The organism is Rhizobium sp. BK312, from assembly GCF_014193605.1.
Classification (GTDB): Bacteria; Pseudomonadota; Alphaproteobacteria; order Rhizobiales; family Rhizobiaceae; genus Rhizobium.
Genome location: NZ_JACHZP010000001.1, coordinates 168,102 through 283,444, shown reverse-complemented (window position 1 = coordinate 283,444; position 115,343 = coordinate 168,102). Strand labels below are relative to the sequence as shown.

Annotated in this window: 104 protein-coding genes and 1 pseudogene (2 of these 105 cut by a window edge); 57 read left to right on the top strand and 48 right to left on the bottom strand. The window is 59.6% G+C overall.

Features of this window, described 5'->3' with window-relative positions:
* Together FHT85_RS01375 and znuA are read right to left on the bottom strand one after the other, a co-directional pair.
* Positions 1–804: pseudogene (locus tag FHT85_RS01375) on the bottom strand (GTP-binding protein) (it extends 403 nt beyond the left edge of the window).
* Positions 805–886: 82 nt separating this feature from the next.
* Positions 887–1,861: a zinc ABC transporter substrate-binding protein ZnuA gene (znuA, locus tag FHT85_RS01370; RefSeq protein ID WP_112411848.1), complete on the bottom strand. Its 975-nt coding sequence runs from the start codon at positions 1,859–1,861 to the stop codon at positions 887–889.
* Positions 1,862–1,961: 100 nt separating this feature from the next.
* On the opposite strand from znuA, the gene FHT85_RS01365 reads away from it, so the two are divergent.
* The 3 genes from FHT85_RS01365 to FHT85_RS01355 are packed head-to-tail and all read left to right on the top strand — an operon-like array spanning position 1,962 to position 4,049.
* Complete coding sequence (locus FHT85_RS01365) at positions 1,962–2,834, top strand: metal ABC transporter ATP-binding protein (RefSeq protein ID WP_162709712.1); 873 nt, start codon at positions 1,962–1,964, stop codon at positions 2,832–2,834.
* Positions 2,827–3,654, top strand: a complete 828-nt coding sequence (znuB, locus tag FHT85_RS01360; protein WP_112411849.1) for a zinc ABC transporter permease subunit ZnuB — start codon at positions 2,827–2,829, stop codon at positions 3,652–3,654. The genes FHT85_RS01365 and znuB overlap by 8 nt, the downstream gene beginning before the upstream one ends.
* A complete protein-coding gene (locus FHT85_RS01355) occupies positions 3,651–4,049 on the top strand; it encodes a Fur family transcriptional regulator (RefSeq protein WP_041677490.1) in 399 nt (132 codons plus the stop codon). The genes znuB and FHT85_RS01355 overlap by 4 nt, the downstream gene beginning before the upstream one ends.
* Positions 4,050–4,099: 50 nt before the next feature.
* On the opposite strand, the gene FHT85_RS01350 is transcribed toward FHT85_RS01355, so the two are convergent.
* Both FHT85_RS01350 and FHT85_RS01345 read right to left on the bottom strand, forming a co-directional pair.
* Positions 4,100–4,630 (bottom strand): gamma carbonic anhydrase family protein, encoded by a 531-nt coding sequence (locus FHT85_RS01350; protein ID WP_112411850.1) that lies wholly within the window; start codon positions 4,628–4,630, stop codon positions 4,100–4,102.
* Between the two features lie 16 nt (positions 4,631–4,646).
* The gene (locus FHT85_RS01345) at positions 4,647–5,342 is read right to left on the bottom strand and encodes a fumarylacetoacetate hydrolase family protein (protein ID WP_112411851.1); all 696 of its coding nucleotides are present in this window, start codon (positions 5,340–5,342) and stop codon (positions 4,647–4,649) included.
* Between the two features lie 143 nt (positions 5,343–5,485).
* Here FHT85_RS01345 and dusA point away from each other — a divergent pair, with 143 nt between their 5' ends.
* Entirely contained in the window at positions 5,486–6,499 is a 1,014-nt protein-coding gene (dusA, locus tag FHT85_RS01340) for a tRNA dihydrouridine(20/20a) synthase DusA (protein WP_112411852.1), read from the top strand.
* Between the two features lie 143 nt (positions 6,500–6,642).
* On the opposite strand, the gene FHT85_RS01335 is transcribed toward dusA, so the two are convergent.
* The 4 genes from FHT85_RS01335 to uvrB form a co-directional block, all read right to left on the bottom strand.
* Positions 6,643–6,855, bottom strand: coding sequence for a cold-shock protein (locus tag FHT85_RS01335; RefSeq protein WP_004109325.1), 213 nt, complete (start codon positions 6,853–6,855; stop codon positions 6,643–6,645).
* 459 nt (positions 6,856–7,314) lie between these two features.
* Positions 7,315–8,367: an adenylate/guanylate cyclase domain-containing protein gene (locus tag FHT85_RS01330; protein ID WP_112411853.1), complete on the bottom strand. Its 1,053-nt coding sequence runs from the start codon at positions 8,365–8,367 to the stop codon at positions 7,315–7,317.
* A gap of 158 nt (positions 8,368–8,525) precedes the next feature.
* A complete protein-coding gene (locus tag FHT85_RS01325; RefSeq protein WP_112334642.1) occupies positions 8,526–8,981 on the bottom strand; it encodes an SRPBCC family protein in 456 nt (151 codons plus the stop codon).
* Between the two features lie 200 nt (positions 8,982–9,181).
* Entirely contained in the window at positions 9,182–11,971 is a 2,790-nt protein-coding gene (gene uvrB, locus FHT85_RS01320) for an excinuclease ABC subunit UvrB (protein ID WP_112411854.1), read from the bottom strand.
* Positions 11,972–12,254: 283 nt separating this feature from the next.
* Here uvrB and FHT85_RS01315 point away from each other — a divergent pair, with 283 nt between their 5' ends.
* Positions 12,255–13,505 carry an MFS transporter gene (locus FHT85_RS01315; RefSeq protein WP_112411855.1) on the top strand — a complete coding sequence of 417 codons (1,251 nt, stop codon included), beginning with the start codon at positions 12,255–12,257 and terminating at the stop codon, positions 13,503–13,505.
* 52 nt (positions 13,506–13,557) lie between these two features.
* Here FHT85_RS01315 and FHT85_RS01310 read toward each other — a convergent pair whose 3' ends face one another.
* The 5 genes from FHT85_RS01310 to FHT85_RS01290 all read right to left on the bottom strand — a co-directional run bounded on the left by FHT85_RS01310 (position 13,558) and on the right by FHT85_RS01290 (position 18,093).
* Complete coding sequence (locus tag FHT85_RS01310) at positions 13,558–14,073, bottom strand: hypothetical protein (protein ID WP_112334645.1); 516 nt, start codon at positions 14,071–14,073, stop codon at positions 13,558–13,560.
* Between the two features lie 197 nt (positions 14,074–14,270).
* Positions 14,271–15,338: a tetratricopeptide repeat protein gene (locus tag FHT85_RS01305; protein WP_112411856.1), complete on the bottom strand. Its 1,068-nt coding sequence runs from the start codon at positions 15,336–15,338 to the stop codon at positions 14,271–14,273.
* Positions 15,339–15,393: 55 nt separating this feature from the next.
* Positions 15,394–16,986 (bottom strand): SEL1-like repeat protein, encoded by a 1,593-nt coding sequence (locus FHT85_RS01300; protein WP_112411857.1) that lies wholly within the window; start codon positions 16,984–16,986, stop codon positions 15,394–15,396.
* Between the two features lie 122 nt (positions 16,987–17,108).
* A complete protein-coding gene (locus tag FHT85_RS01295; RefSeq protein WP_112334648.1) occupies positions 17,109–17,699 on the bottom strand; it encodes a hypothetical protein in 591 nt (196 codons plus the stop codon).
* A 4-nt stretch (positions 17,700–17,703) separates the two neighbouring features.
* On the bottom strand, positions 17,704–18,093 hold the full coding sequence (locus FHT85_RS01290; RefSeq protein WP_112334649.1) for an acyl-CoA thioesterase: 390 nt from the start codon (positions 18,091–18,093) through the stop codon (positions 17,704–17,706).
* 238 nt (positions 18,094–18,331) lie between these two features.
* On the opposite strand from FHT85_RS01290, the gene FHT85_RS01285 reads away from it, so the two are divergent.
* The 6 genes from FHT85_RS01285 to FHT85_RS01260 all read left to right on the top strand — a co-directional run bounded on the left by FHT85_RS01285 (position 18,332) and on the right by FHT85_RS01260 (position 23,889).
* Positions 18,332–19,525, top strand: a complete 1,194-nt coding sequence (locus FHT85_RS01285; protein ID WP_112411858.1) for an extensin family protein — start codon at positions 18,332–18,334, stop codon at positions 19,523–19,525.
* Between the two features lie 106 nt (positions 19,526–19,631).
* A complete protein-coding gene (locus tag FHT85_RS01280) occupies positions 19,632–19,886 on the top strand; it encodes a hypothetical protein (protein ID WP_112334651.1) in 255 nt (84 codons plus the stop codon).
* Between the two features lie 383 nt (positions 19,887–20,269).
* Positions 20,270–21,196, top strand: a complete 927-nt coding sequence (locus FHT85_RS01275) for an ABC transporter ATP-binding protein (RefSeq protein WP_112334652.1) — start codon at positions 20,270–20,272, stop codon at positions 21,194–21,196.
* Positions 21,193–21,954, top strand: a complete 762-nt coding sequence (locus FHT85_RS01270; RefSeq protein ID WP_112334653.1) for an ABC transporter permease — start codon at positions 21,193–21,195, stop codon at positions 21,952–21,954. The genes FHT85_RS01275 and FHT85_RS01270 overlap by 4 nt, the downstream gene beginning before the upstream one ends.
* A 76-nt stretch (positions 21,955–22,030) precedes the next feature.
* Positions 22,031–23,362, top strand: coding sequence for a bifunctional folylpolyglutamate synthase/dihydrofolate synthase (locus FHT85_RS01265; protein ID WP_246779861.1), 1,332 nt, complete (start codon positions 22,031–22,033; stop codon positions 23,360–23,362).
* Positions 23,359–23,889 (top strand): GNAT family N-acetyltransferase, encoded by a 531-nt coding sequence (locus FHT85_RS01260; RefSeq protein ID WP_112411859.1) that lies wholly within the window; start codon positions 23,359–23,361, stop codon positions 23,887–23,889. The genes FHT85_RS01265 and FHT85_RS01260 overlap by 4 nt, the downstream gene beginning before the upstream one ends.
* A gap of 34 nt (positions 23,890–23,923) precedes the next feature.
* Here FHT85_RS01260 and FHT85_RS01255 read toward each other — a convergent pair whose 3' ends face one another.
* From FHT85_RS01255 to FHT85_RS01240, 4 genes are all read right to left on the bottom strand, one after another.
* Complete coding sequence (locus FHT85_RS01255) at positions 23,924–24,826, bottom strand: DMT family transporter (protein ID WP_112411860.1); 903 nt, start codon at positions 24,824–24,826, stop codon at positions 23,924–23,926.
* A gap of 98 nt (positions 24,827–24,924) precedes the next feature.
* Complete coding sequence (locus FHT85_RS01250) at positions 24,925–25,626, bottom strand: TIGR02281 family clan AA aspartic protease (protein WP_112411861.1); 702 nt, start codon at positions 25,624–25,626, stop codon at positions 24,925–24,927.
* Positions 25,623–25,844 carry a DUF1289 domain-containing protein gene (locus FHT85_RS01245; protein WP_112398367.1) on the bottom strand — a complete coding sequence of 74 codons (222 nt, stop codon included), beginning with the start codon at positions 25,842–25,844 and terminating at the stop codon, positions 25,623–25,625. The genes FHT85_RS01250 and FHT85_RS01245 overlap by 4 nt, the downstream gene beginning before the upstream one ends.
* A gap of 19 nt (positions 25,845–25,863) precedes the next feature.
* Positions 25,864–26,637, bottom strand: coding sequence for an adenosylcobinamide-GDP ribazoletransferase (locus FHT85_RS01240; protein ID WP_112411862.1), 774 nt, complete (start codon positions 26,635–26,637; stop codon positions 25,864–25,866).
* Between the two features lie 127 nt (positions 26,638–26,764).
* On the opposite strand from FHT85_RS01240, the gene cobT reads away from it, so the two are divergent.
* On the top strand, positions 26,765–27,781 hold the full coding sequence (gene cobT / locus FHT85_RS01235) for a nicotinate-nucleotide--dimethylbenzimidazole phosphoribosyltransferase (protein ID WP_112411863.1): 1,017 nt from the start codon (positions 26,765–26,767) through the stop codon (positions 27,779–27,781).
* A 185-nt stretch (positions 27,782–27,966) separates the two neighbouring features.
* Complete coding sequence (locus FHT85_RS01230; RefSeq protein WP_015340155.1) at positions 27,967–28,359, top strand: diacylglycerol kinase; 393 nt, start codon at positions 27,967–27,969, stop codon at positions 28,357–28,359.
* Between the two features lie 123 nt (positions 28,360–28,482).
* Here FHT85_RS01230 and FHT85_RS01225 read toward each other — a convergent pair whose 3' ends face one another.
* Positions 28,483–30,012: a sensor histidine kinase gene (locus FHT85_RS01225; RefSeq protein ID WP_112411864.1), complete on the bottom strand. Its 1,530-nt coding sequence runs from the start codon at positions 30,010–30,012 to the stop codon at positions 28,483–28,485.
* 123 nt (positions 30,013–30,135) lie between these two features.
* Between FHT85_RS01225 and FHT85_RS01220 the strand changes: the two genes are divergently transcribed.
* The 3 genes from FHT85_RS01220 (at position 30,136) to FHT85_RS01210 (ending at position 31,889) form a co-directional block, all read left to right on the top strand.
* The gene (locus FHT85_RS01220; RefSeq protein ID WP_112411865.1) at positions 30,136–30,705 is read left to right on the top strand and encodes a thermonuclease family protein; all 570 of its coding nucleotides are present in this window, start codon (positions 30,136–30,138) and stop codon (positions 30,703–30,705) included.
* Positions 30,702–31,334 carry a uracil-DNA glycosylase family protein gene (locus tag FHT85_RS01215; protein WP_112411866.1) on the top strand — a complete coding sequence of 211 codons (633 nt, stop codon included), beginning with the start codon at positions 30,702–30,704 and terminating at the stop codon, positions 31,332–31,334. Before FHT85_RS01220 ends, FHT85_RS01215 begins: the two co-directional genes overlap by 4 nt.
* 66 nt (positions 31,335–31,400) lie before the next feature.
* Positions 31,401–31,889 (top strand): Lrp/AsnC family transcriptional regulator, encoded by a 489-nt coding sequence (locus tag FHT85_RS01210; RefSeq protein ID WP_069613098.1) that lies wholly within the window; start codon positions 31,401–31,403, stop codon positions 31,887–31,889.
* Between the two features lie 62 nt (positions 31,890–31,951).
* Here FHT85_RS01210 and FHT85_RS01205 read toward each other — a convergent pair whose 3' ends face one another.
* Positions 31,952–32,950, bottom strand: coding sequence for an NAD(P)-dependent oxidoreductase (locus FHT85_RS01205; protein ID WP_281412903.1), 999 nt, complete (start codon positions 32,948–32,950; stop codon positions 31,952–31,954).
* A 141-nt stretch (positions 32,951–33,091) separates the two neighbouring features.
* Here FHT85_RS01205 and FHT85_RS01200 point away from each other — a divergent pair, with 141 nt between their 5' ends.
* The 4 genes from FHT85_RS01200 to FHT85_RS01185 all read left to right on the top strand — a co-directional run bounded on the left by FHT85_RS01200 (position 33,092) and on the right by FHT85_RS01185 (position 37,100).
* The gene (locus FHT85_RS01200; protein WP_112411868.1) at positions 33,092–34,060 is read left to right on the top strand and encodes an aliphatic sulfonate ABC transporter substrate-binding protein; all 969 of its coding nucleotides are present in this window, start codon (positions 33,092–33,094) and stop codon (positions 34,058–34,060) included.
* Positions 34,061–34,253: 193 nt separating this feature from the next.
* On the top strand, positions 34,254–35,429 hold the full coding sequence (ssuD, locus tag FHT85_RS01195) for an FMNH2-dependent alkanesulfonate monooxygenase (protein WP_112411869.1): 1,176 nt from the start codon (positions 34,254–34,256) through the stop codon (positions 35,427–35,429).
* A 23-nt stretch (positions 35,430–35,452) separates the two neighbouring features.
* Positions 35,453–36,289 carry an aliphatic sulfonate ABC transporter permease SsuC gene (gene ssuC / locus FHT85_RS01190; protein ID WP_112334667.1) on the top strand — a complete coding sequence of 279 codons (837 nt, stop codon included), beginning with the start codon at positions 35,453–35,455 and terminating at the stop codon, positions 36,287–36,289.
* A gap of 10 nt (positions 36,290–36,299) precedes the next feature.
* Entirely contained in the window at positions 36,300–37,100 is an 801-nt protein-coding gene (locus FHT85_RS01185; RefSeq protein ID WP_112334668.1) for an ABC transporter ATP-binding protein, read from the top strand.
* On the opposite strand, the gene FHT85_RS01180 is transcribed toward FHT85_RS01185, so the two are convergent.
* The 8 genes from FHT85_RS01180 to FHT85_RS01145 all read right to left on the bottom strand — a co-directional run bounded on the left by FHT85_RS01180 (position 37,097) and on the right by FHT85_RS01145 (position 42,647).
* Positions 37,097–37,573, bottom strand: coding sequence for an SRPBCC family protein (locus FHT85_RS01180; protein ID WP_112411870.1), 477 nt, complete (start codon positions 37,571–37,573; stop codon positions 37,097–37,099). The two genes, FHT85_RS01185 and FHT85_RS01180, sit on opposite strands and share 4 nt — an antisense overlap.
* Entirely contained in the window at positions 37,570–37,914 is a 345-nt protein-coding gene (locus FHT85_RS01175; protein WP_112334670.1) for an ArsR/SmtB family transcription factor, read from the bottom strand. The genes FHT85_RS01180 and FHT85_RS01175 overlap by 4 nt, the downstream gene beginning before the upstream one ends.
* Positions 37,907–38,599: a glutathione S-transferase family protein gene (locus tag FHT85_RS01170; RefSeq protein ID WP_112411871.1), complete on the bottom strand. Its 693-nt coding sequence runs from the start codon at positions 38,597–38,599 to the stop codon at positions 37,907–37,909. The genes FHT85_RS01175 and FHT85_RS01170 overlap by 8 nt, the downstream gene beginning before the upstream one ends.
* Positions 38,600–38,727: 128 nt before the next feature.
* Positions 38,728–39,552 carry a methyltransferase domain-containing protein gene (locus FHT85_RS01165; protein ID WP_112411872.1) on the bottom strand — a complete coding sequence of 275 codons (825 nt, stop codon included), beginning with the start codon at positions 39,550–39,552 and terminating at the stop codon, positions 38,728–38,730.
* Between the two features lie 111 nt (positions 39,553–39,663).
* Positions 39,664–39,930 carry an usg protein gene (locus FHT85_RS01160; RefSeq protein ID WP_112334673.1) on the bottom strand — a complete coding sequence of 89 codons (267 nt, stop codon included), beginning with the start codon at positions 39,928–39,930 and terminating at the stop codon, positions 39,664–39,666.
* Positions 39,931–40,115: 185 nt separating this feature from the next.
* On the bottom strand, positions 40,116–40,946 hold the full coding sequence (locus FHT85_RS01155) for an ABC transporter permease (protein ID WP_112334674.1): 831 nt from the start codon (positions 40,944–40,946) through the stop codon (positions 40,116–40,118).
* Positions 40,943–41,746, bottom strand: coding sequence for an ABC transporter permease (locus FHT85_RS01150; protein WP_015340139.1), 804 nt, complete (start codon positions 41,744–41,746; stop codon positions 40,943–40,945). Before FHT85_RS01150 ends, FHT85_RS01155 begins: the two co-directional genes overlap by 4 nt.
* A 118-nt stretch (positions 41,747–41,864) precedes the next feature.
* Positions 41,865–42,647, bottom strand: a complete 783-nt coding sequence (locus tag FHT85_RS01145) for a lysine/arginine/ornithine ABC transporter substrate-binding protein (RefSeq protein WP_015340138.1) — start codon at positions 42,645–42,647, stop codon at positions 41,865–41,867.
* Between the two features lie 368 nt (positions 42,648–43,015).
* On the opposite strand from FHT85_RS01145, the gene FHT85_RS01140 reads away from it, so the two are divergent.
* Positions 43,016–45,532, top strand: coding sequence for an OmpA family protein (locus FHT85_RS01140; protein ID WP_112411873.1), 2,517 nt, complete (start codon positions 43,016–43,018; stop codon positions 45,530–45,532).
* A gap of 53 nt (positions 45,533–45,585) precedes the next feature.
* Here FHT85_RS01140 and mobB read toward each other — a convergent pair whose 3' ends face one another.
* Genes mobB through FHT85_RS01125 form a run of 3 tightly spaced genes read right to left on the bottom strand, consistent with a single transcriptional unit; the run spans position 45,586 to position 47,682 of the window.
* On the bottom strand, positions 45,586–46,113 hold the full coding sequence (mobB, locus tag FHT85_RS01135) for a molybdopterin-guanine dinucleotide biosynthesis protein B (RefSeq protein WP_112411874.1): 528 nt from the start codon (positions 46,111–46,113) through the stop codon (positions 45,586–45,588).
* A complete protein-coding gene (gene mobA, locus FHT85_RS01130) occupies positions 46,110–46,760 on the bottom strand; it encodes a molybdenum cofactor guanylyltransferase MobA (protein WP_112411875.1) in 651 nt (216 codons plus the stop codon). Before mobA ends, mobB begins: the two co-directional genes overlap by 4 nt.
* 10 nt (positions 46,761–46,770) lie before the next feature.
* Complete coding sequence (locus tag FHT85_RS01125; protein ID WP_112411958.1) at positions 46,771–47,682, bottom strand: DMT family transporter; 912 nt, start codon at positions 47,680–47,682, stop codon at positions 46,771–46,773.
* A 354-nt stretch (positions 47,683–48,036) separates the two neighbouring features.
* Here FHT85_RS01125 and FHT85_RS01120 point away from each other — a divergent pair, with 354 nt between their 5' ends.
* A complete protein-coding gene (locus FHT85_RS01120; protein WP_112411876.1) occupies positions 48,037–50,586 on the top strand; it encodes a methyl-accepting chemotaxis protein in 2,550 nt (849 codons plus the stop codon).
* Positions 50,587–50,690: 104 nt separating this feature from the next.
* Here FHT85_RS01120 and FHT85_RS01115 read toward each other — a convergent pair whose 3' ends face one another.
* Together FHT85_RS01115 and moaA are read right to left on the bottom strand one after the other, a co-directional pair.
* Complete coding sequence (locus FHT85_RS01115) at positions 50,691–51,443, bottom strand: MBL fold metallo-hydrolase (protein ID WP_112411877.1); 753 nt, start codon at positions 51,441–51,443, stop codon at positions 50,691–50,693.
* Positions 51,444–51,464: 21 nt separating this feature from the next.
* Positions 51,465–52,514, bottom strand: a complete 1,050-nt coding sequence (moaA, locus tag FHT85_RS01110; protein WP_112411878.1) for a GTP 3',8-cyclase MoaA — start codon at positions 52,512–52,514, stop codon at positions 51,465–51,467.
* Between the two features lie 133 nt (positions 52,515–52,647).
* On the opposite strand from moaA, the gene FHT85_RS01105 reads away from it, so the two are divergent.
* Both FHT85_RS01105 and FHT85_RS01100 read left to right on the top strand, forming a co-directional pair.
* Positions 52,648–53,022, top strand: a complete 375-nt coding sequence (locus FHT85_RS01105) for a gamma-butyrobetaine hydroxylase-like domain-containing protein (RefSeq protein ID WP_112334830.1) — start codon at positions 52,648–52,650, stop codon at positions 53,020–53,022.
* A gap of 31 nt (positions 53,023–53,053) precedes the next feature.
* Positions 53,054–54,253, top strand: coding sequence for a low temperature requirement protein A (locus FHT85_RS01100; RefSeq protein ID WP_112334682.1), 1,200 nt, complete (start codon positions 53,054–53,056; stop codon positions 54,251–54,253).
* On the opposite strand, the gene FHT85_RS01095 is transcribed toward FHT85_RS01100, so the two are convergent.
* Positions 54,247–54,732, bottom strand: coding sequence for a MarR family winged helix-turn-helix transcriptional regulator (locus FHT85_RS01095; protein ID WP_112411879.1), 486 nt, complete (start codon positions 54,730–54,732; stop codon positions 54,247–54,249). The genes FHT85_RS01100 and FHT85_RS01095 overlap by 7 nt on opposite strands.
* Positions 54,733–54,777: 45 nt before the next feature.
* On the opposite strand from FHT85_RS01095, the gene FHT85_RS01090 reads away from it, so the two are divergent.
* A complete protein-coding gene (locus FHT85_RS01090) occupies positions 54,778–55,743 on the top strand; it encodes an alpha/beta hydrolase (RefSeq protein WP_112411880.1) in 966 nt (321 codons plus the stop codon).
* Positions 55,744–55,799: 56 nt separating this feature from the next.
* Positions 55,800–56,408, top strand: a complete 609-nt coding sequence (locus tag FHT85_RS01085) for a pyridoxamine 5'-phosphate oxidase family protein (RefSeq protein WP_112411881.1) — start codon at positions 55,800–55,802, stop codon at positions 56,406–56,408.
* 55 nt (positions 56,409–56,463) lie between these two features.
* Here FHT85_RS01085 and FHT85_RS01080 read toward each other — a convergent pair whose 3' ends face one another.
* The 3 genes from FHT85_RS01080 to fumC form a co-directional block, all read right to left on the bottom strand.
* Positions 56,464–57,531, bottom strand: coding sequence for a GGDEF domain-containing protein (locus FHT85_RS01080; protein ID WP_112411882.1), 1,068 nt, complete (start codon positions 57,529–57,531; stop codon positions 56,464–56,466).
* Between the two features lie 197 nt (positions 57,532–57,728).
* A complete protein-coding gene (locus FHT85_RS01075; RefSeq protein ID WP_112334687.1) occupies positions 57,729–59,336 on the bottom strand; it encodes a fumarate hydratase in 1,608 nt (535 codons plus the stop codon).
* A 361-nt stretch (positions 59,337–59,697) separates the two neighbouring features.
* Entirely contained in the window at positions 59,698–61,089 is a 1,392-nt protein-coding gene (gene fumC, locus FHT85_RS01070; RefSeq protein WP_112411883.1) for a class II fumarate hydratase, read from the bottom strand.
* Between the two features lie 402 nt (positions 61,090–61,491).
* Here fumC and FHT85_RS01065 point away from each other — a divergent pair, with 402 nt between their 5' ends.
* Positions 61,492–63,390, top strand: coding sequence for a murein L,D-transpeptidase (locus FHT85_RS01065; protein WP_112411884.1), 1,899 nt, complete (start codon positions 61,492–61,494; stop codon positions 63,388–63,390).
* A gap of 90 nt (positions 63,391–63,480) precedes the next feature.
* On the opposite strand, the gene FHT85_RS01060 is transcribed toward FHT85_RS01065, so the two are convergent.
* The gene (locus FHT85_RS01060) at positions 63,481–64,155 is read right to left on the bottom strand and encodes an HAD family hydrolase (protein WP_112334690.1); all 675 of its coding nucleotides are present in this window, start codon (positions 64,153–64,155) and stop codon (positions 63,481–63,483) included.
* Between the two features lie 195 nt (positions 64,156–64,350).
* Between FHT85_RS01060 and rpiA the strand changes: the two genes are divergently transcribed.
* From rpiA to FHT85_RS01035, 5 genes are all read left to right on the top strand, one after another.
* Positions 64,351–65,052: a ribose-5-phosphate isomerase RpiA gene (gene rpiA, locus FHT85_RS01055; RefSeq protein WP_112411885.1), complete on the top strand. Its 702-nt coding sequence runs from the start codon at positions 64,351–64,353 to the stop codon at positions 65,050–65,052.
* Between the two features lie 13 nt (positions 65,053–65,065).
* Entirely contained in the window at positions 65,066–65,620 is a 555-nt protein-coding gene (locus FHT85_RS01050; protein WP_112334692.1) for a DUF2059 domain-containing protein, read from the top strand.
* 181 nt (positions 65,621–65,801) lie between these two features.
* Positions 65,802–67,187: a glutathione-disulfide reductase gene (gene gor, locus FHT85_RS01045; protein ID WP_112411886.1), complete on the top strand. Its 1,386-nt coding sequence runs from the start codon at positions 65,802–65,804 to the stop codon at positions 67,185–67,187.
* A 153-nt stretch (positions 67,188–67,340) separates the two neighbouring features.
* The gene (locus FHT85_RS01040) at positions 67,341–68,714 is read left to right on the top strand and encodes a class II 3-deoxy-7-phosphoheptulonate synthase (RefSeq protein ID WP_112411887.1); all 1,374 of its coding nucleotides are present in this window, start codon (positions 67,341–67,343) and stop codon (positions 68,712–68,714) included.
* 157 nt (positions 68,715–68,871) lie between these two features.
* Positions 68,872–69,297, top strand: coding sequence for a GFA family protein (locus tag FHT85_RS01035; protein ID WP_112411959.1), 426 nt, complete (start codon positions 68,872–68,874; stop codon positions 69,295–69,297).
* Between the two features lie 3 nt (positions 69,298–69,300).
* Here FHT85_RS01035 and FHT85_RS01030 read toward each other — a convergent pair whose 3' ends face one another.
* The gene (locus tag FHT85_RS01030; RefSeq protein WP_112411888.1) at positions 69,301–69,837 is read right to left on the bottom strand and encodes a DUF1003 domain-containing protein; all 537 of its coding nucleotides are present in this window, start codon (positions 69,835–69,837) and stop codon (positions 69,301–69,303) included.
* A 418-nt stretch (positions 69,838–70,255) separates the two neighbouring features.
* Between FHT85_RS01030 and FHT85_RS01025 the strand changes: the two genes are divergently transcribed.
* The 3 genes from FHT85_RS01025 (at position 70,256) to FHT85_RS01015 (ending at position 74,701) form a co-directional block, all read left to right on the top strand.
* A complete protein-coding gene (locus tag FHT85_RS01025) occupies positions 70,256–71,935 on the top strand; it encodes an NAD+ synthase (RefSeq protein ID WP_112411960.1) in 1,680 nt (559 codons plus the stop codon).
* 31 nt (positions 71,936–71,966) lie between these two features.
* Entirely contained in the window at positions 71,967–72,791 is an 825-nt protein-coding gene (locus FHT85_RS01020; protein WP_112411889.1) for a TolB family protein, read from the top strand.
* Positions 72,792–72,955: 164 nt separating this feature from the next.
* Positions 72,956–74,701, top strand: a complete 1,746-nt coding sequence (locus FHT85_RS01015) for an ankyrin repeat domain-containing protein (protein ID WP_112411890.1) — start codon at positions 72,956–72,958, stop codon at positions 74,699–74,701.
* A gap of 52 nt (positions 74,702–74,753) precedes the next feature.
* Here FHT85_RS01015 and FHT85_RS01010 read toward each other — a convergent pair whose 3' ends face one another.
* Positions 74,754–75,503, bottom strand: a complete 750-nt coding sequence (locus FHT85_RS01010) for a hypothetical protein (RefSeq protein ID WP_112411891.1) — start codon at positions 75,501–75,503, stop codon at positions 74,754–74,756.
* A gap of 195 nt (positions 75,504–75,698) precedes the next feature.
* Positions 75,699–78,011: an NADP-dependent malic enzyme gene (locus FHT85_RS01005; protein ID WP_112334699.1), complete on the bottom strand. Its 2,313-nt coding sequence runs from the start codon at positions 78,009–78,011 to the stop codon at positions 75,699–75,701.
* A gap of 275 nt (positions 78,012–78,286) precedes the next feature.
* On the opposite strand from FHT85_RS01005, the gene FHT85_RS01000 reads away from it, so the two are divergent.
* The 6 genes from FHT85_RS01000 (at position 78,287) to FHT85_RS00975 (ending at position 84,685) form a co-directional block, all read left to right on the top strand.
* Positions 78,287–79,093 (top strand): UDP-2,3-diacylglucosamine diphosphatase, encoded by an 807-nt coding sequence (locus tag FHT85_RS01000; protein WP_112334700.1) that lies wholly within the window; start codon positions 78,287–78,289, stop codon positions 79,091–79,093.
* A gap of 154 nt (positions 79,094–79,247) precedes the next feature.
* A complete protein-coding gene (locus tag FHT85_RS00995) occupies positions 79,248–80,465 on the top strand; it encodes an MFS transporter (RefSeq protein WP_112411892.1) in 1,218 nt (405 codons plus the stop codon).
* A 150-nt stretch (positions 80,466–80,615) separates the two neighbouring features.
* Positions 80,616–81,776 carry an ABC transporter permease gene (locus tag FHT85_RS00990; RefSeq protein ID WP_112411893.1) on the top strand — a complete coding sequence of 387 codons (1,161 nt, stop codon included), beginning with the start codon at positions 80,616–80,618 and terminating at the stop codon, positions 81,774–81,776.
* A gap of 12 nt (positions 81,777–81,788) precedes the next feature.
* A complete protein-coding gene (locus FHT85_RS00985) occupies positions 81,789–82,652 on the top strand; it encodes an ABC transporter ATP-binding protein (protein ID WP_112411894.1) in 864 nt (287 codons plus the stop codon).
* 9 nt (positions 82,653–82,661) lie between these two features.
* The gene (locus tag FHT85_RS00980; RefSeq protein WP_015340103.1) at positions 82,662–84,032 is read left to right on the top strand and encodes an MlaD family protein; all 1,371 of its coding nucleotides are present in this window, start codon (positions 82,662–82,664) and stop codon (positions 84,030–84,032) included.
* Between the two features lie 38 nt (positions 84,033–84,070).
* The gene (locus FHT85_RS00975) at positions 84,071–84,685 is read left to right on the top strand and encodes an ABC-type transport auxiliary lipoprotein family protein (protein WP_112411895.1); all 615 of its coding nucleotides are present in this window, start codon (positions 84,071–84,073) and stop codon (positions 84,683–84,685) included.
* Positions 84,686–84,691: 6 nt separating this feature from the next.
* Here the strand turns inward: FHT85_RS00975 and FHT85_RS00970 are convergent, their stop codons facing one another.
* Positions 84,692–85,090: an SRPBCC family protein gene (locus FHT85_RS00970; protein WP_112411896.1), complete on the bottom strand. Its 399-nt coding sequence runs from the start codon at positions 85,088–85,090 to the stop codon at positions 84,692–84,694.
* 284 nt (positions 85,091–85,374) lie between these two features.
* On the opposite strand from FHT85_RS00970, the gene gndA reads away from it, so the two are divergent.
* The gene (gene gndA, locus FHT85_RS00965) at positions 85,375–86,802 is read left to right on the top strand and encodes an NADP-dependent phosphogluconate dehydrogenase (protein ID WP_112334705.1); all 1,428 of its coding nucleotides are present in this window, start codon (positions 85,375–85,377) and stop codon (positions 86,800–86,802) included.
* Positions 86,803–86,864: 62 nt separating this feature from the next.
* Here gndA and FHT85_RS00960 read toward each other — a convergent pair whose 3' ends face one another.
* Positions 86,865–87,899: a LacI family transcriptional regulator gene (locus tag FHT85_RS00960; protein WP_112411961.1), complete on the bottom strand. Its 1,035-nt coding sequence runs from the start codon at positions 87,897–87,899 to the stop codon at positions 86,865–86,867.
* 446 nt (positions 87,900–88,345) lie between these two features.
* Here FHT85_RS00960 and FHT85_RS00955 point away from each other — a divergent pair, with 446 nt between their 5' ends.
* The 10 genes from FHT85_RS00955 (at position 88,346) to FHT85_RS00910 (ending at position 100,529) form a co-directional block, all read left to right on the top strand.
* Positions 88,346–89,581: an ABC transporter substrate-binding protein gene (locus tag FHT85_RS00955; protein WP_015340098.1), complete on the top strand. Its 1,236-nt coding sequence runs from the start codon at positions 88,346–88,348 to the stop codon at positions 89,579–89,581.
* Between the two features lie 220 nt (positions 89,582–89,801).
* Complete coding sequence (locus FHT85_RS00950) at positions 89,802–90,707, top strand: carbohydrate ABC transporter permease (RefSeq protein ID WP_112411897.1); 906 nt, start codon at positions 89,802–89,804, stop codon at positions 90,705–90,707.
* A complete protein-coding gene (locus FHT85_RS00945; RefSeq protein ID WP_015340096.1) occupies positions 90,700–91,641 on the top strand; it encodes a carbohydrate ABC transporter permease in 942 nt (313 codons plus the stop codon). The genes FHT85_RS00950 and FHT85_RS00945 overlap by 8 nt, the downstream gene beginning before the upstream one ends.
* A gap of 3 nt (positions 91,642–91,644) precedes the next feature.
* Positions 91,645–92,736: an ABC transporter ATP-binding protein gene (locus FHT85_RS00940; protein WP_112411898.1), complete on the top strand. Its 1,092-nt coding sequence runs from the start codon at positions 91,645–91,647 to the stop codon at positions 92,734–92,736.
* Positions 92,737–92,794: 58 nt separating this feature from the next.
* Positions 92,795–95,260, top strand: a complete 2,466-nt coding sequence (locus FHT85_RS00935) for a beta-mannosidase (RefSeq protein WP_112411899.1) — start codon at positions 92,795–92,797, stop codon at positions 95,258–95,260.
* A 106-nt stretch (positions 95,261–95,366) separates the two neighbouring features.
* Positions 95,367–96,128 carry a sugar phosphate isomerase/epimerase family protein gene (locus FHT85_RS00930; RefSeq protein ID WP_112411900.1) on the top strand — a complete coding sequence of 254 codons (762 nt, stop codon included), beginning with the start codon at positions 95,367–95,369 and terminating at the stop codon, positions 96,126–96,128.
* 11 nt (positions 96,129–96,139) lie between these two features.
* Positions 96,140–97,273 carry a Gfo/Idh/MocA family protein gene (locus tag FHT85_RS00925; protein ID WP_112411901.1) on the top strand — a complete coding sequence of 378 codons (1,134 nt, stop codon included), beginning with the start codon at positions 96,140–96,142 and terminating at the stop codon, positions 97,271–97,273.
* A 69-nt stretch (positions 97,274–97,342) separates the two neighbouring features.
* Entirely contained in the window at positions 97,343–98,374 is a 1,032-nt protein-coding gene (mgrA, locus tag FHT85_RS00920; RefSeq protein WP_112411902.1) for an L-glyceraldehyde 3-phosphate reductase, read from the top strand.
* Positions 98,375–98,452: 78 nt separating this feature from the next.
* Positions 98,453–100,063 (top strand): glycoside hydrolase family 43 protein, encoded by a 1,611-nt coding sequence (locus tag FHT85_RS00915; RefSeq protein WP_112411903.1) that lies wholly within the window; start codon positions 98,453–98,455, stop codon positions 100,061–100,063.
* A 139-nt stretch (positions 100,064–100,202) separates the two neighbouring features.
* Positions 100,203–100,529 carry an RcnB family protein gene (locus FHT85_RS00910; RefSeq protein ID WP_112398361.1) on the top strand — a complete coding sequence of 109 codons (327 nt, stop codon included), beginning with the start codon at positions 100,203–100,205 and terminating at the stop codon, positions 100,527–100,529.
* Positions 100,530–100,668: 139 nt separating this feature from the next.
* Here FHT85_RS00910 and FHT85_RS00905 read toward each other — a convergent pair whose 3' ends face one another.
* Positions 100,669–107,364 (bottom strand): hypothetical protein, encoded by a 6,696-nt coding sequence (locus FHT85_RS00905; protein ID WP_112411904.1) that lies wholly within the window; start codon positions 107,362–107,364, stop codon positions 100,669–100,671.
* A gap of 492 nt (positions 107,365–107,856) precedes the next feature.
* Here FHT85_RS00905 and FHT85_RS00900 point away from each other — a divergent pair, with 492 nt between their 5' ends.
* The gene (locus FHT85_RS00900) at positions 107,857–108,225 is read left to right on the top strand and encodes an Hpt domain-containing protein (protein WP_112411905.1); all 369 of its coding nucleotides are present in this window, start codon (positions 107,857–107,859) and stop codon (positions 108,223–108,225) included.
* A gap of 148 nt (positions 108,226–108,373) precedes the next feature.
* Positions 108,374–108,694, top strand: a complete 321-nt coding sequence (locus FHT85_RS00895; RefSeq protein ID WP_015340086.1) for a 2Fe-2S iron-sulfur cluster-binding protein — start codon at positions 108,374–108,376, stop codon at positions 108,692–108,694.
* Between the two features lie 439 nt (positions 108,695–109,133).
* Here FHT85_RS00895 and FHT85_RS00890 read toward each other — a convergent pair whose 3' ends face one another.
* Positions 109,134–109,757: a DUF922 domain-containing Zn-dependent protease gene (locus FHT85_RS00890; protein WP_112411962.1), complete on the bottom strand. Its 624-nt coding sequence runs from the start codon at positions 109,755–109,757 to the stop codon at positions 109,134–109,136.
* Between the two features lie 178 nt (positions 109,758–109,935).
* Here FHT85_RS00890 and folP point away from each other — a divergent pair, with 178 nt between their 5' ends.
* The 3 genes from folP to folK all read left to right on the top strand — a co-directional run bounded on the left by folP (position 109,936) and on the right by folK (position 111,662).
* On the top strand, positions 109,936–110,718 hold the full coding sequence (gene folP / locus FHT85_RS00885) for a dihydropteroate synthase (RefSeq protein ID WP_210293568.1): 783 nt from the start codon (positions 109,936–109,938) through the stop codon (positions 110,716–110,718).
* A 61-nt stretch (positions 110,719–110,779) separates the two neighbouring features.
* Complete coding sequence (folB, locus tag FHT85_RS00880; protein WP_015340083.1) at positions 110,780–111,151, top strand: dihydroneopterin aldolase; 372 nt, start codon at positions 110,780–110,782, stop codon at positions 111,149–111,151.
* Positions 111,144–111,662, top strand: a complete 519-nt coding sequence (folK, locus tag FHT85_RS00875; RefSeq protein ID WP_112398355.1) for a 2-amino-4-hydroxy-6-hydroxymethyldihydropteridine diphosphokinase — start codon at positions 111,144–111,146, stop codon at positions 111,660–111,662. The genes folB and folK overlap by 8 nt, the downstream gene beginning before the upstream one ends.
* 75 nt (positions 111,663–111,737) lie before the next feature.
* Here the strand turns inward: folK and FHT85_RS00870 are convergent, their stop codons facing one another.
* The 4 genes from FHT85_RS00870 to FHT85_RS00855 form a co-directional block, all read right to left on the bottom strand.
* A complete protein-coding gene (locus FHT85_RS00870; RefSeq protein WP_112411907.1) occupies positions 111,738–112,289 on the bottom strand; it encodes a hypothetical protein in 552 nt (183 codons plus the stop codon).
* Positions 112,290–112,393: 104 nt separating this feature from the next.
* The gene (locus FHT85_RS00865; protein WP_112398354.1) at positions 112,394–113,473 is read right to left on the bottom strand and encodes a YcjF family protein; all 1,080 of its coding nucleotides are present in this window, start codon (positions 113,471–113,473) and stop codon (positions 112,394–112,396) included.
* Positions 113,470–114,945 (bottom strand): YcjX family protein, encoded by a 1,476-nt coding sequence (locus FHT85_RS00860; RefSeq protein WP_112411908.1) that lies wholly within the window; start codon positions 114,943–114,945, stop codon positions 113,470–113,472. Before FHT85_RS00860 ends, FHT85_RS00865 begins: the two co-directional genes overlap by 4 nt.
* Before the next feature lie 122 nt (positions 114,946–115,067).
* A protein-coding gene (locus FHT85_RS00855) for a SixA phosphatase family protein (protein WP_112398373.1) crosses the window boundary here: on the bottom strand, positions 115,068–115,343 show its 3' portion. Its footprint extends 216 nt past the window's final position; the window shows 276 of its 492 coding nt (coding positions 217–492); its start codon lies beyond the right edge, outside the window; its stop codon occupies positions 115,068–115,070.

Sequence of the window (115,343 nt, the reverse complement as noted above, 5' to 3'; positions counted from 1 at the left end):
TTTCTTTGCGCGATACACGAAGGAACGGATGCTATATTCCTCCGTTTCCGGAACGTGATCTTTGAAGCCGTGCAGCTCCTTGTACCACAGCGGATGGGTTTCGGCGCGATCGATGTCGAAGCGTCCGGTACCCAGAACCTCCGATGGTTCCACCACACCGAAATCGGCTTCGATCAGGCGTGCATCGGGATTGAGGCCGACAATGATCTTGCGGGCAGCGTCGCGTTGCTCTGCCGTTGCTGCTCCGACTTTGTTGAGAACGACAACATCGGCAAATTCGATCTGCTCGACCAGAAGGTCGACGATGGTCCGGTTGTCGCCGTCGCCGGCGGTCTCGCCACGATCGGCAAGAAAATCCGTCGATCCATAGTTGGCGAGAAGATTGGCAGTGTCGACGACGGTCACCATCGTATCGAGCCTGGCAACGTCGGAAAGACTGCGGCCGTCTTCGTCGCGGAACTCGAAGGTGGTGGCGATGGGCAGCGGTTCGGCAATGCCTGTGGATTCGATCAGCAGATAATCGAAGCGCCCCTGTTCGGCGAGCTGACGGACCTCCTTCAGAAGATCGTCGCGCAGCGTGCAACAGATGCAGCCATTGGTCATTTCGACGAGTTGCTCTTCCGTCCGGGAAAGATTTGCGCCGCCATCGCGCACCAGTGCCGCATCGATATTGACCTCGCTCATGTCGTTGACGATCACGGCGACGCGCAGGCCCTCGCGATTGTTGAGGATATGGTTGAGCAGCGTCGTCTTGCCGGCGCCGAGAAAACCGGAGAGTACGGTGACTGGGAGCTTCTTGTTCATGACAACTTCCTTTGTAATGTAATATCATTACATATGTTATGGTGAAAAAAGCGAGCAGCATGCCCGCTTCCTTCGGCGATGTTCAGCCTTGCGCTGAAAGACAGGCTTTGAGGGAGCTCGCGATGCCGCGCATCAGGTCGAAATAGAGATCCGGCCCCTGCGGCAGCGTCGCAGCTTCCGGATCGAGGGTTCCCGATTTTGCGGAGGTGCCTTCGAGCACCACGTTGACCAGCTTCGGTTCGAATTGCGGCTCGGCGAAGACGCAGGTCGCGCCGAGATCGGCTACCTTGCTGTGGATCTCGGCGACGCGCTGTGCCCCCGGAATGGTTTCCGGGCTGACCGTGATGGAGCCTGAGACGCGCACGCCATAACGGTGCTCGAAATACTGGTAGGCATCGTGAAAGACGATGAAGGGCTTGTCCTTCACGGGGGCGAGCGTCGAGGCGATCTCGGTATCGAGCGCGCCGAGCTTGTCGTTCAGAGCTTTCTGGTTCGCTTGATAGGTGAGGGCGTTGGCGGGGTCCGCCGCGACCAGGGAAGTGGTGATCTCGGAGACCATCGCCTTGGCATTATGCGGATCGAGCCAGAGGTGAGTATCGAACTCGCCATGATCATGGTTGTGTCCATGGGCGTGATCGTCGCTGGCCTCATGCTCGTCGCCATCGTCATGCGGTTCGAAGGCGCCGCCTTCGCGGAACTTGAGTTTGGTAATGCCGGGCGCATCGTCAAGCTCGACGATGGTGGCATTGGAACCGAGTGCGGCAAGCGGTTTCTGCAGGAAGGCTTCCATGCCAGGCCCAACCCAGAAGACCAATTTCGCCTCCTGAAGGCTGCGCGCATTCGAGGGCTTCAGCGCATAGGTATGCGGCGATGCAGCGCCATCGACGATCAGATCCGGCGTGCCGACGCCCTGCATAACGGCTGCGACCAGCGAGTGGATCGGCTTGATGGAAACGACGACTTTCGGCGCATCGGCTGCAGTTGCGGCCGTACCGACGAGCAGGGCGGAAAGGAGAAGGGAGGCGGCGATGGGAAGAAGAGTTTTTGCTGCGTTCATGCCAAAAATGCCCTTGAATGGGTCTGTTATATTATTACATCAATTGCGTTATGCTATAACGTGTGCGATAGCATGGCGCAATAGTGCAATTGGAAATTTCATGCTTTCCTCCATCGACAGCAAGAGCCGTCCGCTCGTGTCGCTCCACGATGTCGGCGTCCGACGCGGCGGCCGCTGGCTGGTGCGTGGGGTCGATTTCTCCGTGAGCCGGGGCGAGATCGTTACCCTGATCGGCCCTAACGGTTCCGGCAAGTCGACCAGCGCCAAGACGGCAATCGGCGTCTTGAAGCCGGACGAAGGGCGCGTGGAGCGCATTGCCAATCTGAAGGTCGGCTATGTCCCGCAGAAGCTTGCGATCGATTGGACCTTGCCGCTCAGCGTGCAGCGGTTGATGACACTGACGGGACCTTTGCCGGAGCGTGAGCTGATCGCGGCGCTGGAAGCCGTCGGCATCGCGCATCTTGCCAAGGCCGAGGTGCAGCATCTTTCCGGCGGCGAATTCCAGCGGGCGCTGTTGGCGCGCGCCATCGCCCGCAAGCCCGACCTGCTTGTGCTGGACGAGCCCGTGCAGGGCGTGGATTTCAACGGTGAGATCGCGCTTTACGATCTCATCAAGTCCATCCGCAATTCACAGGGCTGCGGTATCCTGCTGATTTCACACGATCTGCACGTCGTCATGGCGGCGACGGATACCGTGGTTTGCCTGAACGGCCATGTCTGCTGCCGCGGCACGCCGCAGACCGTCAGCCAGAGCCCGGAATATGTAAAGCTGTTCGGTACGCGGGCGGCACAATCCCTGGCGATCTACAGTCATCATCACGACCACACGCATCTACCGGATGGTCGCGTGCAACATGCTGACGGCTCGATAACAGATCATTGCCATGCCGACGACGGCCACCACCATCATGAACATGACGATCATGGTCATGATCACAATCATGACCACAGCAAGGGAGAACGCCATGTTTGACGATTTCTTCCTGCGCGCCGTCGTGGCCGGCGTCGGGCTGGCGCTGACGACCGGGCCGCTCGGCTGCTTCATCATCTGGCGACGCATGGCCTATTTCGGCGATACGATCTCACATTCGGCGCTGCTCGGCGTGGCGCTCTCGCTACTGTTCCAACTCAATCTGACACTTTCAGTTTTTGCCGTTGCTGCACTCGTCTCGATTCTGCTCCTGTTCCTGCAGCGGCGGCAGGCGCTGTCGGCTGACGCGCTGCTCGGCATCCTCTCGCATGCGACGCTGGCGATCGGCTTGGTCATCGTCGCCTTCATGAGCTGGGTGCGGATCGATCTCATTGCTTTCCTCTTCGGCGACATTCTGGCTGTCACCCAGTCGGACATTGCGGTGATATGGGGCGGCGGCATCTTCGTCCTGGCGGCAATCGCCTGGCTCTGGCGGCCGCTGCTGGCCTCGACCGTCAATCCCGAACTTGCAGAGGCTGAAGGATTGCGGCCGGAGCGCGCAAGGCTGTTCTTCATGCTGCTAATGGCCGTGGTGATCGCGATTGCCATGAAAATCGTCGGTATCCTGCTTATCACCGCGCTTCTGATCATCCCCGCGGCCACCGCACGCCGCTTTGCCGCCACGCCGGAAACGATGGCGATCTTTGCTTCACTGCTCGGCGCTATCGCCGTTGTCGGCGGGCTATTCGGGTCGCTGCGCTACGACACACCGTCCGGCCCGTCGATCGTGGTTGCGGCGCTCATTCTATTTATCATCAGTCTGCTGCCCCTTGTTCGCAGGAGCGGCACGCCAGCGGCGCAACAGAGAGGACAGTCATCATGACCACTCCGATGCTCACCAAGAACCAGTCTCTCGTTTTCGATATCCTGACCAAGGCAGAAGCGCCGCTCAGCGCCTATACCATTCTCGACAAGCTGCGCGATCAGGGCTTTCGCGCGCCGCTGCAGGTCTATCGCGCGCTGGACAAGCTGCTGGAATATGGCGTGGTGCATCGGCTCGAAAGCATCAATTCCTTCGTCGCCTGCGCCCATCCCAATGAGGATTGCCATAGCCATGGCCTCGTCGCCTTCGCCATCTGCGAAAGCTGCGGCCAGGTGATCGAGTTCCACGATCACGAGGTGGATCATCGGCTGATGGACTGGCTGAAATCGCAGAAGTTCAAGGCGGAAAAATCGACCATCGAAATTCGCGGTCATTGCGCCAATTGCGCGGCTTGATCTGCGAATCGCCGTTTATTTCATACTCGGCAAATAGTTATTAGAAATTTCTAATCCAATCTTTTAAGATCGCGTGCGAAGCGCTGCCAGTTGGCGACATAGTTGCGGGCGGAGCGGCGCAGGCCTTCGATCGCGGCTTCATCCAGTGTGCGGATCGCTCTTGCCGGTGCGCCGACGATCAGCGAGCCATCCGGAAATTCCTTGCCTTCCGTGACAAGCGCATTGGCGCCGACGAGGCAATTGTTGCCGATCTTCGCGCCGTTCAGGATCGTTGCGCCCATGCCGATCAGGGAGTTGTTGCCGATGGTGCAGCCATGGATGATGGCATGATGGCCGATCGTGCAGCCTTCGCCGATGGTGGTCGGGTAGGCCGGATCGGTATGAACCATCGTGCCTTCCTGGATATTCGTGTCCTTGCCAACGACGATCGGCTCGTTGTCGCCACGTAGCACCGCGCCGAACCAGATGCCGACATCTTCGCCGATTTCGACCTTGCCGATGACGCTGGCATCCGGCGCGATCCAGTAACGACCCGGCTCGGGTGTTTTCGGCGTCGAGCCGGCAAGGGCGTAGAGCGGCATGGTCGATCCTCCTCGGTCAGACGACATTCAGCACAAGATTGGCGACGCCATCGACGGCGCAGCTGATCCGGTCGCCCCGCGCAACAGGACCGACGCCGGCGGGCGTGCCGGTCATGATGATATCGCCCGGCGCGAGCGTGAAGAGCTTGGAAAGCTCGGCGATGATCTCAGGCACCTTCCAGATCATCTGCGAGAGGTCGCCTCTTTGTGCGGCCTCGCCGTTGCGCATCAGCCAGATGCCGCCTTTGTCTGGATGGCCGACGTGGGTGGCGGGTATGAGCGCGGAGATGGGTGCCGAATGATCGAAGGCCTTTCCGATTTCCCAGGGGCGGCCGAGCTTCTTGGCCTCGCCCTGCAGGTCACGACGGGTAAAATCAATGCCGACGCCATAGCCATAGACGCAGTCGAGTGCCTGCTCTACCGGGATGTTCGTGCCGCCGCTACGCAACGCTACGACAAGCTCCACTTCGTGATGCACGTCAGATGAAAGGGCGGGATAGGGAAAGTCGCGGGAGACCAGCAGATTGTCGGGGTTCTTCTGGAAAAAGAATGGCGGTTCGCGGGTAGGGTCATGACCCATCTCGATGGCGTGGTCGGCATAGTTGCGGCCGACGCAATAGACACGACGTACAGGGAAAAACTCGGTCTCACCTTCGATCGGCAGAAGGATAGGGGCGGGCGGCGGAATGACTGTCGTCAATGGGGCGTTCATATGGGCTTTCGAAACTCTTGTTCTTTCTCGAGAAGGCCTGTTGCCCTCCGACTCCGTCCGGGCAAACTAGCATCATTGTGACTGCCACGAAAACTGGCCTTTTTGAGGGATTTGGTGTAGAGCGCGGATCAGAAAGGTTTCCCATGTATAGCGACGCGCTGAAAACTGGCCGCAAGATCTTTGCGGTTGCCCCGATGATCGACTGGACGGATCGCCATTGCAGATACTTGCATCGGCAGATGAGCCGGCATGCCTTGCTCTATACCGAGATGGTGGTGGCCGATGCGATCATTCACGGGCCGCGCGACCGGTTGCTGGGGCATGACGCTGCCGAACATCCTGTCGCGCTGCAGCTCGGCGGTTCCGATCCGGCCAAGCTTGCCGAGGCTTTGCGGATTGCTGAGGCGTATCATTATGACGAGATCAATCTCAATGTCGGCTGCCCGTCCGATCGCGTGCAGTCAGGCACCTTCGGCGCCTGCCTGATGCTGACGCCGGAGACGGTCGCATCCTGCATTGCGGCGATGAAGGCGGTCTCGAAAGCGCCTGTCACCGTGAAATGTCGGATCGGCGTCGATGAGCAGGAGCCGGAAGAGGCCTTGCCGGAGCTGATGACGCGCGTGCTCGATGCCGGTGCAGACGCGATCTGGATCCATGCCCGCAAGGCCTGGCTAAAGGGCCTGTCGCCGAAAGAGAACCGCGAAATACCGCCGCTTGACTACGATATCGTCTACCGCATGAAGCAGCGTTGGCCCGAGGTCTTCATCGGCATCAATGGCGGCATTCAGACGCTGGATCAAGCCGAGGCGCATTTGGCTCACGTTGACGGCGTCATGCTTGGCCGCGCCGCCTATCAGAATGCCGCCATTCTCGCTGACGTCGACCATCGCTTCTTTGGCGAACCGGCTGCCGAGGCCGACTGGAACGGACTGCGCGACCGGATGATGGGTTATGTGGAGCGCCACATCGCCAACGGTGGCCGCCTGCAGCATGTCGCGCGGCACATGGTCGGCCTCTTTACCGGCCTGCCGGGCTCGCGCCGCTATCGCCAGATTCTTTCGACCGACGCCAACAAACTAGGTGCGGGGCCGGAGGTGATTGCAGCCGCCTTCGCGGCGGTGGATTTTGCCGGCGAGGGCGAACGGGTTAGCGCTTGAGGGGGCCTATCTCGCCCGCCAAGGGCGAGATAGGACTCGAACCCGTTGCAAACCTCATTCAGCAAACGAAAAAAGATCAAACGAAAAACGGCGCGGTTTGCACCGCGCCGTCCGAAAACCTTATTCAGGCAGTCACCCGGGGCTTAGTTAGCCTGGATGTTGACAGCCTTCGGGCCCTTGCCCATGCGATCCGGCTCGGTGTCGAAGGTGACCTGCTGGCCTTCGCGCAGCGACTGGATGCCGGAAGCCTGAAGAGCGGAGATGTGGACGAAAACGTCCTTTGCGCCGCCGTCAGGAGTGATGAAACCAAAACCCTTGTCCTGGTTGAAGAATTTTACGGTGCCCTTGGTGGCCATGGGGGATAGTCCTTTACCCATCAGTCTTAGTTTATCCGGATGAACCCGGACGGCTTTGCTTCCGCAACATGCGAAAGCCAGTCGAGAAGTTCACGTACGGGGAAAGAACGTCTGCGCGGGTCAGAAGACCCAACCGCTGCCTGCCGCAAGCGGATCACCAAATCAGTCCAGTCACCGGCATGCAAATGCCCGAGCATGCATATGGGTGACAGGGTTTGTGGAAAAAGGCAAGAGGTGTTTTAGTCGGCAGCCTTAATGAAAGAGAAATCAATAGGTTGAAAGGCCATAGGTTCGATTTTTCGACGAATCTACTATTTTCGGACCATATAATGAGGATGCTTTCTATTCATGAAACGCAGTTCAAATTGCCTTCGCAGGGGCAGTCGTTGCGGGTCTTGCAACGTCCGTATTATTGCGAGGCTGAGAACTTCTCCTGCACCAGCGTCTGAGACACCGGCTTTAGCTCGGTGTAAACACCGCGCAAGGCTCGACTATCCCACGCAATTCATAATCCCCCAAGGCCGACAGCGGCATCATCGTCTCTGCTGCGACCGATCCGGAAACAAGAATATTGTGTCCGAGCGGCTTGCAGAGGCCCTCCAGCCGGCTGACGAGATTGACGGCGGGGCCGATGGCGGTGAAGTCCAGGCGGTCGGCGGCGCCGATGTTGCCCCAAAGCATGTCGCCGAAATGCAGTGCGACACCAAAGGGGAGCGGAGGCAGACCATTGCTTGTCCGCGTCGCGTCGAGATGCGCCATGCCAGCGCGAATGGCGGTGGCAGCGCGCAAGGCCGCCTCGCAGGCTTCCTTTGGTGTCCCGCTCATGGGGAAGATTGCCAGCACGCCATCGCCCATGAATTTCAGCACTTCGCCGCCGAAGGCATGCACGGCGCCGGCGACGCGGTCGAACCAGGCATCGAGTGCCGCGATCACGACGCTTGGTTCAGTCGCTTCGGAAAGGGCGGTGAAATCCCGCAGATCGGCGCAGAGCAGGGCTGCGCGGATGGTTTCGCCGCTGTTGCGGCTGAGCGCGCCCGCCTGCACGCGCGCCGCGCTTCTGCGGCCGAGATAGGCTTCGAGCAGGGTGGATAGGGTGGCGCGTGCGGCCAATCCCGCCAAAGGGGCTGCGGCAAATCGGGCGATCTCGCGGAGGTTCTCCGCTTCGGAGGTGCTGAACGGCCGGATGCTTGCCCAGGCAAGCACGGAATTGCCGGGCGCGATCCCGATCGTTTCCTCGCATATCGGGCCGAGATCACCGAGCCAATCGCGGCCGGCCTGTCCGAGCGCCGTGCCGGCGAAGCCGAGAGCTTCGGTCACCGCTCCGGTCTCGGCGCGCCATAGCCACGTATGTTGCGTGATGATCGGATGCGGCGCGGCAAGCGTCAGCGCGCTGCCGGCCAGCGGGAGGCCGGCGGCCAATAGATGTCCGCCCAGATCGGCCAGGAAGCGTTCGGGGCTGGGCGAGGTGCCGGCTTCGTCGACCAGCCAGGCGAGGGGAGCGGGCAAATCCATGCGGCGATCATGCCATGACGCTTGCCGGCTGTCATCCGTGCCCGTGTGGCCATGCCAACGGCATTTGAAAGCAAAATGCCATAAGCAATGGCTGTCGCCGGGCGGTGATATCGCGGCTATCGAGCATCGAGCCCGATGACGCCGCCCTTAAAACGTCATCAGTTCCTGCCGTCGTGTCCACGCATGGGGTCGGGGCCAGGATCGCGTCCGGCGGCCACCGCTGCCATGCGGTCGAGATAATGCGCCCAACCTTTTGCGTGCGCTTCACATTGTTCGACCGTCGGCAGGCCGGTATGAGTGAGGCGCACCAGCGTCCCGTCGGGTTGCTCGATCAGATCAATCTCCACAAGGCTCGATCCGGGAGGCACTTCCTCGCTGCCTTCCCAGCCGAAGCTATAGGCGAGGCGATGAACCGGCACGACTTCGCGGAAAGAGCCGCGCGCAAAACGGCTCCCAGTGACGTTGACGAGATAGATGCCGCCAGGCTCCGGCTCCGTCCGGGCTTCCGTGCCCATCCAACGCAGGATCTTTTCTGGATCAGTCAGCAGTGCGAATATTGCGGCAGGCGGCGCCGAGACATGGGTCTCGCGACGGACGATCAAAGGCTCGGACATCGGTCTTTCTCCCCAGCTTGCTATCGCTTCCCACCGGCCCGGTATGCGCTCAAGCGCCTTCCGTCTCCCCGTGGGCCTCCTCATATGATGCCATGTAGCGGTTACAGCCTCGTCAGCAAGGCATTGCTCCACGCTCGCAGGCCTCAGCCTTCATAAAATCGGCAGCACCGGGCGGCAGATATCCGACAATCGCGGCCGCCTTATCGCCCGGGTCGTCCCGTCTTGCCCTTTGTCCGCCCCTTGCGCTGCTTCTCGTCCACCGGGTCCTCATAGGAGCCGACGCCCGGCTTTGCCCGGGTGATCGGCTTGTCCGGCACCTTGCCTGTGACAGGCTTTTCGGTGCGGCCGACAGTCATCTCGTCCAGTGTATTCTTGCGGAAGAGCGGCGTGCCGGCATCGCTGCCCGGCCCCATTTCGTCGAGGCTCGGCTTGGCGAAATAGGAGCGGGAGGTATCCGGCGCTGGCGGTGCACGCTTGCTCGATGAAGAGCTGCGGCTTTCGAGGCTCTTCGCCTCCTCGCGGGCGAGCGGATCGTCCATGGCGGCGAGTTCGACGGCCTTGAGGCGCTTGATCTCGTCGCGCAGCCGTGCCGCCTTTTCGAAGTCCAGGTCGGCGGCGGCATCACGCATGGATTTTTCCAGCGCGTTGAGATGGGCCTGCAGATTGTTGCCGACGAGATGGCCGCCATCGGCAAAGCCCTTGCCGGAGGCGCCGCCGATATCGGCGCGGACATGGTCCTTCTCGTAGACGCTGTCGAGGATATCGGAAATCTTCGCCTTGACCGATTCCGGCGTGATGCCATGTTCCTTGTTGTAGGCCATCTGCTTTTCGCGGCGGCGGCTGGTCTCGTCCATCGCCCGCTGCATCGAGCCGGTAATGGTATCAGCATAGAGGATGACCTTGCCGTCGACGTTACGCGCGGCACGGCCGATCGTCTGGATAAGCGACGTTTCCGAGCGCAGGAAGCCTTCCTTGTCGGCATCGAGGATGGCGACGAAGCCGCATTCCGGAATGTCGAGACCCTCGCGCAGCAGGTTAATGCCGACGAGTACGTCGAAAGCGCCGAGGCGAAGATCGCGGATGATCTCGATGCGTTCCAGCGTGTCGATGTCGGAGTGCATGTAGCGCACGCGCACGCCCTGTTCATGCAGATATTCCGTCAGGTCCTCGGCCATGCGCTTGGTGAGCACGGTGCAGAGCGTGCGATAGCCCTTGGCGGCGGTTTCGCGGATTTCGCCGAGCACGTCGTCGACCTGGGTGCGGGCAGAGCGCACTTCGACCGGCGGGTCGATGAGGCCGGTCGGGCGAATGACCTGTTCCGCAAAGACACCGCCGGATTGCTCCATTTCCCAACTGCCCGGCGTTGCCGAAACCGCGATCGTGTCCGGGCGCATGGCGTCCCATTCCTCGAAGCGCAGCGGCCGGTTGTCCATGCAGGAGGGCAGACGGAAACCGTATTCGGCGAGCGTCGCCTTGCGCCGGAAGTCGCCTCGGTACATGCCGCCGATCTGGCTGACCGAGACGTGGCTTTCGTCGATAAACAGCAGGGCATTGTCAGGGATATATTCGAACAAAGTCGGCGGCGGCTCGCCGGGATTGCGGCCAGTCAGATAGCGCGAATAGTTCTCGATGCCGGCGCAGGAGCCGGTGGCTTCGAGCATCTCGATATCGTAGCGCGTGCGCTGTTCCAGGCGCTGCGCCTCGAGCAGGCGTCCGGCCTTTTCCAGTTCGGCCAGCCGGATTTTCAGCTCTTCCTTGATCGCCTTGATGGCGCCGTTCAGCGTCGGGCGCGGCGTAACATAGTGCGAGTTGGCGTAGATCTTCACCGATTTCAGGTCGCCGGTCTTCTGGCCGGTCAGCGGATCGAATTCGGTGATGGCGTCGATCTCATCGCCGAACATGGAGATGCGCCATGCGGCATCCTCCAAGTGGGCCGGGAAGATTTCGATCGTATCGCCGCGAACGCGGAAGGAGCCGCGGATGAAATCCATGTCGCGGCGCTTGTATTGCTGCGCCACGAGGTCTGCGAGAAGCTGACGCTGGTCCAACCGGTCGCCGACATTCATCTGGAACGTCATCGCCGTATAGGTTTCGACCGAGCCGATACCGTAGATGCACGAAACCGATGCGACGATGATGCAGTCGTCGCGTTCCAGCAGCGAGCGCGTCGCCGAGTGGCGCATACGGTCGATCTGCTCGTTGATCGAACTTTCCTTCTCGATGAAGGTGTCCGAACGCGGCACATAGGCTTCCGGCTGATAATAGTCGTAGTAGGAGACGAAGTACTCGACTGCGTTGTCCGGGAAGAAATTCTTGAACTCGGAATAGAGCTGTGCCGCCAGCGTCTTGTTCGGCGCCAGGATGACGGCGGGGCGTTGCGTCGCCTCGATCACCTTGGCCATGGTAAAGGTCTTGCCTGAACCGGTGACGCCGAGCAGAACCTGACTGCGCTCGCCATTCTCCAATCCCTCGACAAGATCGCGGATCGCCGTCGGCTGGTCGCCTGCGGGCTGGTACTCCGAATCCATGCGGATCCGGATGCCGCCTTCGGATTTCGCCGGCCGGGCAGGGCGGTGCGGCGTCCAGAGCTTGCCGTCCTTGAAGAGAGGATTACCGCTTTCGATTAGCTTCGATAGCGCCTCGACGGTGGCCGTGACGCCGTCGCGCGAAATCTTATCGGCGTCTTCAAGCGCGATGTCGAGACCGGCCACCGGGTTGAGACCGGCAGCGGCACGTGTCTTCGGATCGGTCGATCCACCCATCGATGTGCCGCGCCCTGATTTGGATGCAGCTATCTCCACCTTCTTGCGGTGCTTGCCGGCCTTCGAAGCGATCTCGCGCTGGGTTTCGACACCGGATGCTTCCGCATCGGCTTCGAGCTGCTTCACCCAATCGGCAACGCTACCGCTGAGCGGCGCACCTTCAAACGGTGCCTGCGGCGCCTCTTCGAAACCGGTCGGGGCGGGGGATTTTTTCGATGATTTGGCCATGAGGCGAATATGGCGACAGATCGCGCAGATGTGAAGGGGTAAAGGGTACAAAAGGGAAACAAAGTGGCGGATTTTTCCATTCGCCGGAGATGTCAAATATGTTACAACCCACGGGCGGCTAATGCGTTATCGCTGATCCAAAGTCCGCATAGCGCGCTCCTCGCAGGCGCCAAGGGAGGAACCAGCCGCAACGTCGACATGCCCGGCCAATGCCGGGTTTCCCCAGCTTCGACGGCATCCGGTATTGCCCGCCTCGCCGCCGCCATCCGGTCGGAGGATCATGATGACCGCATTGGATAGCTTACGTTCCCTGTCCCCCCAGCAGCGAAACACCGTGATCGCAGCCTATCTGGGCTGGACATTGGACGCTTTCGATTTCTTCATTTTGGTTTTCGTTCTCAAGCATATAGCCGAAGAATTTCACACGGACGTTCCGGCGGTTGCCGTGGCGATCTTTCTTACCCTCGCCATGCGGCCGCTCGGCGCGCTGATCTTCGGGCTCGCGGCGGATCGGTTCGGGCGGCGCACGACCCTGATGGTCGACGTGCTGCTTTATTCCGTCTTCGAATTCCTGACCGGCTTTTCGACCGGCTTGACGATGTTTCTCGTCCTGCGTGCGCTTTTCGGCGTCGCCATGGGCGGGGAATGGGGCGTGGGCGCGTCGCTCGTCATGGAGACGATACCGGAGGATTCCCGCGGTCTGGTATCGGGTATCCTACAGGCCGGTTACCCCTCGGGCTATCTGATCGCCTCGATCGTCTTCTTCCTGCTGTTTCCGATCATTGGCTGGCGCGGCATGTTCTTCGTCGGCGCGGTGCCCGCACTGTTGGTGCTCTATATCAGGCGCAATGTGGAGGAATCTCCAGCCTTCCTGCAGCGGCAGGCCAAGCCGCAACGGCCGTTTCTCACCGTGCTGCGTGAGAATATCCCGCTCTTCCTGTGGGCCGTGCTTCTCATGACCGCGTTCAATTTCTTCAGCCATGGCACCCAGGATCTTTATCCGACCTTCCTCGAAACCCAGCGGCAATATGATTCCTATACGGTCGGCGCCATCGCCATCGTCTACAATATCGGCGCGGTTGTCGGCGGCCTGACCTTCGGCTCTTTGTCACAGCGCTGGGGCAGGCGGCGGACGATCGTCATCGCGGCGCTGCTGGCCATACCCGTCGCCCCGCTCTGGGTTTGGGGCCACGGACCTGTGATGCTCGCGATCGGCGCCTTCCTGATGCAGCTGTTCGTGCAGGGCGCCTGGGGCATCGTCCCCGTGCATCTCAACGAATTGTCGCCGGACGAGGTGCGCGGCACGTTCCCCGGATTTGCCTATCAGCTCGGCAATCTGCTGGCTTCGGGCAATGCCTCGATCCAGGCGGGATTGGCCAAGCAATGGGGCGGCGACTATGCGCTGGCGCTGTTGATCGTCGCCTGCATCGTGGCCGTCGTCGTGGCGTTGTTTGCCGGCTTTGGCTTCGAGAAGAAGGGTGTTCGGTTCGGCGGCAAAGACGCAGGGCAAGCCGATAGTGTCATGCAAACCTGAACCGGTTGTCGTCCTTCCATCTCAAGGGCCGGCGATCCTTACCGGCCCTTCTTCACTTTCCGCAGATTTCCGAGATCTTGGCCTGGGCAAAGCCGCGGGCAAGTTCCTGCAGGCCTCCTACTGAGGATATCAGCTCGCCGATCGGGCCATTGATGCCGAGATGCAGGTCGGTGATGTGGCACGCGCCGACATCGACGGTCATCGAGGCATCGAGTTCCCCCTTGATCGTCGTCTTCAATACGCCATGCGATTTGCAGGCCATCTCTGCATGGGCATTGATCTGGACGCCACCGTTCGGACCGTCGCAGACATCGAGCGATTTCACCTCGAACTTGTCTTTGTGATCGACACCCGGGAGCTTCTTGCACGGATCGGCCTCATTCACCGATTTTTCGATCTCGGGGCCGAACTTGCTCTGCAGCAGCGACCAGCACGAACCGGGCGCAGCCTCCGCCGGCATAGCCGCCATCGGAAGCGGAGAGAGCGGCAGCACGATCGCCACCGTCAACGAAGCCATGCGAAGCGGCGGCAGAAGCGAGACGGGGAACATGGGATATTTCAGGTTCACGACGATCTATCCTCTCAAGGGAAGAAGCAGCAAATCAGGCGCGGCGCCGCGACAGTCTTCCATCTCTTCCTTTGTCAAGGCAATCCCCGACTTGATGATGACCGTCCGATAGGTATCCGCATGCTTTGCCGCGCTCCACCGGGAGCAGGGTAATGATCGACAGGCCATAAGGGTTTACCGGTCGGCCCGTAAAGCGCTCAAATCGGAATAGTCTGTCCACCGGAGGGAGCTTCCGGCGGCTCCGTGTCTCCGTCGTAACCCAAATGCTTCGCCTTGCGGAACCACTCTGCCGCCTTGGCCGCATTAGCGGCAACGCCATCGCCGTCGCGGTACATCATGGCGAGATTATAGGCCGCGCCGGCATAGCGATGTTCGGCCGCCCGCTCGAACCAGTAGATCGCCTTTGGACCGTTCTTGGTAACGCCTTCGCCATCGCGGAACATGACGCCGAGATTGTATTCGGCCTCGACATCGTTCTGCACTGCAGCTTTCAGGAACCATGCGATCGCCTCGGCCTGATCCTGCTTGATCCCATCGCCATCGGCATACATAGCCCCGATATTGAACTGCGCACTGGCATCGCCTTGGTCGGCCGCCTTCTTGAACCAGGAGAAGGCGGCAGCGCTGTCCTTGGCGACGCCTTCGCCGTCGCGATACATAATGCCGAGATTGTATTGCGCCTCGACTTTTCCCTGTTCGGCTGCCTTGCGATACCAGATGACGGCCTTGGTCTTATCCTTGCCCGTGCCATCGCCCTGGTCGTACATGGTGCCGACATTGAACTGCGCATCGGTGTCGCCCTGTTCGGCGGCCTTGCTGTACCAGGCAAACGCCTGCGGCTTGTCCTGGGCTACGCCTTGGCCGGTGTCGTAGACGACGCCGAGATTGTATTGCGCGTTGAGGTATCCTTGTGCCGCAGCCTTCTTGTACCAGGCTATGGCCTGGCTCTTGTCGGCGGTAACGCCTTCGCCCTGATCGTACATGGTGCCGACGTTGAATTGCGCTTCGGCATTGCCCTGATCGGCGGCCTTCTTGTACCAGCTGAGGGCGAGCGTCAGGTTCTTTTCGACGCCATTGCCCTCCTCATACATTCGCCCGAGTTTCAGCTGTGCGGCGGGATTGCCCTTGTTCGCCAGGGGTCGCCAGTAATCCAGGCCGGATTTGATGTCGCCGCGATCGTAGCTGTTTCGTCCGACATCGGCTTGTGCGACTCCCGCGGACGCCAGCGCGAAGAGCAAACCTGCTGCCGCTTTCTTCCAGTTCACAATCTACCCCTCAGTCGAAATCCGTTGAATTAGCATGTCGAGTGCTTCGCAACCGCTAAGGCACGAGCACCATCAGCAAATGGAACAAGAGCCAGCCCGTGCTGACGTCCGAGCCTTTTTTATCGGCGGCCCCTTGTCCCAGTGGTCCGAGATCCTTGATCGGGCCGTCGCCATTGGCTTCCATGTAGCTGAGCCCGTGTTGCGCTTCCGGCAATCCCTTGGCCGCCGCCTTGTTGAACCAGTCGGCAGCGGTCTTGGAGTCCTTTGGCACGCCATAGCCGTTATAATACAGATATCCAAGACCGTATTCCGCCCGAGCATCGCCTTGATCGGCTGCTTTGCGAAACAGAGCGGCCGTTTGGCCATAGTCCTTGGGAACACCCGCGCCCTGATAATAAAGGTAGGCGAGGGCATATTCGCCCTGTGAATTGTTCTGGTCGGCCGCCTTGCGGTACCAGCTAGCGGCGGTCGATTTGTCAGCCGTTGTCCCCTGACCGTTTTCATACATATAACCGAGCGCGTATTGGGCGTCAGCGTGACCCTGGCTTGCCGCCTTCTGGTACCAGTCAAAGGCTTTGCCATAGTCCCTGCTAACGCCGCGGCCGCCGGCATACATGTAGGCGAGGGCATATTGACCCTGTGCGTCGCCTTGTTCGGCGGCCTTGCGATACCATCTCACCGCGCTGTCATCGTCAGTCTTCACACCCTGGCCGTTGGCGTAGAGGTAGCCGATAGCATATTGCGCATCGGGGCGGCCCTGATCGGCAGCTTTGCGATACCATTGCAGCGCCTGCCTGTAGTCTCGGGCGACGCCTATCCCGTTCGCAAGACTGTAACCAACGGCGTATTGGGCGTCGGCGCGGCCCTTTATCGCCGCCTTCATATACCAGGAATAGGCTTCGGCATCGTTCCGTGTGACACCCTTGCCGTTGGCATAGGCATAGCCGACTGCATACAGACCCTGCGCAACTCCTTGATTGCCGGCCTTTTTGTACCAGGCGACAGCCTGTTCCTGGTCTTCTTCGGCGCCTTGACCGTTGTCGTACATGTAGCCGATTGCGTATTCGGCGTCGGGCCGACCTTGGTCAGCCGCCTTGCGATACCAGCCGAGTGCGATCGCCTCGTCCTGATGCACCCCGAGACCATTGGCATACATGTAACCGAGCGCATATTGCGCCTGCGCCTGTCCCTGGGCGGCGGATTTCTGGTACCAGGTGACGGCGTTTTCATTATCGACAGCCATGCCGCGGCCATTGGCATAGGAATAGCCGATGGCATATTGGGCATCGGCATTGCCGTTTTGCGCCGCCCTTAAATACCAGTCGTTTGCCTGCTTCAGATCGGTATCGACGCCGCGGCCGCTGGCATACATGTAGGCGAGTGCATATTGGGCCTGCGCATTGCCTTGCTCAGCCGATTTCCGATACCAATCGACGGCCTGAGAGTCATCCTGTTCCACGCCCTGACCGTTGGCGTAGCGATAGCCGAGACCATATTGAGCGGCCGGATTTCCCTGTTTTGCGAATTCCACCCAGTATTTCAGGTCGATCGTCGTATTGGCGGGTCCTGGGGCTGGGTCCTCGGCATGAGCAAGCCAGGGCAGCGAAAGAGCGAGCGCCAATCCCAATGCATAGCTCTTTGTCCTCAAGGCTTCAGTCTCCCACCTGCGTCCCAGACCGTAATCGATCTGAACAATATGGCGATGTCTTGGTCAAGGATCGCAGGAACCCAAATGGCGGTGGCTATAATGCCCGCTGGCGGATGCGATCGCTATACCGGAAGCACGTCGTAGAGGCGGAAGATCCATGTGATCTGATAGATCAGCCCGACAATCACGAATGCCGCCTGGAAGCGCCGGTTCGCGGTGATCGAGGCGATGATGCAAAGTATGATATAAACGACATTGCGTATTGGATATTCCCAGCCGAGCGACCGGAAATAGGCTTCCCCCTTCAGCAATGTGTCGATGAGGTCTACCGCGTAGGTCACCGCGAGCAGGCCGAAGAACCAATGGCGGCGGGATATGAAATATTCCTCGAAGCCGCCATAATCCTCGACCGACGGCGGATTGAGCAATACGCATAGGAAATAGAAGAGGCAGCAGAAGCAGATGAGAAAGAGGTAGACGCCGAAATTGATCTGCGCAACCGATTGCAGCCGGTACTCCCACCACCAGAAATGGATGATGAACAGGAACATGGACAATACCCAGCCGATATGGACGGGGTAGATCTTGTTCTTGCCCGGCGCCTGCACGAAACCGGCAAGCCGGGTCAGAAGCTGAGCCAGCGAAAGGCCGATCACCATGCTCATGACCGTTCTGATATAGACGTAGACTTCCGGTGTGTGCGCGGAATCCATCGCGTCAGCTCTCCTCCGGTACGGCCTTCGGCAAGCCGTTTTCATCGAGCGCGACCATGATGAAGGTCGCAGCCGTCACTTTCTCCAGGCTGTTATAACGGGCCCGGTGCGCCCATGCTTCTACGCTCAGGGTGATCGAGGTGCGGCCGACGCGTTCGACATCGGTGAAGACGCTCAGCGTATCGCCGATCTTGACCGGCAGTTCGAAGGCCATCTCCTTGACCGCGGCCGTGACCACGCGCCCGCGCGCCCGCTCGGCGGCGCGGATGCCGCTTGCCAAGTCCATCTGCGCCATGACCCAGCCGCCGAAAATATCGCCGGCAGGATTGGCGTCGGCGGGCATGGCAAGCGTGCGCAATGTCAGCTCGCCTCTCGGTTTGACGCTGTCATTCATTCATCTGCTCCTGTTGACGGTCGATTCCGACAATCAGCCTATGCAATCCTGCCTCGATGGAAAAGCCATACCCGCATTTCCATGGAGGACTCCTGTGGGTGTTTTGCTTCAAGCCACTATGCGGTGACGTGGTGCCTGTGTGAAACACCGAGATCACCCTGCGGTAAGCTTTCGTTCACCCTTCCCATTTAGGATTTGTAATCATTGCCGACCGTGGCTGGGGCAGCGGATCAGGATTATGACCATTTTACCCATTCTACTGCGGGTCGCGCTGCCATTGCTATTGTCGTCGGCGCTGGTCGCCTGTACGGCCGACAGCCTCGTGCCGCCGTCCGGCATAGACAGTTCCTCGCGTGTCGGATCCATCAAGCCGCATCGCAGTGTGCCGCAACGCCAATTTGCCTACCAAGGGGTACAAGATCCCGTCGTTTCCGCATCGAGCAGTTACAAGAGTGGCGGTCCCGTTCGTTCCAACGGCACTGGCGAGGCCGTGACCACCACGGATGTCGAAGCCGGCTTAGCACAGCAGTCGGATATCCCCTCTCAGGGCGTCAACATGGATGCCGAACTTGGCGTCGGGCCGAGCGAAGAGGCGCAATCAGCCTCGGTGGTGGGATTGGCGCAGGAAGAGCAGCAGAACATTGCGGAAGGTCAATCCGACCAGCCCGTGGTCGACGGCATCGGCACCGATGCGCCGGTACAGACCAACCGGTCGATTATTCAGCGGCCGGCGGCACAGGCCGAACTCAACCAGTCGCGGATACCGAGGCAGCTGCCGGGAACGCAGGTTGCGATGCTGCCGCGTGTCGAAAATCCGATACCGCGCCTCGATCAGCAGTTTGAAGCGCCGCAATCGACGCCGGGCATGATGCCGCCTTCTGAAATCGCCTGCCGTCGGGAATTGCAGCGCATGGGCGTGGTTTATACCGACAAGCCGGCGATCTCGAACGGCCCGGCATGTCAGGTTCCCTATCCGGTTTCGCTCAGCGGCCTCTCAGGCAATATAGCGGTGCGGCCCGCCGTCACGTTGAATTGCCAAGTGACGCTCGCCTTCGCAAAATGGGTGAAGAACGAACTGGCGCCGGCGGCGCGCACCCGCTATTGGACGGGCATCGGCACGATCGTGCCGCTCGGTGGTTATTCCTGCCGGCGGATGAACAATAGCCGGCAACGCTATAATCCAATGTCGGAACATGCCCATGGCAACGCGATCGATGTTGGTACCTTTGTCCTGAAGAATGGCCACGTGATTGACGTGCGGAAGAAGGGCTTGTTCTCTTTCAGGGAAGGACGGTTGCTCAAGGCGGTGCGCAGCGACAGCTGCCGCTATTTCGATACGGTGCTCGGCCCAGGCAGCAATCCGGAGCACTGGAACCACTTCCATTTCGACCTCAGGGACCGTCAAGGCGGCCGGCGCTATTGCAGCCTTTGATTGGCCTTTTGCCGGGACAGCATCCACCCTTGCCAAACGGGAAAGCTGATTTACCTTTCGGCGGAATCGCGCTCAACTGCGCGAGCTAAATTGCAGGGAGGGGTTCATGGAAGACATACCGAGACGAAAGAGAAGCCTGGGAAGGGCGCTCGTTGCCGCACTGATTGCCATCATTATCGTCATTGGCGGCCGCTGGTATGCTTATGTCGCCTATGCCGATGATCCCTTCGATGAAGTCGGCATCGGTCTCAACTCCATAATGCCTGGACCCATTCGCGACAAGGGTTGCGCGATGCTGAAGGCTCGCTTCGAGCACAAGACGCTGCCGCCGGCGGGCTGCGGCGTAAACGGCAATTGGTAGGTTCTTTCCCGATCGTAAGCTGGCAAAAAAGAAAAAAGCCGGCGGAGCCGGCTTGAGCGGAGCATGGCAACGACGGGGGATCCTTGCCAGTTCCAGAAAAGAACTTCATGTTGCAATGATGCTGCACGCAATATGAATGCAAAGCAATAAATCGGCCAATACAGCAGGCGCTGACGGTGTCGCCAAGAGGCGTTGGGCGGAGTTGCGACAAACGTTGCTCACCTAAGGAGCTATATGCCCGACGAAGGTCACGATTTGATGACAGCTTATTTACCCTGGACGAACGCTGTGTTCCGCTACGGTGGGGTGGTCAAAGGTTAGAACCGGTTATATAGCGGGCAAACGCCGCGAAATTCATCACAAAAGCCGGACTTTGCCTCGCTATGGCTCCGATCATTTCCATAAGTAATCTGACCAAAACCTACTCCAACGGGTTTCAGGCGCTGAAAGGTGTCAGTCTCGATATTGAGCGAGGGGAAATCTTGGCGCTGCTGGGGCCGAACGGTGCCGGCAAGACGACGCTGATTTCCATCGTATGCGGGATTGCCAACCCGAGCGGTGGGTCTGTGACCGTCGGCGGTTATGACGTCGTGCGCGATTTCCGCGCTACGCGCAGCCTGATCGGCCTTGTGCCGCAGGAATTGACGACCGATCAGTTCGAAACCGTCTGGAATACAGTCAGCTTTTCGCGCGGGCTTCACGGAAAGAGGCCGAATCCCGAATATATCGAGAAGATATTGCGCGATCTTTCGCTCTGGGAGAAGAAAGACAACATGCTTCGCCAGCTTTCCGGCGGCATGAAGCGGCGCGTGCTCATTGCCAAGGCGCTCTCGCATGAACCGGAGATCCTCTTCCTCGACGAGCCGACGGCCGGTGTCGACGTGACGTTGCGCAAGGACATGTGGCATGTGGTCGAGCGCCTGCGCGCTTCCGGCGTCACTATCATTTTGACGACCCACTATATCGAAGAGGCCGAGGAGGCCGCCGATCGCGTCGGCGTCATCAATGGCGGCGAGCTGCTGCTGGTGGAGGAGAAGAGGGCGCTCATGGCCAAGCTCGGCCGCAAGCAGCTGATCCTCGATTTGAACGAGCCGATCGATGCCATACCGGAGCCTCTCAACGGGAACGGGCTTTCGCTAGGCCCAAACGGACTGACGCTGATCTATGATTTCGACGCCCAGCACGAGCAGTCTAGCATTGCGGCTCTGCTGTCGAAACTCGGTGCCGAGGGAATTCATTTCAAGGATCTTTCGACGCGCCAGAGTTCGCTCGAGGATATTTTCGTCTCGCTGGTGGAGGCAGGCAAATGAACTTCGAAGCGATCAAGTCTATCTATTCGTTCGAAATGGCCCGCACGCGCCGCACTCTGCTGCAGAGCGTCGTTTCGCCTGTCATTTCCACGTCGCTCTATTTCATCGTCTTCGGTGCGGCGATCGGTTCGCGCATCAACCTGGTTGAGGGCGTTTCCTATGGAGCGTTCATTACGCCCGGCCTGATCATGCTGACCTTGCTTGGCCAATGCATCAGCAACGGTTCCTTCGGTATCTATTTCCCGAAGTTCACCGGTACTATCTACGAGGTGCTGTCGGCGCCTGTCGCCATGACGGAAATCGTGCTCGGCTATGTCGGTGCGGCTGCCACCAAGGGGATGCTGATCGGCCTGATCATCCTCGCGACCGCGAGTTTCTTCGTCGATATCAGGATCGAGCATCCTTTTATGATGATCCTGTTCTTCGTGCTGACGGCGGTCACTTTCAGCCTGTTCGGTTTCATGATCGGCATCTGGGCCGGGAATTTCGAGCAGCTGAACCTCATCCCGATGCTGGTCGTGCCGCCGCTCACCTTCCTTGGCGGCAGCTTCTATTCTATCAACATGCTGCCACCGTTCTGGCAGGCGGTCAGCCATCTCAATCCGGTCCTCTATCTGGTCAGCGGCTTCCGCTGGAGCTTCTACGGCATCGCTGACGTCAATCCGGTGCTGAGCCTTGCCATGATCACGCTTTTCCTAGTCATCTGTCTGATCATCCTGGGGTGGATTTTCCGGACGGGATATCGCTTGAGAAATTGATGGCGATGCCGGGCTGGCGGGACTAAGAAGGCCTGCGGCTTTCTCAGCCGCAACAAAATGGTCCAGGAAAGCTTCAATGTCGCAGGCTCATCTCAACCCTTCGCTGCCCCAGGCACTCTCCCGGCTCGATCAACTAACCAATTGGGAGCGCAAGCCGCGCGGGGAAATGCGGGTCGGTCTCGAGCCGATGCTCGATCTCATGCAGCGTCTGGGCAATCCGCATCGGAGCTTTCGCGCCATCCACGTCGCCGGCACCAAGGGTAAGGGATCGGTCTCGGCGCTCCTCGAGGCTGGATTGCTGCGGGCTGGCTGGCGGATCGGACGTTATGGATCGCCACATGTCGATCGGGTGAATGAGCGTGTCAGCATTCTCGGCCAGGAGGTCGAGGACGATGCGCTGGCGACGGCGATCATGCAGGTTCTGGATGGCTATGAGGACGCCAAGCAGGCGGCAACCGCCGGCGAGGACGCCACCTGGTTCGATGTGATAACGGCGGCCGCTTTCGTCGTCTTCAGGGACGCCGGTTTGAGCTGGATCGTGGTCGAGGTCGGGCTGGGCGGCAGGCTGGATTCGACGAATGTGGTCTTCGGCGAAGTCGCGATCGTCACGAATATCGGCCTTGAGCACACGGAGATTCTGGGAAGCACGCGCGAGGCGATAGCGCGGGAGAAAGTCGGCATATTGAAACCGGGCGCGACGCTTGTGACGACGCTTGCCGCCGACGATGTCGCAGGACAGGTGTTGCAGCGGCGCGCCGATGAGCTGGGCTGCAAGGTGCTTCGGACCAATCTTCCAGACGATGAGACGATTGCCGCAACGAATATCGCCCTGGTCGGACTCGTGTTCGATCATCTGGGGCGGCAGGGTGAGAGTGTGCGAGAGGGAGGCGAAAAGGGTCAGCCGATCGGTGCATGGCTGCTCGAAAAAGCGGTCATCGACAAGGCGCGTCTGCCGGGGCGGATGGAGCGTTTCGACGTTTCTCTGTCGCCTGCATTGGCAAAGGGGCGGCAAAGCCTGCCCATCATCATGGATGGTGCACATGTGCCGTTCAACATCGAGGCTGTGTTGCGCGATATCACGCGCTCCTCCTCGGTCAGCGGCGAATGTGTTGCCATCGTCGCACTGGCATCCGACAAGGATGCACCCGGCTTTCTGGACGTGTTATCGCGATACGCGGCTTATGCTGTCTTTACGGAAGCGTCCGGATCGGGGCGTGCCCATCCAGCGATCGAGCTGGAAGCGTTGGGGAAGTCCATGGGTATGAATTGCGAAGCCGAGCCGGACCCGCACAGGGCGCTGGATCGGGCTATGGTGAAAGCCGCCGAGCGCGGCGGTTGGATGCTTGTTACCGGTTCGCTCTATCTCGTCGGCGCGCTGCGTAGCACCGTCCTCAGAAATGCCCAATGACGACGGACATAGAGATCAGGCCCGCGCTCGCCGGTGATGTTGCTGACATCGCCAGGCTGCATCGCGCGATCTGGTGCGATACCTATCGCGATCTCGCACCTGCCGAAGTCTATCGGGTCCTTGGTGAAGATTACCGTCGCGCGCGATGGGCCGATATTTTGGCCACTCCGCGTCGGGATCAGCGCGTGTTCCTGGCTGAACAAGGTGCGCGACTTGTCGGCATCGGCGCGATTGCAGCTGCGTCCGAGCCAGCATTCGAGGGGCGCGGTGAGATAAAATCGCTCTATATCGATCCCTCCATCAAGCGTCAGGGACTTGGCCGCCGGCTCATGCGGATAATGATGGAAGAGTTTGCTGCCATGGGATATTCGGGCGCCGCGCTTGGCGTTGTCGTCGGCAACGGATCGGCAATCTCTTTCTACCGCGCGCTTGGCGGGCAATTGATCGGTCGTTACACCGATCCGGGACCTATCTGGCGCTCCGACAATCTCATTTTCGCATGGGACGATCTGTCTCTGCTAAGCTAAACCCCCCATGCAAGCGCTGAACGTGATTGCCTTTTTAGGCCAGGGCCTTCCTGCGTGGTGCGATGGTCATGGCCATGACACCTGCCACGACACAGACAAGACCGATGGCTGCCGTCGGGGATAGAGGCTCGCCGAGGAGGGTAACGCCGATGCCGACGCCGATCGGGACGCGAAGATAGGCCTGCGCCGTCGTGCCGACCGAGCCCAGGGTCTGGATAAGTCGGAAATAGATGCTGAAGGCAAGCGCGGTGGAGACGACCGACAGACCGAGCAGTGCCAGGATCGAGGCTGTCGATGGCGCAATCTGCCAGGGATGTTCGACAATCAGGCTCGCCGGGACCAGGAGGGCGGCACCGCAAAGCAACGAGCTGGCTGCCGGCATCATCGGGTCCAGTCCCTTGAAATTGCGGCCGAACAAGGCGGCACAGGCATAGCAGATCGATGCCGCGACAACGGAAAGCTGCGGCAGCAATTGGCGGCCCATGCCATGTAGCGCATCGAGGCCGATGATCAGGCAGATGCCCGCCATGCCGGCAATCACGCCAAATAGCTTGCGTCCCGTCAGCGACTCGGAGCGCAGCAGGAAAGCGGCGATCAGAAAAGCGAAAATCGGCGTCGTGGAATTCAATATGGTCGCCAGACCGGCATCGACGGTTTGTTCCGCCCAGGCGATCAACGTGAAGGGAATGGCGCTGTTGAGGCAGGACTGAATGAGGAAACGCTTCCATGTGGCAGCGTCTCTCGGCAAGCTCAGCCCGCACCAGCGGATGATGGCGAGAAGGACAAGACCGGCGATCAGGGTTCGCGCGGCAATCAGCGTGATCGGCGGAATGGTTGCCACGCCGACGCGGATGAAGGTGTAGGAGGCGCCCCAGCAGATCGCGAGTGCAAGGAGAAGCAGCAGTTCGGTCGTCAGGTTCGGTCTTGCCGGCGTCATCGTTTTTCACTCTTATAAGGTTTGGACATGCCATCTTTTAGAGTGGAGAGGCCGGCGAATGCTTCGCTCCCAACCGAACTATCGCATACGGCGGTTCGTTAGTCTCGCAGCCGAAGCTCGTCCGTCTGCATCTGCATGGACCCCAGGGTTTCGAGAAAGCTCATGCCGAGCAGGCTCTGATCGAGCCTGCCTGCTTCTGCCACGCTCGCTTGGACATCCCTGCGCTTGATCGGGCCGATTGCCACCGAGCCGAGTTCTACGGGGGCCGCTCTGGCGCGGCCATTGGCGGTCAGTACCGTCTGCGAATAGGTGAGGTTTTCCGGAATGATACCAACGCGCTCGGCGTCTTCCTGCGACAGGGCGATGGTGCTGGCGCCGGTGTCGATCAGCATGTCGATCGGTTGGCCGTTGATCATGACCTTCGCTTCGAAATGCCCGTTCGAACGCTTGTGAAGGATGACTTCCTGGCCGCCTTCGCTCGTCGTGACCACGACTGCATGGCCGGGCATCAGGCCGGCAAAGAGGCGGTTGCCGACCTGTTCTGCATCGCGGCGATAGATGTAGGCGGTCGCGAGCGCCATGATGACGACGAACCAGATGAGAAGATTACGGATCGACTGGCTGACCGTATGCCGGCTAGCCCAGACGGCGGCGCTCATCATCAGGGCGATCGGCACGAGATAGACGACACGCGCGAAGTCGTCATTGCGCATGCCGAAGGTGGAGCCGGTATTATTGTTGAAGACGAGCAGTGCGAGGCCGATGCCGAGAATGACGAGAACGATGTTCAGGCGGTTCATACGGCGCTGCGCTCCCGTGCCATCCTTTGGCGGCGGGTCTCCCGGCGTGGCTTGCGCTCGACCTTGGTCAGGCGCTCCGGAAGCATTTCCATGATCTGACGGCGTTCGTCATCGCTATAGTTCATCCACGCGCCGATTTCAGCGGATGTGCGGCCGCAGCCGAAGCAATAGCCGGTGTTCTGATCGATGGAGCAGACGAGGATGCAGGGTGTCAGCATGGGATCATATATCGATGCTTCAAACGCACATGGCAAGAGTACAGAGCGACGCGATCTCGCAAATCTGCTGGGTCGCGCCGATCGTATCGCCCGTATGGCCAGCCAATTTCTGACGGATATATCGCGTGGCCAGAAATGCCGCGACGCTTGTCGCAAGAAGGCAGCCAACCAGCGCCGGAACGCCCATGGCAGGACCGACGAGCACCGCAAGGCCAAGTGTCGCAAGCAGCGCCAGCTGCATGGCGTCGTCATCCGGCTTGCCCGCCGATGCCGCGATCCCATCCGGTTTGGCTGACGGCAGGGCGTACCAATGCCAGACCATGGCACCGCGGCTCAAGGTGGCCGCGGCGAGGATTGCGACCGCGGCGTCCTCAGGCGAGAGATGCCGGGCGATGGCGGCAAGTGCTGCCGCCCGCAATCCGAAGGACAGTATCAACGCTGCCGCCCCGTACGTCCCGATACGGCTATCCTTCATGATTTCGAGTGCGCGCTCGCGGTCCTTACCGCCACCCAATCCGTCTGCCGTGTCGCTGAGCCCGTCTTCATGGAGGGCGCCGGTCAGGAGCGTGTGCGCGGCAAGCGCCAGCAATGCGGCCATCAACGGATCGGCGTTGAGGGCAAGCAGCACGCTGAAGGTCAGTGCAGAGGGCAGGGCGATCAGCAGGCCGGCGACAGGAAAAGCGCGTGAAACACGCGAGAGCTTGCCGTCATCGCCTTCGAAAAAGGACGACGGCACGGGAATGCGGCTCAAGAAAGCGACGGAGCGCGCGATGTCACGCATATATTCCCGCATTTCTTCCTCTCCCCGCCATACGCGCGACAGCATCGGGCGCTTTTGGAGTTGTTCACGCCGATTCCCAGGACTAATAGAGTCGCACGCAAAGAACCCGATTTGAGACTAAAAGACAAGGAACGCATTCATGAGCGTCAGCGGCCTCCCATTCGACGATTTCCGCGCATTGCTGCGCGACCTTCCAGGCCCGGATGCCCGGGCGCTCGTGGCCGCGCGCGAACGTGATGCACAGCTCACCAAGCCGCCGGGCGCGCTTGGAAGACTAGAGGAAATCGCTTTCTGGCTGGCGGCCTGGACCGGTCGTCCGCCGGCCGTGACCCGGCCTCTGGTGGCGATCTTTGCCGGAAATCATGGTGTCACCAAGCAGGGGATCACCCCGTTTCCGCCTTCGGTGACGCAGCAGATGGTGGAGAATTTCGCGGCCGGCGGCGCAGCCATCAACCAGATCTGCGTTGCCTATGACCTCGGCCTCAAGGTCTTCGATCTCGCGCTCGAGTTCCCGACCGGGGATATCACCGAAGAACCGGCATTGAGCGAACGCGACTGCGCGGCCACCATGGCCTTCGGCATGGAAGCGATTGCCGGCGGCACGGATCTGCTCTGCATTGGCGAGATGGGCATCGGCAATACCACGATCGCCGCGGCCATTCATTACGCGCTCTATGGCGGCAAGGCTGAAGACTGGGTCGGTCCCGGTACGGGCTCGGAAGGTGAGATGCTGAAGCGCAAGATCGCTGCCGTCGAGAAGGCGGTCGCGCTTCATCGCGATCATCTCAACGATCCGCTGGAAATCCTGCGCCGCCTTGGCGGCCGCGAGATCGCCGCCATGGCCGGCGCCATCCTCGCCGCGCGCATGGAGCGTATCCCTGTTATCATCGACGGCTATGTCGCGACGGCCGCCGCCTCTATTCTCAAGGCTGCCAATCCCTCTGCCCTCGATCATTGCCTGATCGGGCATGTTTCGGCCGAGCCGGGTCATCTCCGTTCGATCGAAAAGCTCGGCAAGACGCCGCTTCTGGCGCTCGGCATGCGGCTTGGCGAAGGTACGGGGGCGGCATTGGCCGCCGGCATCGTCAAGGCTGCGGCAGCCTGCCATTCGGGCATGGCGACGTTCGAAAGCGCCGGGGTTACGAACAAGCACTGAAAAACCGAGCGGCGAAACGTTGAAATAAACGTTTCGCCGCTCAATTTCCTGTAGATGATCGGTTTTCCGTCATAAAACTGCAATGAATTTCGAGGCGGCGAGAGCTGTCGCCTTGCTTCGCCCACGGTGAGGCGGTATTCGCAAGGCATCCAGATTGCAACCGGGACAATACGGGCGGAGCGCGAATGGCGGAGTTTTCAAAATCAGCGGTCAATAAGGAGACCGGGATTCGGCACTTTTTCGCCGCTGCCGGCTATTCCTGGGGCGGATTTCAGCGGCTGTTGCAGGAATCGGCCTTTCGACAGGAGCTCCTTTTTGCCGGAGTGGGACTGATCCTGTTGATCGCCGTCGGCGCGACCATCGGTGAGATCGTCATCGCGATGGTCTTGTTCCTTGCCGTCTTCGCAGTCGAAGCCATGAATACGGCGGTGGAAGAGGTGATCGACCGGATCTCGCCGGAGATTTCCAACGTCGGCAAGCACGCCAAGGATCTCGGCTCCTTTGCCGTTCTCTGTATGCTGGTCGCGTCCGGTATCTACATGCTTTACGTCATCGGCAGCCATCTGCTGTTTCGCTAAAGCAATTCCAGGAAAAGTGCGTAGCGGTTTTCCGTCCGGAATTGCGGGACAACAAAGAGATAGAGCGGTTCAGAGATTCCACGAAAAGCTGAAGCGCTCTAACGATCAGCGTCCATGCTTCGTTTACGCGAAGCTCTTCTTGCGCCGCTCGGCGAGTGGCGCGTCCTCGACCGCCGGCAGGCTTTGCAGCACGCGCTTGGGCGGTAGGATGGCGATGACTTCCGTGCCTTCCCGCAGCTTGGATTTCAGCATGAACTGACCGTCATGCTTGGCGAGAATGGCCTGTACGATCGGCAGCCCGAGGCCGGTGCCCTGTTCGGCGCTCTTGATGGCGATAGAGCCCTGGCCGAAGGCCGACAGCACAATCGGGATCTCCTCTTCGGGGATGCCCGGACCGTTGTCCTTGATCGCGACATATTCGCCGCCACCGGCGGTCCAGCCGACCTTGACGCTGATTTCGCCGCCCTGCGGCGTGAATTTCACCGCATTCGACAGGAGGTTGAGGATCACCTGGCGCATCGATTTCTCGTCGGCCCAGACGGAGGGCAGCTGCGCTTCAAATTGCGATGAGATCGAAATGTTCTTGGCGCGGGCACGCAACTGCACCATGCCGATGCAATCCTCGGCAATATCGAGGAGAGAAATCGCTTCTTCGTTCAGCTCGTATTTGCCGGCCTCGATACGAGAGAGGTCGAGGATTTCGTTGATCAGGTTGAGCAGGTGCTGGCCGGATCGATGGATATCACTTGTGTATTCGCGATAGGTCGGATTGTTGAGCGGCCCCATGACCTCCGCCGACATGACTTCGGAAAAGCCAAGGATCGCATTCAGCGGCGTTCTAAGCTCGTGCGACATGGAAGCAAGAAAGCGCGATTTGGCGAGGTTTGCTTCTTCGGCACGCCTACGGGCCTCGTCGGACATCGATTTCGCGACTTCCAGTTCCGCGATCAGATCGTCCTTCTCCGATTGGAAAGAGAGAATCTTCAGGTTCGACTGATACATGCGGTTGGTGATGAAGCTGAAGAATATCACGGCAACCGAAATGGCTGCGGTGAGGGCGATATCGGAAGGCCTTCGCGTCAGGATGGCTGCCACGGTCAGCGCTACGGTCGCCGGCGCGAAGGAAAACGGAACAGCTCGTGGCAGCATGAAGCTGGACATGGCCGTAATGCAGATTGCCGCTAGCAGGGTCGTGCCCTTGTAAAAGGCGAAACTGTCGCCGCCGCAGGTCGCGCAATTTTGCATCGCAAAAAGCGCCCAACAGAAGCCGACGAGCAATTGCCCCAGCAAAAGCAGCTGCCGCCACTTTCTGGCGCTTTCGGCTGATATTTCCTGCTTCTTGGCGCGCCGTCCGATCAGCATGTTGATGGCATGCGCCGTGAGGATCGGAATGGTCCAGAAGAGAATGCCGGCATCACGCGTCAGGTAGACGCCGAGAACAGCAACCACGATGACGAAGATCGGCACGACGGCGGCACTCTGCCGCAAGGTGTCGATATGCATCATCATCAGTTCGCGGTCGAAATTGCGGCTATGGCCGCTTTGCAGGCGCTCGCGCGTTTGCCGCACGGCCTTCGACACAGCCCGGTTACGGTGACTGCGCGATCGGTCGACAATGTTTTTATCTGTCGATGTGCTGACGCCGGTGCTCATGGTTACATTGAAACTTAGCCTGCCTGAGGCTACACCCTAGCGTTTAAATCTTAAGAAGATGCTGCGCCGAAATGATTTGTTTGCCATCTTCGCCAAGGATTTGTTCTTAAAGGAGGCAACAACGTGATGCGGTCGGGCCGCCTGTTTCGTGACGGCGTGGTCACTTTCGCGCTGCTTGCCATTCTTGCATTATTCGCGTTGAAGATGAACAATCGACCGGAAATCATTCAAAACGGCAGCTTTTATGTCATTGATGGCGACACGCTTTCCGCCAGTGGCGAGCGCTTGAGACTGAAAGGGATCGATGCGCCCGAATATCGACAGCGCTGCCAACGCAATGGCGCGGATTGGGCCTGCGGCGAAGATGCACGCAAGGCGCTTGCCACAATGATTAAGACCGGAGCGCCCGAATGTCGGGGGCGGGAGAGGGATCGCTATGGTCGCCTGTTGGTGACATGTGTCGCCGGCGATGCCGATATCAACGCCGCGATGGTGCGCAGTGGCATGGCGGTTTCTTATGGCGGCTATGCAAGCGAGGAGCGGAGCGCACGGCAGGCGAAGGCTGGGCTTTGGGCCAGTGATTTCGAGAGGCCGAGCGACTATCGGCGCGAGGAGCGTATGGCCCATGACAACGATCCGATTGCCGGATGGCTCGGCTATTTGCGCCAGCTTGTCGGTTGGAGCGCTCCATGAAGCAGGAAAGCGAATTGCAAGTCCTGCGTTCGGCGATTGCGGCCTGCCGTCTCTGTCGGGATGCACCGGCAAAGGGCGAGGCGGATCGCCTGCCGCATGAGCCGCGTCCGGTTGCGACACTATCATCGACTGCACGAATACTCATCGCAGGGCAGGCGCCAGGATTGCGCGTTCACGAGAGCGGCGTGCCGTTCAACGATGCCTCCGGTGACCGTTTGCGTCAGTGGCTCGCTGTGGATCGCGAGAGTTTCTACAATCCGGATCATTTCGCCATAATGGGCATGGGCTTCTGCTTTCCGGGCTATGACAAGGCGGGAAGCGATCTGCCGCCGCGCAAGGAGTGCGCACCGTTATGGCGGCAGCGGGCGATGGATGCGATGCCGCAGATCGAATTGATCCTGACGATCGGTCAATATGCGCAGGCTTGGCATCTTGGAGCGAAGCGCATGGGTTCGATGACCGAGACGGTCGCTGAGTGGCGGCGTTATCTTCTAACCAACCGGTCGCCGTCCATCCTGCCATTGCCGCATCCGAGCTGGCGCAACAGCGGCTGGCTGAAACGTAACCCGTGGTTCGAGGCCGAGTTGCTTCCAGTATTACAACAACGTGTGAAAAGCCTGCTTTCTTGAGAAAAAGTTTCTTTTCTCTCGCTTAAAATGAGCTATAGAGAGAATATAATTCGAAGGGATGCTTTAATGGACCGTCTTGACCGCAAAATCCTGCGCCTGCTGCAGGAGGATTCCACTCTGGCCGTAGCCGATCTTGCCAAGAAGGTCGGTCTCTCGACGACGCCTTGCTGGCGCCGTATCCAGAAGATGGAAGAGGATGGCGTCATTCGCCGCCGCGTGGCCTTGCTCGATCCGGAAAAGGTCAACACCAAGGTCACGGTTTTCGTATCGATCCGCACCAACAGCCACTCGATCGAATGGCTGAAGCGCTTTTCGGAAGTGATCGCCGATTTCCCGGAAGTGGTCGAATTCTATCGCATGAGCGGCGATGTCGACTATTTGCTGCGCGTCGTCGTTCCGGATATCGCGGCTTATGACGCTTTCTACAAGCGCATGATCGCCAAGATCGAAATCCGCGACGTCTCCTCGGCCTTTGCGATGGAGCAGATCAAGTATTCGACGGAGCTGCCGCTCGATTACATGCTGCTGGAAAATGCCAAGTCCAACGAGGACTGACATAAACTGAGCGCCGCTCTGATGAGGCGCTCAGCAGCAGCTGTTGATTTCCCGGCAGCCTTTTACTTCTTGTCCAGGCGCGCGAGCAGCGAGGAGGTATCCCAGCGATTGCCTCCCATCGCCTGGACGTCGCCGTAGAACTGATCGACGAGGGCCGTGAGCGGCAGCTTGGCCTGATTGCGGCGGGCCTCCTCGAGCACGATGCCGAGATCCTTGCGCATCCAGTCGACCGCAAAGCCGAAATCATACTTGCCTGAATTCATGGTCTTGTGGCGGTTTTCCATTTGCCAGGAACCGGCGGCGCCCTTGGAAATGACCTCCACGACCTTTTCGATATCGAGGCCGGCCTGCTTGCCGAAATGGATGCCTTCGGCGAGTCCCTGGACGATGCCGGCAATGCAGATCTGGTTGATCATCTTGGTCAGCTGTCCCGCGCCGACAGACCCCATCAGCCCGACCATGCGGGCATAGGCGTCGATAACGGGACGAGCCTTCTCGAAGACGGCTTCGTCACCGCCGCACATGACGGTCAGCACGCCGTTTTCCGCGCCTGCCTGTCCGCCGGAAACAGGTGCGTCGATGAAGTCGACGCCTTTTTCCTTGGCGGCTGCGTAGAGTTCGCGGGCGACTTCGGCACTTGCGGTGGTGTTGTCGATAAGAATCGAACCAGCCTTCATGCTTGAAAGGACGCCGTGCTCGCCCGTCGTCACCGAGCGAAGGTCGTCGTCATTGCCGACGCAGGTGAAGGCGAAATCGGCGCCTGCAGCCGCTTCGGCCGGGGTAGGGGCAAACTTGCCGTCATACTGTTTGGCCCATGCTTCAGCTTTGGTAACGGTGCGGTTATAGACGGTGACATCATGCCCGCCCTTGACCTTCAAATGCCCGGCCATGGGGTAACCCATGACGCCCATGCCGATGAATGAGACCTTTGCCATTTCATAACTCCATGACCGAATTTGTTCCGCAGGCTTAGCCGAAAGGGCACGGAGACGAAAGACCGATTTGTCGGGCAACTTGTCACCATGGCACGCGACGTGAAATCTGATTTCAAATTTTTGCATTTATTGGAATGGAATTTCGTCATCGTCGTGAATCTTCATAATATTCTTTGTCGATATAATCTATGGATTTGCGATCTTTAAGCCATCGACAACGAGCCGGTGGCCGCGGAAGCGCCGAGGCCTCATGAAAAGGGATCTTCGATGATTTCGCGCAGACAGACACTCGGCCTTCTCGGTGCGACGGCGGTTGCCTTCGCTTTGCCTTCCGTTCGACAGTCACGTGCGGCCGCAGCGACGACGTTTCGGATCGGCTGGCAGAAGAACAGCGTATTGGCATTGGCAAAGCGTCAAGGGGCGTTGGAAAAGCGGCTTTCCGATCGCGGCATATCCGTCGAATGGTCGGAATTCACATCCGGCCCGCCGCTGCTGGAAGCTCTTGGCGCCGGTGCTCTCGATTTCGGTGCGACGGGCGATGTGCCGCCGCTGTTTGCGCAGGCTGCCAACGGCAATCTGCTGTATGTCGGCATTTACACCGGCAGCCCCGAAAGCTCCGCCATTCTCGTGCGCAAGGATTCGCCGATCCAGACGCTTGCCGATCTCAAGGGAAAGAAGGTTGCCTTCAAGCGCGGCTCCAGCGCCCACAACGTCGCCGTCAAGGCGCTTCGCAAAGGCGGGCTGACGATCAGCGATATCCAGCCGCTCGATCTCACGCCGCCGGATGCAGCCGCTGCGTTCAAGACCGGTGCGATCGATGCCTGGTCGATCTGGGATCCCTATCTCGCCATTGCAGAAGCCGATCCGGATACCCGCATCCTTGCGACTGCGCGGGGCATCGTCGATTCCTTCAGCTATTTCCTGGCCAACGGCGATTTCACCAAGGATAATCCCCAGGTGATTATCGACGTCATCGACGAACTGGCCAAGGTGGGGGCGGCGGCGCAATCGGATTTGGACGGCACCGTTAAGGCCATGTCCGAAATCACCGGCGTGCCGGCCGAGGTGACGCGGGTGGTGCTGACGCGCCCTGGTGCAAATCTTGGTGGCGTCTCTACCATTACGGATTCGGCGATCACCTATCAGCAGGGGCTGGCTGACGAGTTCTATAATCTTGGCATCGTTCCGAAGAAGCTCAACGTCACGGACATCGTCTGGCGACCAAAGGCGAGCTGAGGCTGACAAGACCCACGGATATCGTCTACGCCCCTAACACTACGGGCGCGGACTTTATGGGCAAAATATTTCGTCAAACGCCGACAATTAGAAAATCCATATTGTCGATGTAATCGATAGTCTATGCCATTATCCGGATCGAACATCGGGAGGTGGCTCCCGACCACGCGCATCCAGAAAGCAGGAAAGCTTCATGACCGCGAACGCAAAACCCATCGATTTTCTCTGGTTCATCCCGACCTCCGGTGACGGCACCTATCTGGGTACGGCCGATCTCAACCGCGGCCCGGAGATCGGCTATCTCCAGCAGATCGCGCAGGCAGTCGATCGGCTGGGTTATACGGGCGTGCTTTTGCCGACCGGCGTTTCCTGTGAAGAGTCCTTCGTGACGGCTGCAGCGCTCTCGGCGCATACGCAGAAGCTGAAGTTTCTGGTCGCTATCCGCCCGGGTACGGCCTCGCCCGCCTATTACGCCCGTCTCGCCTCGACGCTTGATCGCGTTTCGAACGGCCGCGTGTTGCTCAACATCGTCGTTGGCGGCAGCCCGGCAGAGCTCGCCGGTGACGGCATTCATCTGGAACACGATGAGCGCTACGCCCATGCCGATGAATTCTTCCATGTCTGGGAGGAGCTGTTGGAGACGGGATCGTCCACCTTCGAAGGCAAATATATCAAGGCGACGAATGCACGGCTCGGCCTGCCGCCGGTGCAGGCACCGCGCCCGCCGCTCTATTTTGGCGGATCTTCGGATGCGGGTATCGAATTCTCGGTTGGTCGCGTCGACAAGTATCTGACATGGGGCGAGCCGCCGGCGCAGGTCGGCGAGAAAATTGCAAAGGTGCGGGCAGCCGCTGCCAAGCGTGGACGCGAGGTCAGCTTCGGCATTCGCCTTCACTTCATCGTTCGCGAGACGGACGAAGAGGCATGGGCTGCGGCCGATAAGCTGATTTCGAAGCTCGACGACGAGACAATCCGCGAAGCGCAGGAGCAATTCGTCAACCAGTCCGACTCCGTCGGGCAGAAGCGCATGGCGGCGCTGCATGGTGGCCGCCGCGACAAGCTCGAAGTGTCGCCGAATCTCTGGGCCGGCGTCGGCCTAGTCCGTGCTGGCGCTGGTACGGCACTTGTGGGATCGCCGAAGACGGTCGCTGCAAGGCTGCGGGAATATCAGGAGCTCGGCATCGAAACTGTGATCGGCTCGGGCTATCCGCATCTGGAGGAAGCTTATCGTGTGGCCGAACTGCTCTTCCCCGAGCTGGGATTGAAGCGCGACGAGCAGCGTGCCGGGTTCCGTAACGAATTCGGCGCCAAGCAGATTTTCGCGGGCGGCAGTCATGGCGGCAATCTCAAGGTCGTTTCCGGCTCGTAACGCCAGATCAAAAGGAGATCCCCATGTCGGCATTCGACACGTCCTTCGTCCGCGTGGCCTCGGAACGGCGCGCACGCCAGGCCGGGGTCGCGCGGCAAGGTATTTCGTTCCAGAGGTTTCTGCCGTTCCTGCTGCCGGTTGTCGTCATCGCGGCATGGCAGCTGGGCTCGTCGCTTGGATGGATCTCTACCCGTATCATGCCGTCGCCGGCGGCCGTCGTGGTCGCCTTCTGGCAGACCACGATTTCGGGCCAACTCCCAAACAATATCTTGGTCAGCGCCGGCCGCGCCTTTGCCGGCCTGTTGGTTGGCGGCTCGATCGGCTTTCTGCTTGGCATCGCCAACGGCGTGTCGCGGCTGTCGGAACAGCTGACCGATACGACGCTGCAGATGCTGCGAACCATTCCGCATCTCGCCATGGTACCGCTCGTCATTCTCTGGTTCGGGATCGGCGAGGAATCCAAGCTGTTCCTGACCGCGCTCGGTGTGCTCTTCCCGATCTATCTCAACACCTATCATGGCGTGCGCAATGTCGATCGCGGGCTGATCGAGATGGGACGGGTCTACGGCATGAGCAACTGGACGCTGTTCCGGAAGGTCATCTTCCCCGGCGCACTTCCGTCCATTCTCGTCGGCTTGCGGTTTGCTCTCGGCATCATGTGGCTGACGCTCATTGTTGCCGAATCGATCGCGGCATCGTCGGGCATTGGCTACATGGCCAACAATGCCCGCGAGTTCGGCATGACTGATGTCGTGGTGCTGACGCTCGTCATCTACGCCATTCTCGGCAAGCTTGCCGATGTCGTCGCACGGGCGATCGAGCGCAGGGCTTTGCGCTGGAATCCGGCCTATCGGAATTGAGGAGCTTCCCATGAGCGTCAACACACTCGATCGCGCACGGGCAGAGGCCGCAGATATCACGCCGCAAGTTGCGGGTGCTGCGGCTATCCACATCAAGGGTCTGGAGAAGAGTTTCGGCAACAACCGCGTCCTGCGCGGCATCGATCTCGATATTCCCGCTGGTCAGTTCGTCGCCGTCATCGGCAAGAGCGGGTGCGGCAAGAGCACACTGCTGCGCATCCTGATGGGGCTGGAAGAGCCGAGTGCAGGCCATCTTCGCTTTGAAGCGGTCGATGGTGGTGACACACAGCCCAATACACGCATCGTCTTTCAGGAGCCGCGGTTGCTGCCCTGGCTTTCCGTCGCGGACAATGTGGCGGTGGGCTTGGGCGAGGGCGTGCCGCAAAACGTATCGAAGAAGGAAACGGCTTCGGTTCTCTCCGAGGTACAGCTTGCCGAGAAGGTAGATGAATGGCCATCCAGCCTTTCCGGTGGACAGAGGCAGCGCGTGGCGCTGGCCCGCGCGCTCGTCAGCAAACCCGGTATCCTCGCGCTTGATGAGCCGCTCGGTGCGTTGGATGCTTTGACCCGCATCAGCATGCAGGAGCTGCTGAACCGCGTTTGGCGCGAGCTCGGCTTTACCGCCGTGCTCGTGACGCACGATGTCAGCGAAGCCGTGCACCTGGCCGATCGGGTTGTTGTGCTGGACGAGGGCCGGATCGTGCTCGATCTCGACATTCCCTATCCGCATCCCCGCCGTCACGGCAATCCGGCGCTCGCAGAGCTCGAAGGGCAGCTGCTGGGGGCAATTCTCGGTGACGCGCGGGCTTAATTCGGCCTGCTATCGTCTCCCTCGACATAGAGCTTGAGGTTATCGAAGCCGATTTCCGTACCCATGAGGCGCGAGCCGTTGTCGCTGTAGCCGTCGAGGAACACGACCTGTTCGACGAAGGTCATTTTCGTGCCGCCGGGCTCGGGGGCGAAGCTGACCGTTGCCAGCGATACGGAGATTCTGACGTCGTCGAGCATCATGTCGAAGGCATAAATGAAGCGCTCGTTTTGGACGACGTCGATATATCGCGCCTGATAGGCATGAATGACGCCCTCGGTTGAGGCGACGCGACTGCTTTCGCTGCCGCCGGCACGAAAATCGAGCTGGAACTCCAGCTGCTTCCAATCATCATGACAGGCGAACCATTGCCGTTTCTGCTCCGGTATTGCCCATGCCTCGAAGACTTTCGGCAGAGGCGCCTTGAAATGACGCTCTATGGTGATCGTCGTATGGTCTGTCGATCTTATGCTCATTTGTCTGTCGTCTCCGTCGATGTATCAGCAAGAAAGAGATCGAGCCGGTCGAAGGTCTGGTTCCAGGATGCCTTGCGGTCGGCGATCCAGCGCTCGACGGCTGCCAGCGCTTCCTTGCGCAGATGATAGGTGCGCACTCGTCCGGCCTTTTCCGACAGCACCAGTCCGCTCGTTTCCAGCACCTGCAGATGTTTCATCACGGTCGGCAGCGCCATATCGAGCGGCTGCGCCAGTTCCGTGACGGAGGCCGGTCCACGCCCGAGCCTGTCGATCATGCCGCGGCGGCTTTGATCGGACAGGGCCTGGAACATGCGGTCGAGCGCCAGCGGTTCTTCAAGCATTCGGCTTTTCCGGCCGGAACTGCGCCGGCAGTTTGTCACTATAAGGGTACATATGGAAATAGGGCATTGCTTCCTGCAGGACGCGGGCGAAGGAAGGACGCTCGATAAGGCGCCGATAATATGCCTTCAGCCGATCATGCTCTTCGCCAAAGGGAACGAGCGTTTCAGCGTAGAACAGGGCTGGCGCAGCGGCGCAATCGGCCATGGTCAGGCTGTTGCCGGTGATCCAGATCTTTCCGTCCAGCTGCTTTTCGATCATGCCATAAGCCGTGCGCAGCAAGGTCTCGGCTTCGGCGACGCTTTGTGGGCGCTTGTCCTTTTCTGCCCGGCGCACGTCCGCGACGATCGCTTGCATCGGCTCCTGCACATAGAGATCGAAAAAGCGATCCCAGAGCCGGACGCACAGGGCATCCGAAAGTTCGGTCGGCAACAGTTGCGTTGCGCCGGGATAATGCCGGTCGAGATATTCGATGATGATGCTGGTCTCGGGAACGGTGCTGTCGAGGGCTTCGTCGCGAAGCACCGGAAATTTTGCGAGCGGCCAGAGGCGCACCAGCGCAGCGCGCGATTCCGCATTGCCGAGATCGATGATGCGGCTTTCGAACGGCGTCCCGTTTTCATAGAGCGCCATCAACACCTTGTGACAAAAGGAGGCGAGGGGATGCTGGTAAAGAATAAGGGACATGCGACAACTTTCCAAGATCAAGATTCGAGCTGATACTTATCTGAATGGCTAAGTATCAGCTCGCTGGTCGCCGCGCAAGGAAATAGTTATCAAAATGGATAACTATTTCCGATGGGATGTATTTTGCCTCAATCGGCGAGACGACGGGCAATGACCATATGACCCGGGGTCGGCTGGCCATCTTCCATACGGACGTTGATGTCGGTGATTTCAACGAGTTCGAAGCCGGTCGCAGTCAGCCTTTCGCGCACATAGGCTTCGGAATGGGCAAAGCGCTGGTGAGGGCCGACTATATAGGGGCGTCCGGCCATGGTCGCCTCAGGCAGGGTCTCCGAAGAGAAGATGAAGAGGCCGCCCGGTGTCATGTTTTCGGCGGCGCCGAAGAAGAGGGGTTCCAGCGCGCCGAGATAGGGCAGGACATCAGTCGCGGTGATCAGATCGAAGGCTTCCTCGTCATTGTCGTCGAGAAAATCCTCGACCTCGGCAACGAAGAGCGTTTCGTAAATATCCTTTTCATGGGCGACTTCGACCATGTTTTCGGAAATGTCGATGCCAGTGATATCCTCGGCGATATCGCGCAGCGTGCCGCCGGTGAGGCCAGTACCGCAGCCGAGGTCGAGCATACGCTTGAAGGGACCGAGGCCGAGAGCCTGCAGACGCTGGCGCACGAGAACCGGGACGTGGTAGCCGAGCTGCTCCACCAGCACATCCTCGAAAACCTCGGCATGCTGGTCGAACAGGGTTTCGACATAGGCGTCCGGCGCCTTGGCCGGCGTCTCGCCGCGTCCCATCGAGGCGATGCGCACGGCTGCTCCACCATGGTCTTCCGGATCGAGAGCCAGCACCTTCTCATAGGCCTGAACCGCAGCGTCGATATCGCCCGCCTTCTCCAGTGCCAATGCCTGGTTATAGGCTTCCGCAAGCGCGTCTTCGTCGATCTTCTTCTTTGCCATGAGTGACAGCCCTTCCATTCGTCACGCAGGCATTAAGGCGCTTGATCGGCTTTTGCAATGCTTGCCGTGTCGCCCAGCGTGCGCACTGGTGATGCCGAAGACCCGATGCGGCTAATGCAGGATGAATTCGCCCTTCACGGCTCGCCATTCGGTCGCTGAAATCAGCTTGCGATGGACATAGCGCACGGAATGCAGCGGGCCATCCAGCGTTTCCTGCCAGAATTTCAGGAAGCCGCGCATTTCCGGGAAGTTCGGGGCGAGATCATAATCCTGCCAGATATAGGTCTGCAGGAATTGCGGATGATCGGGCAGGCGGTAGAAGATCTGCGCCGTCGTCAACCCATAACCCTGCAACTGCTTTTGCATGTCGTTATGCATGAGCTTTCTCTTTCCGTTCCCATTCTTGTTCGTGACTCATGGTCACTCAAATATGGAAACAACAGATGGTAAACTCAAGCTTTAGAAAAATGTCATGATGGAAATTTATTCACAGAAATCAATGTATTAGCAGCGACTGCATGGGAGTGCTGCCAAGGCTGCGCCCAGATGCCGCCTTGGCAGGATCAGCGCTTGAGGTGCCGTGTCAGCCCGCCTTCCATCCGCGCCCAGCCGTTTCGCATGAGTTCGACAATCACGAGATAGAAGATCGCAGCCCAGAGATAGATCTGGTAGTCGTAGGTCCGCGAGAAGGCGTAGCGTGTTTCGCCCATCAGGTCGAAGACCGTAATAATGGAGACGGTTGCCGAACTCTTGATCAGCAGGATGATCTCGTTGCCATAGGGGCGCAGCGCCACGATGAGCGCTTGTGGAATGATGATCTTGCGGAAGGCGATCCAGGTATGGATACCAAGGGCGCTGGCCGCTTCCCGCTGACCCTTTGGCACGCTCTGAATGGCGCCCCGGACGATTTCCGTCTGATAAGCCGCCGTATTCAGCGTCATGGCGAAAACGCCGCAATAGAAGGGGTCCTTGAAGAACCACCAGAGGCCGATATCCTCGAAGAACCAGCGAAAGCTCGGGAAACCGTAATAGACCATGAAAATCTGCGCCAGCAGCGGCGTGCCGCGGAACAGATAGACATAGCAATAGGTCAGCGTGCTCAGGATCTTGTTGCTCGACATACGGGCAAAGGCCAGCGGTATCGAGAGAATCGCGCCGAGGATAAAGGATGTAGCGACCAGCTTGACCGTGATCCAGAGACCGTGAAGCAGCCGCGGCCCATAGGTTTCGAGCTTGTCAACATCCCACCCGCTTATAATCATTGCCAGCAGCGAAATACCGAGAATGGCCCAGAGGGTCAGAAAAAAATAACCGGCGATGCGCGCCTTGGACAGCTTCGTGACCGTCTTAGGCGGTGCCGGCTGCGCGGCGATCAGAACTTCGGCATGGCTCATCGATGGACCTCCGCGCGTTTAGCCCATCGATCGAGATAGAAGAGGCCGACGGAAGAGATGACGGCCAGTGTCAGATAAAACAGGCAGGCGATGGAATAGAAGGTGAAGGGCGCCTTGGTGGCGCGGACGGCAATCCCCGTCTGCCTGATGATATCGGCAAGGCCGATGATGGACACGTAAGACGTATCCTTCAGCAGGTTCATCCAGAGGTTCCCGAGATTTGGCAGGGAAATACGCACGAGTTGCGGCACGATGATAAGCCGCATGGTTCGCGCCCGATGAAATCCAAGTGCATCGCCTGCCTCATATTGACCTTTGGGAATGGCTTTGAAGGCAGAGAGGAGGACTTCCGAACAATAGGCGGAAAAGACGATTGCCAGCGCCACCATGCCGGCCGCGAAGGCGTTGATCTCAACGGGTCCGTCATAACCGAATTTGGCGAGCACGGACTGCAAGAGGATCTGCATGCCATAGTAGATGATGAAGAGCGTCAGCAGCTCCGGCAGGCCGCGGAAAATCGTCGTGAAGACACCAGCGGCGAGCCTCAGCGATTTCTCTTCCGATTGCTGCGCGAGCGCGACGAAGAAGCCGATGACGATGCCAAGCGGCAGCGTCAAGACCGAGACGGCGATGGTGATCTTCAAGCCACCGGCCAGCTCGTCGCCCCATCCCGTGTCGCCACAGGCGAGCATCGTATTTTGGCCGAACAGAGTGAATAGTCCGGCCGGACCACACAATGGGTCAAAAATCGTACTCAACCAGGTCCACAAGGAACCAAGGGCGGAAAACAATCCGCTCATGCCATATTTCCCCTAGCGGCTTTTGCCGCGTTTCTGCTTATATTCATCTCGTTGTCAAACAAAAACGGCGGAAGGGCAAGCTTCCGCCGTCGTCTTTTCCCAGGGAATCGACGGGCGATCAATCGCCGTAGACGTCGAAATCGAAATACTTGTCCTGGATCTTCTTGTAGGTGCCGTCAGCGCGGATCGCAGCGATCGCGGCGTTCAGCTTGTCTTTAAGGGCCGCATCGCCCTTGCGGATGGCGATACCCGCACCGACGCCGTTGATGACCGGGTCGCTTTTCAGCGTACCGAGCATCTTGCAGCAGTTGCCTGCATCGGACTTCACCCATTCGGACAACACGACGACGTCGTCGATGGCGGCATCGATACGGCCGTTGCTGAGGTCGAGCTTGTATTCGTCAGCCGACGGATAGAGCTTGAGCTCGGCATCCTTCAGGTGGGCGGACGCATAGTTGGCATGTGTCGTGGAGGACTGTGCGCCGATCGTCTTGCCCTTCAGGGCTTCGTCGGTCGCTTCCTTGAGAGTGGAGTCCTTCGGAATGGCGATTGCCGGTGGCGTGTTGTAAATCTTGTTGGTGAAGTCGACGATCTTCTCGCGCTCGGGCGTGATCGACATGGACGAGATGATCGCGTCGAACTTCTTGGCCTGCAGGGCGGGAATGATGCCGTCGAAATCCTGGTTCACGAAGGTGCACTTGACCTTCATGTGATCGCAAAGCGCATTGGTTATATCGATGTCGAAGCCGGTGAACTTGCCGCCGGCGTCAAGCGATTCGAAAGGCGGGTAGGTCGCGTCCGTGCCGAAGACGATCGTGTCGCCATCGGCAAGCGCCGCACCGGCGACAAGCGACATTGCGGCGAAGGACGCGGCGGCAATAAGACGAGTGGAGATGCGCATATTGACCCTCTCTGTTGGTGGCCGGCAGCCCATTATTGTTTTTGGCAGACGGCTCGAGTGGAGCGGGCTGGTGGCCCGCCTCGCGGCGATATTCGTACTTTTTTTTGGGAAAATGCAACTGGAATTACAAAGGCAATCTGCCTTTGCGCAATGCCGCCGTAATGCACGCGCTACACAGGCAAATCTGAATGTAAGCCATCCATTGCGTTCAGGCAGGGTTAATTACGGCAACCTAATAGTGCGGGAACATATAGCGGCTTGCCGCGATTCAGCCTCATGAGAACCGAAAATTGGCCGGGTTCCTGAGGCAATCGCCTTGCCGCTCAGATTCGCAATTCGGCGGACAAAGATCATAAGAGGAGACCCCTATGGGAAAGCGATCCAGACTATTTGCCAGCGCCGCGTTTCCGCTGCTTTCGCTATCGCTCGCCTTCGAGCCGGTAGCAGCCGCGGCCCTTCGTGAACAGCCAATCGTACCGCTGAACAACGGCATCGCCGGCGCAGCCGCGACCGCCGCAGATACAAGTTTCGAGGTGGCGCAGCAGGAGGCGCCGGCAGCTCAGCCCGATGAAGAGCAGCTCAAGCACAAGAAGCCTGCCGAAGGCGGGGAGGGCCAGAAGCATCAGGGTGGTGGCGAGCAGCAGCACCAGATGAAGCAGGCTGAGCCCGAGGGTGAGCCGCAGCAGAAGGCGCCGAAGCAGCAACAGCCGGAAGCGCAGCCGCCGAAGGCCGAGCATCAGCAGCCCGCGGAGCAGGGGCAGCCGAAGCCGCAGAAGCAGCAGCCGGCCGCAGAGGCGCCGCCTGAGCCTCCGAAGAAGCAACGTCAGCAACCCGCCGAAGAGCCTCAGGCACAGCCCGAAGCCAAACCGCAGCCTAAGGCTGTCGCTCCCCAGGCAGAGCCGGAAGCACCGCAGCCGAAGCCGAAGGTCAAGCAGCCCGAAGCCAAGCAGCCTGTGGAGCAAGAGCAACCGAAGCCGCAAAAGCAGCAGCCGGCCGAAGCGCCGCAGCCGAAGGTAGAGCAGCAGCCTGCTACGGAAGCGCAGCCGGAGGCCAAGCCGGAGCCGAAGGTCAAGCCTGGTTCGAAGGGGCAGCAGCCGGCTCCGGGCGAAAAGCAGGCTCCCGTCGCGGGCGAACAGCCGAATCAGGGGGCCCAGCCTGGAAAGCAGGCGCAGCCCGAACAGAACGCTCAACCCAAGCTGCAAGGTCAGACCGAGGCTCCGGCAAAGCAGCCCACCGAGCAGCAGCCGGCACCGGCCGGTGAACCTGCTCAGGGACATAAGGTACAGCCGGGAACGCAGCCTCAGACGCAGGCACAGCCCGGAACGCCTGCGACCCCTGGCGCTGAGCAGGGGCAGAAGCAGGGTGGGGACAAGACCCACGGCAAACAGCCGCAGAACCAGCAACAAGGCGAGCAGCCCGCCGCCAATCCGCAGCAGCCGGCCCAGCAGGGCACGCCGCAAGGACAGCCAGCACAGGCTGGCAACCCGGCAACGCCGCAGCCTGGGAAGCAGCAACCGGCCAATGGCGCCGCGACGCCGGCTCAAGCTGGTGCAGCGGCTCCCGCCGCCAACGGCAATGGCCAGCAGGCTGGCGAAATCCAGCTGCCTCCCGCCGAGCAGGTCTCGCCGCAGGAACTGGAGCGCCGTAAGAAGATCGCGGAGAATCCCGCCTCCGCCAATGGTCCCGTTATCCTGCCCGTCGAAAACGGAAGCGCGGTTCTGGACAGCCAGAAGGATGCGGTTCGTCGTGGTGAGCATCTAAACAATGGGCAGAATCCCGCTGCCCCAGGCGCCCAGGGTGGTCGCGGACAGGCGGGTCAGGCTTCGCAGAGCGGGCAGGCCCAGACCGCCCCGGCCCAGCAGCCGCCACCGGCTTACACCAAGCCGCCGACTTCCGATGCCGAGGCCCAGCGCGCGGCAGCCGGCGGCCAACCGCAACCTCCGGTCAAGATGGAAGCCGTAACCAGCGAGCAGGGTCGTCGCATCGACCGCCGGCCGGACTTCGCCGCGCCACAGGGAACGACGGTGCAGACCATCATCAATCAGGACAACCGGACCATCGTCAACGTCGACAACACCTATGTCGTTCGTCACGATGATAGCGAGCGCTTCATTCGAGGCGGTGAGCGGCCGGTCTACGAACAACTGCCGCGTGACCGCTACCGCGAGACGATCGATCAGCCCGACGGCGATCGCGTCATCACGATCCGCAACCGCTACGGCGACATAATCCAGCGCTCGCGCATCGATGCAAGCGGCCGCGAATATGTGTTGTTCTACTCGCCGGAACTGGAAAATCGTCCTGACAATGACGACTACTACCGCGATCCGGGTGAAGATCTGCCGCCGATGCGACTGCTCATTCCGTTGAGCCAATACATCATCGACACGGCATCGAACCGCAATGCCGACTACTACGACTTCCTGCGTGAGCCGCCGGTCGAGCCGGTCGAGCGTATCTATTCGGTCAACGAAGTCCGCTATTCGGCTCGTATCCGCGACAAGATCCGCCGTATCGACCTCGACACGATCACCTTCGCGACGGGCAGCGCCGAGATTCCGATGTCGCAGGCGAGCACCCTTCGCGGTGTCGCCGATGGCATGTTGAAGATCATCAAGCGCGATCCGACAGAAACCTTCCTGATCGAGGGCCATACGGATGCGGTGGGTTCGGCCCAAAGCAATCTGATCCTGTCGGACCAACGCGCGGAATCGGTCGCCAACGTGCTGACGGATGTCTACGGCATTCCTGCCGAAAACCTGGTCACCCAGGGCTATGGCGAGCAGTATCTCAAGGTGAATACGCTCGGCCCGTCGCAGGAAAACCGCCGCGTCACCATTCGCCGCATTACGCCGCTGGTGCGCCCGGTCGCATCGAACCGGTAAGGGATCAGCTTGTAGCTTGATAGTAAGGGCCGCTGGGAAACCGGCGGCCCTTCTCATTTCGACGGGCCCTCGAGGCCGACCTTTGCAGCGATGAAATCGGCAATTGCGACCGTATCGTCGAGGTTGAAAACGGCAAGAGAACCGGCGTCTTCAACAGGGTGGTCAGCGGCGATGGCGACGATGTGAGGGTCCTGCGGGGCGAGCGGTTCGCGCTTAACCTCCAGTCGGCGCGCCTCGATTTTCGGGATGGGTTCGCGCTTGTAACCCTCGATCAAGACGAGGTCGCAGGGAGCGAGACGCGCCAGTATTTCTTCGAAGCTCGGTTCGGGCGCGCCGCGCAATTCGTGCATGATGGCATAGCGCGTGCCGGAGACGATGGTGACTTCATGCGCGCCGGCCTCGCGATGACGAAAGCTGTCGGCACCCACCTTGTCTATATCGAAATCATGATGCGCATGCTTGATGGTCGAGATGCGATAGCCGCGCTGGGTGAACTCCGTGACCAGCCTCACCGCAAGCCCCGTCTTGCCGGAATTCTTCCAGCCGGCGATGCCGAAGATTTTGGGCCGAGATTTCGTCATGGCATGTCTTCCAAAGCTGCCAGCCATGTCTCCGCTTCGGCGAGATCGGCTGGCGTATTGATGTTGAAGAAGGGATCGAGAGGCCCGATTGCCGTTTCGACCGGGAGGAATTCCACCCGCTGCACCTTATGTCGAGCGAGGAAATCCCTGACGCGCCGTTTGTCGTCGGAGGAGATCCATAGTTCCAGATCGGCGGTGGCGGAGACGGGCCAGAGACCGAAAACAGGATGATCCTGACCGAGTGATGCGGCAATGGCAATCTCGTCGGGGCCGTGAATGACATGGGCAAGGCGCGCGACAAGATCGGAAGGAAAGAAGGGGGTGTCGATGGGGATGGTGGCGACGTGCGAGGCCTCAGGGTGATGCAACTGCGCGTCCTGCAAAGCAGCAAGCACACCTGCAAGCGGCCCTAATTTACCGGGAATTCTATCCGGAATGAGCCGCATCCCCATGGCGTCAGGCCAATCGGCATCGGCATTCAGTGCGATCGGTTTGAGCTGACGTTGCCCAATCTTCGACGCGATACGAGCGATCAAGCTTTCGCCGGCGAGCAGTGCAAAGGCCTTGTTGGCGCCCATGCGGCTGGAACGGCCGCCGGCAAGCAGAACGACGGGAATATCTTGGGGAGTGGCGATGAAGTCGGACATGATTGCGACCTCAGGCGGGAACGCGGGGTTCTGATTCCTGCGCGACAGGCTCGGCCGCCCGCCGTCTGCTTTCGCGATAGAAAGTATAGATACCGGAGGCGATGACAACGGCTGCGCCGAAGACAGACCATCCGTCTGGCACTTCGCCGAAGGCGATCAATCCGAGCAGAGCCGACCAGATGAGACTGAGATAACGGAACGGCGCGACGAAAGAGATTTCGCCCGAGCGCATGGCCAATATGACGCCCTGGTAGCCGATCAGCACCAGAACGGAGGCCAGTAGGATCTGCAGGAGCGACGTTGTGCTCGCCGGCTGCCAGCCGCCGAAGGGGATGATGCACAATGCTCCGAATATGGATATGGAAATTGCGGTGCAGAGTGTGACCATCAGCGACGGCACGTCCTTGTCTATGCAGCGTGTCGCCAGATCGCGGGCGGCGGTCGCAAACATGCAGGCGATAGCAAGGAGGGCCGCCGTCGTGAACCCGTCACGGCCGGGCCTGATGATGATCAGCACGCCTATGAAGCCGACGGCAATGGCCGTCCATCGCCTCCATCCCACTGGCTCCTTCAAGAAGATCATCGCGCCAAGCGTCACGGCAAGCGGAACAGCCTGCTGGATAGCGGAGGCATTGGCGATGGGCATCATTCCGAGGGCGGTGATGTAGGTCGCTGCCGCCAGAGCTTCGCAGGCGATGCGCAGCGCAATCATCGGCTGCAGGATGACGCGCCAATTGCGCAGGGCGCCCATTCGACGGGCAAGCAGATACACAAAAAAACTCGTGAACAAGCCGCGGATGAAGATGATCTCGCCTGCATTCATCGTGGCGATGACGGTCTTAGACAGCGCATCGCTGCAGGAGAAGCCGGCCATGGAGGCCGCCATGAAGAGCGCGCCCTGCGTATTCTTGGTCAGTCGCATGAGAAAGATGAGTCCCTGATTACCCATCTGGATTAGCGCCGTTTTCAGCAAATTGGAATCGGCTGTGTTTCGGCCGAAGTTGAATTCGTTTGAGCGGCAGTCAAATTCGATTGTGCATTGCGGGATATTTGTCATTCATCGACGTAATTTTTCGCGCTGTGGTCGCGGAATGAGACAGCGGTTGCAGTTTTTTTGCCATTGCAGAGGCTTTTAGGCAGGCGATTAAGGCTTATTCAATCTTATTTCCAGAGGCTCACAGCGGTTTTGCATGAGGCAGAAGCACCTACCGCAGCGCAGCAGGAATGACGATCCCGCCTTCGCTGGAGATTTTTAATAATCCAGTTGAGGCGCCGTATGTTTTTCATTGATCGTCTTTTGCAAGGCCGCAGGATTGTCACCAAAGTCCTTATTTTCGTGGTGCCTCTGGTGGTTCTGATCGCCGGCGTCGGCCTGGTGGGCTATCACACGGCCAATATTCTGAACGGTCATATGACCGTGACGCGCGCCACGATCGAGAATATCAGCGATTTCGAGAACCTTCAGGCCGCCCTGCAGGAATTCACGGGGTCACCTTCTGATGACACGCGCCAGACATTGGCCGCCAAGATCGACGCGCAGGAACAGGGTGTCCGTCGCTTAAGTGCGCTGCTCAGTGACGATCAGCGCGCCAAGATCATTCCGGTCACCGAGCTTGCCGCCAAGATGCGCACGCAGGAAGCGACGCTCTGGTCCATCAGGCAGAAGCAGGATAGCGATGTCGAAGCCATCCGGAAGGCCGTACAAAACATCGAGGCGACCGCCAAGGCCGCCGGCAAGCAGATAGACATCATCCGCAAGGATTTCAGCGACAAGGAAACTTTCGCCAAGGAACTACTCTACGATGCTGCGGCCTATAAGGGCCTCTCGGAGAAGATGAGCAATCTGCGTATCCAAGTGCAAATGGCGGCCGACTCCACCGAGGAGATTTCGGACGCGCGTACCTATGCGGACGCTATCCTGAAGCAGGTGACGATTTCGAAGGCACTGGTTTCCAAGCGCGGCGCCAGCCTCGTCGCCAATGCCTCCGATGCGGCCGACAAGCTCGATGCGGTATTGAAGAGCTCCGGCACGCCGGACCAGAAGGTCGAGGCGATGGGGCCGATCTTGCAGAGCTTTGTGAAGATCGAAGGCGAGATGACCCTGCAGTCGGCCAAGAACAGCGATACCGCCGCCGATCGCTTCGTCAGCCTCGATAAGATCATCGATGGCCAAAAGGAGCTTCTGGATCATGTCGATGAGGCGCTTAGTCTCGTCGATCGCCTGATATTGCATGCCTCGCGCATGGAAAACGTTCGCGATGCAGCCTCCCGCGAACCGGTTCTTGCGGATCTCAAGGATCTGCAGAGCATAGCTGCAAGGATTTCGGAGCTCGGCCCGACCAACGCCACCATGCGTGATTTTGCGGCTCACATGAAGCCGCTGATCGAGGGCTTGACCAATGGATCGGCCGATCTGCTGCAGACGGCAGCCGACTGGAAGACGACGCGTGTTCAGTCCAACACCTTGCTCGCCGATGCGATGACCTCGCTGCGTGGCTTCGTTGCTCAGGCACAGGAACTTGGCAAGGAAGATAGCGAGCGTTCGGCCAACGTCTCGGTCATCGCCATGATCGTCGGCACGCTGCTTGCCATCATCGGCGGCCTCATGCTCGTGGAAACCCTGCGCGGTCCACTGAAGCGCGTTGCCGACGTGATGACGCGCCTTGCAAGCGGCGACCTGGAAGTCGCGATCGACGGCCGCAATCGCGGCGATGAGATCGGCGACATGGTACGCTCCGTCAGCGTCTTTCGCGATGCCGCGCTTGAAAATGTCCGGCTGGAGCGGGAAGCCGAAAGCGCCCGTGCGCTCTCTGCGGAAGAGGCTGCCCGTCGCGCCGCCGAGCGTGCCCGCATTGAAGCCGAGCAGAAGCAGGCACTCAATGCGCTGGCCGACGTTCTCGCCAAGCTTGCCGACGGCAATCTGGAAGAAGGCATGCGCGAGGACCTTTCGGCTGACTTCGTGGAAATGGCCTTCACCTACAACCACGCGGTCGAGGCGCTGCGTGAGACCCTGACGGACGTTCGCTACACGGCAGAGGAGATCAAGGGCGGCACCGGCAATCTTGCCATGTCGGCCGACGACCTCGCTCGGCGCACCGAGCAGCAGGCTGCCGCCCTTGAGGAAAGCTCGCGGGCACTGCATCGCCTCAGCGACGTCGTGCGCTCGACCGCCGATCGTGCACGGCAAACGGCGACCTCCGTCAACGAGACGCAGGCCTATGCGACCCAATCGGGCGAAGTCGTCGCCAAGGCTGTGGGCGCCATGAGCGAGATCAACCGTTCGTCGGAGAAGATCGCCACTATCATCGGGGTCATCGACGAGATCGCCTTCCAGACTAACCTCCTTGCTCTGAATGCCGGTGTCGAGGCAGCCCGTGCCGGTGAGGCCGGCCGCGGCTTTGCTGTTGTCGCTCAGGAGGTGCGTGAACTTGCGCAACGGTGTGCCAATGCGGCGAAGGAGATCAAGGGCTTGATTTCCGCAAGCTCCACCCAGGTGCGGAACGGCGTTCATCTGGTCGAGCAGACCGGCGCGGCCCTGACCGAGATCATCAACCACATCACCGGCGTTCAGAGGCTTGTTGCCGATATTTCCTCTGCAACGACAGAGCAATCGACCGGTATCGAGGAAGTCACCCGCGCGGTTTCGGAAGTCGAGCTGATCACGCAGCGGAACGCGGCGATGGTCGAGGAGAACAATGCGGAGATCCACGGCCTGCGCCAGCGCGTGGATATGCTTTCGGAAAAGATCGATCGCTTCCGCACCGGCGATGGCGAGGCGGAGCATGCGAGCTATGGCAGTGCGGATGCACGTTACCGCGCTGCGTAAGGCTGCATCGATAGAAAGACCATCATGAATCGAAAAGCGCCGGACCAATGCTCGGCGCTTTTCGATTGAAGCTTGCTATCGCGACTGGATGAATTGCGAACGAATTACCGACCGAGATGGAGCGTCTCGCCATCGACGGGAATGAGCAGCCGCGAGGGACCGAGACCGCCTGCCTCTGCGGTTTGGCGAAGATCCTGGCGCGTGACGGTCGCGTGATCGAGTGCTTCCATATGAGTTGCGACGATGGTCGCTTCCGGGGCGAGGCGGCTGACTTCAAGCGTCTGTTTGTCGTCCATGACGATCAGGTCGCCATCCCAACGGGCGCCGCAGGAATGGGTGACGATGATATCGGGGGAGAATTCGCGGATCGTTTCGGCGACCGGCGGGTAAAGCACGGTATCGCCAGCCCAATAGACGGTAGGTTCGCCGGCAGCTTCCAGCGTGAGGCCGATGACCGGCCCCATTTTTTCCACCACTGGTCCAACGCCGTGGCTGCCCTGCCGCGGCGTGATTGTCAGCCCTTGCCAAGTGATCGATTGCGCAAGCGGGGTGACGTTTGTGAAGCCAGCGTCACGGATACGTCCTTCGTCACCGGGTTGGCAAAGGATCGGCAGGGTTTTCGGCACGCGCTCCTTCGCCACGGCATCGAAATGATCGGTATGCAGATGCGATACGATCACCAGCTCGACACCCTGGAGAATGTCGTCGATGGAACGCGGCAGTTCCGTCATCGGATTGGGAGAGCGGCCTGTGAAGGACGGGAGACTGTGGCGCGGTGCAAAGTAAGGGTCGATCAGCAGAATATGGCCGCCATACGTGACCTTCAGCGTCGCATTGCGAATAAGCTCAAGCTGCATATTTGATGTTCTCGGTGGGATTTAGCCGCCGGTGACGCTCATGTGGCGGCCGACTGCCGGACGGTTGTGCGTGCGGTCGATGATGAAATCATGACCTTTCGGCTTGCGGGTGATGGCTTCGTCTATCGCTGCATGGAGTAGGGCGTCATCCTCGCTTGCGCGCAACGCCGTGCGCAGGTCGGCGGCGTCGTTTTGCCCGAGGCACATATAGAGCGTGCCCGTGCAGGTGAGCCTTACGCGATTGCAGCTCTCGCAGAAATTATGGGTCATGGGCGTGATGAAGCCGAGGCGACCGCCGGTTTCGGCGACTTGGACGTAACGGGCAGGGCCGCCCGTCTGGTAGGGAATGTCTGTCAGCGTGAACTGACCCTCGAGATCGGTGCGCAACTGGGAGAGCGGGAGATACTGGTCGGTGCGGTCTTCGTCGATCTCGCCCATGGGCATGGTCTCGATGACGGTCAGGTCCATGCCGCGACCATGCGCGAACCGTAGCAGGTCGGGAATTTCGGTATCGTTGAAGCCTTTGAGCGCGACGGCATTGAGCTTGATCTTCAGGCCGGCCTTCTGCGCTGCGTCGATGCCTTCCATCACCTTGGAGAAATCTCCCCAGCGGGTGATCGTGCGGAATTTATCGGGATCCAGTGTATCGAGCGACACGTTGATGCGCCGGACGCCGCTATCGTAAAGCTCTTCGGCATGGCGGGCAAGCTGCGAGCCGTTTGTCGTCAGGGTCAATTCGTCAAGCGCGCCATTTTTCACGCTCTCACCGAGCTTGCGGACCAGAAACATGATGTTCTTGCGCACCAGAGGTTCGCCGCCGGTGAGCCTGATCTTGCGCACGCCCTTGGCGATGAAGGCGGAACAGAGCCGGTCGAGTTCTTCGAGCGTCAAAAGATCCTTCTTGGGCAGGAAGGTCATGTGCTCGGCCATGCAATAGGTGCAGCGGAAATCGCAGCGGTCGGTGACGGAAACGCGCAAATAGGTGACCGAGCGCCCGAAAGGATCAATCATCGGGCTTCTATCCGCTGCCAGCGGCGAGGCGCCGCCTATCGTACCGACAATGCTATTCACTCAAATCTCCATCACACTGCTAATGTGTGCATAGGCGATTGTTGCGTCAAGGAAAATGCCTTTCAATTATGCTTGCGTGTGAACGTGTAGCGGCATAATTCTCGAAAACACATTGAAAGGCATGGAAAAATCGATGAGTGACGTTTGGCCGACCGAATTACGGGTCTCGAAGGATCGCCGTCACCTCATGGTGACGTTCGATAATGGCGCGAGCTTCGACTTGCCGGCGGAGATGCTGCGGGTGCTGTCTCCCTCCGCGGAGGTCCAGGGACATGGACCGGGACAGAAGGTTACCGTACCGGGCAAGCGCAACGTCGGCATCATGTCGATGACGCCGACTGGCAACTATGCCGTTCGCATCGGGTTCGACGACATGCACGATACCGGCATTTTCACATGGTCCTATCTGCGCGAGCTTGGAGAAAAGGGCCAGGAGCTTTTCGCGGCCTATGAGGCTGAGTTGAAGGAAAAGGGTCTCAGCCGCGACCCGGTTGGAAAGCCGCATTAGCAAACTCCAGTAACGAACAGGGGACGCAAGCATGATCCTTGGGGGTAGGGAAAACTGGCTTCGCGCCAAGGGTAGCAAGAACGAGAGCAAGGTTTCCTTCGTCGAGCTGTTTTTCGATCTGGTCTTCGTTTTCTCGATCTCGCAGCTTGCGCATGCATTGGCCGAGCATTTCACCCCACTGGGGGCGCTCGAGGCCATCATGCTGATCTTTGCGGTGTGGTGGGTCTGGGTTTTCACGGCGTGGGTGACGAACTGGCTCGATCCCGATCGCATGCCGGTGCGTATCATGCTGTTTACGCTGATGTTTGCGGGACTTATCCTTTCCGCTGCCATCCCTGAGGCCTTCGGCGAGAAGGCGATTTTCTTTGCCGGCGCCTACGTCTTCATGCAGGTAGGCCGCTCGCTGTTCACAGTCTACGCCCTCAAGAATGCCAGCGCGGCCAACCATCGCAACTTCCTGCGCATCACCAGCTGGCTCGTCCTGTCCGGCATCTTCTGGATATCAGGCGCGCTGGTTGAGGGCGAGGCTCGTATTGTGCTTTGGCTGATCGCCCTCGTCATCGAATATTCGGCCCCGGCGCTCGGCTTTCGAGTACCTGGGCTTGGCAAATCGACGACGGCGGACTGGAATGTGTCAGGCGCGCATCTGGCCGAACGTTGCGCGCTATTCATCATCATCTGTCTCGGCGAGGCGGTGCTGCAGGCCGGCAAGACCTTTGCCGAGCAGCCGGTGACGCCCTTGATCGTCGCGGTGTTCGTCACCGCCTTCGTCGGCACGGTTGCTCTGTGGTGGATTTACTTTCAGTTTGGTCATGAAAGGGCCGCCCATCGCATCGAGCATGACGACACGCCCGGCAGCCTCGCTAGGCAGGCATTCACCTATGCGCATATTCCGATCTTGGCCGGTATTATCCTGAGCGTCGTCGGAGATGAATTTCTCTTTGCTCATCCGCATGATGCTGCGGATATGCATGCCGCGGCCGCCATTCTGGGCGGACCGGCGGTCTTCCTCTTTGGAAATCTCTGGTTCAAAGGGGTAACCACCGGCCGGCCGCCGCTATCACATATGGCGGGGCTCGTCGGGCTGGCGCTATTGCTGCTTACCTTGCCGATGGTCGTGGTCTATCAGCTCGGCATTCTGGCGACGGCCGTGCTCGTCGTCGTTGCGATCTGGGAATTCGCCTCGTTAAACCGGGTCGTTCCTTCGGCACGCTCAGCCGGCGATCACTGATCGCCAGCGAGCTCCAGCGGTTCACGTTCTTCTTGTAGCAGGAGGCTGACGACGCGTTCCATATGCACGGTGATCGCTTCGCACTCTTCGATTGGCGCATCGGAGAGCATCCGGTCGATGAGCGTGGTCTGGATGGTCATGGCTTCTTCCGTGACGCGCCGGCCCTCTGCGGTTAGATAGAGGCGTAGCACGCGCTTGTCCTGCTTGTCCCCGCGGCGTTCGATCAGTCCCCGCTTTTCCATCTGCGGCAACAGCATGCTCATATTGGAGCGGCCGACCAATAGCTTGCGGGCGAGTTCCTGCTGGGAGATGCCTTCAAAGCGAAACAGGTTGACGAGAATGTCGAGGTGCGGCGGCTTGATGTCGAGATGCGTCAATGCCCGTCCAAGTGATTGTTGCATCAGCTGACAGGCGCGCGCCACGGCGATCCAGCTTCGAAAACGCGGATGGTCCCAGGGAAGGGATTGATTTTTGTTCATCGTTGTACTTTATTGTTCATAGTTGAACATTATTGGATTCCCACTATGCCATCCTTTGCGCTCAAGGTCACCCGGTCGGGTCTCGCCGGTCTCGAAAGGCTGTCTCCGCGGCTCGCCGGCAAGGCAGCTTTCCGGCTTTTCTGTCTGACGCCATCGCGTCGACCGCGCGGCTCGAAGGCCAAGTCTGCGTATATGGAGGGCAGGCAGCGTCTCCTTGCAGTGGAGCAGGTGATGCTGCCGTTTCCGGGCGGCCGCGCCATGGCTTACCGCTTCAACGGCGGAGCCAAGGGGCTGCGCAGACGCTATCTCGTGGTCCATGGCTGGGGTTCCAGCAGTGAATACATGTCCGAACTGGCTGCATTCCTTGCCGACGATGGAGCGGAGGTGATCTCGCTTGATCTTCCCGGGCATGGGCGCTCGGGCGGGCGGTTCCTGAATGTGCGTTTGGCCATCTCCGCCATTGCCGCGGCCTCGGCCCGTTTCGGAGCCTTCGATGCCGCCATCGGACATTCCTTCGGCGGCGCATCTCTCGCACTGGCATCCGCGGGTTTTCTGCCTGATATCGAGCCGCTTCGGCCGAGCAAGCTGGTGCTGATCGGTGCGCCGAGCGCCATGGGCTGGCTGTTCAAGGATTTCGGCCGCCTGATGCGGCTCGGACCAGCGACGCAGGCGGCCTTGGAAGACGAGGTTCGCCTGGTAACAGGAAGGACACTTGCTTCCTATGACCAGAAGCGCGACCGGCTCGATCCGAGCCGGCCGGTTCTCGTCATCCACGCCGAGGACGACAAGGAAGTGAGTCCTGAGCATGCGCGCAGCTACGCCGCTGAGGGCGCGCATGTCCGTCTCTTCTGGGCCAATGGCTTCGGGCATCGGCGAATCGTCAGCGCCGCACCCGTGCTTGAGGCTATCAAGGACTTCCTCGCTAAAGACCTCCAAGAGGAAAATCCGCTCGAAAATCATGACGGGACAGTGTTATCGTTCTACCGAACTCCGCTGCGTCGCTCGTCATAATAGTGGCTGTGCCGCGCCGGATCCGAGTGGATTACCACAGAGAAGCGTGAGGCCGCATGCACATCGTCACATCCGTCGAGGAACTGAAGCAGCTCTATGGCGACGCCGGCGAGGCGTCGATCACCAAGGTCACGAGCGTTCTGACACCGCTTTATCGCCGAATGATCGAAGCATCGCCCTTCATGGCGCTGGCAACGGTCGGGTCTGAGGGGCTTGATTGCTCACCGCGTGGTGACTTGGGTGGAGTCGTTCGCGTGGAGGATGAGAAGACCCTGCATCTGCCGGATTGGCGCGGCAACAACCGCGTCGACTCTCTTGCGAATATCGTTCGCGATCCGCGCATAGCGCTGATGTTTCTCATCCCGGGATCGAATACGACGATGCGGCTCAATGGTCGGGCAGTCGTCTCGATCGACCCGGCCTTGCTCGACAGTTTCGAGATGGATGGCAAGCATCCGCGCTGCGTTGTCGTGATTACGATCGAGGAAGTCTATTTCCAGTGTGCGCGGGCGGTTATGAGGGCCGAGCTGTGGAATGTGGAACGGTTCGTCGATCCGGCAAGCCTGCCATCGCCGGGTATGATGCTGAAGGCGGCGAAGGCCGATTTCGATCAGGAGACTTATGATCGCGAGGCGCCCGTACGGGCGGCCAAGACACTCTGGTAAGCAAGCCGCCGGCATGCCTGGGAAAGCAAGCGCCGGCGGTTGGTTGGCTTCGCTTCTAATTCTTGTAGATGAGCCAACTTTTGGTGAAATCCTTCTGCATGCCATTCTGATAGACGCTGCTGCAATTGCGGCCGGCATTCTTGGCGCAGTAAAGCGCCAGATCGGCCTTGTTATACAGCTCCCCGGAATCGGCTGCTTCCGAAGCCATACAGATGCCGAGGGAGAGGGTGATCGGACCATAGTCGACCCCGGTGCGCGAATTCTTGAACGGCGTCGCTTCGAGGGTGCGACGTATCCGTTCGCATACCGTCGTAACTTCCTCGATGCTGGTGGCTTCCAGAATGAGAGCGAATTCCTCGCCTCCGACGCGGGCGACGAAGACGTCGCGACGTACATTGGCGCGGATGATGGAGGCGACGGTGGCGAGAATCTTGTCGCCGACCGGGTGGCCGAACGTGTCGTTGACCCGCTTGAAGTGATCGATATCGGCAAGAACCAGAGCGGTCGTCGGCCGGGTAAGCTGGTTGTCGAAGATGGAGATCAGCCGGTCCTCGAAGGCGCGGCGGTTGGAAAGCCGGGTTAGCGAATCGGTGTTGGCGATGCGCTTGTATTCGTCCAGCTCTTTGCGGACCAGATCCATTTCCTGGCTGCGCTCCACGACATGCTCGACGGTCTTTTCACCGTGAGCCATCGTATCGCCGGTTGCTGTGGCGAGCATATCAATGGCGCTGCGTAGCAGTTCGGCGCTGTTGTGGCTTCTGGAGGTTATGCTTTCACTGGTTTCGCCGAGCAGGCGGTTATAGCTTTCGAGTGTTGTCTGTTCCTGACGCAGGGCGCGCAGGACGGCATCGAGTTCGGAGGCGAGGCGGGTATGCGCTTCATCGAAGACGCGAGCCGCATGATGCGGAAAATACTTGGCGCCGATCGCGTCCAGTTCCTCCTGGGTGGCGTTTTTGCCCAGAGCTGCCAGTTCACGCGTAAGAGTGGGATTGGAGCCGATATAAGCTTCGTAGAAAAGTTCGTAATTGCGCGGAATAGGTGCGACCCCCATGGATCGCATGGCGTAGGTAATTTGCCCTGCCACGTCGGGAATTTGCGCCTTTGGCGCAATCGCCGTACTCATCGGTGAGCTCCGTAATAATGTATTTGTTAAAACTCTTCTTTATCTATGCAAAGATTCTTTGAGAAAATATTAAGAGTATGGTTATGAAAAATCCCCTGTCACTATGGTTTTATTCAAAAATAATACAATTGAAGAGGGTTTTACAGAAAGGGGCGCCGATGCGCCCCTTTTGATATGCTCAATTCAAAACAGCTATTCTATCCAAGGTTAAGTTCCTGAAAGAAATCATTGCCCTTGTCGTCAATGACGATAAAGGCGGGAAAATCTTCGACCTCGATCTTCCAGACCGCTTCCATGCCAAGTTCCGGATATTCGAGTACCTCCACCTTCTTGATGCAATCCTGGGCAAGGCGGGCAGCCGGCCCGCCGATCGAACCGAGGTAGAAGCCGCCATATGTCTTGCAGGCTTCCCGTACGGTACGCGAGCGGTTGCCCTTGGCGAGCATCACCATGGAACCGCCGAAGGATTGGAACTGGTCGACGTAACTGTCCATGCGGCCTGCGGTCGTCGGGCCGAACGAACCGGAGGCATAGCCGGCTGGAGTCTTTGCCGGCCCGGCATAATAGACCGGATGGTTCTTCAGGTATTCCGGCATGCCTTCGCCCTTTTCCAGGCGCTCGCGGATCTTGGCGTGGGCAAGGTCGCGCGCGACGATGATGGTGCCGGTAAGCGACAGGCGCGTCTTGACGGGATGTGCGGACAGTTCTGCCAGGATATCCGCCATCGGCCGGTTGAGATCGATGCGGACCATGGATTCCGAGAGCTTGGCTTCGTCGATCTCCGGCATGTACTTGGACGGGTCGGTCTCCAGCTGTTCGATGAAGATGCCGTCGCGCGTGATCTTGCCCTTCGCCTGGCGGTCGGCGGAACAGGAGACGCCGAGGCCGATCGGCAGCGATGCGCCATGACGGGGCAGGCGGATGACGCGGACGTCATGGCAGAAATACTTGCCGCCGAACTGTGCGCCGACGCCGAGGCTCTGCGTGAGCTTATGGATCTCCTTCTCCATTTCGATATCCCGGAAGGCATGGCCGCTTTCGGAACCTTCCGTGGGAAGACAGTCGAGATACCGCGTCGAGGCGAGCTTGACCGTCTTCAGGTTCATCTCGGCCGAGGTGCCGCCGATGACGATCGCGAGATGGTAGGGCGGACAGGCCGCCGTGCCGAGCGTCAAGATCTTTTCCTTCAGGAAGTCCAGCATGCGGTCGTGGGTCAGCAGCGATGGCGTGCCCTGATAGAGGAACGTCTTGTTGGCCGAGCCGCCGCCCTTCGCGACGAAGAGGAACTCGTAGGCGTCGGTGCCTTCCTCGTAGATATCGATCTGTGCGGGCAAGTTGTTCCTAGTGTTCTTTTCCTCGAACATCTTGATCGGTGCGAGTTGCGAATAGCGCAGGTTCTTCTTCTCGTAGGCGTCGAGCACGCCCTTGGCGAGCGCTGCACTGTCGCCGCCTTCGGTCCAGACGCGGCGGCCTTTCTTGCCCATGATGATGGCGGTGCCGGTATCCTGGCACATCGGAAGCACGCCGCCGGCGGCAATATTGGCATTCTTCAGCAGATCATAGGCGACGAAGCGGTCGTTGTCGGTGGCTTCAGGGTCTTCAAGGATCGAGGCAAGCTGCTTCAGGTGACCGGGGCGCAGCAGGTGATTGATATCGGCGAAAGCCGTTTCGGCAAGGAGACGGATGCCCTCTGGATCGACGGTCAGGATTTCCTGGCCCTTGAAGGTGTCGACGGAAACATAGTCGCCCGAAATCTTGCGGTAGGGGGTCGTGTCGTCGCCGAGGGGAAATAGATCGTCAGCCATGTGGGAAACCTTTCAAGCCGGATGGCGGGGAAGATGTTTGGAGACGATCTAAATCCGGCTTGAGGCAAAAGCAATTGTTTGGCTGATAAGTTGAAACTTCAAAGTGGGGTTCGTTGATTGGGCATACTCAGGTCAGGTGGGTCTTCCGATGGCGAAACCTTGTGCCCGGCCCCTCACCCTAGCCCTCTCCCCGCATTGCGGGGAGAGGGGACCTATTCTGTGTTTGCGGCACCTACTAAGGCTGCTGATGTCGCATGATCAACTCCCTCTCCCCGCAATGCGGGGAGAGGGTTGGGGTGAGGGGCCATGCACACGGCTGCAACATCGGAGAACATGCCCGGACGATCACCGTCCAGTGATGTCACTTCGGGCCGATCATCGTTTCCGGGCGGACGATGGCGTCATATTCTTCCGAAGACACCAATCCGCTTGCCAGCGCTTCTTCCTTCAGGGTCGTGCCGTTCTTATGGGCCGTCTTGGCGATCTTGGCGGCGTTGTCGTAGCCGATCTTCGGGGCGAGCGCCGTCACCAGCATCAACGAACGTTCGAGACCGGCCTTGATGTTGTCCTTGCGCGCCTCGATGCCGACGACGCAATTATCCGTGAAGGAGACTGCGGCGTCGCCGAGCAACTGCACAGACTGCAGGAAATTATAGGCCATCATCGGATTGTAGACGTTAAGCTCGAAATGGCCCTGGCTGCCGGCAAAGGTCAGCGCGGCGTTGTTGCCGAAGATGTGAATGCAGACCTGCGTCAGTGCTTCGCACTGTGTCGGATTGACCTTGCCCGGCATGATCGACGAGCCTGGCTCGTTCTCCGGCAGTGAGAGTTCCCCAAGGCCCGAGCGCGGACCGGAGCCGAGCAGGCGGATGTCGTTGGCGATCTTGAACAGCGCCGCTGCGGCGGCATTGATGGCGCCGTGGCTGAAGACCATCGAGTCATGGGCCGCCAGCGCTTCGAACTTGTTCGGTGCAGTAACGAAGGGTAGGTCGGTAATTTTGGCGATCTCGTCGGCGACCTTCTCGGCAAAGCCGATCGGCGCATTGAGCCCGGTTCCGACCGCCGTGCCGCCCTGGGCGAGTTCGCAAAGCCCCGGCAATGTCAGCTCGATGCGCTTGATCGAGGAGGCGACCTGGGCGGCATAGCCGGAAAATTCCTGGCCGAGCGTCAGCGGCGTTGCATCCTGCGTGTGAGTGCGGCCGATCTTGATGATATGGGCGAAATCGGCGACCTTCTTTTCCAAAGCCGCATGCAAATGCCGCAGGGCCGGCAGCAGGTGATGGACGATCTGCTCGGCGCAGGCGATGTGCATGGCCGTCGGATAGGTGTCGTTCGACGATTGGCTCATGTTCACATGATCATTGGGGTGGACCGGCTTTTTCGAGCCCATGACGCCGCCGAGCATCTCGATCGCGCGGTTGGAGATCACCTCGTTGGCATTCATGTTCGATTGCGTGCCCGAGCCGGTCTGCCAGACCACAAGCGGAAAATGCTCATTGAGTTTTCCGTCGATGACTTCCTGCGCCGCCGCAACGATCGCTTTGCCGAGGGTCGGATCCAACTGGCCGAGCTCCATGTTGGCGCGTGCGGCCGCCTGCTTGACGATGCCAAGGGCGCGAACGACCGATAGCGGCTGCTTTTCCCAGCCGATCTTGAAATTGCCGAGCGAGCGTTGCGCCTGCGCGCCCCAGTAACGGTCGCTGGCGACTTCGATCGGGCCAAATGTGTCGGTTTCGGTGCGGGTGGAGGTCATCTTCCTGGTCCTGCTTTCCATTGAGACGGATAGCAGCTCATATAGGTCCGAAAGGGCCTCATGAAAATATCAAAGCGCCATTTGATGACTGTTATAGTCATGTTTTGCTTGATGCGGCGTGCTCTTTTTAACACGCTGCGCATATATTAACGGACACGCATTTTCGGGCGCTTAAAAAGTCTTCAAAAATTCAATAAAGCATTAACCAATAATTTCATATTTTTGTGTGGACTGAGCCGCGAAAGACGCCACCGCTTCGTCACATGAAGTTGAGGCATTGAACGAAAGGCGGGCCTCGCCGTTTTCATAGTGTGAGTATACGATGTCGAAGACATCGCGGCCGAGTTGAAAACAGCACCGTCAAGCTCGAAGTCATCGCACGATACAGGGACTGATTACAGAATGAAACTTGCTTCCAAAGCCACCGCATCCGTCCTGGCTCTCTCCTGTTGCCTTTCTTCGATAGGCGCAACCTCTGCAAGTGCCATGACCCTCATGGATTTCATCCGTGGCGGCCAAGGCCGTCAGCAGAGCACGCAGGTTTCGGCTCCCGTTCCTGTCAATCCGGTGCAGACGCTGGATCCTGATCAGCCTCCGCGAGTAAAGCAGCCGCTGCCGACCGTCGATGCGCCGAAATATTATACCTATAAGGCCGACCAAATGCGCCTGGTGTCGACGGCGCATTTCGCCGACCCGGTCGTAACGGGTGCCGTTGCAGATGCTTCTCCCTCGCCGGTCGCGATCGACGCCGAGATTTCGCAGCGCCGCTATCTGGCAGATGCGCGCGTCATGGCGACCAATGACATCGCCAAGGCGATCGAAGCCTATTATGCCGATCAGAGCAAGCCGCTTCTCTGGGTTGCAGATCATGCCGTCAGCGACAAGGCGAAGGCTGCCATGGCGGCTCTTGCCGATGCGGGTTCCGTCGGCCTCGATCCCGCCGATTATGCGGTAACTTTGCCCAGTGCCGATGCGGAAAACGCCGATCCGGTCATGCGCGATCGCGCGCTCATGCAATTCGAGCTCGCGCTGTCGAGCAAGATATTGATGTTCGTTCAAGATACGGTTCGGGGTCGCCTCGACCCGAACAAGATTTCCGGCTATCACGACTTCAAGCGCAAGGACGTCAATCTGACGGCGATGCTCGACGTATTGCGCGCCAGCCCGGATGTTCCAGCTTATCTGAACAGCCGAAACCCATCCAATCAGCAATTCCTGGCCTTGAAGGCGGAGCTCGCGAAACTTCGTGCGGAATCCGGATCAGACGGCAGCCATATCTCCATTTCGCTGAGCGGAATTCTGAAGCCGGGCGGCAGCTCCCCGGAAATGGCCAACATCGTCAAGGCGATCCAGCACCGCGGATCGGATGCGCTGAAGGCCGCCCATGCCGATCTTTTCGATGCCTATCTGGGCACGCCGGATTATACGCCCGAACTCGTGTCGCTGGTTGAAGACTTCCAACGCGAGAAGGGTCTGACGGCCGACGGCGTGATCGGCTCGTCCTCCGTTCGCGCCATGGTCGGCGAGAACAATGACGTGAAGATCCAGAAGCTGGTCATCGCCATGGAGCAGCTGCGCTGGCTGCCGCCTGAGCTTGGCCCGCGCTATGTCTTCATCAACCAGCCGGCTTTTATGGTTTATTACTACAATAATAACCAGGAGCAGCTGTCGATGCGCGTCGTCGTTGGCAGCAAGCAGCACCAGACCTTCTTCTTCGAAAATCAGGTGCAGACGGTCGAATTCAATCCGTTCTGGGGCGTTCCGCAGTCGATCATCATCAATGAGATGCTGCCGAAGCTGCGTTCCGATCCGAACTATCTCGATCGGATGGGCTATCAGGTCGAAGTCGGCGGCCGCGCCGTCGCATCGTCCAGCGTCGACTGGTACGGCTCGACGAAGAGCATCTCGGTTCGCCAGCCGCCGAGCAGCGACAACGCACTCGGTGAACTGAAGATCCTCTTCCCGAACTCGCATGCGATCTACATGCACGACACGCCGCAGAAGAGCTTCTTCAAGAAGGATATGCGCGCACTCAGCCACGGCTGCGTCCGCCTTGCCGATCCGCGCGCGATGGCCGCCGCCGTGCTGAACACCACGGTTGATGACGTCGCCAAGCAGATCGCCACCGGCCAGAACAAGGCTGTGGCCGTGCCGCAGAAATTCCCGATCTACATCGCCTATTTCACGGCTTGGCCGAACAAGGATGGCGTTATCCAGTACTTCAACGACGTCTACGATCGTGACGCCGCCACGCAGAAGGCGCTCGATGCGACCTCGAAGGCACGCACTGCTCAGATCTAAAGTCTGTTCAGCGGCGAAAACGAATAAGGGCGGCCCATTGGTCGCCTTTATTCGTTTAAGGGCTGATGCGCCTCAGGCCGCCAGCAAGCCTTAAGCGGCCAGCAATCCCTCGACCAGCTCGGGCGTCAGTTCGTCGTAGTGGTAGATGATGCGGTTCGGTCCGAGCGTTTCGATGCCGACATCGGAGTAACCGAAAGGGACGGCGATCGAGGGGACGCCGGCGTTGCGGGCGACGAGGATGTCGTTGATGCTGTCGCCGATCATGATCGTACGGGCGATGTCGCCGCCGGCGCGTTCGACCGTGCCGATCAGGTGCTCGGCATTCGGCTTGCGGACGGTGAAGGTGTCACCGCCGGTAATGGCCTCGAAGTAATGGGTCAACTTCAGCCGGTCGAGCAAGGTGCGCGCCAGCGATTCCATCTTGTTGGTGCAGACGGCGAGCTTATAGCCTTGGCTCTTCAGCGTATCGAGAGCTGCAAGCAGCCCCGGGTAAGGCTGCGTCACGCCTGGCATGGTTTCGGAATAATGAGTGATAAAGCGCTGCAGAAGGGCGGGCAATTCTTCCGATGTCAGCATATAGCCGTGCAGCTTGCAGGCTCGCTCGATCATGACCTGCGCGCCGTTGCCGACGAGATGTGTCACGTCGTCGTAGCTGACCGGGGGAAGTTCGAGCGCCGCGATCGTATGGTTCAGGCTAACGATCAGATCCGCATGCGTGTCCAGCAGCGTGCCGTCGAGATCGAATACGACAAGGGGGGATTTCACTAGGAATCGGCCTTTGCAGAGAAAAGAGTGTGTCTTTTGGAGTTAAAAGATCGCGTAGGCAATTGCAACTGAAGTGCCGGAATGCCTTGGCGGGAAGGGGCCGGGGATTTCTATATCATGCCGTTATTTTGGCTTTCGTTTGGCTGGAGAGCCGTGTAAACAGCAGACCAACGTAACAATGGGAGCAGGTGGCGCATGGACGCCCGCCAGATGAAGATTGAGGCTGCGAGAGCCGCGCTCGCTCATGTCGAGAGCGGCATGCGGCTCGGGATCGGCACCGGCACCACGGCGGAGGAATTCGTTCGCCTGCTCGCCGAAAAGGTTGCTGCCGGCCTCTCGATCCAAGGCGTTCCGACGTCCGAAAGGACGGCCAAGCTTTGCAATGAGCTCGGCGTCCCGTTGAAATCCCTGGACGAGCTTCCCGAACTTGACCTTACCATCGATGGAGCCGATGAGCTGGATGGCGCGTTGACGCTGATCAAGGGGGGCGGCGGCGCGCTGTTGCGCGAGAAGATCGTTGCGGCATCGTCAGCCCGCATGATCGTCATTGCGGATCAAAGCAAGGTCGTCGAGACGCTCGGCGCATATCCATTGCCTATCGAGGTCAATCCGTTCGGGCTCGTTTCCACCCGCATCCTCATCGAGAAGGCGGCGTCACGCATCGGTCTTTCCGGCGCACTGAACATGCGCCGCTCCGGTGACAGCCTCTTTGTCACCGACGGGGGGCATTACATCGTCGATGCATCTTTCGGCCGCATTCCTGATGCAGAGGCGCTGTCGAACGAGCTCTATTCGATTCCCGGCGTTGTCGAACACGGGCTCTTTATCCATATGGCGACATTAGCGATCATTGCCGGCCCTGCCGGTGCGCGCACGTTGCAGGCCAACAATACATAGGAGCACTCATCTCATGATCAAATTTGCGGGTCTTGGCCGTCTTGCCGCTGCAACCGTTCTTCTTTCCGGCATTGCCTTCGGTTCGGTCAACGCTCAGGAGGTTTCCGAGGATCAGATCAAGGCTGCCCGCGCCGCGATCAATGCTCTCGGCATTACCAACCAGTTCGACAATATTCTGCCTAATCTCGCCGAGCAGCTGAAGAGCACGATGATCCAGGCAAACCCGAATTTCGGCGATGCGATCAATTCGACCGTCGATGCCACCGCGCTCGCGCTCGCACCACGTCGTGCCGATCTTGAGCGTGAAGCTGCCATCACCTATGCCAAGGCTTTCTCGGCTGACGAACTCAAGGCGATCGCCGATTTCTACGGTTCGCCGGCAGGCAAGAAGCTTCTCAAGGATGGTCCGCTCGCCACCCGCGAACTCTACAAGGCTGCCGATATCTGGAGCCAGGGCATTTCGCGCGATCTCGCAAAGCAGAGTAACAATGCCCTGCAGAAGGTCGTCAAGCAGCCGGTCGTTACGCCGGATGCCGGTGCGGCCGCTCAGCCGGCGCCGAAGCAGTAAGCGACGCGTCGTTGCTGCATTCGTTCCGAAAGAGATGTTTCGTCTTTTTGGTGCGTACGGCAGGCAGTTGAAATTCGAGGCCCGGATCGATTCCGGGCTTTTCTTTTTATGTCCCGGCTCCCTATATGAGGGCGACCCCCATTGGCGCTTCGCGCGCGTCTGACGTCTACAGGAGCGATCCATGCCTTCGTTTGATTTCGACCTTTTCGTGATTGGCGGCGGCTCCGGCGGCGTGCGTAGCGCACGCGTGGCCGCATCGCTCGGCAAGAAGGTCGGCATCGCCGAGGAGTATCGCTATGGCGGCACCTGCGTCATTCGCGGTTGCGTGCCGAAGAAGCTGTTTGTCTATGCCTCGCAGTATAGCGAGCACTTCGAGGATGCGGCCGGTTTCGGCTGGACGGTCGGCGAGAGCAGCTTCGACTGGAAAAAGCTGATCGAGGCAAAGGACAAGGAAATCGCCCGGCTGGAGGGCCTCTATCGCAAAGGGCTCGACAACGCCAAGGCCGAGATCTTCGATACTCGCGCCGAGCTGGTGGATGCCCATACGATCAAGCTGCTGAAGACCGGGCAGACCGTGACCGCCGAGACGATCGTCATTGCGACCGGCGGCAGGCCGAACCTGCATACGGCGCTGCCCGGCCATGAGCTCTGCATCTCCTCGAACGAGGCCTTCCACCTGAAGGAACTGCCGAAATCGATCCTGATCGCCGGCGGCGGATATATTGCCGTCGAGTTCGCCAATATCTTCCACGGGCTCGGAGTCGAGACGACGCTGATCTATCGTGGTGCCGAGATCCTGTCACGCTTCGATCACGACCTGCGCAAAGGCCTGCATGAGGCCATGGAGGAGAAAGGCATCCGTATTCTCTGCCATGACATCATCGAGCACGTCGAGAAGGCAGAGGGCAGGCTCAGCGTTCGGACGAAGAACGACAAGGCGCTGACGGTCGATACCGTCATGCTGGCGCTCGGCCGTACGCCGAATACAGAAAATCTCGGGCTTCAGGCCGCCGGCGTCGCGATCAACGAGCAGGGCGCCGTTGTCGTCGACGAATATTCGCGGACTTCCGTTCCGAATATCTTCGCTCTCGGCGACGTCACCGACCGGGTACAGCTGACGCCCGTCGCTATCCACGAGGCCATGTGCTTCATCGAGACCGTCTACAAGGACAATCCGACCCGGCCGGACCACGAACTCATCCCGACGGCCGTCTTCTCGCAGCCGGAGATCGGTACCGTCGGCCTGACCGAGGAGGATGCTGCCAAGCGCTATCCTGAACTGGAGGTCTATCGCGCCCAGTTCCGGCCGATGAAGGCGACGCTTTCGGGCCGAGCCGAGAAGATGATCATGAAGCTGATCGTCAATGCCGCGGACCGCAAGGTCATCGGCGCCCATATTCTCGGCCACGATGCCGGCGAGATGGCACAGCTTCTCGGCATAACCTTGAAGGCCGGCTGCACCAAGGACGATTTCGACTGCACCATGGCCGTCCATCCGACGGCTGCGGAAGAATTGGTGACGATGTATTCGCCAAGCTACCGCATCCGCAATGGCGAGCGCGTGTAACGCTCCCGTTTTCACGCAAATATCGGCTGCACCATAAAAGATTCGCACAGTAGTTTGCCCGCCTTTGCAAGCGGGCGGCAAAGGTTTATAAGCGCGCGTTATTTACGACGATGGCCGCCCGAGAAAGATCGAGCGCACAAGCAGGTGAGTGAGATGGCACAGAATTGGACCCCGAGCAGTTGGCGGCAGAAACCGATCCAGCAGGTGCCGGATTTTCCGGACAAGGCAGCGCTGGCAGAGACCGAAGCTCAGCTTGCAACCTATCCTCCGCTCGTTTTTGCCGGTGAAGCCCGTCGTCTGAAGGCGCATCTTGCCAATGTTGCCGAAGGCAATGGCTTCCTGCTTCAGGGCGGCGATTGTGCCGAAAGCTTCGCCGAGCATGGCGCCGATACGATCCGCGACTTCTTCCGCGCCTTCCTGCAGATGGCTGTCGTTCTGACCTTCGGTGCGCAGCTGCCGGTCGTCAAGGTTGGCCGTATTGCCGGTCAGTTCGCCAAGCCGCGCTCGTCGAACATCGAAACGCAGAACGGTATCTCGCTGCCGAGCTATCGCGGCGACATCATCAACGGCATCGATTTCACCGAAGACGCACGCATCCCCAATCCGGAACGTCAGCTGATGGCTTACCGCCAGTCCGCTGCGACGCTCAATCTGCTGCGCGCCTTTGCCATGGGCGGCTACGCCAACCTTGAAAACGTGCAGAAGTGGATGCTCGGCTTCGTCAAGGATAGCCCGCAGGGCGAACGCTACCGCAAGCTTGCCGATCGCATCGGCGAGACGATGGATTTCATGCGCGCGATCGGCATTACCGCCGAGAGCAATGCGAGCCTGCGCGAAACCGATTTCTTCACCAGCCACGAAGCGCTGTTGCTTGGCTATGAAGAAGCCTTCACCCGCGTCGATTCCACGACCGGCGACTGGTACGCGACCTCGGGCCACATGCTCTGGATCGGCGACCGCACGCGCCAGGCCGATCATGCCCATGTCGAGTATTTCCGCGGCATCAAGAACCCGATCGGTCTGAAGTGCGGGCCTTCGCTGCAGGCGGACGATCTGCTTAATCTGATCGATATTCTGAACCCGCAGAACGAAGCCGGCCGCCTGACGCTGATCTGCCGTTTCGGGCACGACAAGGTTGCCGACAACCTGCCGCGCCTCATCCGCGCCGTCGAGAAGGAAGGCCGCAAGGTTGTCTGGTCCTGCGATCCGATGCACGGCAACACGATCACGCTCAACAACTACAAGACGCGTCCGTTCGAGCGCATCCTGTCGGAAGTCGAGAGCTTCTTCCAGATCCACCGTGCCGAAGGCACGCATCCGGGCGGCATCCACATCGAGATGACCGGCAAGGATGTGACCGAATGCACGGGTGGTGCCCGCGCCGTTGGTGCCGAGGATCTTCAGGATCGCTATCACACGCATTGCGACCCGCGCCTCAATGCCGACCAGGCGCTCGAGCTCGCCTTCCTGCTCGCCGAGCGTATGAAGGGCGGCCGTGACGAGAAGCGTATGCGCGCTCACGGCTGAGTGAAGCCTTATTCATGACCTATCGAACGGGCCGGCGAAAACCGGCCCGTTTGCTTTTGGGCTGGACCGATCAGCGCGGCTGAAAGACGCTTCATTTCTTTGAAATTGACCCGAGTGCCGTTCTCGGGAAGGCTGCCCTGAAATAAAGGGAGCAATGATGAGCGACGAACACACGGGAGCCTGCCTTTGCGGCAGCGTAGGTTTCAGGACACGCGGCAAATTGCGCGAGGTCGTCGCCTGCCATTGTTCGCAGTGCCGCAAGCAGACCGGTCTCTATTATGCAGCAACCAACGTTGCGCGCGAAAATCTCGTTATCGAGGGAGAAGAGGCGATTACCTGGTATCGTGCCAGCACATTCGCTCGGCGCGGTTTTTGCAAGACTTGCGGCTCGGCCCTGTTTTGGGTGGCCGACAGCGCCGATGAAATATCGATCATGGCCGGTCTGTTCGACCAGCCGAGCGGTCTCAAGATAGCCTATCACATCTATTGTGCCGACAAGGGCGACTATTACGAGATCAGCGACGGACTGCCGCAATATCGGCAGGGGCGACCGGGATTGCTGACGGCCGGCCCCTCCGATTGACCCTCAGATACTGCCTTTTTCGATAACGAGCTTGCTGAGCTTGGCGAGCTCCTCCCGCACCACTGCGAGCTCGGTCAACACCTGCATATCAATCTTCTGGTGCAGCGATAGCACTTCCAGCTCGGATTTGAGATTGACCTCGTAATCCTTGGCTGCCTCGAAGCGGTCCCTTTCTGCCTGCCGGTTCTGAGACATCATGATGATCGGCGCCTGGATCGCGGCGAGCATGGAGAGGACGAGGTTCAAAAAGATGAAAGGATAGGGGTCGAAGGCGTTCGTGCTGAGAAGGATCGTGTTGACGATACACCAGAAGACCAGAAACAGCAGGAAGGCAGTGATGAAGGACCATGAACCGCCAACGCGGGCAATGCCATCAGCCAGACGCTCTCCTCTGGACGATTCCGCCGAGATAGCTGCATTGACATCGGTGGAGATGACTTTCCGCTCGTGCGCCTTTTTGAGAACGCGTTTTTCGATGTCGCCGAGTTGATCGGCTGTCTTGTCAAAATGCAGATGAACGAAGTTGGGAAGATTATGCATTGGGAGGGCTCCGAGGTCCAAGTGGCGTTGAATGCAACTATTCGACCAACGGGCAAAAATGCAACGAGGGAAGGGTATCAAACATCACGAGGCGGTTTGCCGCTGTGCGGCCAGAGCGCATGCTAGCCGCTCCGAGGTTTGGAGTATCCGACCTGCCGCACCCAGTCATTCGCGCCGTCCATGATAATGTCGAAGATCGGGTCCTTTATGTCGTAATAAAGCATCGGCATTCATGGCATCGATGAAGGGAGTGTCTGCCAGCGCGGATTCGATGATCAATGCGATCAAAGTCTTCTTTGTAAGGCTGACTTAGTATTTTTCCGGGCAAAAATACCGCCATGCGGGTGGCGTGGTCTTTGATGCGTGTGCGGGAAGGAAGGCGGTTGCGGAAGGAAGATGGCATCGCTAAATGTATGGCATGACAGAGCAAAGCCAGATTACCAACACCATTCGCATCGCCGTCGCGCAGCTCAATCCGACGGTCGGCGATGTCTCCGGCAATCTCGCCAAGGCGCGTGACGCCCGCGCCGAAGCCGCGCGCGAAGGCGCGCAGCTCGTATTGCTGACGGAATTGTTCATTTCCGGCTATCCGCCGGAAGATCTCGTGCTGAAGCCGGCCTTCATCCGCGCCTGCTGGAAAGCGGTCGAGGCTCTGGCCGCGGATACGGCCGATGGCGGCCCCGGCGTCGTCGTAGGTTTTCCGCGCCAGGACGATACCGGGCGTTACAATTCCGTGGCGGTGTTGGATGGTGGCAAAGTCATCTTCATCAGAGACAAGGTCGATTTGCCAAATTACGGCGAGTTCGACGAGAAGCGCGTCTTCGATGAAGGGACGATTTCTGGCCCTGTTAATTTCCGGGGCGTGCGTATCGGCATACCGATCTGTGAGGAAATCTGGAATGATCTTGGCATCTGCGAGACGCTGGCCGAGAGCGGTGCGGAAATTCTGCTGGTGCCGAACGGTTCGCCTTACTATCGGGGCAAGGTCGATGTCCGTCATCAGGTCGCTTTGCGGCAGGTGATTGAGTCAGGCCTGCCGCTGATCTTCGCCGCTCAGCTCGGCGGCCAGGACGAACTGGTTTTCGACGGCGCCAGCTTCGGCTTCAACGCGGACAAGACGCTGGCCTTCCAGATGAGTCAGTTCGAGACCGCGCTTGCCGTGACGACCTGGAAGAAGAACGGCGATGGCTGGCACTGTGCCGAAGGCCCGATGGCCCATATTCCGGAAGGCGAGGAGGCGGATTATCGCGCCTGCCTGCTGGGCTTCCGCGACTATGTCAACAAGAACGGCTTCAAGTCGGTCGTGCTTGGCCTCTCCGGCGGCATCGACTCGGCGATCTGTGCGGCGATTGCCGTCGATGCGCTCGGCGAAGAACGCGTGCGCACCGTCATGCTGCCATATCGCTACACCTCGCAGGATTCATTGAAGGATGCGGCCGATTGCGCCAAGGCGCTCGGCTGCCGCTATGATATCGTACCGATCGAAGATCCAGTGACGGGCTTCACTTCGGCCTTGTCGGATCTCTTCGAAGGTACGGAAAGCGGCATCACCGAGGAAAACCTGCAGAGCCGCGCGCGCGGCACCATTCTGATGGCGATCTCCAACAAGTTCGGCTCGATGGTGGTGACGACGGGTAACAAGTCGGAGATGTCTGTCGGTTACGCCACGCTTTATGGCGATATGAACGGCGGCTTCAACCCGATCAAGGATCTCTACAAGATGCAGGTCTATGCGCTGTCGCGCTGGCGCAACCTGCATGTGCCCCCCGGTGCGCTCGGCCCCTCGGGTGAGGTCATTCCCCATAACATCATCGACAAGGCGCCTTCGGCGGAATTGAGGCCTAACCAGACGGACCAGGATTCGCTGCCGCCCTATCCGGTGCTTGACGATATCCTCGAATGCCTGGTGGAGAAGGAGATGTCGGTGGAGGAGATCGTGGCCCGGGGCCATGATGTCGCGACCGTACATCGCATCGAACACCTGCTTTATCTAGCAGAATACAAGCGCCGCCAGTCGGCACCGGGTGTGAAGATCACCAAGAAGAATTTCGGTCGCGACCGTCGCTATCCGATCACCAACCGATTCCGCGATCGCTGATCGCGGTATCCAGCGGCAAGGGAGAGGAAGAATGCGCAGCTCGGTCGAGATCTATAATATCCGTACGGGTGCAAACCGGATCGTCTGGCAAACGGACCAGCTGATCGAAGCGCCGAACTATTCGCCTGACGGCCGATATCTGCTGCTGAATGGCGACGGCCTACTTTACCGGCTGCCGCTGGATGGCAGCGGCATCGCCCAGGTCGATACCGGCTTTGCGACCCAGTGCAACAACGATCACGGCATTTCCCCGGATGGTTCGCTGATCGCGATTTCCGACAAGACGCAGCATGGTAAATCCTGCATCTATGTTCTACCCGCAGAGGGCGGCACACCAAAGCAGGTGACGACCAATCTGCCGTCCTATTGGCACGGTTGGTCGCCGGACGGGAAGCGCTTCTCCTATTGCGGCATCCGCAACGACGTTTTCGATATCTATACGATCTCGATCGATGGTGGCGAAGAGACCCGACTGACGCATGGCGAGGGCCGTAATGACGGACCTGACTATTCGGCCGACGGGCAATGGATCTATTTCAATTCGAGCCGCACCGGCCTCATGCAGATCTGGCGCATCCGTCTCGACGGCACCGGCTTGCAGCAACTGACCGACGACAATTACGGCAATTGGTTCGCGCATCCGTCGCCAAAAAACGACAAGGTCGTCCTGATCTCCTACGATCCCGACGTCTTCGATCATCCGCGCGATCTCAATGTGCGGATGCGGCTGATGGACATGGATGGCGGCAATCTCACGACGCTGTTCGAGCTCTTCGGCGGGCAGGGATCAATCAATGTGCCGAACTGGTCACCGGATGGGGACGAGTTCGCCTACGTCCGCTATGAGCCGGCCTGAGCTCTGGACAGACCGCAACTGCCGCGATAGATCTGGATGCGTTCTCAGGGCGCATCCGATCCGCGGGAAGGGCTAGGCCCACCTGATGCATATGAAGTGAGACTGCCACACCTCTTTTCAGTCTGTGGGCGCGGATACCGGACGTAAATGGAAGGAGGTCTATCGTGACCACGCGCTCTTTGGCTGTCGACGCCACTCTCGATTCCCTGAAAAAACAGGCCAAGTCTTTCCTCAAGGCCCTTCAAGCCGGCGATGCTTCGGCGCGCAGCCGCGTTGCGCCCTATTTTACCGACGTCGCAGATGTGGGATTGCAGGACATTCAGCTTGTTCTTGCCCGCGAATTCGGCTTTTCCAGCTGGACGAAGCTCAAGGCGCATCTGGAAAGCGACGATCGTAAGCATGTTCCACGGGACCAGGTCGCCAACCGTTTCCTGTCACTGGCGACGGTTTCTTACTTTGCCAATATTCCCGCCAATCCCGCGCGCTTCGATGAGGCGCTGCGACTGCTGGAGGCTCATCCGGAGATTGCCGATGAAAGCATTCACGTCGCTGCTGCGCTTGGCGATGCCGACCGTGTAAGTCGCTGGCTCGATCGTCAGCCACAGCTTCTCGATCGCAGGGGCGGCCCGCATGATCTCACTCCGCTGATGTGCGCGGCCTATGCTCGCGTGCCGGGTCGTTCCAGCCTGCCGGCAGCCCGCGAGTTGGTCAGGCGTGGGGCCGATGTCAACGCCTTCTTCCTCGATGCCGGTCAATATCGCTTCACCGTTTTGACCGGCGTCTTCGGCGAAGGCGAGGCCGGGAAGGAGCGCCAGCCTCAGCATCCGGAATGCGTGGCATTCGCGCGATTGCTGCTCGACGCTGGCGCAAAGGCGAATGACAGTCAGGCGCTCTACAACCGCATGTTCGAACCCGACAATACATGCCTGAAATTGCTGATCGAATATGGCTTGTCCGCTGGGGATAAGAACAATTGGCTCGTGCGTGAGGATGGCAAGTTCGTCGAGAACTCGCAGACCGTTTTCGACTATCAGCTTGCCTGGGCGCTGGAACATCACTTGGGCGAACGGGTGCGCCTGCTGGTGGAAAATGGTGCTGATGTCAACAAGCCCATTAACGACAGGACTCCCTATGAATGGGTTCTCCTAAGTGGCGATAGCAAGCTGGCAGCATACCTTATTCAGAAGGGTGCCGTCGCGGTTCGCCTGAAGCTAGAGGATTGGGCCTATCTTCAGATTAAGGCGGGTGACATCGACGCCGAGCAGATCATGATGAGTTTCAAGCAGATGCAGGCCGGAAACAATCTTAATATCGTAGCAGCGATGCATAAAGCTCATCCCGCCATGCTCCACGAGGCGGCCGGCAAAAATGATCTACGGGCCGTTCGCGTCATGCTGGCTTTGGGCCTCGACGTTAACGCGATGACGAGCCGCACGCCGCTGCATGAGGCGGCACTGCATGGCCATATCGAGATGGCGAAACTGCTGATCGCGCATGGAGCCGATACCACCGTTCGCGATCCGAATTTTCATGCGCCGCCAATCGGTTGGGCCGAATATAACGGCAAGGATGAGATGGTCGAGTTTCTGAAAGCCCATCCGCTCGATATCTTTGCGGCTGCAGCCTTCGGCCAGATCGATCAGCTGGCTGCCATTCTCGATAAGCATCCCGAGCAGGTGAATATACGCTTCGGTGAATTCCGTTCGCGTAGACAGCCTACCGATCGCGATTGGATGACGCCGCTCGGCTTTGCCATCGTCAATCGGTGCGGCGAGGCGGTGCGCTTCCTGCTGGCGAAGGGGGCGGATCGCTCGGTCAGGGACGCCTCCGGACGATCTTACCGCGATCTTGCGCAGGAGGCGGGTGATGAGTCCGTCATCTCCCTGTTGCGCCAGTCGGCATCGGCATAAAACCTTGGAAGCAGGGCGGGTCAGGCGAAAATGAGAAACGGCTGGCCGCGCATTATTGCGTCGGCTGCGGCCCGGCTTCTTTCGGGTGCTTGAGGTCAATGCTGCCCTGGTCGGTCGCGAGGAATTGCGGGCCGACCTGGCGCACCTTATGGGCTGATGGATCGTATGGCCGATCCGGCGGAAATTGCTGCGGCTGCGCCTGTGTTATCTTGGGCGCCGGCGCGGGCGCCTGCTTTTGTTCGAGGCTCGAATTCTTCTGAAGCCTTGGCGTTTCGATGACGGTAATGGAGCTTTCAGGCTTGGCCAGGGACTGCTCCTGCGGCGCATAGGCATCCATCTTCGTGTGGGTGTCGATCACGATATCCGGGGTGGCCGAAGCCGGCAGGCTGCAGCCGTTGCGCTGCATCGTATCCAGCAACTGCCGGCGCTGCATGGCTACGGCATCGACGCGGCCAACGCTTTCCTCACGCTGATCCATCAGCAGGGAGAGATCCTGCCGCATCTGATCGATCGATTGCCTGATGTCATCGCAGACGCCCTGATTGTCTTGGCCGCCAAATACGCCATCGTCGCCTTCGGCGCAGCCCTGGTTGCGCAGGTCGCTCATCGTCCGGCGGATCATCAGGTTCTGCCGCACGATGGCGCGCGAGAGCTGGCGTGTTTCCTGGCTGGCGCCGATCACCTCATTGATGTCGACATAGCGGCCGCGCAGCTCGTCGCAGAGATCGGCCTGCGCAAGGGCCGGCGTGGCCGTCAGCAGGGAAAAGAGGGCAATGGAAGTGTGTTTTATGCCGCGGTTCACGGTGCTGCTCTCGAAAGCGGTTTCAACTCGCTGAAGATTACACGCTGCGGCTTAACAACGTATCCATGAAAAAGCACGGATTTCGAGAGGATTTTCGTGAAATTGCAGCTCGCAGCCGCCAATAGCCAGGAGATGGGCGGCACCGCGATTGCATGAAGCGCGGTGCCGTTCTGACGGCGGCTGCGAGGCGCAGTATCAGGCGATCTGCGAGGCCTCGACGACGGCGAGCGCCGCCATGTTGACCACGCCGCGGGAAGTGACCGACGGCGAGAGAATATGGGCCGGAAGCGCCGTCCCAAGCAGGATGGGACCGACATGCAGACCATCGGTCATCGTCTTGACTACGCCGAGCGTGATATTGGCCGCATCGAGATTGGGGAAGACCAGTAGATTGGCTTCGCCGGAAAGCGCGCTGTCCGGCATAACGTGGCGGCGCAGGCTCTCGGAAATGGCGCTATCGCCATGCATTTCGCCATCGACTTCCAGATCCGGCGCTGCCTTGCGAATGAGAGCCAGCGCTTCGCGCATTTTCGTAGCGCTTTCCGACTCCCGTGAGCCGAAGTTGGAATGCGAGACGAGGGCGGCGCGCGGCTCGATGCCGAAACGCTTGATTTCCTCGGCAGCTAGCCACGTGGATTCCGCGATTTCCTCGGCGGACGGGTTAAATGTCACATAGGTATCGGTGTAGAAGGTCGCGCCGCGCTGCGAAATGAGCAGGCTCAATGCCGAGAAATCACGAACGTCCGGCCGCTTGCCGATGACCTGGCGGACGATGCGCAAATGACGCTCATAACGGCCTTCGAGGCCGCAGATGAGCGCATCGGCTTCGCCGCGCTTCAGGGCGAGTGCGCCGATGACAGTCGTGTTGGTGCGAACGATGGTGCGCGCTGCTTCGGGGATAACGCCCGCGCGGCCGACCAGCGAGAAATAAAGCTCGACATATTCGCGGAAGCGGGGATCGTCTTCCGGATTGATGACGGCAAAATCGGTATTCGGACGGATCTTCAGGCCGTAGCGCTTCAGGCGCGTCTCGATGACGGAAGGACGGCCAATCAGGATCGGGACGGCCGTGCCTTCTTCAAGAAGAACCTGGGCGGCGCGCAGCACGCGTTCGTCCTCGCCTTCGGAAAAGACGACGCGCTTGCGCTCGGCAATCTTCGCGGCTGCAAAGATAGGCTTCATGACGAAGCCCGAACGGAAGACGAAGCGGTTGAGCTCGTCCATATAGGCGTCGAAATCGGTAATCGGGCGTAGCGCGACGCCGCTGTCTGCGGCTGCCTTTGCCACGGCCGGCGCAATGCGCAGGATCAGGCGCGGGTCGAAGGGTGAGGGGATCAGGTAATTCGGCCCGAAGACCGGAGTTTCACCGGTATAGGCCCGAGCCGCAACATCGGAAGGCTCCTCGCGCGCAAGCGCGGCGATGGCGCGCACGGCGGCCATCTTCATCTCTTCGTTGATCGTCTTGGCGCCGCAATCGAGCGCACCGCGGAAGATATAGGGGAAGCAGAGGACGTTGTTGACTTGGTTCGGGAAGTCCGAGCGGCCGGTGCAGATCATCGCGTCGGGGCGGGCGGCGCGGGCGAGGTCCGGCATGATTTCCGGCGTCGGGTTGGCGAGCGCCATGATCAGAGGCTTTTCGGCCATCTGCGCCAGCAGTTCGGGCTTCAGCACGCCGGCGGCGGAGAGGCCGAGGAAGACGTCGGCGCCCGGAATGGATTCGGCCAGCACACGCTTGTCGCTGTCCTGAGCGTAGACGGATTTCCACTCGTCCATCAGGACGTTGCGGTCCTTATAGACCAGGCCTTCGATATCATGGACCCAGATGTTCTCGCGCCTGGCGCCGAGAATGACGAGCAGGTTGAGGCAGGCCAGCGCCGCCGCGCCCGCGCCGGAGGCGACGATTTTGACCTCTTCGATTTTCTTGCCGGCCAGTTCCAGTCCGTTGAGGATGGCGGCGGCGACGATGATGGCGGTGCCGTGCTGATCGTCGTGGAAGACCGGAATTTCCATTTTCTCGCGCAGGCGGCGCTCGACGTCGAAGCATTCCGGCGCCTTGATGTCTTCGAGATTGATGCCGCCGAAGGTCGGTTCGAGCGCCGAGACGGTGTTGACCATCTCATCGACCGTCGGGGCTGCGATTTCAATGTCGAAGACATCGATGCCGGCGAATTTCTTGAAGAGAACGGCCTTGCCTTCCATGACTGGCTTGGAAGCGAGCGGGCCGATATTGCCGAGGCCGAGCACCGCCGAACCGTTGGAAATCACCGCTACGAGATTGGCGCGGGACGTGTAATAAGCGGCCGTTTCCGGGTTGTCGCGAATGGCAAGACAGGGCGCGGCGACGCCGGGCGAATAGGCAAGCGCCAGATCGCGCTGGTTGCCGAGCGGCTTGGTGGCCTGGATTTCAAGCTTGCCGGGGCGGGGATAGCGATGGAAATAGAGCGCCTGTTCGTCGAAATCGCCACTCGCCATGTTTTCGGCTTTTTTCGAAGTGTCGTGCGTATCCATCTCTCGGTCTCCATTCCTGCCTGCGCTTTGAGTCTTCTGCATACATCAATCGCTTCGCCTTCACAGTATGCAATTGAGGTCACAAAGCGTTTTTGTCGTGACAAAACTGAATTGCCTTTTTTGCAAGAATTGAGCGGCGCGCGTCCCTTGGATCGAACGCTGCGCTCGTGGCTGAGCCGTCAAGCACAGGGATTGTCATCTTCCTGAAACACGAGTCTGGTTTTGGAATAGCCAACGTAGGATAGGGCACGGACATATAGTTCGTGAATGAAAACATGGACCCCCGGCATTTCCGAACGCTATTCATTTCTGACGTGCACCTCGGCTCGAAGGCCGCCAAGGCGGACTACCTGCTCGACTTTCTCCGTCATCACGAAGCCGATACCATCTTTCTGGTCGGTGACATCGTGGATGGCTGGAGACTGAAGCGAAACTGGTATTGGCCTCAGCACTGCAACGACGTAGTCCAGAAGCTCCTGCGCAAGGCGCGCAAGGGCACGCGCATCGTCTATATCCCCGGCAATCACGACGAATTCCTGCGTGACTTCCCCGGCATGCATTTCGGCGGCATCGAGGTGGCGCAGCGCGCCATGCATGAAACGGCCGACGGCAAGAAATATCTCGTGCTGCATGGCGATGAATTCGATGTGGTCGTCCGTAACGCCCGCCTGCTCGCCTATCTCGGCGATTGGGCCTATGACATGGCAATCTTGATCAATATCGGCCTTGCAGCGGTACGCCGCCGCCTGAACATGCCATACTGGTCCTTCTCGGCCTGGGCGAAGCTGCAGGTAAAGCACGCCGTCAATTTCATCGGCGAATTTCAGCGTGTCGTCGCCGAAGAGGCCAAGCGCAACGATGCCGATGGCGTCATCTGCGGCCATATCCACCATGCCGTGATCGAGGATCTTGATGGGATCCGTTACATCAACACGGGCGACTGGGTGGAAAGCTGCACGGCGATTGCCGAACACGAAGACGGCACGTTCGAGCTGATTACCTGGCAGAATATTCTCGAGACGGAACCGGTTGGCTCGCCTGTCGAGGAAATGCCGCGGGCACTCGGGGCACAGGCAGCATAATTCTGCGCCTGTTCACATGCTTGCTAATAGCTTGTCATAATTATTGAACGCCTACAGCTTCGGTTTTTCCGAAACGGTACGGTTTGGCCATTTCTCGCCATAGTCGTATTCTTGATAGCGTGATAGGGACGGATAAGTTCCCTTCAGGTCTGTCATGATTCCCGCGATCAAGTCCTTCCAGGGCGAGGGTGCGCCTCCATATTTCCGCTTGCGCACTGCCTTGTCCTACTGCGCTCCGTTGTTCGTCAACGGAATTGCCCTGCCGTTTTTCCCCGTCTGGCTGGCGGGGCTGAATTTCAATGACCATGAGATCGGCCTGGTGCTCGCCATTCCCATGGTCGTGCGGGTGCTCGTGACTCCCATCATCGCGGTGCTTGCCGATCATATGACGGAGCGGGCGGATGTGTTGCTATGGTCGGGTGCACTGTCGCTGTTGACGGCTGTCGCGCTCTATTGGACGAGCGACTTCTGGCCGGTGCTTCTGGTCTACGGCATTCAGGGGGCCACCTACGCGCCCTATGTGCCGGTGGTTGAGTCGATCGCCATGTCGGGCGTGCGCCGCTGGGGCTTCGACTATGGCTCCATGCGGGTCTGGGGATCGATCACATTCATCCTGGCGACCCTTCTCGGCGGCCAGCTGATCGGCATATGGGGCGGCACCACTGTCTTGCCCGTAATGGTGGCCGGATTCATTCTGACGACACTGATGGGGTTTTTCGCCCCGCGCATCGGGCCGACGCGTCGGCGCAACCTGCCGATCAATCTGCAATCTCCGACCGGAAATCTGCGCTCGCCGCACTTGCTCATCACCATGATCGGCGTGTCGATCCAGCAATCGAGCCATGCGATGCTCTATACGTTTGCATCGATCTACTGGCATAGGCTTGGCTTTTCCGGCGCGCAAATTGCTGTCCTATGGAGCATCGGCGTTGCGGCTGAGGTGATGGTTTTCTTCCTGTCGAAGAAGCTTAGTCGGCGGTTCAGCGCTTGGACATTGATCTTTTTCGGCGCGACCATGTGTATTTTGCGCTGGATCCTGTTTCCGATCAATTTCGGCTTCTTCGGCTATTTCATCCTGCAGTGTTTTCATTCCTGTACCTATGCCTGCGTCCACACAGGCATTCAGCGTCGCATAGTGGCCTCAGTGCACGAAACGCAGGAATCATCGGCCCAGGGGGCGTATTATTTTTACAACGGCATGTTCTTAGGGTTGATGACCCTTGCATCCGGCTATCTCTATGCCTGGCTTGACCTTGCCAGCTATTATGTCATGGCCGGCATTGCAGCCTTCGGGCTGGTCATGGTCATTTTCGCCTACGGGCTGCAGGCCAGGACGCCGGCAATCGGCGGCGGCGCTCACGGCGTATCCTGATGCGGTGCAACAAATTCATTTGGATATCAAAAAGCCGTGACATAAGTTGGCGTCGGCGCGAGATGGAAATTCCACGCGTAGTCGGTGTATTAAGCATTGACCAAGCGGGCTCACCGAGTCGGCGTATGTTGTGCCAGATTTGAAAGACGCATGAGTTTGAAAGCAGCCGAGCAAAGGTCCGACGCACCCAAGATCGATGATGCGCCCGAAGGCGCAGGCCATCGCTATCGGCTGCAAGGCAATTGGCGCAGCGCCAATGTGCATGGCGTGCTGCGACAGATCGAGCAGCTGTCCAAGCGAAGCTCCGGCGGCGACGTCGTGATCGATCTTTCCGGTCTTTCGGATGTGGATACAGCGGGTGCGCTGCTGATCCGCCGGCTGAAGGAAAGCCAGGAAGCGCACAAGGCTCAGGTTACGATCGAGGGTTCCAATCCGCATATCGACGAATTGCTGACGACTTTCGACGCGCATCCGGACGATGAGGCAGCAGCGGCGAAGCCGAGGAAATCATGGGCAGAGCGTGTCTTCGCGCCTATCGGCGAAAGCGTCTACGATATCTGGGGCAATCTCATTGCCGCCATGTATATACTGGGTTCGGCCGTGCGCGGGGGGCAGCTCAAGTTTGGCCGCGGCAGCGGCGTTTCGCCAGCCTCGATCGTCAATCAGATCGATCATATGGCGGTGCGCGCCGTTCCGATCATCCTGCTGATGTCGTCGCTGATCGGCGCGATCATCGCCCAGCAAGGCGCTTTCCAGCTGCGTTATTTCGGCGCGGAAATCTTCGTGGTCGATCTGGTCGGCATCCTGCAACTGCGCGAAATCGGCGTGCTTCTGACCGCGATCATGATTGCCGGCCGTTCCGGCAGCGCGATTACCGCCGAAATCGGCTCCATGAAGATGCGCGAGGAAGTCGACGCGCTGAAGGTTATGGGCCTGAACCCCGTCGGCGTGCTCATCTTTCCCCGGCTGGTGGCGCTGACGGTGGCCTTGCCGCTGCTGACGGTTATTGCCAACTTTGCCGCGCTCTTTGGCGCTGCATTGGTGTCCTGGGCCTATTCCGGCATCACGTTTGCGACATTCATCTCGCGCCTTCATGAGGCGGTTAGCCTTTCGACGATCATTTCAGGCATGATCAAGGCGCCGTTCATGGCGCTGGTCATCGGCATCGTCGCTGCGGTTGAAGGATTGAAGGTGGGAGGCAGTGCCGAATCTCTCGGTCAGCACGTGACGTCATCGGTGGTGAAGTCGATCTTCGTCGTTATCCTCATGGACGGGCTTTTCGCCATGTTCTATGCGGCAATCGATTTCTGAGGGACGATAACGATGAGCGCGCTTCACTCGGAAATTCCGTTGGAAAAGGATGAGCAGGGCAGGGACATCGTGCTGTCGGCACGGGATGTCACCGTGGCTTTCGGCTCGAAAGTGGTTCTAGATAAGCTGAACCTCAATATCTATCGCGGCGAAATTCTCGGTTTCGTTGGCGCTTCCGGCGCGGGTAAGTCCGTGCTGCTGCGCACTGTGCTGCGGCTCCTGCCGCGCCGATCGGGCAAGATCGAGATCCTCGGCGAAGATTACGATAAGCTCGACGAAGAGGATCGCAATCGGCTCGACATGCGGCTCGGCGTGCTCTTTCAGCAAGGTGCACTGTTTTCCTCGCTGACGGTCAAGGAAAACATCCAGGTACCGATGCGGGAATATCTGGACCTGCCGAAAGAGATGATGGACGAGCTTGCGCTGATGAAGATCAGCATGGTGGGTCTCGCCGCTGATGCCGCCGACAAATATCCTTCCGAGCTCTCGGGCGGCATGATCAAGCGTGCGGCGCTGGCCAGAGCCTTGGCGCTCGATCCCGACCTCGTTTTCCTCGATGAGCCGACCTCGGGCCTCGATCCGATCGGTGCGTCGGAGTTCGACGAATTGATTGCCAAGCTGCGCGACACGCTTGGCCTGACCGTTTATATGGTGACTCACGACCTCGACAGCCTGTTTTCCGTCTGTGACCGTATTGCTGTTCTCGGACAGAAGCGGGTATTGGTGGAAGGCACGGTTGAGGACATGCTCGCCTGTGATGACCCCTGGGTGCAATCCTACTTCAGGGGCAAGCGCGCACGCTCGATCGTGCCGCGCGAGGACATCAGAGGGCACAACGACGACAAAGGCGCAGGCGCCCACAGCCGCGAGAAGTGACTGGAGACAATGGAAACCAAAGCCAATTACACGATCGTCGGGTTCTTCACGCTGGTTGTCATCGCTGCCGCCTTCGGCTTCGTCTACTGGATGGCGGAATACGGCCGGGGCGGTCCGATGGTCGAGCTCGTCGTGCGCATTCCGGGCTCCGCAAATGGTTTGAGCGTCGGCTCGCCGGTCCGCTTCAACGGTATTCAGGTCGGTTCGGTGCAGGGCCTTTCGATCGATGCCGACGACCCGAACTATTCTCTCGCCTTCACGCAGGTGCGCGCCGATGCGCCGGTCTACACCTCGACCAAGGCCATTCTTGAGATCCAGGGCCTGACGGGTGCGGCCTATATCGAGCTTTCCGGCGGTCGCAACAGCGACGAAAATATCCTCAAGCGCTCGATCGACACGGGCAAGCGGGCGGTATTGCTCGCAGACCAGTCGAGCGTGACTAATCTGTTGACGACGGCCGACAAGATCCTGAACCGCGCCAACGACACGATCGGCGACATCCAGGGCTTCGTCTCGGATTCGCGCGGGCCGCTGACGGATACTGTGCGCAATGCGCAGAAATTCTCCAAGGCGATTGCTGACAATTCCGACAATATCGACAAGTTCCTTGCAAGCGTCGGCCAGCTTTCCGATACCTTCAAGACGGTCTCGGTCCGCGTCGACTCGACGTTGGATGCGATCGAAAAGCTGGTGCGCGCTGTCGATGCCCAGAAGGTCAACGACGTCATCGCCAATGCCGACAAGATCACGGCCAATGTCGCCGATGCGACGACCGACCTAAAGGCGACGATTGCAAGTTTCAAGCAGACGGCCGACACCTATACGACGTTTGGTCAGAACGCTCAAAAGACCCTGGATCGGGTCGATGCGATCGTCGCGCAGATCGATCCTGCCAAGATCAAGGGATCGGTTGACGATATTGCCGATGTGACGAAACAGGCTCGTACCGCGGTCGCATCGATCCGGGATGTCGCCAACTCGGTTGCCTCACATCAGCAGGATATCGATCAGACGATTGCCAATGCCCGCGAGATTTCGACCAAGCTCAATGCGGCGTCCGGCAAGGTCGACGGCATCCTGACCAAGGTCAATTCCTTGCTCGGCGACGACAGCACCAAGTCGCTGTTTGCAGAAGCCAAGGACACGCTCGAATCCTTCAAGAAGATGGCGGACAATCTCAATTCCCGCATCGGGCCGATCGCCGACAATCTGCAGAAATTTTCCAGCAGCGGCTTGCGCGACGCCCAGACCCTCATCAACGACATGCGGGGCACGGTTGACAATCTGAATAGTACAATCACTAATTTCGATCGCAATCCGCAACGACTGATTTTCGGCGGGGATACGGTCAAGACTTACGACGGCCGCGCGCGGCATTGATGAAGAGCGATATCTGGTCTCCAGGGGATAAGCGAAATATGGTCGGTTGCGTGTCGAGTGAGCGTCATCAGGTGTGGAAAGCTGTGATCGCGTTGCCGTTGCTCGCGGCCTTGCTGGGAGGCTGTGGAACCTCTTCCAACAATGATACCTACGATCTTTCCGCGTCGGCGAAGACGAATGGACCTTCGGTCAAAAGCCGCCAGATCCTCATCCCGCCGCCGACCGCGCTGCAGGCTCTGGACAGCAATCAGATCGTCATTCGCGTCTCGGGCTCGGAAATCCAATATCTCGGCAAATCGCAATGGAGCGACAAGCTGAGCAGAATGGTGCAATCGAAACTTGTCGAGGCTTTCGAGAATACCGGCAAGCTCGGTGGCGTCGGCGTACCCGGGCAGGGGCTTGCGATCGACTATCAGATCGTCACCGATATCCGCTCCTTCGAGATCAATGCGTCCGGCGGCCACAAGACGGCAATCGTCGAAATCTCCGAAAAGATCCTGAACGATCGCACCGGTACGGTGAAGGCCCAGAACGTGTTCCGGAAGGTCGTGCCGGTCAGCGGTGGCAGCAATCCCGATTTCGTGCGGGCGCTCGATGCCGCATTTGCAGGTGTGACAGGCGAACTCGTCGACTGGACGTTGCGCTCGCTGTAAGGGCGGTCAGCGCTCCATCAACTCCTTCAGCGTCTTCAGATCCCGCATGACATGCGCGGCATCGGCCGCGAATTGCTCTGTCTCCATGCCCGGTAGCTGGAGCAGGGTGAACATGACCTCGCAACCATCGCCGTTCGGCACGATGCGCAAGGCATTGTAGACCTGCAGATCAGATTCCAGCGTTACCCAGTGGTCGATGACACCAAAGTCATTGCGAGGCGAGAACCGAACCCGGGCAGTGCCGAGCGTGCCTTCGGCGATCCAATCATTGCCATCCTGCGTCAGCCCGGATGCCAGACCTGAGGCCCAGAAAGGCATGTTTTCCGGACGACTGGCGTAGCTGTAGACCTCCCTCCAGTCGCGATCGATGGAGATATGTACGATCTTCGCATTCATGGTCGACATGGTGTTTTCCTCCTCTATATCACCATCAAGGGACTGAGGCCTGCTGAACAAGCCAGGGTTCGCACGCGAATGAATCGCCAATTCGGCAACATTGTTGCACAGTCCTGCAAAGGGAACGATTCACGGCTTTCGGAGGCTTGCCGTTTTCTGCCCGGAGTGCAACAACAGCCCCAACGCAGGGCTGCCGCCTGTCGCGCCAAGCGCTGGCGGCATTGCGTCACATCGGATGTTGCTGCGTCTTCAGGGTGGGCTGAGCGCAGTGAACGGTTCATTGGAGGATTGTCGTGGAAAAGGCAGAAATCGGGCTGATCGGTCTCGCGGTAATGGGATCGAATCTGGCGCTCAACATCGCTGAAAAAGGCAACAAGATTGCAGTGTTCAACCGTACTCCGCAGGTAACGGATGAATTCTACGCGAATGCGGGCGCACTCAAGGACAAGATCATTCCCTGCAAGACGATCGAGGAGTTCGTCGAGGCAATCCGTCCGCCACGGCCGATCATCATCATGATCAAGGCCGGCGAGCCGGTCGACCAGCAGATGGCGGCGCTACAGCCCTATCTGGACAAGGGCGACATCATGATCGACGCCGGCAATGCCAATTTTCGCGACACGATCGCCCGCTTCGACCGCCTCAAGGATACCGGCCTGACCTTCATCGGCATGGGCGTGTCCGGCGGGGAGGAAGGTGCGCGTCACGGCCCCTCCATCATGGTCGGCGGCACGGAAGAGTCCTACAAGCGCGTCGAGAAGGTGCTCACTTCGATTGCGGCGAAGTACAATAACGATCCGTGTGTTGCCTGGCTCGGCAATGACGGCGCCGGTCACTTCGTCAAGACGATCCACAACGGCATCGAATATGCCGATATGCAGATGATCGCCGAAATCTACGGCATCCTGCGCGACGGCCTTGGCAAGAGCGCCGCCGATATCAGCTCGATCTTCGGCGAATGGAACAAGGGTCGCCTCAACTCCTATCTCATCGAGATCACCGAGAAAGTTCTGGCCGCGAAGGATCCCGCAACCGGCAGCGCCATGCCTGATGTCATTCTCGACAAAGCCGGCCAGAAGGGCACAGGCAAGTGGTCGGTTATCGAAGCCCAGAACATGGGCATTCCTGCAACCGCCATCGAAGCCGCCGTTGCCGCCCGCAGCCTCTCGGCCATCAAGAGCCAGCGCGAGGCCGCCGAGAAGATCTTCGGCACGCCGGACTACAAGTTCCCGATCGCCTTCGGCCCCGACCTCTTGAAGGATCTGGAACTGGCGCTTTTTGCTGCCAAGATCGGCGCCTACGCGCAGGGCTTTGCCGTCATGGCCGAGGCTTCGAAGGAGTTCAACTGGTCGCTGCCGATGCCCGTCATCGCCAAGATCTGGCGTGCCGGCTGCATCATCCGCTCACAGTTCCTCGATGAGATCACCAGCGCCTTCACGAAGACGCCGGATGCGGCGAACCTGATCGTTACTCCGGCCTTTGCAGAGATGGTCAAGGAATCGATCCCGTCGCTGCGCCGAATCGTTTCGGCTGCGACGGCTGCCGGCCTGCCGGTTCCCGCGCTTGCTTCTGCGCTGACCTATTTCGACGCGTATCGCCAGGCGCGCGGCACCGCCAACCTGATCCAGGCTCAGCGCGACTTCTTCGGCGCTCACGGCTTCGACCGTGTCGACGGCAAGGATATTCACCACGGCCCATGGGGCAGTGGTGCTACAGCCTGATAGAGCAGCCAGATACGATGATCAAAAGGCCTGCCGGTGAAACCCTGCAGGCCTTTTCCTTATCAGCCGTTTGACCAGACGGGCGGGCTGATGCTTTGCAGAAGCTCGGGTTCCACGCCGTCGATGCGTGCGATGACCGCCTTGGCGAGCTCGCGGCCGGCATGACGAAAGTCTTCCGACGCCGCAATGATATCGGGCCTGATCCAGCTCAAGACATCGGTCGATTGCTTGGCGACCATGTCGATGTCACGCCCGAGACGAAAACCAGCGGCCTCGATTCCGGCATTGACGGCAATAGCGCCGCCACTGCTGGAGCAGATGAAACCATCGGGTGCATGTGGAGAGCGCATCAATGCTTCGACCGTGTCCTTGATATCGGCAAGGGTGTTGTCCGTGGTAATCCCGAGCGAGATCTCCTCCGCACCATATTGACGCAAACCCGCCTGGAAGCCGATGCGGGTATGCGAATAGTAGGTCAGCTTGCTGGAGGGCTGCAGAAGCGCCAAGCGACGCCGTCCTTTGGCAACCAGCGCCTGCACGGCTTCGTGCGTGAAGGCTTCGTTGTCGAAATCATGGAAGGGATGCACGATGCCCATATCCGTCCGTCCATGCGTGGAAAAAGGCATGCCACGATCATGCATGAGCGCGACGCGCGGATCGTTGGGTTCGGTGCGCGATATGATGACGCCGTCAGCCGAGCCAGTATCCAGGATGTAGCGGATCGGAACCAGTGAGTCCTTGCTAAGCGAATGCGGCGTGATGACCAGATGATATTGAGTACCGGCCAGAACCTCGGAAATGCCGAAGACGATCTGGCTGGTAAAGCCCATGATGTCTTCGTGCATGCTTAGGACCAGGGCGATAACATTGGTCTTTCCGGTCCTGAGACGTACGCCGGCGCGATTGGGATGATATCCCAATTGCCGCGCGACCATGCGCACCCGCTGCTTGGTCTCGGCGCCGATGTCAGGAGCATCTTTCAAGGCGCGAGAGACGGTGGTTATCCCAAGCCCGGTCATAAAGGCGATCGTCTTGAGCGTCGGCCGTTCATGTGTAGACTGCGCTGTGCTGCTGCCGGAAATCTTCTTACTGTCCATATCCTGCAATGCTGCCTCCCGCGACCGACCGCTTATAGTGCCCGCAGCAGCGCCGCAAGCATATTTGTGATGTGGTCACTCCTTCCTCGTCTCGAAAATCTGTAACGATACAGTGGAAAAGTCGAGCACTTTTTCTCATGTCGAGAAAACTAATATATGCGACGGTTTAATCCGCATCCTTTTTCCAAAATTTGCAGATACTCGAGAAGGTTTTAGGTGTTCGGCTGATGATGTCAAAAATAGATAAATGTAATCAGCAACTTAAATTTCCCAGATCCTTGCGAATGGTGGGATGAATGGTAGGCGTTTTGGCTTATTCGAAAGAAGGTATATAATTCGAGGTGCTATATTTGAGCCTGCTGAAAAAATTTGTGAGCGAGCGGTTGCGCGTTGAAAATGATTCGACTACGTTTTTCCGGCAACGTTTCAGTGAGGGAGGAGAACTCATGAATATTCGTTTGATGGCCGCTGTGCTGGCCGCTTCAGTTGCATTGCCGCTTGGTGCGGCCAAGGCAACTGATCTTGAGGTAACGCATTGGTGGACGTCCGGTGGTGAAGCTGCCGCCGTGGCGGAATTGGCAAAGGCGTTCGACGCGACCGGTAATCATTGGGTCGATGGTGCGATCGCCGGCTCGGGCGGCACTGCTCGTCCGATCATGATCAGCCGCATCACCGGCGGCGATCCCATGGGTGCCACCCAGTTCAACCACGGTCGTCAGGCCGAGGAGTTGGTGCAGGCCGGCCTGATGCGCGATCTGACCGACGTCGCGACGCAGGAGCATTGGAAGGACATCATTCGTCCGTCGAGCCTGCTTGATTCCTGCACGATCAACGGCAAGATCTATTGCGCGCCGGTTAATATCCATTCCTGGCAGTGGCTCTGGCTTTCGAATGCTGCTTTCAAGAAGGCCGGTGTTCCGGTTCCGAAGAATTGGGATGAATTCGTTGCCGCCGCTCCTGCGCTGGAAAAGGCAGGCATCGTTCCGCTCGCTGTCGGTGGCCAGCCATGGCAGGCGGCAGGTGCTTTTGACGTTTTGATGGTCGCCATCGCCGGCAAGGATAACTTCGAGAAAGTGTTCAAGGACAAGGATGCGAAAGTCGCTGCCGGACCGGAGATTGCCAAGGTCTTCAAGGCTGCCGATGACGCACGCAAGATGTCCAAGGGCTCCAACGTTCAGGATTGGAACCAGGCCACGAACTTGGTCATCACCGGCAAGGCCGGCGGCCAGATCATGGGAGACTGGGCACAGGGTGAGTTCGCCTTGGCAGGCCAGAAGGCCGGCACGGACTATACCTGCCTTCCCGGCCTCGGTGTCAATGAAGTCATTTCCACAGGCGGCGACGCATTCTACTTCCCGCTGCTGAAGGATGAGGCCAAGTCGAAGGCTCAGGATGCGCTCGCGAAGACGCTTCTCGATCCGAAGACCCAGGTTGCCTTCAACCTGAAGAAGGGTTCGCTGCCGGTGCGCGGCGACGTGGACCTCACAGCAGCCAACGACTGCATGAAGAAAGGCCTGGAAATTCTGAAGAAGGGTAACGTGATCCAGGGCACGGACCAGCTTCTTTCTGCCGACAGCCAGAAGCAGAAAGAAGATCTGTTCTCCGAGTTCTTCGCCAATCCTTCGATGACGCCGGAAGCTGCCCAGAAACGCTTCGTCGAGATCATCGCTGCTGCTGATTGATCTCTATCTTCTCGCTGTAGTGATGCCGGCCTCGCGTTGCGGGTCGGTATCACGGTCGGGACACGTCCTGTGATCCGGCTGGTTACGGCGCCCCTTACGCGGCGGACCCACAAGGACGTGACGTTTGGCCGTGGATGAGGAGGAAGCGACAGGAACCGAGATCGGGTCATGGCCCAGAGTTCCTGATCGTCGAAGCAATCGCGCGTTAGAAGGAGCTACAATGACGGGTCATGCGAAAGCCGGCCGGCCAAATCAATTTCTGCGCAATCTGAATTCGAAGATTGCATCCATTCCAATGATCCTGACGGCCGTCGTCATCTTCCTCGGCGGCACGATCTGGACAGTGGTTTATTCCTTCACCAATTCAAAGCTGCTGCCACGTCTCAGCTTCGTCGGGCTGGACCAATACCACCGTTTGTGGGCGGCGCCGCGCTGGGTCGTGTCCATTGAGAATCTTGCCGTTTACGGCATTCTTTCCATGATCTTCAGTCTCGTCATCGGCTTCGTGCTGGCTGCGCTGATGGACCAGAAGATCCGGTTCGAAAACACCTTCCGCACGATTTTTCTTTATCCCTTCGCTCTCTCCTTCATCGTCACCGGCCTCGTCTGGCAGTGGCTGCTTAACCCCGAATTCGGCATCCAGTCCGTGGTGCGCTCGCTCGGTTGGACGACATTTACTTTCGATCCGCTCTATACCCCGAGCATTGTCATCTACGGTGTGCTGATAGCAGCTCTTTGGCAGGGTACGGGGCTCGTGATGTGCCTGATGCTCGCAGGCCTGCGCGGCATTGACGAAGATATCTGGAAAGCGGCGCGCGTGGATGGGATTCCGATGTGGCGGACCTATCTTTTCATCGTCATTCCGATGATGCGCCCCGTCTTCATCACCACACTGGTCATCATCGCCAGCGGTATCGTCAAGGTGTACGACCTCGTCGTCGCGCAAACGAGCGGCGGACCTGGCATCGCGTCGGAAGTCCCGGCGAAATACGTCTACGACTACATGTTCCAGGCGCAGAACCTCGGTCAAGGGTTTGCTGCTTCCACCATGATGCTGGTGACCGTCGCGATCATCGTCATCCCCTGGGCTTATCTGGAATTCGGCGGAGGGCGCAAACGTGTCTAATCCTGTTACTCTCAAGAATGTAAACGGCGGTGCTGCCTTGACGGAGAAGACGCTCTCCGGACCGAGTGGCCGCAAGCCGCGCCGGGTGATTTCCGGCCGCAATATCATGCTCTACGGTACGCTCTTCGTCGCCGCGGCCTATTACCTGTTGCCGCTATATGTGATGATCGTCACGTCGCTGAAAGGGATGCCGGAAATCCGGCTCGGCAACATCTTTTCGCCGCCGCTCGAGATCACTTTCGAACCATGGGTAAAAGCCTGGGCAACGGCTTGTACGGGCCTCAATTGTGACGGCCTTTCCCGCGGCTTCTGGAATTCCGTGCGCATCACCGTGCCGTCGACGATCCTGTCGATCGCGATTGCCTCGGTCAACGGCTATGCGCTTGCCAATTGGCGCTTCAAGGGAGCCGATCTGTTCTTTTCGATCCTGGTGATCGGGGCGTTCATACCGTATCAGGTGATGATCTATCCGATTGTCATCGTGCTACGCGAAATTGGCATCTACGGTACGCTGACCGGACTTATCCTCGTGCACAGCATCTTCGGCATGCCGATCCTGACGCTGTTGTTCCGGAATTATTTCGCATCGCTGCCGGTGGAGCTTTTCAAGGCCGCGCGTATCGATGGCGCCGGCTTCTGGCAGATTTTCCTGCGCATCATGCTGCCCATGTCATTGCCGATCTTCGTCGTTGCCATGATCCTGCAGGTCACAGGCATCTGGAACGACTTCCTGTTCGGCGTCGTCTTCACCAGGCCCGAATATTATCCGATGACCGTCCAGCTCAACAATATCGTCAATTCCGTCCAGGGCGTGAAGGAATACAACGTCAACATGGCGGCAACGATCCTCACCGGTCTTGTTCCACTTATCGTCTATTTCGTGTCCGGGCGACTCTTCGTCCGCGGCATCGCCGCCGGCGCAGTGAAGGGGTGATCCATGAACAGTAGCGTTTCCATCAAAGACCTCTCGCTCGATTTCGGCGCGGTCACCGTTCTGAAGAACCTCAACCTCGAGATCAATGACGGTGAATTCCTGGTGCTTCTCGGTTCGTCGGGCTGTGGCAAATCGACTTTGTTGAACTGCATTGCCGGCCTGCTCGATATCACCGAGGGGCAGATCTTCATCAAGAACAAGAACGTCACCTGGGAAGAACCCAAGGATCGCGGCATCGGCATGGTGTTCCAGTCCTATGCCCTCTACCCGCAGATGACGGTCGAGAAGAACCTGTCTTTCGGCCTGCGCGTTGCCAAGGTGCCGCAGGACGAGATCAACAAGCGCATCGCGCGGGCTGCCGAGATCCTGCAGATCCAGCCGCTTCTGAAGCGCAAGCCGGCCGAGCTTTCGGGCGGTCAGCGCCAGCGCGTCGCGATCGGCCGCGCCTTGGTGCGCGACGTCGATGTGTTCTTGTTCGACGAGCCGCTCTCGAACCTCGATGCCAAGCTACGCTCGGAGCTGCGCGTCGAAATCAAGCGGCTGCATCAGTCGCTGAAGAATACCATGATCTACGTGACCCATGATCAGATCGAGGCGCTGACGCTCGCCGATCGCATCGCGATCATGAAGAACGGCGTCATCATGCAGCTAGATGATCCCACGACGATCTACAATGAACCGCGCAACCTCTTCGTGGCCGGCTTCATCGGCTCGCCGTCGATGAATTTCCTCAAGGGCGAATTGGTAAACCGCGAAGGCAAGATCGTGTTCGCGACCAATGACGTGCTGTTTTCTCTCGACGGCTACAAGGCCGGCGAGGCTCTGGAGGTCGGCCGCAAGGTTGTGCTGGGAGTTCGTCCCGAGCATATCAAGGTCAATGAAGCGACCGCGTTAGGTGCCGAAATTCACGATGCCACGGTCGATATCGAAGAGCCGATGGGTGCCGATAATCTGCTCTGGTTGAAGCATGCCGGTCATACCATGTCGGTTCGCGTCAATGGCGCGAGGCGCTTTGGCCCCGGTTCGGCCGTAAAGCTTGGCTTCGATATGTCTGTCGCATCGCTCTTCGATGCGCAGACAGAACTCAGAATATGATCCCATGCCCGGAGGCGGCTCAGCCGCCTCCTTCTTTGCAGCGGTCCGAGGAGGTCCGATGTCTTCTTCCATCAATGATAGCCTCACCGTCGATCTGGCGGGATCGTGGAGGCTGACGTCCCCCGACAGCGATCATTCTCTGTCCATGTCTCTGCCCGGTGATGTCCATTCCGCGCTCTATGCGGGGGGGCTTATTCCCGATCCTTATTTTGCGCGGAACGAAGAGGTCGTGCAGTGGGTCGCCAAGCAGGACTGGGAGCTGACGCGCAGCTTCGTACTCGATGATGCCGGCGGAGACTGGTATCTCGATATCGATTATCTCGACACAGTCGCCAGCGTCTACGTCAACGATGCGTTGGTGCTGGAGGGCAATAACTGTTTTCAGCGTTATCGCCCCGACGTCTCGAAGGTGCTGAAGACGGGTACGAACACCATTCGCATCGTCCTGCATTCGAGCATTTCGGCTGGTGCTGCCCTGCAGGCGAAGCAGCCTTTCTACATTCCCTACAGCACCGGCAATTCGCCGATCCCGAACGGTAACATGCTGCGCAAGCCGCAATGCCATTTCGGCTGGGATTGGAACATTGCGATCGCGCCGCTTGGCCTCTATGGCACCATCGCGCTGAAAAAGCTCGAAATAGCGCGCATCGAAAATGTCGTCACCCAGCAGATTCATAATGACGACGGCTCGGTCGATCTCAAGGTGACGGTGGCGCTATTTGCCAAGGGAACGGGGATCGCACAGCTTTATTTCTCGCTTGATGAGGAGCGGGTTCGCCTCGATGTCGGCGTCAACGCCGGTGAGACGTCGATCACCCATTTCTTCCATATCGACAAGCCTAAGCTTTGGTGGCCGGCAGGCAATGGCGAGCAGGCACTCTATGCTTTGTCGGTTGAAACCAATTTCGAAACCGTCACGCGGCAGATCGGCCTGCGCACGGTCGAGTTGATTACCGACGAGGACGAGGCTGGCAGCCGTTTCGCGTTGAAGATCAACGGTCGCGAGATATTTGCCCGTGGGGCCAATTGGATCCCGGCCGATGCCCTGTTCTCACGCTCCAATCCGGCCGCGACCGAGGATCTGCTGCAATCGGCCGTCGATGCCAATATGAATGCGATCCGTGTATGGGGCGGCGGTTTCTATGAGCATGACTGGTTCTACGACACCTGCGATCGCCTGGGTCTGATGGTGTGGCAGGACTTCATGTTTGCCTGCAATCTCTATCCCTCGACGTGCGACTTCCTGGAGAATGTCGAGGAGGAGGTGGGCTATCAGGTGTGCCGGCTTGCGACGCATCCCTCCATCGTTCTCTGGTGCGGCGACAATGAGCTGGTGGGTGCGCTCACCTGGTTCGAGGAATCCCGCAAAGATCGCGACCGCTATCTCGTCTCCTATGATCGCCTGAACAGGACGATCGAGACGGCGATGAAGAAGGCGCTGCCGGATGCGATCTGGTGGCCGTCGAGCCCGGCTTCGGGCTATCTCAATTTCGGCGACGCCTGGCACGCAGATGGTTCCGGCGACATGCATTACTGGTCCGTCTGGCACGAGAACAAGTCTTTCGACAATTACCGCACCGTGCGCCCGCGCTTCTGCTCGGAATTCGGCTTCCAGTCCTATACTTCGCTGCCCGTCATCAAGACCTATGCCGAGGCGAAGGATATGAACATCGCCTCTCCGGTCATGGAACTGCACCAGAAGAATGCCGGCGGCAACGAGCGCATTGCCGGCACGATGTTCCGCTACTTCCGCTTTCCCAAGGATTTCCCGAATTTCGTCTATCTGAGCCAGGTCCAGCAGGGCCTCGCCATCAAGACGGCGGTGGAATATTGGCGTTCGCTGAAGCCGCATTGCATGGGCACCATCTACTGGCAGCTCAACGACACTTGGCCGGTGGCCTCGTGGTCCAGTCTCGATTATGGCGGCCGATGGAAGGTGATGCACTATCTGGTGCGGCGCTTCTTCCAGCCGGTGTCCGTCGCGGCAATTCCTTCGGACGACAATAAGACGATCCGCTTCTCTCTGGTCAACGATACCAATGCCGATGTGGTGGTCGATATTTCCGTATCGCTGCTTAAGCTTGATGGTGAGCGCGTGCCGCTGACGATGGCGCATGCCGTCTGCACGCCGGATGCCGCCGTCACGGCGTTGTCGATCGATGCGGATCAGGTCCCCACCGATTGCCTGCTGGCGTGGCGCTTCACCGCATCGAACGGCATGGGCGGCGAGGGGCATTATGTTCACGGCACCTACAAGGCGCTTGAGCTTCAGCCCGCCGGCCTGACGGTGCTGCGGGAGGAGAAAGAGGAAAACGAGACCGTCGAACTCACCGTCACCGCAAGGGGACTTGCGCTGTTCGTGATGATCGAGAGCGAAGCGGAAGGGCGTTATTCCGACAACGCCTTCGATCTTGCCGCCGGCGAAAGCCGCCGCGTTGTGTTCACGCCCACCAAACCGCTCGCAAGCGGCGTGCCCGAATTCCGCATCTACGATCTGCAATCCAGCCAGTCGGTGGACAGCTAAGCGGCGAACGGCCGGCTGATGGATTGAGCTATTGCGCCGCAGTGGTGGCGCTTTCGGGGCCCCAAGCCCCAAAACAGACGGCCCGAAGGCCATTGGAGGACTATTGATGACGAAACTTGGATTTCAGCTCTACAGCGCCCGCAATTTCCAGCCCTATTCGGAGATCTTCGTAAAGCTCGGCAAGGCCGGCTATGCCGAAGTCGAAGGCTTCGGCGGTATCTATGCCGATCTTGATGATACCGGCCTTAAGAACCTGCGCGCCGAACTCGACAAGAACGGCCTGCGGATGGCAAGCGGCCATTTCAGCCCGGATTTCCTCGACGGCGAGGTGCAGAAGTCGCTCGCGATCGCCAAGACCCTGGGCATGGATTCGATCTATGCGCCCCATATCGGCGCCGACCAGCGCCCGAAGGATGCCGCCGGCTGGCTCGCCTTCGGCAAGCGCCTGCATGAAATGAGCAAGCCTTACAAGGATGCAGGCTTCGAATTCGGCTGGCACAACCACGATTTCGAATTCGTCAAGCAGGCTGATGGCTCGCTGCCGATCGAGCAGATTTTCGAAGGCGCTCCGGATATTTCCTGGGAAGCCGATATCGCCTGGGTCATCCGCGGCGGCGGCGACCCCTTCGCCTGGATCGAAAAGCTTGGTCCGCGCATCACGGCCGTTCACGTCAAGGACATTGCGCCGGCCGGCGAAAACAAGAATGAAGATGGCTGGGCCGATGTCGGGCACGGCACCGTTCCGTGGGCAAAGCTGCTCAAGGCGCTCGCCGGTACCAAAGTCAAACACTTCGTCGTCGAACATGACAATCCGAGCGACGTCGATCGCCTGATCACGCGCTCCATCGCATCCTTCAAGAGCTTTTGAGGCACTTCCACATGGCTAAGGAACTTGGCGTCGGCATCATCGGATGCGGCAACATCTCAACCACCTATTTCTCGCTCGCACCGCTCTTCAAGGGCCTGAAGGTGCTGGCCTGCGCGGATATCAACATGGAAGCGGCGCGTGCGCGCGCCGAAGAATACAAGGTCAGGGCCCAGACGATCGACGAACTGCTCGCCAATGACGAGCTCGATGTCATCGTCAACCTGACCATCCCGGACGCGCATTTCCCGGTTTCCAAGCGCATCCTCGAAGCCGGCAAGCACGTCTACTCCGAAAAGCCGCTCGTGCTGACGCTGGAGCAGGGTGAGGAGCTCCGTCGCATCGCCAAGGAAAAGGGGCTGGCGGTCGGCTGCGCTCCCGACACCTTCCTCGGTGGTGCGCATCAGCTCGCCCGCAAATTCATCGATGACGGCGGTATCGGGCGCGTCACCTCGGGCGCATGCTATGTGATGAGTCCGGGCATGGAAATGTGGCATCCGAACCCGGACTTCTTCTTCCTGCCTGGCGGCGGCCCGATCCTCGATCTTGGCCCTTATTATATCGCCAATCTGATCAACCTGATCGGTCCGGTGAAGCGTGTTGGCGCGATGACCTCCATGGCATCGCCGACCCGCACCATCACCAGCCAGCCGCGCAATGGCGATATCATTCCGGTGAAGACCCCGACGACGATCCAGGCGCTGCTGGAATTCGTCAGCGGCGCCCGGATCACGCTGACGGCGAGCTGGGATGTATGGTCGCACCGCCATGCCAATATGGAGCTCTACGGCACCGAAGGCTCGCTCTACGTGCCCGATCCGAACTTCTTCGGCGGAACCGTCGAGGCAAGCGGTCGCGACAAGGACATCAAGCCGTTGGAAAACTGGGCGCATCCTTTCGGTGTCGTCAATCAGGAAAGCCCGAACGGCTCGCGTGCCAACTATCGCACGGCCGGTCTCGCCGACATGGCAGCCTCGCTGATCGACGGACGCGATGCCCGTTGCTCGCTCGACCGCACCTTGCATGGCGTCGATGTCATGACCTCGATCCTGAAATCCGGTGAAGAAGGCCGTTTCATCGATCTCAGCACGACCTGCACGCAGCCCGCGGCGCTCGGCATCGAAGAGGCTCAGGCGCTCTTGAAGTAGGCGCAGGAAGAGCTAGTTTGCGCGCGGGTAACCAACCCGCGCGCTTTTTCATCTCGAAGGAATTCCACTATGGCCTGGCAACCGGCATCCGATCGCTATTCAAAAATGAAATACAACAGGACCGGCCGTTCCGGTCTGAAGCTGCCGGCGGTCTCGCTGGGGCTTTGGCACAATTTCGGCGGCGACACGCCGCATGACCGCAAGGTCGACATGTGCCGCACGGCCTTCGACCTCGGCATCACCCATTTCGATCTCGCCAACAATTACGGACCGCCTCCCGGCAGTGCGGAAACAGCGTTCGGCGAGATCCTGCGCACCGATTTCGCCGGCTTGCGCGACGAGCTTATCATCTCCTCCAAGGCCGGCTACGATATGTGGCCGGGTCCCTATGGCGAATGGGGCAGCCGCAAATATCTGATCGCCTCCTGCGATCAGAGCCTGAAGCGCATGGGCCTCGACTATGTCGATATCTTCTATTCACACCGCTTCGATCCGGATACGCCGCTCGAGGAGACCTGCGGCGCGCTCGATCATATCGTCCGCTCGGGCAGGGCACTTTATGTCGGCATTTCCTCCTACAACGCGCAGCGCACGCGCGAGGCTGCCGCCATCCTCAAGAACCTCGGCACGCCATGCCTGATCCATCAGCCGAGCTATTCCATGCTCAACCGCTGGGTCGAGGATGACGGTCTGGTCGATACGCTCGAAGACCTCGGCATCGGATCAATCGTCTTCTCGCCGCTCGCTCAGGGCATGCTCTCGACCAAGTATCTCGGCGGTATTCCGGAAGACAGCCGTGCCGCACAGAACCACTTCCTGAAGCGCGACTTCATCCGCCCGTCGATTATCGACAACATCAGAAAGCTGAACGAGATCGCCGAAAAGCGCGGCCAGACGCTGGCGCAAATGGCGATCGCCTGGGTTCTGCGCGGCGGCCGCATCACGTCGGCTCTGATCGGCGCCAGCCGTTCGTCGCAGATCGTCGATTGCGTCAAGGCGCTTGATAATCTCGACTTCACGGCCGAAGAGCTGAAGCAGATCGATGTCTATGCCAAGGAGGCTGATATCAATCTCTGGGCAAAGTCGGCCGAACGCGATTGATCATCCTAAAACGCCTGGAACTGGTTTTCGGGCGTTTTACCTTATTGCCGCTTGCCATGGTTCCGGAGGAGAGAGTTCATGATCCGCAATCCGATTCTGCCGGGGTTCAATCCCGATCCATCCATCTGCCGCGTGGGCGAAGACTACTATATCGCCACCTCGACATTCGAATGGTATCCGGGCGTGCAGATCCATCATTCGCGCGATCTCGTGAACTGGACCCTGGTCCGACGGCCGCTGGAGCGGGCTTCACAGCTCGACATGCGCGGCGAGCCCGACAGCTGTGGCATCTGGGCGCCTTGCCTCTCCTATGCGGATGGGCTGTTCTGGCTCGTCTATACCGACGTCAAGCGCTATGACGGCAACTTCAAGGACGCCCATAACTACATCGTGACCTCGCCAACCATCGAAGGCGAATGGTCCGAGCCGACCTATGTCAATTCCTCCGGTTTCGATCCATCCCTGTTCCACGACGATGACGGCCGCAAGTGGTTCGTCAACATGCAATGGAACCATCGCACCGAGAGCTATGGCGGCTCGCCGAAGACGCCGGCTTTCGACGGTATCCTGCTGCAGGAATGGGATCCGGCGACGAAATCGTTGAAGGGGCCGATCAGGAACATCTTCGCCGGCACCGAGCTGGGGCTGGTCGAAGGGCCGCATCTCTTCAAGCGGAACGGTTGGTACTATCTGACCACGGCTGAAGGCGGCACGGGTTACGATCATGCCGTGACCATGGCGCGATCTCGCGACATTGCTGGGCCGTACGAACTGCATCCGAACAAGCATCTGATCAGCTCGAAGGATCATCCGGAAGCGGCGCTGCAACGTGCGGGCCATGGCCAGTATGTCGAGACGCATGATAGCCAGTTCTACCATACGCATCTTTGTGGGCGGCCTTTGCCTCCGCATCGTCGCTGTACGCTCGGTCGGGAAACGGCCCTGCAGAAATGTGTTTGGAAAGAGGATGGCTGGCTCTATCTCGAAAACGGCGCCAGTGTTCCCGATGTCGATGTCGTAGGCTTGAACGGTGCCGTACCGGTGGATAAGCCGCGCCGTAGCGGTTATAATTTCGACGAAGGCAGACTGCCGATGGATTTTCAGTGGCTGCGGACGCCGCAACCGGAACGCATCTTCAGCGTGATGGAGCGACCCGGCCATTTGCGGCTTATCGCCCGCGAGAGCATCGGTTCCTGGTTCGAGCAATCGCTCGTTGCCCGCCGCCAGGAACATCACAGTTTCCGCGCTGAAACGGTCGTCGATTTCGAGCCCGACACCTACCAGCAGGTTGCCGGCCTGACGCACTACTACAATCGCTTCAAGCTGCATGCTATTGCCGTGACCCTGCACGAGAAGCTCGGCCGCTGCGTCACTATCATGACCTGCCCGGGCGATTATCCGAATGGCCGCCTGAGCTTTCCGATCGAGGGCGGCGCCGCAGTGCCGGATGGGCGCATACAGCTTGCCATGGAAGTGCGGAACAACGACCTGCAGTTCTTCTGGCAAGCGGAAGGCATGGGCGCATGGCAGGCGATTGGGCCAGTACTCGATGCCGGCGTCATCTCGGATGAGGGCGGGCGTGGCGAGCACGGTTCCTTCACCGGTGCCTTCGTGGGCATGTTTGCCTTCGACCTCTCAGGCCGGGCAAAGACAGCGGATTTCGACTGGTTCAACTACGATGAACTGTGAGGGGTGATGACTTCCGGCGGTGGGCTGTAAAGCCGGCCGCTGTTCTCACTCTATTACGGAATTGTAATTCGACTGTCAGATGCGTTTCATGTCTGTCACGGTAAGTTCGCGTGCAGATTCTGAAATGAGGAAACAACCAATGAGAAAAATCTTCACTGTCCTTCTTGCTGCATCCGTCCTCGGTATGCCGCTGGCTGCGACAGCGCAGGTCAAGCCGGCTCCCGCCGGCAAGCAGGCCGTTGTTCAAAAAGAGGCGGTGAAGAAGAAGGTCGTTATCCGCAAGGGCGGATGGGTCAAGGGGCGCCGCCTGTCGGCCTCCGACCGCCGCCGCGCCACGGAAATCGACTATCGCGCCTTTCAGCTATCCACGCCTCCGCGCGGCTATCACTGGGTTCGCCTCAAGAACAGCTTTCTCCTCGTCGGCATTACCAGCGGTTTGATTTCGAAGGTGCATGAAGCCAGGTAGGCCGGATGGAGCTACCACCAAGCAAACCAAGGGCGGCCGAGAGCCGCCCTTTTCGTGCCCAAAACTTATGGAGCAGCTTGAATCAAAAATCCCCGGCATCTCTGCCGGGGATCGAGCGTTCGTCTCTTATCTATCAATCTCAGTTCAGGCGGCCGGCTGCGTGGGCCAGCATGGTGTAGACCTTGCCGGTATCGGAGGTGAGATAGGATTGTGTGACGGTGCGATCGCGATCGGTGCGCGCGACATCGGCGAGCAGCTTTTCGAAATCGGCGATGTAGCGATCGACTGCGGTGCGGAATTCCGGCTCACGGTCGTATTTGCGCTTGATCTCGTCGAAAGTCTGCTGACCCTTGAGCGTATAGAGCCGGCGGGTGAACACGTCACGTTCGCCGCGCTGGTAACGGCGCCAGAGATCGACCGAGGCGTCATGATCGATGGCGCGGGCGATATCGACCGAAAGCGAGTTCAGCGACTCTACGACATGGCGTGGGTTGCGTGCGGCGGGAGCAGGAGCCTGTTCCGCCGGGGCTTTTGGTGCCGGTTGGCGGGCCGGCTGCAGACCGGCATTTTCATCGCGCGACGCGCCACGCAGCAGATCGCTGATCCAGCCGCCACCGGCCGCTTCCTGGCGAGCAGGGGTTGCTGTTTCCGCCGGACGCTGCGGCTGTGCTGCCGGTCGCTCGGCAGGGAGTGATCCACGCAAGCCCAGGGACTCGATCGAAGGCTGCTGCAGCTGTGGTGCCGGGCGCTGTACGGGCTGCTGGGCGACCGGCGGCTGTGGCGCCGGTTGCTGCGGAGCAGGTTGTTGCGGCCGCGGGGCGGCGGCCGCCGGGGCAGGTGCGGCGGGCTGCGGCCGTGGAGCAGGCTGTGCTTCGGCCAGCGCGCGAGCTGTCGGCTCGGAAATCTCCAGCTGCTGCGTCGAGCGGCCGACAATCTGCGAGATGTCCTGCAGGGCCTTGATCTGTTCGGCAACGGCGCGACGCATAGCTGCAGCGCTCTCCTTTGCTTCTTCCGGAAGATCGAAGGCACCGCGCTTCAGTTCGTTGCGGGTGAGGTCAAGCTCGCGGCGGATATCGCCGGCGGAGCGGCGGATTTCGTCCGTCGCGCCGGCGAAGCGGCCGATCGCGTCATCGACCGCAACGCGCAGAGTTTCACGCAGCTGCAGGGCAGCCGTATCGGAGGTCTTGCCGGCGTCGGCGAGCATCTGCTCGACCTCGGACAGCGAGGCTGTGAGGCCGCCGCGCAGTCGATTGGTGAGATCGCTGGAGCGGCGCTCGGCATTGGCGAATGTGTTTTCGACAGCCTGGCTCGCTTCCTCTCCGGCCTTCTGCAAGGCGGTGCGCATGTTTTCCGCCGCATCTTCGGCGCGCTTCTCGGCATCGGAGAGAACGCGGCCGATATCGCCGAAGGAAGACTGCACGCTCTGGCGGAGATTGCCGGTCACCTGGTTCGACCGCTGTTCCGCCCGGTCGAAGGCCGTTTCCACCATCGAGCCGAGGGCGCGCATGGTGTTCTCGATCTCTTCCGAGCGCTGAACGAGACCGACGGCCAAGTTCTGCAGTGCCGTTTCGCGCTCTTCCAGCGTCGATACGAGGTTCGACTGGGCAGCGCCAAGGAGCTGGGATGCTTGCGTCAGCACCTTGGAGTGATCGTCGAAACGACCGACGATGCTGCCGACCTGCGACAAGGTCTGGCCGGTAATCTCAGACAGCTTGTCGACCTTGCCTTCGAGAAGGCGGCTGGAGGCCGAGACCATCTCGCCGGCCTTCGCGGCGGATTCGGCGAAGCGTGACGAGGTTGCCATGAGGCGGTCATCGACGTTTGCGAATTCGCTTGCGGCATTGGACAGCAGTCCGGCGATCGCCGAGTTGTTGTCCGCCAGGCGGGCGATAATGCCGTTGACGCTCGCAAGCAGGTTGTTTTCGAGTGTGCTGACCGTGTTGACGGCATGTTCCGTGCGCGACGAGATCGCGTTGATGAGCGCGGCGTTTTCGGCCCGCAGGCGTTCCGTGCTTTCCTGAGCTGCCGCCGTGATGAGAGCGGCCGCCTCCTGACCCGTTGCGGCATAGCGATCGACGATCGGGCGAGCCTTTTCGTCGATGAGGCGCGAGAGTTCGGTGGAGCGCCCAGCCAGCATCGAATTCAGCTCGCGCGTGCGCTCGTCGAGCGAAGTGCGGATGGAGGAGCCACGGGCCTCCAGGGCCTTGTCAACATCGGCAAGCGTGGTGTCGATTTCGCGGGCGCGTTCCTCCAGAGAGCTGCGGATCGCCGTGCTGCGCTCGTCGAGCGCGCGCTCGACCTGCGCCATGGTGGAGGCGATTTGCTCGCTGCCGCCGGTAAGCGTGTTGCGGATCGCCGCGCCGCGGGCTTCCAGCGACTGTTCGGCCGAAGAGAGCGCCTGCGAGATCGTATTGACCTGGTTGCTGACGAGGCCTTCGGCTTCGGCAACCTTGTTGACGATCGCATTGCCGGCTTCCGAGAAGGTCTGGGCGACGGCCGCAGCCTGGCTTGCCAGCCGGTTCTGCGTTTCCGAGACGCGGTTGACGAGCTCATCGGAGCGCTCGCTCATGGCACGCGTAAAGGCATCGCTATGGCTGCCGAGGTTCTCGGCGAATTGCTGGCCGGTATTGGCGAGCAATTCGGCCGTGCGGGTTGCTTCCGTGTCCATGCCCTGCGCGGCGTCGGCAACGGCCGTGCGCAGCGTCGTTGCAAGATTGGCAGCCTTGCCTTCGATCGTGCGGTTGACCGCTTCGAGGCCGAGATTGAGAGCGCGATCCATGGTCGAAAGGCGCTCTTCGATGCGAGCGGCTGCCTGGCTGCCGCTGTCGTCGATCTTTGCCGCGCCACTCGCCAGGGTATCGGAGAGGCGGTTGCCGGCGATATCGACCTGGGCGGCAACGCCGGTGACGCCTTCGTTGATGCGATTTTCGAGCGCCGAAAGGCTCGCTTCGACGCGCGAACCGGTCTCGGCAAAGCGGTTCGTCATGCCGTCGATCGACTGGTTGAGGTTGGATGAGAAGGTTTCGGCTGAGCGTGCGATGTCGCCGGCGGCCTGCTGGATACGGCCGGCAATGTCGCCCGCACCGCTGTTCAGGCGCTCTTCCAACGTTCTCGCGCTGGCGTCGATGGTCTGGCGCAGCGAAGCCTCACGGTCCTCGAGCGACATTTCCAGCATGCTGGCGCTGGTGGCAATCGAGGTGCCGATGGCGGTCGTCTGTTCCATCAGCGTGTTGTCGATCTGAGTATGGGCATCGCGCAGGGCAAGGTTGATCGCATTGCTGCGGTCTTCCAGCGTGGAACGCATACGCTCATAGGCCGAGGCGAGGTTCTGATCCATCTGCGACAGACCGGCGCCGAGCGTGTTCTCCAGCTGACGGGTCGTCGTGCCGAGAACGGTTTCGACGCGATCGCTGTTGGCGCCGAGCATTTCGGAGAGAGTGTCCGTATGGGCGGTGAGCGAGCGGTCGAGGCGTTCCTGGTTTTCGCTATAGGCAGCACGGATGGCTTCCGCCTTGTCGCCAAAGGCTCCGGCAACGCGGGACTCTGCACCGGAGACGCTGTCGAGAAGCGCGTTGGCGCGTTCCTCCAGAGCGCTTTCGAAGCGGTTCTGGTTTTCTGCAAGCGAGATTGCGAAGGCCATGCTCTTGTCGTCGAGCGTGTTGGTCAGCGCCTCGTGGCCGCTGGTGACGGTATGGGCAATGGCCTTGGCGCTGTGAGAAAGAGTGTCTTCCAGTTTCGCATGGCCTTCCGAAAGAGCAACGGCGAGCGCCATCGTCCGGTCGTCTAGGCTGTTGACGATTTTGTCGTGAGTGCCGGCGACAGTGTCGGAGAGGGCGTCGAGACGGCTGGATACTGCATCCTCGAGGCGTGACTGGGTGTCCGAAAGCGAAATGGCAAGAGCCATCGCCTTGTCGTCCAGTGCGTCGGCCAGCGCATTGTGGTTGCTGGTGAACGCATTCGTGATCGCCTCGGCGCGATTGGCAAGCGTCGCTTCGAGACGCGACTGGCCTGAAGTCAGCGCATCGGAAAGCGCCCGTGTCTTGCCATCCAGCGTGTCGGCAACGCGATCGGCATGGCCGGAGACGGTATCCTCGAGGCGGGCCTGGGCTTCCGACAATGCGATGGCGAGCGCCATAGCTCTGTCGTCCAGTGCTTCGGCCAAGGCATTATGATTGCCCGCAAATGCCTTGATGATGGCCTCGGCGCGGTTCGCGAGAGTTTCTTCAAGACGAGTCTGTCCGGAGGTCAGCGCGGCGGCGAGGGCGCTGGCCTTGCCTTCGAACGTGTCAGCGACACGGTCTGCGTGACCGGAGACGGTTTCCTCCAGCCGAGCCTGGCTTTCGGAAAGTGCGATGGCGAGCGCCATCGTCCTGTCGTCGAGGGCATTGGTGACGCTTTCGGCGTGACCTGAGACCGTGCTTTCGAGACGAGCCTGACCCTCGGCCAGCGCGCGTGCAAGTTCCGTCGTCTTGGCGTCCAGCGTGCCGGCGACGTGTTCGGCATGGCCGGAAACCGTGTCTTCCAGCCGGGCTTGGCTTTCGGAGAGCGCGATAGCAAGCGCCATCGTCTTGTCGTCGAGCGTGTCGGCCAGCTTGCTGTGAGTATCGGCCATGACGCCGGTGATCGCGTCGGCGCGGCTCGCAAGCGTGTTTTCGAGGCGCAGCTGGCTTTCGGCCAGCGAAATGGCCAGCATCGAAGTGCGTTCGTCCAGGGCGGCGGTCAAATGTTCGTGGGAACCGCTGACGGCGCTGGCAATTGCTTCCGAACGCTCGGCAAGGGTCTGCTCGAAACGGGACTGGTTATCGGCCAGTGCGCCGAACAAGGCGTTGCTGCGGGCCGCCATGACGGCATCGACCCGTTCATGGGCAGAGCTCAAAGCCTGCGTGATCTCGTTGGTGCGAGCAGAGAGGGTGTTGTTGATGTCGTTGGCCCGGCCGGTGAAGGCCGAGGTGAGTTCTTCCGTGCCGCTTTGCAGCGCGGCGGAGACATCGCGCGTGACACCCTGCACGGCGGATGTGAAGGCACCGGCATGCGAGGCGAGCGTGGTATTGAGTTCGCTCGTGCCCGAGGTCAGGGCGGAAGAAATGCCTGTCGTGGCGTTCTGCAGCGCGGAGGTGATCTCGTTCGCCTTCGAGCCGATCGCGCTTTCCAACACTTCCTGGCCGGTTGCAAGCGTCGTTGCGAGAGCGAAGGACTGGTCGGTGAGATGCGAACCCAGGCGCTCGATGCTGGAGGTCAGGATGCCTTCCAACGCATCCGAATTGCTGCCGAGCGACTGATTGATGCGGGCAAGGCTTTCCGAAAGCTTGGTGTCCAGGGAGCCGGCGCGCTTGTCGAAGGCGGAGGTGAATTCCGACACGCGGTCATCGAAGGTCGTCGAAAGCTGGGCGATCGTCGACTGGAAGCGCTCTTCGAAGAAGCCGGAGCGCAGGTCGAGATCCATGATGGTGTCATCGGCTGTCGACTGTAGGCTTTGACGGAAGCTCGCGCCTTTTTCGTCGAGTGCCGTGTTGAGGCGGGACAGAACATTGTCCAGCGTGCCCGTGATGGACCGCTCGCCGCCGCTGAGGCTTTCGCTGATCTCCTTCGTGCGGGCAACCAGCGTTTCGTTGAGCTGGCGTGCACGTTCGTTCAATGCGGAATTCAGCTTTTCGGTGTTTGCATCGAGCGTCGAGGCGCGCGTTTCGAACTGGCCAAGCAGGTCCTTGCCGCGGTCGGCAAGAGTCGACGACAGAGATTCAAGACGGGTATCGAACTCGTGGCTGAGAGCGAGGCCGGAAGCGTTGAGGTTCTGCAGCAGGCTGTCGGTCTTGGCGGAAAGCAGGGTGCCGAGGGCCTGGACCGCGGAATCCGACTTCTCCATCAGGGCGGCTGCTCGCGTATCGATCATCGATGCGAAAGCTTCGCCAGAAGTAGAGAGCCGCACGGCGATTTCTTCGGTCGCCAGCGACAGGTCTTCCTTGATCTGATCGTGCACGCCCGAGATCGAGGAGCGGATACGCTCGGCGTGATTGACGATGGCGTCGCGCTCTGCGCCGAGTTCGTGGACCAAGCCGCGGACGCGCAATTCATTGTCGGCGTAGCTGCGCTCCAGCGCATTGACCTCGGAATGGACGAGGGTTTCGAGTTCCGTTGCGCGTGCAATGGTGCGCTCGATGCCTTCGTTCATCGCCGAGACTTCGCGGCGAACGGCCTGACCGACCGTCATTATGCGCTCGGAGGCGATAGTTTCCGGCTCGACGAGACGCAGGGCGACTTCCGCCATGGAGCGCGCTGCATTGCGCATGTCGTGCGCACGCGAGATCATCATGCCGAAAGCATAGAAGAGCAGCACCGGAACGATAATGCCGACGATGCAGGCGATGACGCCCGGAAGGGCGGCAAGATCCGCGATGGAATGAATGTTCCTGATCTGGGTGCCGTAAAGCATGAACGCGAGGCCGGCGCCGCCGATGATCCAGAACAGCGAGAAGATCGTGGCGTTTCGCACTGCACGGCTCTGCGAGGCTCCGTCGAGCGCTCTCAATATGCTTGCGGAACTTGCCCTGTTGCCGTCATTGGCGGCAGCGAGGTTCGGATTCTTCGGCGCCTCGGCAGGGCGGGGCGGAGTGGCAGGGGCTGCGGTGCTGCGCGCTCCGCCATTCTTGCGGGCGGCATCATCCTTGGTCTGCTTTATCGGCTGTTTCGGCGGCTCAGACACATTTTGCTCCGGGATATCGGGCGTAGTTCCGCTGCGAGACTCCAAGCTCTCGTCACTGAAATCGATCTGCAAAGCTTCGTCCAATGCCTGAAAGGCCTTGTCCTCGACCGACTCGATGTACTTTTTGTTCGCCATGCGGTTACGCCTCGTTACAACTCACTCGGGCTTGCTGTGCCTTTTCCGGTAATTCCGCCGCGTCCGGAAAAGACGAACCCTGCCTCCCGTGGGGTCTTCCGCCTTCGATCAACACCGAGCTTGGATTTCCCATTACATTCAGAGTGGATAACTGGTTTTTCAAACGGATGTTATGAAAACATTACCATCATCCACTTCCGGGGCAAAGGCATGTGCCATCCACCCAATTTACCAGTATCGTAGTGACACATTCCCCCAGTCATGACAATTAATTCCACCTTAAAGCCAGTGGATCATTAAGAGGCTATTAACCCTGTTTGACTGTTCAATGCGATGAAAACCCAAGATTTTGAGCATGTTTAACGCACGTTAACCATGTCCCGAGTTTTCAGCCCTTAATGTGCCAAAATTTAACTCGATGGCCATGTCCGGGCCGCAACTATGCGGCAGGTCTATAAAACAGGCACAGATAAAAGACTGGAGCATTGGCACATGGCAGCTTTGAACATCGCATTTGAATCTCCGGACAATTCGCGGGGCGCGGCTCCGTCGCGGGAGCGGGCGATCGATCTTGTCCATCTCGGAAAGCAGACGATGGGTGATAAGGCGCTGGAAGTCGAGGTGCTGCAGATGTTCGCAAGGCAGGCTCGTTCCTGCCTGCATGAGATTGGCAGTGGCGATTTGAAACGCATGGAAGCTGCATCGCACAAGCTGAAGGGGGCTGCCAGCGCCATTGGCGCCTTTCGCGTGGCGGATGCGGCCGGAGCGCTCGAAAGCAACGTTGGCGACGCTGCTCGTATGGCAGCGGTTACAGCCAGCGTTATCGAGGCCGAGAACTTCATTTTGAAGCTCTCGCGCTAGGCCGAGCGTTCGAACGGCAAATCTCAAGCATTCTTGCGCCGCCAGACGGGATAATCCGTTTCGGCGGCGCAAATGTTGACTGCTCCAGCGAATTGTTGGAAGTAAAATTCCGATCGTCCTTCATTCAAGCAATTCGGAATTCACCCACATGACCAAATTGACCATCGTCGCCTTCGACGGCACGCGCTTTGACCTCAATGTCGACGAGGGCTCCACCGTGATGGAGAATGCAGTGCGCAACTCCGTTCCGGGTATTGAAGCGGAATGCGGCGGCGCCTGTGCCTGTGCCACCTGTCATGTCTATGTCGATGAGGAATGGACCGAAAAGGTCGGCGGCCCGGAAGCCATGGAAGAAGACATGCTCGATTTTGCATTCGACGTCCGTCCGAACTCGCGGCTTTCCTGTCAGATCAAGATGAAGAGCGCGCTTGACGGGCTTGTGGTGCATGTGCCGGAGCGCCAGGCCTGAGGCAGCGCTCCAACGCGCCTTGCGCGATTCCTCGGCCAGATCTCCTGTAGGCGCTCGTCACGCAAAAAGATGCCCCGCTCAGCCGGTGCAGCGAGCGAGGCGAGGCGGGCGCATCACCACAGGCAAGGGAGGAAACACCTGCGGCTTCAGGACGCGCCAGGAGAACACTTAGCGCATGCTTCGAAAAACAAACCCCGACTGCGTCGAAGAGCGAATAGACCCGCCGACGCAGGCACTCGAAATCGATCCTTACGAGACAACCGCCCGGCCTTTTTCGAATCAACCAGTGCGTTTGTCTCTGTAATTGATAGGAAAAACCTATTTCAGATTCTCGTAAAGTTCAAAGAGCAGCGAGATCGTACGATTCACAGGATATAGTGACCTATTTCCCACAGCCGTCGTTACTCGATCGCTTTTGCGCTGAGAGCAGCTCTTCGGACTACTGCGAATTGCCTTGTCGGCTGCGATAGTAGAGCAGCCTCTGCATGCGGCTCGAAAAATTGAGCGCTTCTATGCGGTCGAAGCGCGCCTGATCGGCGTCGTGCCGCTCGGTTTCGCGCGACGTCACAGCGTTTGCCCGTTCCTGCAGCGTATCGCAATTGCTGGCGGGTGGCAGAGCCAGGATCTGCTTTTCCATCTGCCGCGCATGCTGGCGGGCGATTTCGACATGCCGGTCTTCGTGGCGCCGGATATCGCCGGCCAGGGTATCCCAGATCACGGAAAGCTGCTTGCTGGCGCCCCGCCGGTCCCGCCAGCGCGGCAGGATGATTTCCGTATTGACCGTTACCTTGACGCTGGAGATATGGCAGCGGCCGTTTGACTCGCTGTAGGTCGCACTACCGCCGAAGCGGATCTTCGTTGCGCCGGGATGGTGGCTGCTTGAGCCTATCGCCAATGGCCCGCGCTGATTCAAGGCTGCATCGAGCTCGTCGGCGGTGCTTCCCTTGATGTCGAAATAGGAAGTTGACTTGCGGGCGATGACTTCCGCACCGGCCACACCGGGTATGCAGACCGCGAGCAGCAATGCACACGAAAGACTGAACTTATGGGATGCAAGCGGCATTCGTGTCGCTACCATGTTGAACTTCTGTGAACCTTGCGGCATAGCCACTGTGAGCGCAATATCAAGCGCAAGGTTTTTTCCTTTTCAATGGGATGGACAGTTCGTGACGGAGCTTCACAGCCAAAGCTGGCATGTCGCGCATGGCCGCAGCATCGATGTCGGTGGGCAGAGCGTCATCATGGCTATCGTCAATGTGACGCCGGATTCCTTTTCCGACGGCGGTCATTATGAGGCCGTCGATGCGGCCGTTGCCCATGCGCTGGCTTGCGTCGAGGACGGGGCCGCCATCATCGATATCGGCGGCGAATCGACCAAGCCGGGTGCTGTCGCCGTCAATGCCACCGAGGAGCAGGGACGGGTACTGCCTGTCATCGAAGCCCTGCGCGGGAGGACCGATGCCCTGATTTCGGTTGATACCTACCGCGCCGATACGGCGCGGCTGGCGATCGGAGCGGGTGCCCATATCGTCAATGATATCTTCGGCCTGCAGCGCGAGCCTGACATCGCCGCTGTGGCCGCACAAACGGGCGCCGGTCTCTGCATCATGCACACGGGCCGCAACCGGCAGAAGCTGCCTGATGTCATCGATGACCAGCTTTTCTTTCTCAATCGCTCGCTGGAGATCGCAGCCGCCGCAGGCGTAGACAGACGGACGATCGTGCTCGATCCTGGTTTCGGCTTCGCCAAGGAAAATGCCGAGGAAAATCTGGAGCTCATGGCGCGTTTCAACGCTCTGCTGCGCTTTGAACTGCCCCTGTTGGTCGGCACTTCGCGAAAGCGGTTCATTGGCACTATAACGGGTCGCGAAGCAGCTGATCGCGATGTCGGCACCGCTGCAACCAGCGCAATCTTGCGATTGCAGGGAGCTGCCATATTCCGCGTACACAATGTCGCAATCAATAGGGACGCGTTGGCCATTGCGGATGCTATTCTCGCGACGCGGGCGAGACTTAAAACATGATGCTCGGATCCAAGGAGCGGTTTTCGGACGCGATCGCGCCTGTTCGAAACGGAGATACGCCATGAACGCTGTGACATACACCATTACTCTGCAGAATTGCGCCTTCTTTGCCCGGCACGGCGTCCATGACGAGGAGGAATTCCTCGGCCAGCGCTTCTTTGTCGATGCCGAGCTCGATGTCGAAGCCGGCGACGCGCTGGAGCGCGATTCGATCGACGATACCGTCAATTACGGCGTCGCCTTCAGCGTCATCGAGGAAATCGTCACAGGTCGCCGGCGTTATCTGATCGAGGCGCTGGCGCTCGATGTGGCGAAGGAGCTATGCCGTCGTTTTCCGAGTATCCGCCGGGCCAAAATCACGGTACGCAAGCCCAATGCCCCGGTTCCGGGCGTTCTCGATTATGTACAGGTGAGCATTGAGCATTTTGCCTGAGGGTGCAGCCGCGCGGACGACGCTCGGTTTGGGCGGCAATCTGGATAACCCCGTCCACGCCATGGCGCTCGCCTTGCGTACGTTGGACGCGCGCGCCGATTGCCGGGTGGTTTCGGTGTCGCGACTTTACCGCACGCCGCCCTGGGGCAAGACGGACCAATCCTTTTTCTACAATTCCTGTGCTGCCGTCGATACGACACTTTCGCCGGAAGCTCTGCTCGACGTCTGCCTGGACATAGAGCGGCAGATGAAGCGGGTGCGGATCGAGCGCTGGGGACCACGCACGATCGATATCGACGTGCTGACCTATGGAGATTTGGAAAAGGCCGAGCCGTTGCTCACCATTCCACATCCGCGAATGGTCGAGCGTGGTTTCGTGCTGATGCCGCTTGCTGATTTTGCCGCCGATCTCGTGGTGAAGGGCCGCACGATCACCGCCTGGCTGCAGGATGTTGATATCGAAGGTATCGAGGTCGCGGACGAAAGTGGTGATTGGTGGCGGACAGCCTGAACTGGACCCCATGGATATATAAAGACAAAGGCCGGCAAATTGCCGGCCTTTGTCTTTATGAATTCTCGCTCAATGCTATTGGATCGACCCGACCGCCATCTGGTCGACGTCTGCACGCTTCAGCGTGACGCCGATAACCGGTACCATCTGATCGCCGACCTTCACCGAGATTGTGACATTCATCGACTTGTTGTCCGCAATGCGGGCGATCATGGCGCCGTTGAGCTTCTGGCGGATCAATCCGAGAACGACGGTGTTATCGTTGACCGCGCCTGATGTCACGTCGAGGCCCTTGCCGGCTGCGCCGTCCAGGAACTTTCCGCTGTAGGAACCGCCGTTCTGCGTGATCTCGGCCGACATCGGCTGCTGGAAGACGCCGACGCGGCAGGTGCCGTCGAGCTTGACGCCGGCGCTGCCGCCATCGGATGGCTTGCCCGTGAGATTGCAGGTGAACTTCGTGCCCTTGTACTTGCCGGCGACGATTTCGCCGGGGCCGCTCCAGGTACCGGAGATCGACTGGAAGAAGGCCTTGTCGCGGGGCGCCGCGTCGGCCGACTGCACCCAGGCGCCGGTGGAGATGGCTGCGGCTGCAAGGCTGCTTACAAGAAGAAATCGACGCGAAAACATGGACATTCCCTAGCGAGGCGGAACCGTGAAACTGATTGTCACTTTTGCCGCAGAATGGTTAATGCTTGGTTTCCTGAATGCCAAAGCGCCTGATTTTCAGGTCCTCATGCAGGATTGCGGCCGCCTACGCTCGGCGTGAGGTCGCCGGCAAAATCGGCAATGCCGGGACGCTTGAGCGCCTTGAAGGGGAGCGGCCGGCAGAGGTCCATGGCGGCGATGCCGATTCTTGCGGTCATCATGCCGTTGACGACGCCCTCGCCAAGACGCGCCGACAGTTTCGACGCCAGGCCGTGGCCGATCAGTTGCTGGACGATGCTGTCGCCGACTGCGATGGAGCCGGTGACGGCCAGGTGGGCGATCACATCGCGCATCAGCCTGACCATGCCGAGCGTTCCGGGTCTACCGCCATAAAGCTCGGCCATGGCGCGGACGAGTCTCGCCGCTTCGTAGAGAACGTAGAGAATATCGACGAGGGCACGGGGACTGACGGCGGTTACCACCGATACCCGTTTCGAGGCACCGAGAATCAGCGCGCGGGCGCGGCGGTCGAGCGGGCCGAGCAGCTCGCGTTCAGCGAGGTCGATCAGTTGCGGCGCATCGATGATATCGTCTTCTGCCGCCTTCAGGGTCGCGCGGCCTCTTGCCGTGTCCGGATTGGCTTCCAGAATGGCGCAGAGTCGCTTGACCAACGCTTTGGCGCGCGCCGGCCGGGTTTCGACGATGGCGGCGTCCGCCTCTGCCTTGATGCTCTGCACAGCAGCGAGCCGCATCATTCCGGCCGTCTCGCGAATGACGATGGCAAACACGGCCAGGATGCCGACGGCCACAACTGCAAGGGCAGTATAGCCGAGCCAATCGGCCCGGCTGAACAGGTCGCGGATGAGCTGATCCGTCCAGAGGCCGAAAGCGAGCGATACCAGAATGCCGAGCGCGCTGAGTGCCACCTTGCCGAAGGAAAATCCTTTGCGGCGTGGCTTTGCAATGGCAGTTGCATCCGCATCGGCACCGAGGGCCGGATTGATGAACGGATCTTCCGCATCGGGCGTCAGCACGATATCGGTATCGAAGGTCTGCGGCTTGCGAACCGCTGGCGCAGTTGCCTCTTTTTTGGAGGTTTCCGGTTCCACCGCGAAGGCGCCGGGACGACGATTACCGTTCGGCTCGTTTTCGGTCGATTTCGTCATGCGAGGCGGTCTCCGAACAGGAACTGCATGGCGCGGTCGAGGCGGATATGCGGCACCGAAAGCTTGATGCCTTCCCCGGTTTTTTCCAGCTCCGGAGGGCGAAACCGTACGACATTCACTTCGGGCAGATGGACCTTTGCCCCATTGGCTTCAAGGGCTTCGAACAGCCAGCGGGGATTTTCCGGGAGATCGCCGGGGAAGACCGCCGTCTTGCGATTGCCGTCGAAGGTCTCGCCGGCGATGGTTTCGCCGTCCATCGGCGTGCCGACGATGACGGGAAGCGTTTGCCCATCGCGGGTCACGGTTGCCTCGCGGGTCGCCCGCACCGAAGCTATGGCCATCACATCGATGCCGGCCCCGGCCATGCCGATGCGCTCAATGGCGCGGTCGACGAGACGGCGCGTCAACGCCTCCAGCCGATCATGACTTTCATGATGGAGATGGTCGGCCTTGGTCGCGGCCACCAGCACACGGTCGATGCGCCGGCCGAGCAACGAGGACAGGAGGGAGTTGGTGCCCGGACGGAAGCAGGCGAGCACATCCGTCAGGGCCCGTTCGAGATCCTGCACCGCTTCCGGGCCGCGGTTGATGGCCTGCAGGGCGTCGACCAGAACGATTTGGCGGTCAAGCCGGGCGAAATGTTCGCGGAAGAAGGGTTTGACGACAACGGCCTTGTAGGACTCGTAGCGCCTCTCCATCATCGCCCATAGCGATCCCTTCGGCGCATTGCCCTCGGAAGGCAGCTTCAGCGGTGCGAAGGTGAGGGCAGGCGAACCGTCGAGATCGCCGGGCAGAAGGAAACGGCCGGGGGGCAATGTGGAAAGCGAACGTTCGTCGGATTTGCAGGCTTTCAGGTAGTCGGCGAAAGCCGTGGCCAGATCGCGCGCCTTCATTTCATCCGCGGGTTCAGCGATATCTGCCGCTTCCGTCATGCCAAGCCAATGACGTGACAGTTCGGCACGAATGCCGGTCTTCGCCAGCGCCAGCGTCTCCTCGCTGAAGGTACGGAAATCCTTGGCGAGCAATGGCAGGTCCAGCAGCCATTCACCCGGATAATCGACGATATCGATCGAGAGGCGGCCGGGCGAGAACAGGCGGTTCCAGCCGCTGGCGCTTTGGTAATCCAGCGTGAGGCGCAGCTCGGAGATCGCCCTTGTCGAATCCGGCCAGACGCGGTCTTTCACGAGCGCGCGGATATGATCCTCATACTGAAAGCGCGGCACGGCGTCATCGGGCTGCGGTTCGAGACGAACGGCGGAGACACGGCCGGACTGCACCGGCTCGAACAACGGCAGGCGTCCGCCATTCAGCAGATTATGTACCAGCGAGGAGATGAAGACGGTCTTGCCCGAACGGGAGAGGCCCGTGACGCCCAGACGAATTGTCGGATTGACGAGACCGGCGGCTCGATCGGCCAGATTGTCGAAGGCGATGAGGGCGTCGTCGGTAAAAGAGGTCAGGCTTGGGGGCAAGACGGGATCCCTGGATGACAGCGTGACCGTGAATATAGGGATGGAAACTTGCGCCGAAAAGATGAGCGGATATGTGTCTGCAATCAGCGGCGCCGCCGTTGCGACCCATATCGCCGAAGTCTCTATTCGGTGACAAAGTCGAGCAGTACCCAGCCCGATGGCGTCGAATCGACAACGGCAAGACCGGCTGTCGGAAATCCGCGTGGAAGAGCGCTGGCCAGAGCATCGCGTCCAATCAAGGCCGCAAGCGTCAGTTCGATGACTGGGTTATGCGCGACCAGCATGACCGACTCCTGATCGGTCTGCGCAGCGATGAGTGACAGATAGACATCCGGTGAGCCGTTATAGAGTTCGTCGACAAAGCGGAACTCCGTCGACGGCGTGACGACGCGGCGTAT

Coding starts and splice junctions, on each gene's coding strand:
- znuA (WP_112411848.1), bottom strand. CDS start 1,861: ATGAACGCAGCAAAAACTCTTCTTCCCATCGCCGCCTCCCTTCTCCTT.
- FHT85_RS01365 (WP_162709712.1), top strand. CDS start 1,962: ATGCTTTCCTCCATCGACAGCAAGAGCCGTCCGCTCGTGTCGCTCCAC.
- znuB (WP_112411849.1), top strand. CDS start 2,827: ATGTTTGACGATTTCTTCCTGCGCGCCGTCGTGGCCGGCGTCGGGCTG.
- FHT85_RS01355 (WP_041677490.1), top strand. CDS start 3,651: ATGACCACTCCGATGCTCACCAAGAACCAGTCTCTCGTTTTCGATATC.
- FHT85_RS01350 (WP_112411850.1), bottom strand. CDS start 4,630: ATGCCGCTCTACGCCCTTGCCGGCTCGACGCCGAAAACACCCGAGCCG.
- FHT85_RS01345 (WP_112411851.1), bottom strand. CDS start 5,342: ATGAACGCCCCATTGACGACAGTCATTCCGCCGCCCGCCCCTATCCTT.
- dusA (WP_112411852.1), top strand. CDS start 5,486: ATGTATAGCGACGCGCTGAAAACTGGCCGCAAGATCTTTGCGGTTGCC.
- FHT85_RS01335 (WP_004109325.1), bottom strand. CDS start 6,855: ATGGCCACCAAGGGCACCGTAAAATTCTTCAACCAGGACAAGGGTTTT.
- FHT85_RS01330 (WP_112411853.1), bottom strand. CDS start 8,367: ATGGATTTGCCCGCTCCCCTCGCCTGGCTGGTCGACGAAGCCGGCACC.
- FHT85_RS01325 (WP_112334642.1), bottom strand. CDS start 8,981: ATGTCCGAGCCTTTGATCGTCCGTCGCGAGACCCATGTCTCGGCGCCG.
- uvrB (WP_112411854.1), bottom strand. CDS start 11,971: ATGGCCAAATCATCGAAAAAATCCCCCGCCCCGACCGGTTTCGAAGAG.
- FHT85_RS01315 (WP_112411855.1), top strand. CDS start 12,255: ATGACCGCATTGGATAGCTTACGTTCCCTGTCCCCCCAGCAGCGAAAC.
- FHT85_RS01295 (WP_112334648.1), bottom strand. CDS start 17,699: ATGGATTCCGCGCACACACCGGAAGTCTACGTCTATATCAGAACGGTC.
- FHT85_RS01290 (WP_112334649.1), bottom strand. CDS start 18,093: ATGAATGACAGCGTCAAACCGAGAGGCGAGCTGACATTGCGCACGCTT.
- FHT85_RS01285 (WP_112411858.1), top strand. CDS start 18,332: ATGACCATTTTACCCATTCTACTGCGGGTCGCGCTGCCATTGCTATTG.
- FHT85_RS01280 (WP_112334651.1), top strand. CDS start 19,632: ATGGAAGACATACCGAGACGAAAGAGAAGCCTGGGAAGGGCGCTCGTT.
- FHT85_RS01275 (WP_112334652.1), top strand. CDS start 20,270: ATGGCTCCGATCATTTCCATAAGTAATCTGACCAAAACCTACTCCAAC.
- FHT85_RS01270 (WP_112334653.1), top strand. CDS start 21,193: ATGAACTTCGAAGCGATCAAGTCTATCTATTCGTTCGAAATGGCCCGC.
- FHT85_RS01265 (WP_246779861.1), top strand. CDS start 22,031: ATGTCGCAGGCTCATCTCAACCCTTCGCTGCCCCAGGCACTCTCCCGG.
- FHT85_RS01260 (WP_112411859.1), top strand. CDS start 23,359: ATGACGACGGACATAGAGATCAGGCCCGCGCTCGCCGGTGATGTTGCT.
- FHT85_RS01255 (WP_112411860.1), bottom strand. CDS start 24,826: ATGACGCCGGCAAGACCGAACCTGACGACCGAACTGCTGCTTCTCCTT.
- FHT85_RS01250 (WP_112411861.1), bottom strand. CDS start 25,626: ATGAACCGCCTGAACATCGTTCTCGTCATTCTCGGCATCGGCCTCGCA.
- FHT85_RS01245 (WP_112398367.1), bottom strand. CDS start 25,844: ATGCTGACACCCTGCATCCTCGTCTGCTCCATCGATCAGAACACCGGC.
- FHT85_RS01240 (WP_112411862.1), bottom strand. CDS start 26,637: ATGCGGGAATATATGCGTGACATCGCGCGCTCCGTCGCTTTCTTGAGC.
- cobT (WP_112411863.1), top strand. CDS start 26,765: ATGAGCGTCAGCGGCCTCCCATTCGACGATTTCCGCGCATTGCTGCGC.
- FHT85_RS01230 (WP_015340155.1), top strand. CDS start 27,967: ATGGCGGAGTTTTCAAAATCAGCGGTCAATAAGGAGACCGGGATTCGG.
- FHT85_RS01225 (WP_112411864.1), bottom strand. CDS start 30,012: ATGAGCACCGGCGTCAGCACATCGACAGATAAAAACATTGTCGACCGA.
- FHT85_RS01215 (WP_112411866.1), top strand. CDS start 30,702: ATGAAGCAGGAAAGCGAATTGCAAGTCCTGCGTTCGGCGATTGCGGCC.
- FHT85_RS01210 (WP_069613098.1), top strand. CDS start 31,401: ATGGACCGTCTTGACCGCAAAATCCTGCGCCTGCTGCAGGAGGATTCC.
- FHT85_RS01205 (WP_281412903.1), bottom strand. CDS start 32,950: ATGCAAAAATTTGAAATCAGATTTCACGTCGCGTGCCATGGTGACAAG.
- FHT85_RS01200 (WP_112411868.1), top strand. CDS start 33,092: ATGATTTCGCGCAGACAGACACTCGGCCTTCTCGGTGCGACGGCGGTT.
- ssuD (WP_112411869.1), top strand. CDS start 34,254: ATGACCGCGAACGCAAAACCCATCGATTTTCTCTGGTTCATCCCGACC.
- ssuC (WP_112334667.1), top strand. CDS start 35,453: ATGTCGGCATTCGACACGTCCTTCGTCCGCGTGGCCTCGGAACGGCGC.
- FHT85_RS01185 (WP_112334668.1), top strand. CDS start 36,300: ATGAGCGTCAACACACTCGATCGCGCACGGGCAGAGGCCGCAGATATC.
- FHT85_RS01180 (WP_112411870.1), bottom strand. CDS start 37,573: ATGAGCATAAGATCGACAGACCATACGACGATCACCATAGAGCGTCAT.
- FHT85_RS01175 (WP_112334670.1), bottom strand. CDS start 37,914: ATGCTTGAAGAACCGCTGGCGCTCGACCGCATGTTCCAGGCCCTGTCC.
- FHT85_RS01170 (WP_112411871.1), bottom strand. CDS start 38,599: ATGTCCCTTATTCTTTACCAGCATCCCCTCGCCTCCTTTTGTCACAAG.
- FHT85_RS01165 (WP_112411872.1), bottom strand. CDS start 39,552: ATGGCAAAGAAGAAGATCGACGAAGACGCGCTTGCGGAAGCCTATAAC.
- FHT85_RS01160 (WP_112334673.1), bottom strand. CDS start 39,930: ATGCATAACGACATGCAAAAGCAGTTGCAGGGTTATGGGTTGACGACG.
- FHT85_RS01155 (WP_112334674.1), bottom strand. CDS start 40,946: ATGAGCCATGCCGAAGTTCTGATCGCCGCGCAGCCGGCACCGCCTAAG.
- FHT85_RS01150 (WP_015340139.1), bottom strand. CDS start 41,746: ATGAGCGGATTGTTTTCCGCCCTTGGTTCCTTGTGGACCTGGTTGAGT.
- FHT85_RS01145 (WP_015340138.1), bottom strand. CDS start 42,647: ATGCGCATCTCCACTCGTCTTATTGCCGCCGCGTCCTTCGCCGCAATG.
- FHT85_RS01140 (WP_112411873.1), top strand. CDS start 43,016: ATGGGAAAGCGATCCAGACTATTTGCCAGCGCCGCGTTTCCGCTGCTT.
- mobB (WP_112411874.1), bottom strand. CDS start 46,113: ATGACGAAATCTCGGCCCAAAATCTTCGGCATCGCCGGCTGGAAGAAT.
- mobA (WP_112411875.1), bottom strand. CDS start 46,760: ATGTCCGACTTCATCGCCACTCCCCAAGATATTCCCGTCGTTCTGCTT.
- FHT85_RS01125 (WP_112411958.1), bottom strand. CDS start 47,682: ATGCGACTGACCAAGAATACGCAGGGCGCGCTCTTCATGGCGGCCTCC.
- FHT85_RS01120 (WP_112411876.1), top strand. CDS start 48,037: ATGTTTTTCATTGATCGTCTTTTGCAAGGCCGCAGGATTGTCACCAAA.
- FHT85_RS01115 (WP_112411877.1), bottom strand. CDS start 51,443: ATGCAGCTTGAGCTTATTCGCAATGCGACGCTGAAGGTCACGTATGGC.
- FHT85_RS01105 (WP_112334830.1), top strand. CDS start 52,648: ATGAGTGACGTTTGGCCGACCGAATTACGGGTCTCGAAGGATCGCCGT.
- FHT85_RS01100 (WP_112334682.1), top strand. CDS start 53,054: ATGATCCTTGGGGGTAGGGAAAACTGGCTTCGCGCCAAGGGTAGCAAG.
- FHT85_RS01095 (WP_112411879.1), bottom strand. CDS start 54,732: ATGAACAAAAATCAATCCCTTCCCTGGGACCATCCGCGTTTTCGAAGC.
- FHT85_RS01090 (WP_112411880.1), top strand. CDS start 54,778: ATGCCATCCTTTGCGCTCAAGGTCACCCGGTCGGGTCTCGCCGGTCTC.
- FHT85_RS01085 (WP_112411881.1), top strand. CDS start 55,800: ATGCACATCGTCACATCCGTCGAGGAACTGAAGCAGCTCTATGGCGAC.
- FHT85_RS01080 (WP_112411882.1), bottom strand. CDS start 57,531: ATGAGTACGGCGATTGCGCCAAAGGCGCAAATTCCCGACGTGGCAGGG.
- FHT85_RS01075 (WP_112334687.1), bottom strand. CDS start 59,336: ATGGCTGACGATCTATTTCCCCTCGGCGACGACACGACCCCCTACCGC.
- fumC (WP_112411883.1), bottom strand. CDS start 61,089: ATGACCTCCACCCGCACCGAAACCGACACATTTGGCCCGATCGAAGTC.
- FHT85_RS01065 (WP_112411884.1), top strand. CDS start 61,492: ATGAAACTTGCTTCCAAAGCCACCGCATCCGTCCTGGCTCTCTCCTGT.
- rpiA (WP_112411885.1), top strand. CDS start 64,351: ATGGACGCCCGCCAGATGAAGATTGAGGCTGCGAGAGCCGCGCTCGCT.
- FHT85_RS01050 (WP_112334692.1), top strand. CDS start 65,066: ATGATCAAATTTGCGGGTCTTGGCCGTCTTGCCGCTGCAACCGTTCTT.
- gor (WP_112411886.1), top strand. CDS start 65,802: ATGCCTTCGTTTGATTTCGACCTTTTCGTGATTGGCGGCGGCTCCGGC.
- FHT85_RS01040 (WP_112411887.1), top strand. CDS start 67,341: ATGGCACAGAATTGGACCCCGAGCAGTTGGCGGCAGAAACCGATCCAG.
- FHT85_RS01035 (WP_112411959.1), top strand. CDS start 68,872: ATGAGCGACGAACACACGGGAGCCTGCCTTTGCGGCAGCGTAGGTTTC.
- FHT85_RS01030 (WP_112411888.1), bottom strand. CDS start 69,837: ATGCATAATCTTCCCAACTTCGTTCATCTGCATTTTGACAAGACAGCC.
- FHT85_RS01025 (WP_112411960.1), top strand. CDS start 70,256: ATGACAGAGCAAAGCCAGATTACCAACACCATTCGCATCGCCGTCGCG.
- FHT85_RS01020 (WP_112411889.1), top strand. CDS start 71,967: ATGCGCAGCTCGGTCGAGATCTATAATATCCGTACGGGTGCAAACCGG.
- FHT85_RS01005 (WP_112334699.1), bottom strand. CDS start 78,011: ATGGATACGCACGACACTTCGAAAAAAGCCGAAAACATGGCGAGTGGC.
- FHT85_RS01000 (WP_112334700.1), top strand. CDS start 78,287: ATGGACCCCCGGCATTTCCGAACGCTATTCATTTCTGACGTGCACCTC.
- FHT85_RS00995 (WP_112411892.1), top strand. CDS start 79,248: ATGATTCCCGCGATCAAGTCCTTCCAGGGCGAGGGTGCGCCTCCATAT.
- FHT85_RS00990 (WP_112411893.1), top strand. CDS start 80,616: ATGAGTTTGAAAGCAGCCGAGCAAAGGTCCGACGCACCCAAGATCGAT.
- FHT85_RS00985 (WP_112411894.1), top strand. CDS start 81,789: ATGAGCGCGCTTCACTCGGAAATTCCGTTGGAAAAGGATGAGCAGGGC.
- FHT85_RS00980 (WP_015340103.1), top strand. CDS start 82,662: ATGGAAACCAAAGCCAATTACACGATCGTCGGGTTCTTCACGCTGGTT.
- FHT85_RS00975 (WP_112411895.1), top strand. CDS start 84,071: ATGGTCGGTTGCGTGTCGAGTGAGCGTCATCAGGTGTGGAAAGCTGTG.
- FHT85_RS00970 (WP_112411896.1), bottom strand. CDS start 85,090: ATGTCGACCATGAATGCGAAGATCGTACATATCTCCATCGATCGCGAC.
- FHT85_RS00960 (WP_112411961.1), bottom strand. CDS start 87,899: ATGGACAGTAAGAAGATTTCCGGCAGCAGCACAGCGCAGTCTACACAT.
- FHT85_RS00955 (WP_015340098.1), top strand. CDS start 88,346: ATGAATATTCGTTTGATGGCCGCTGTGCTGGCCGCTTCAGTTGCATTG.
- FHT85_RS00950 (WP_112411897.1), top strand. CDS start 89,802: ATGACGGGTCATGCGAAAGCCGGCCGGCCAAATCAATTTCTGCGCAAT.
- FHT85_RS00940 (WP_112411898.1), top strand. CDS start 91,645: ATGAACAGTAGCGTTTCCATCAAAGACCTCTCGCTCGATTTCGGCGCG.
- FHT85_RS00935 (WP_112411899.1), top strand. CDS start 92,795: ATGTCTTCTTCCATCAATGATAGCCTCACCGTCGATCTGGCGGGATCG.
- FHT85_RS00930 (WP_112411900.1), top strand. CDS start 95,367: ATGACGAAACTTGGATTTCAGCTCTACAGCGCCCGCAATTTCCAGCCC.
- FHT85_RS00925 (WP_112411901.1), top strand. CDS start 96,140: ATGGCTAAGGAACTTGGCGTCGGCATCATCGGATGCGGCAACATCTCA.
- mgrA (WP_112411902.1), top strand. CDS start 97,343: ATGGCCTGGCAACCGGCATCCGATCGCTATTCAAAAATGAAATACAAC.
- FHT85_RS00915 (WP_112411903.1), top strand. CDS start 98,453: ATGATCCGCAATCCGATTCTGCCGGGGTTCAATCCCGATCCATCCATC.
- FHT85_RS00910 (WP_112398361.1), top strand. CDS start 100,203: ATGAGAAAAATCTTCACTGTCCTTCTTGCTGCATCCGTCCTCGGTATG.
- FHT85_RS00905 (WP_112411904.1), bottom strand. CDS start 107,364: ATGGCGAACAAAAAGTACATCGAGTCGGTCGAGGACAAGGCCTTTCAG.
- FHT85_RS00900 (WP_112411905.1), top strand. CDS start 107,857: ATGGCAGCTTTGAACATCGCATTTGAATCTCCGGACAATTCGCGGGGC.
- FHT85_RS00895 (WP_015340086.1), top strand. CDS start 108,374: ATGACCAAATTGACCATCGTCGCCTTCGACGGCACGCGCTTTGACCTC.
- FHT85_RS00890 (WP_112411962.1), bottom strand. CDS start 109,757: ATGCCGCTTGCATCCCATAAGTTCAGTCTTTCGTGTGCATTGCTGCTC.
- folP (WP_210293568.1), top strand. CDS start 109,936: ATGGCTATCGTCAATGTGACGCCGGATTCCTTTTCCGACGGCGGTCAT.
- folB (WP_015340083.1), top strand. CDS start 110,780: ATGAACGCTGTGACATACACCATTACTCTGCAGAATTGCGCCTTCTTT.
- FHT85_RS00870 (WP_112411907.1), bottom strand. CDS start 112,289: ATGTTTTCGCGTCGATTTCTTCTTGTAAGCAGCCTTGCAGCCGCAGCC.
- FHT85_RS00865 (WP_112398354.1), bottom strand. CDS start 113,473: ATGACGAAATCGACCGAAAACGAGCCGAACGGTAATCGTCGTCCCGGC.